At 68.6% G+C, this 114,262-nt stretch carries 104 protein-coding genes and 1 pseudogene (2 of these 105 running past the window's edge); 44 read left to right on the top strand and 61 right to left on the bottom strand.

Annotation, left to right across the window (positions count from 1 at the left end; all coding sequences use genetic code 11):
• From CFB81_RS31080 to CFB81_RS31070, 3 genes are all read right to left on the bottom strand, one after another.
• Positions 1–1,914, bottom strand: the 5' portion of a protein-coding gene (locus tag CFB81_RS31080) for an ABC transporter transmembrane domain-containing protein (RefSeq protein WP_256976391.1). It extends 897 nt beyond the left edge of the window; 1,914 of the gene's 2,811 nt are visible here — the first part of the coding sequence; its start codon is at positions 1,912–1,914; its stop codon lies off the left edge, out of view.
• Positions 1,915–1,960: 46 nt separating this feature from the next.
• On the bottom strand, positions 1,961–2,812 hold the full coding sequence (locus CFB81_RS31075; RefSeq protein WP_089437707.1) for a BON domain-containing protein: 852 nt from the start codon (positions 2,810–2,812) through the stop codon (positions 1,961–1,963).
• A 184-nt stretch (positions 2,813–2,996) separates the two neighbouring features.
• Positions 2,997–3,350, bottom strand: a complete 354-nt coding sequence (locus CFB81_RS31070) for a chemotaxis protein (protein ID WP_089437706.1) — start codon at positions 3,348–3,350, stop codon at positions 2,997–2,999.
• A 266-nt stretch (positions 3,351–3,616) separates the two neighbouring features.
• Between CFB81_RS31070 and CFB81_RS31065 the strand changes: the two genes are divergently transcribed.
• Positions 3,617–5,209 carry an ATP-binding protein gene (locus CFB81_RS31065; protein WP_089437705.1) on the top strand — a complete coding sequence of 531 codons (1,593 nt, stop codon included), beginning with the start codon at positions 3,617–3,619 and terminating at the stop codon, positions 5,207–5,209.
• 10 nt (positions 5,210–5,219) lie between these two features.
• Here CFB81_RS31065 and CFB81_RS31060 read toward each other — a convergent pair whose 3' ends face one another.
• The 4 genes from CFB81_RS31060 to CFB81_RS31045 all read right to left on the bottom strand — a co-directional run bounded on the left by CFB81_RS31060 (position 5,220) and on the right by CFB81_RS31045 (position 8,102).
• On the bottom strand, positions 5,220–5,543 hold the full coding sequence (locus tag CFB81_RS31060; protein WP_175975264.1) for a four-helix bundle copper-binding protein: 324 nt from the start codon (positions 5,541–5,543) through the stop codon (positions 5,220–5,222).
• A 59-nt stretch (positions 5,544–5,602) separates the two neighbouring features.
• Complete coding sequence (locus tag CFB81_RS31055; RefSeq protein ID WP_089437704.1) at positions 5,603–6,808, bottom strand: zinc-dependent alcohol dehydrogenase; 1,206 nt, start codon at positions 6,806–6,808, stop codon at positions 5,603–5,605.
• Between the two features lie 144 nt (positions 6,809–6,952).
• Entirely contained in the window at positions 6,953–7,432 is a 480-nt protein-coding gene (locus CFB81_RS31050; protein WP_069619120.1) for a hypothetical protein, read from the bottom strand.
• Positions 7,433–7,463: 31 nt separating this feature from the next.
• Positions 7,464–8,102, bottom strand: a complete 639-nt coding sequence (locus CFB81_RS31045; protein ID WP_089437703.1) for a MarC family protein — start codon at positions 8,100–8,102, stop codon at positions 7,464–7,466.
• Between the two features lie 122 nt (positions 8,103–8,224).
• Here CFB81_RS31045 and CFB81_RS31040 point away from each other — a divergent pair, with 122 nt between their 5' ends.
• Positions 8,225–8,443: a DUF6566 family protein gene (locus CFB81_RS31040; protein WP_089437702.1), complete on the top strand. Its 219-nt coding sequence runs from the start codon at positions 8,225–8,227 to the stop codon at positions 8,441–8,443.
• Positions 8,444–8,492: 49 nt separating this feature from the next.
• Here the strand turns inward: CFB81_RS31040 and CFB81_RS31035 are convergent, their stop codons facing one another.
• Positions 8,493–8,870 (bottom strand): DUF5594 family protein, encoded by a 378-nt coding sequence (locus CFB81_RS31035; RefSeq protein WP_069619123.1) that lies wholly within the window; start codon positions 8,868–8,870, stop codon positions 8,493–8,495.
• A 42-nt stretch (positions 8,871–8,912) separates the two neighbouring features.
• On the bottom strand, positions 8,913–10,442 hold the full coding sequence (locus CFB81_RS31030; RefSeq protein WP_089437701.1) for an FAD-dependent oxidoreductase: 1,530 nt from the start codon (positions 10,440–10,442) through the stop codon (positions 8,913–8,915).
• 232 nt (positions 10,443–10,674) lie between these two features.
• Here CFB81_RS31030 and CFB81_RS31025 point away from each other — a divergent pair, with 232 nt between their 5' ends.
• A complete protein-coding gene (locus CFB81_RS31025) occupies positions 10,675–11,835 on the top strand; it encodes an NAD-dependent formate dehydrogenase (RefSeq protein WP_089437700.1) in 1,161 nt (386 codons plus the stop codon).
• A gap of 27 nt (positions 11,836–11,862) precedes the next feature.
• On the opposite strand, the gene CFB81_RS31020 is transcribed toward CFB81_RS31025, so the two are convergent.
• The 5 genes from CFB81_RS31020 to CFB81_RS31000 all read right to left on the bottom strand — a co-directional run bounded on the left by CFB81_RS31020 (position 11,863) and on the right by CFB81_RS31000 (position 15,318).
• Positions 11,863–13,287, bottom strand: coding sequence for a PLP-dependent aminotransferase family protein (locus CFB81_RS31020; protein WP_089437699.1), 1,425 nt, complete (start codon positions 13,285–13,287; stop codon positions 11,863–11,865).
• 381 nt (positions 13,288–13,668) lie between these two features.
• A complete protein-coding gene (locus CFB81_RS31015; protein ID WP_069619127.1) occupies positions 13,669–13,917 on the bottom strand; it encodes a hypothetical protein in 249 nt (82 codons plus the stop codon).
• A gap of 34 nt (positions 13,918–13,951) precedes the next feature.
• Positions 13,952–14,407 carry a DUF1269 domain-containing protein gene (locus CFB81_RS31010; RefSeq protein WP_089437698.1) on the bottom strand — a complete coding sequence of 152 codons (456 nt, stop codon included), beginning with the start codon at positions 14,405–14,407 and terminating at the stop codon, positions 13,952–13,954.
• Positions 14,408–14,494: 87 nt separating this feature from the next.
• Positions 14,495–14,947, bottom strand: a complete 453-nt coding sequence (locus tag CFB81_RS31005; RefSeq protein ID WP_012336571.1) for a phosphate-starvation-inducible protein PsiE — start codon at positions 14,945–14,947, stop codon at positions 14,495–14,497.
• Complete coding sequence (locus tag CFB81_RS31000) at positions 14,944–15,318, bottom strand: LysR family transcriptional regulator (protein ID WP_069619211.1); 375 nt, start codon at positions 15,316–15,318, stop codon at positions 14,944–14,946. The genes CFB81_RS31005 and CFB81_RS31000 overlap by 4 nt, the downstream gene beginning before the upstream one ends.
• Before the next feature lie 399 nt (positions 15,319–15,717).
• Here CFB81_RS31000 and CFB81_RS30995 point away from each other — a divergent pair, with 399 nt between their 5' ends.
• The 5 genes from CFB81_RS30995 (at position 15,718) to CFB81_RS30975 (ending at position 23,483) form a co-directional block, all read left to right on the top strand.
• Entirely contained in the window at positions 15,718–16,797 is a 1,080-nt protein-coding gene (locus tag CFB81_RS30995) for a Dyp-type peroxidase (protein WP_069619129.1), read from the top strand.
• Positions 16,790–17,605 (top strand): family 1 encapsulin nanocompartment shell protein, encoded by an 816-nt coding sequence (locus CFB81_RS30990; protein ID WP_069619130.1) that lies wholly within the window; start codon positions 16,790–16,792, stop codon positions 17,603–17,605. The genes CFB81_RS30995 and CFB81_RS30990 overlap by 8 nt, the downstream gene beginning before the upstream one ends.
• A 78-nt stretch (positions 17,606–17,683) precedes the next feature.
• Positions 17,684–17,953: a hypothetical protein gene (locus CFB81_RS30985; protein WP_143328656.1), complete on the top strand. Its 270-nt coding sequence runs from the start codon at positions 17,684–17,686 to the stop codon at positions 17,951–17,953.
• A gap of 284 nt (positions 17,954–18,237) precedes the next feature.
• On the top strand, positions 18,238–21,081 hold the full coding sequence (locus tag CFB81_RS30980) for an ATP-dependent Clp protease ATP-binding subunit (RefSeq protein ID WP_089437696.1): 2,844 nt from the start codon (positions 18,238–18,240) through the stop codon (positions 21,079–21,081).
• Between the two features lie 122 nt (positions 21,082–21,203).
• Entirely contained in the window at positions 21,204–23,483 is a 2,280-nt protein-coding gene (locus CFB81_RS30975; RefSeq protein ID WP_089437695.1) for an FdhF/YdeP family oxidoreductase, read from the top strand.
• 135 nt (positions 23,484–23,618) lie between these two features.
• Here the strand turns inward: CFB81_RS30975 and CFB81_RS30970 are convergent, their stop codons facing one another.
• Complete coding sequence (locus CFB81_RS30970) at positions 23,619–25,040, bottom strand: cytosine permease (protein ID WP_089438140.1); 1,422 nt, start codon at positions 25,038–25,040, stop codon at positions 23,619–23,621.
• A 393-nt stretch (positions 25,041–25,433) separates the two neighbouring features.
• Here CFB81_RS30970 and CFB81_RS30965 point away from each other — a divergent pair, with 393 nt between their 5' ends.
• Entirely contained in the window at positions 25,434–26,357 is a 924-nt protein-coding gene (locus CFB81_RS30965; RefSeq protein WP_069619213.1) for a LysR substrate-binding domain-containing protein, read from the top strand.
• A gap of 75 nt (positions 26,358–26,432) precedes the next feature.
• Here the strand turns inward: CFB81_RS30965 and argE are convergent, their stop codons facing one another.
• The 8 genes from argE to CFB81_RS30925 all read right to left on the bottom strand — a co-directional run bounded on the left by argE (position 26,433) and on the right by CFB81_RS30925 (position 32,557).
• Positions 26,433–27,596: an acetylornithine deacetylase gene (argE, locus tag CFB81_RS30960; RefSeq protein ID WP_089437694.1), complete on the bottom strand. Its 1,164-nt coding sequence runs from the start codon at positions 27,594–27,596 to the stop codon at positions 26,433–26,435.
• Positions 27,589–28,266, bottom strand: a complete 678-nt coding sequence (locus CFB81_RS30955; RefSeq protein ID WP_089437693.1) for a DUF1028 domain-containing protein — start codon at positions 28,264–28,266, stop codon at positions 27,589–27,591. The genes argE and CFB81_RS30955 overlap by 8 nt, the downstream gene beginning before the upstream one ends.
• Positions 28,263–28,712, bottom strand: a complete 450-nt coding sequence (locus tag CFB81_RS30950; protein ID WP_050014029.1) for a RidA family protein — start codon at positions 28,710–28,712, stop codon at positions 28,263–28,265. The genes CFB81_RS30955 and CFB81_RS30950 overlap by 4 nt, the downstream gene beginning before the upstream one ends.
• 68 nt (positions 28,713–28,780) lie before the next feature.
• A complete protein-coding gene (locus tag CFB81_RS30945) occupies positions 28,781–30,103 on the bottom strand; it encodes an NAD(P)/FAD-dependent oxidoreductase (RefSeq protein WP_089437692.1) in 1,323 nt (440 codons plus the stop codon).
• A 184-nt stretch (positions 30,104–30,287) separates the two neighbouring features.
• Positions 30,288–30,734 carry a hypothetical protein gene (locus CFB81_RS30940; RefSeq protein WP_069619136.1) on the bottom strand — a complete coding sequence of 149 codons (447 nt, stop codon included), beginning with the start codon at positions 30,732–30,734 and terminating at the stop codon, positions 30,288–30,290.
• Between the two features lie 217 nt (positions 30,735–30,951).
• On the bottom strand, positions 30,952–31,557 hold the full coding sequence (locus tag CFB81_RS30935) for a hypothetical protein (RefSeq protein ID WP_256976390.1): 606 nt from the start codon (positions 31,555–31,557) through the stop codon (positions 30,952–30,954).
• A 35-nt stretch (positions 31,558–31,592) separates the two neighbouring features.
• A complete protein-coding gene (locus tag CFB81_RS30930; protein WP_050014033.1) occupies positions 31,593–31,886 on the bottom strand; it encodes a RebB family R body protein in 294 nt (97 codons plus the stop codon).
• Positions 31,887–31,999: 113 nt separating this feature from the next.
• On the bottom strand, positions 32,000–32,557 hold the full coding sequence (locus CFB81_RS30925) for an RNA polymerase sigma factor (protein WP_069619138.1): 558 nt from the start codon (positions 32,555–32,557) through the stop codon (positions 32,000–32,002).
• 243 nt (positions 32,558–32,800) lie between these two features.
• Between CFB81_RS30925 and CFB81_RS30920 the strand changes: the two genes are divergently transcribed.
• A complete protein-coding gene (locus CFB81_RS30920; protein ID WP_256976389.1) occupies positions 32,801–33,643 on the top strand; it encodes a Crp/Fnr family transcriptional regulator in 843 nt (280 codons plus the stop codon).
• Positions 33,644–33,728: 85 nt separating this feature from the next.
• Here CFB81_RS30920 and CFB81_RS30915 read toward each other — a convergent pair whose 3' ends face one another.
• From CFB81_RS30915 to CFB81_RS30895, 5 genes are all read right to left on the bottom strand, one after another.
• Positions 33,729–34,052 (bottom strand): RebB family R body protein, encoded by a 324-nt coding sequence (locus tag CFB81_RS30915; RefSeq protein ID WP_069619140.1) that lies wholly within the window; start codon positions 34,050–34,052, stop codon positions 33,729–33,731.
• Between the two features lie 172 nt (positions 34,053–34,224).
• Complete coding sequence (locus CFB81_RS30910; RefSeq protein ID WP_069619141.1) at positions 34,225–34,587, bottom strand: RebB family R body protein; 363 nt, start codon at positions 34,585–34,587, stop codon at positions 34,225–34,227.
• A gap of 193 nt (positions 34,588–34,780) precedes the next feature.
• On the bottom strand, positions 34,781–35,113 hold the full coding sequence (locus CFB81_RS30905; protein ID WP_069619142.1) for a RebB family R body protein: 333 nt from the start codon (positions 35,111–35,113) through the stop codon (positions 34,781–34,783).
• A gap of 80 nt (positions 35,114–35,193) precedes the next feature.
• A complete protein-coding gene (locus CFB81_RS30900) occupies positions 35,194–35,820 on the bottom strand; it encodes a hypothetical protein (protein ID WP_089437689.1) in 627 nt (208 codons plus the stop codon).
• A gap of 344 nt (positions 35,821–36,164) precedes the next feature.
• Positions 36,165–37,208, bottom strand: a complete 1,044-nt coding sequence (locus tag CFB81_RS30895) for a tetratricopeptide repeat protein (RefSeq protein WP_256976388.1) — start codon at positions 37,206–37,208, stop codon at positions 36,165–36,167.
• A 411-nt stretch (positions 37,209–37,619) separates the two neighbouring features.
• Here CFB81_RS30895 and CFB81_RS36335 point away from each other — a divergent pair, with 411 nt between their 5' ends.
• Complete coding sequence (locus CFB81_RS36335) at positions 37,620–37,775, top strand: hypothetical protein (RefSeq protein WP_176730218.1); 156 nt, start codon at positions 37,620–37,622, stop codon at positions 37,773–37,775.
• Between the two features lie 208 nt (positions 37,776–37,983).
• Complete coding sequence (gene trpS, locus CFB81_RS30890) at positions 37,984–38,997, top strand: tryptophan--tRNA ligase (RefSeq protein WP_089437688.1); 1,014 nt, start codon at positions 37,984–37,986, stop codon at positions 38,995–38,997.
• 9 nt (positions 38,998–39,006) lie between these two features.
• Here trpS and CFB81_RS30885 read toward each other — a convergent pair whose 3' ends face one another.
• The 4 genes from CFB81_RS30885 to CFB81_RS30870 form a co-directional block, all read right to left on the bottom strand.
• The gene (locus CFB81_RS30885) at positions 39,007–39,417 is read right to left on the bottom strand and encodes a VOC family protein (protein ID WP_089437687.1); all 411 of its coding nucleotides are present in this window, start codon (positions 39,415–39,417) and stop codon (positions 39,007–39,009) included.
• Between the two features lie 93 nt (positions 39,418–39,510).
• Positions 39,511–40,431, bottom strand: coding sequence for a bestrophin family protein (locus tag CFB81_RS30880; protein ID WP_069619146.1), 921 nt, complete (start codon positions 40,429–40,431; stop codon positions 39,511–39,513).
• Positions 40,432–40,619: 188 nt separating this feature from the next.
• Positions 40,620–41,627, bottom strand: a complete 1,008-nt coding sequence (gene cydB, locus CFB81_RS30875) for a cytochrome d ubiquinol oxidase subunit II (protein WP_089437686.1) — start codon at positions 41,625–41,627, stop codon at positions 40,620–40,622.
• A gap of 2 nt (positions 41,628–41,629) precedes the next feature.
• Positions 41,630–43,030, bottom strand: coding sequence for a cytochrome ubiquinol oxidase subunit I (locus CFB81_RS30870; protein WP_069619148.1), 1,401 nt, complete (start codon positions 43,028–43,030; stop codon positions 41,630–41,632).
• Positions 43,031–43,453: 423 nt separating this feature from the next.
• Here CFB81_RS30870 and fdhD point away from each other — a divergent pair, with 423 nt between their 5' ends.
• The 5 genes from fdhD to moaD all read left to right on the top strand — a co-directional run bounded on the left by fdhD (position 43,454) and on the right by moaD (position 47,809).
• On the top strand, positions 43,454–44,326 hold the full coding sequence (gene fdhD / locus CFB81_RS30865) for a formate dehydrogenase accessory sulfurtransferase FdhD (RefSeq protein WP_089437685.1): 873 nt from the start codon (positions 43,454–43,456) through the stop codon (positions 44,324–44,326).
• Positions 44,323–45,537, top strand: a complete 1,215-nt coding sequence (gene glp / locus CFB81_RS30860) for a gephyrin-like molybdotransferase Glp (RefSeq protein WP_089437684.1) — start codon at positions 44,323–44,325, stop codon at positions 45,535–45,537. The genes fdhD and glp overlap by 4 nt, the downstream gene beginning before the upstream one ends.
• A 217-nt stretch (positions 45,538–45,754) precedes the next feature.
• Positions 45,755–46,879, top strand: coding sequence for a GTP 3',8-cyclase MoaA (gene moaA, locus CFB81_RS30850; RefSeq protein WP_089437683.1), 1,125 nt, complete (start codon positions 45,755–45,757; stop codon positions 46,877–46,879).
• A 47-nt stretch (positions 46,880–46,926) separates the two neighbouring features.
• The gene (locus tag CFB81_RS30845; RefSeq protein WP_069619152.1) at positions 46,927–47,499 is read left to right on the top strand and encodes a molybdenum cofactor biosynthesis protein MoaE; all 573 of its coding nucleotides are present in this window, start codon (positions 46,927–46,929) and stop codon (positions 47,497–47,499) included.
• A gap of 52 nt (positions 47,500–47,551) precedes the next feature.
• A complete protein-coding gene (gene moaD, locus CFB81_RS30840; RefSeq protein WP_069619153.1) occupies positions 47,552–47,809 on the top strand; it encodes a molybdopterin converting factor subunit 1 in 258 nt (85 codons plus the stop codon).
• Positions 47,810–47,959: 150 nt separating this feature from the next.
• Here the strand turns inward: moaD and CFB81_RS30835 are convergent, their stop codons facing one another.
• The 6 genes from CFB81_RS30835 to CFB81_RS30800 form a co-directional block, all read right to left on the bottom strand.
• Positions 47,960–49,384, bottom strand: a complete 1,425-nt coding sequence (locus tag CFB81_RS30835) for a PLP-dependent aminotransferase family protein (RefSeq protein ID WP_089438139.1) — start codon at positions 49,382–49,384, stop codon at positions 47,960–47,962.
• Between the two features lie 843 nt (positions 49,385–50,227).
• Positions 50,228–51,148 carry a hypothetical protein gene (locus tag CFB81_RS30825; protein WP_089437682.1) on the bottom strand — a complete coding sequence of 307 codons (921 nt, stop codon included), beginning with the start codon at positions 51,146–51,148 and terminating at the stop codon, positions 50,228–50,230.
• A 91-nt stretch (positions 51,149–51,239) separates the two neighbouring features.
• Positions 51,240–51,563 (bottom strand): TfoX/Sxy family protein, encoded by a 324-nt coding sequence (locus CFB81_RS30820; RefSeq protein ID WP_069619156.1) that lies wholly within the window; start codon positions 51,561–51,563, stop codon positions 51,240–51,242.
• A 55-nt stretch (positions 51,564–51,618) separates the two neighbouring features.
• On the bottom strand, positions 51,619–53,355 hold the full coding sequence (locus tag CFB81_RS30815; RefSeq protein ID WP_089437681.1) for a site-specific integrase: 1,737 nt from the start codon (positions 53,353–53,355) through the stop codon (positions 51,619–51,621).
• A gap of 187 nt (positions 53,356–53,542) precedes the next feature.
• A complete protein-coding gene (locus CFB81_RS30805; protein ID WP_069619158.1) occupies positions 53,543–53,734 on the bottom strand; it encodes a DUF2964 family protein in 192 nt (63 codons plus the stop codon).
• 13 nt (positions 53,735–53,747) lie between these two features.
• Positions 53,748–54,227: a universal stress protein gene (locus tag CFB81_RS30800; protein WP_089437679.1), complete on the bottom strand. Its 480-nt coding sequence runs from the start codon at positions 54,225–54,227 to the stop codon at positions 53,748–53,750.
• Positions 54,228–54,523: 296 nt separating this feature from the next.
• Between CFB81_RS30800 and CFB81_RS30795 the strand changes: the two genes are divergently transcribed.
• Positions 54,524–55,285, top strand: coding sequence for a 2-keto-4-pentenoate hydratase (locus CFB81_RS30795; RefSeq protein ID WP_089437678.1), 762 nt, complete (start codon positions 54,524–54,526; stop codon positions 55,283–55,285).
• Positions 55,286–55,316: 31 nt separating this feature from the next.
• Positions 55,317–56,729: a 3-deoxy-D-arabino-heptulosonate 7-phosphate synthase gene (locus tag CFB81_RS30790; RefSeq protein ID WP_089437677.1), complete on the top strand. Its 1,413-nt coding sequence runs from the start codon at positions 55,317–55,319 to the stop codon at positions 56,727–56,729.
• A gap of 42 nt (positions 56,730–56,771) precedes the next feature.
• On the opposite strand, the gene CFB81_RS30785 is transcribed toward CFB81_RS30790, so the two are convergent.
• From CFB81_RS30785 to CFB81_RS30775, 3 genes are all read right to left on the bottom strand, one after another.
• A complete protein-coding gene (locus tag CFB81_RS30785) occupies positions 56,772–57,824 on the bottom strand; it encodes an AraC family transcriptional regulator (protein ID WP_089437676.1) in 1,053 nt (350 codons plus the stop codon).
• 148 nt (positions 57,825–57,972) lie between these two features.
• Positions 57,973–58,299 (bottom strand): hypothetical protein, encoded by a 327-nt coding sequence (locus CFB81_RS30780; RefSeq protein WP_089437675.1) that lies wholly within the window; start codon positions 58,297–58,299, stop codon positions 57,973–57,975.
• A gap of 32 nt (positions 58,300–58,331) precedes the next feature.
• A complete protein-coding gene (locus tag CFB81_RS30775) occupies positions 58,332–59,834 on the bottom strand; it encodes a hypothetical protein (protein WP_089437674.1) in 1,503 nt (500 codons plus the stop codon).
• 456 nt (positions 59,835–60,290) lie between these two features.
• Here CFB81_RS30775 and CFB81_RS30770 point away from each other — a divergent pair, with 456 nt between their 5' ends.
• Together CFB81_RS30770 and CFB81_RS30765 are read left to right on the top strand one after the other, a co-directional pair.
• Positions 60,291–62,465 carry a hypothetical protein gene (locus CFB81_RS30770; protein WP_089437673.1) on the top strand — a complete coding sequence of 725 codons (2,175 nt, stop codon included), beginning with the start codon at positions 60,291–60,293 and terminating at the stop codon, positions 62,463–62,465.
• Positions 62,466–62,472: 7 nt separating this feature from the next.
• Positions 62,473–63,180, top strand: a complete 708-nt coding sequence (locus CFB81_RS30765; RefSeq protein WP_089437672.1) for a DUF3142 domain-containing protein — start codon at positions 62,473–62,475, stop codon at positions 63,178–63,180.
• Positions 63,181–63,294: 114 nt separating this feature from the next.
• Here CFB81_RS30765 and CFB81_RS30760 read toward each other — a convergent pair whose 3' ends face one another.
• Together CFB81_RS30760 and CFB81_RS30755 are read right to left on the bottom strand one after the other, a co-directional pair.
• Positions 63,295–64,131, bottom strand: coding sequence for an alpha/beta fold hydrolase (locus CFB81_RS30760; RefSeq protein WP_089437671.1), 837 nt, complete (start codon positions 64,129–64,131; stop codon positions 63,295–63,297).
• A 134-nt stretch (positions 64,132–64,265) separates the two neighbouring features.
• The gene (locus CFB81_RS30755; RefSeq protein ID WP_069619168.1) at positions 64,266–65,099 is read right to left on the bottom strand and encodes an oxidoreductase; all 834 of its coding nucleotides are present in this window, start codon (positions 65,097–65,099) and stop codon (positions 64,266–64,268) included.
• A 94-nt stretch (positions 65,100–65,193) separates the two neighbouring features.
• Here CFB81_RS30755 and CFB81_RS30750 point away from each other — a divergent pair, with 94 nt between their 5' ends.
• Positions 65,194–66,165, top strand: a complete 972-nt coding sequence (locus CFB81_RS30750) for an AraC family transcriptional regulator (protein ID WP_089437670.1) — start codon at positions 65,194–65,196, stop codon at positions 66,163–66,165.
• Between the two features lie 197 nt (positions 66,166–66,362).
• Here the strand turns inward: CFB81_RS30750 and CFB81_RS30745 are convergent, their stop codons facing one another.
• Together CFB81_RS30745 and CFB81_RS30740 are read right to left on the bottom strand one after the other, a co-directional pair.
• Entirely contained in the window at positions 66,363–67,568 is a 1,206-nt protein-coding gene (locus CFB81_RS30745; RefSeq protein WP_089437669.1) for an MFS transporter, read from the bottom strand.
• On the bottom strand, positions 67,565–67,930 hold the full coding sequence (locus CFB81_RS30740; RefSeq protein ID WP_069619171.1) for a RidA family protein: 366 nt from the start codon (positions 67,928–67,930) through the stop codon (positions 67,565–67,567). Before CFB81_RS30740 ends, CFB81_RS30745 begins: the two co-directional genes overlap by 4 nt.
• Before the next feature lie 134 nt (positions 67,931–68,064).
• Between CFB81_RS30740 and CFB81_RS30735 the strand changes: the two genes are divergently transcribed.
• Both CFB81_RS30735 and CFB81_RS30730 read left to right on the top strand, forming a co-directional pair.
• Positions 68,065–68,883, top strand: a complete 819-nt coding sequence (locus CFB81_RS30735) for a TrmB family transcriptional regulator (protein WP_089437668.1) — start codon at positions 68,065–68,067, stop codon at positions 68,881–68,883.
• A gap of 16 nt (positions 68,884–68,899) precedes the next feature.
• On the top strand, positions 68,900–69,760 hold the full coding sequence (locus tag CFB81_RS30730; protein WP_089437667.1) for a PhzF family phenazine biosynthesis protein: 861 nt from the start codon (positions 68,900–68,902) through the stop codon (positions 69,758–69,760).
• Between the two features lie 27 nt (positions 69,761–69,787).
• Here CFB81_RS30730 and CFB81_RS30725 read toward each other — a convergent pair whose 3' ends face one another.
• Positions 69,788–70,951 (bottom strand): aldose epimerase family protein, encoded by a 1,164-nt coding sequence (locus CFB81_RS30725; protein WP_089438138.1) that lies wholly within the window; start codon positions 70,949–70,951, stop codon positions 69,788–69,790.
• A gap of 106 nt (positions 70,952–71,057) precedes the next feature.
• Between CFB81_RS30725 and CFB81_RS30720 the strand changes: the two genes are divergently transcribed.
• Positions 71,058–71,735: a hypothetical protein gene (locus tag CFB81_RS30720; protein ID WP_089437666.1), complete on the top strand. Its 678-nt coding sequence runs from the start codon at positions 71,058–71,060 to the stop codon at positions 71,733–71,735.
• 52 nt (positions 71,736–71,787) lie between these two features.
• Here CFB81_RS30720 and CFB81_RS30715 read toward each other — a convergent pair whose 3' ends face one another.
• Complete coding sequence (locus tag CFB81_RS30715) at positions 71,788–72,693, bottom strand: AraC family transcriptional regulator (protein ID WP_069619175.1); 906 nt, start codon at positions 72,691–72,693, stop codon at positions 71,788–71,790.
• A 119-nt stretch (positions 72,694–72,812) separates the two neighbouring features.
• Between CFB81_RS30715 and CFB81_RS30710 the strand changes: the two genes are divergently transcribed.
• The gene (locus tag CFB81_RS30710) at positions 72,813–73,721 is read left to right on the top strand and encodes a LysR family transcriptional regulator (protein WP_069619176.1); all 909 of its coding nucleotides are present in this window, start codon (positions 72,813–72,815) and stop codon (positions 73,719–73,721) included.
• Positions 73,722–73,764: 43 nt separating this feature from the next.
• On the opposite strand, the gene CFB81_RS30705 is transcribed toward CFB81_RS30710, so the two are convergent.
• The 6 genes and pseudogenes from CFB81_RS30705 to CFB81_RS36920 all read right to left on the bottom strand — a co-directional run bounded on the left by CFB81_RS30705 (position 73,765) and on the right by CFB81_RS36920 (position 80,070).
• Entirely contained in the window at positions 73,765–75,246 is a 1,482-nt protein-coding gene (locus CFB81_RS30705) for a mechanosensitive ion channel family protein (RefSeq protein WP_089437665.1), read from the bottom strand.
• A gap of 111 nt (positions 75,247–75,357) precedes the next feature.
• The gene (locus CFB81_RS30700) at positions 75,358–75,777 is read right to left on the bottom strand and encodes a DoxX family protein (RefSeq protein ID WP_069619215.1); all 420 of its coding nucleotides are present in this window, start codon (positions 75,775–75,777) and stop codon (positions 75,358–75,360) included.
• A gap of 231 nt (positions 75,778–76,008) precedes the next feature.
• Positions 76,009–77,814 (bottom strand): winged helix-turn-helix domain-containing protein, encoded by a 1,806-nt coding sequence (locus tag CFB81_RS30695; RefSeq protein WP_089437664.1) that lies wholly within the window; start codon positions 77,812–77,814, stop codon positions 76,009–76,011.
• 400 nt (positions 77,815–78,214) lie between these two features.
• A pseudogene (locus tag CFB81_RS30690) lies at positions 78,215–79,035 on the bottom strand (alpha/beta fold hydrolase).
• Positions 79,036–79,099: 64 nt separating this feature from the next.
• Positions 79,100–79,531 carry a DUF3331 domain-containing protein gene (locus CFB81_RS30685; RefSeq protein ID WP_069619180.1) on the bottom strand — a complete coding sequence of 144 codons (432 nt, stop codon included), beginning with the start codon at positions 79,529–79,531 and terminating at the stop codon, positions 79,100–79,102.
• 125 nt (positions 79,532–79,656) lie between these two features.
• Positions 79,657–80,070 (bottom strand): hypothetical protein, encoded by a 414-nt coding sequence (locus tag CFB81_RS36920; protein WP_373452664.1) that lies wholly within the window; start codon positions 80,068–80,070, stop codon positions 79,657–79,659.
• Here CFB81_RS36920 and CFB81_RS30680 point away from each other — a divergent pair.
• Positions 80,057–80,878 (top strand): alpha/beta fold hydrolase, encoded by an 822-nt coding sequence (locus CFB81_RS30680; RefSeq protein ID WP_256122016.1) that lies wholly within the window; start codon positions 80,057–80,059, stop codon positions 80,876–80,878. The two genes, CFB81_RS36920 and CFB81_RS30680, sit on opposite strands and share 14 nt — an antisense overlap.
• 100 nt (positions 80,879–80,978) lie before the next feature.
• Here the strand turns inward: CFB81_RS30680 and CFB81_RS30675 are convergent, their stop codons facing one another.
• The gene (locus tag CFB81_RS30675; protein ID WP_069619182.1) at positions 80,979–82,559 is read right to left on the bottom strand and encodes an MFS transporter; all 1,581 of its coding nucleotides are present in this window, start codon (positions 82,557–82,559) and stop codon (positions 80,979–80,981) included.
• 83 nt (positions 82,560–82,642) lie between these two features.
• Here CFB81_RS30675 and CFB81_RS30670 point away from each other — a divergent pair, with 83 nt between their 5' ends.
• The gene (locus CFB81_RS30670; protein ID WP_089438137.1) at positions 82,643–83,671 is read left to right on the top strand and encodes an HlyD family secretion protein; all 1,029 of its coding nucleotides are present in this window, start codon (positions 82,643–82,645) and stop codon (positions 83,669–83,671) included.
• On the top strand, positions 83,668–85,104 hold the full coding sequence (locus tag CFB81_RS30665) for an efflux transporter outer membrane subunit (protein WP_089437663.1): 1,437 nt from the start codon (positions 83,668–83,670) through the stop codon (positions 85,102–85,104). The genes CFB81_RS30670 and CFB81_RS30665 overlap by 4 nt, the downstream gene beginning before the upstream one ends.
• Before the next feature lie 25 nt (positions 85,105–85,129).
• Here CFB81_RS30665 and CFB81_RS30660 read toward each other — a convergent pair whose 3' ends face one another.
• On the bottom strand, positions 85,130–86,401 hold the full coding sequence (locus tag CFB81_RS30660; RefSeq protein ID WP_089437662.1) for an NAD(P)/FAD-dependent oxidoreductase: 1,272 nt from the start codon (positions 86,399–86,401) through the stop codon (positions 85,130–85,132).
• A gap of 220 nt (positions 86,402–86,621) precedes the next feature.
• On the opposite strand from CFB81_RS30660, the gene CFB81_RS30655 reads away from it, so the two are divergent.
• The 12 genes from CFB81_RS30655 (at position 86,622) to CFB81_RS30600 (ending at position 99,921) form a co-directional block, all read left to right on the top strand.
• Positions 86,622–86,894: a UBP-type zinc finger domain-containing protein gene (locus CFB81_RS30655; protein ID WP_069619186.1), complete on the top strand. Its 273-nt coding sequence runs from the start codon at positions 86,622–86,624 to the stop codon at positions 86,892–86,894.
• Between the two features lie 156 nt (positions 86,895–87,050).
• The gene (locus tag CFB81_RS30650) at positions 87,051–87,530 is read left to right on the top strand and encodes a VOC family protein (RefSeq protein ID WP_069619187.1); all 480 of its coding nucleotides are present in this window, start codon (positions 87,051–87,053) and stop codon (positions 87,528–87,530) included.
• A gap of 1 nt (position 87,531) precedes the next feature.
• On the top strand, positions 87,532–88,755 hold the full coding sequence (locus tag CFB81_RS30645; RefSeq protein WP_069619188.1) for an FAD binding domain-containing protein: 1,224 nt from the start codon (positions 87,532–87,534) through the stop codon (positions 88,753–88,755).
• Between the two features lie 73 nt (positions 88,756–88,828).
• A complete protein-coding gene (locus tag CFB81_RS30640) occupies positions 88,829–89,188 on the top strand; it encodes a DUF485 domain-containing protein (protein ID WP_069619189.1) in 360 nt (119 codons plus the stop codon).
• Positions 89,185–90,870 (top strand): cation acetate symporter, encoded by a 1,686-nt coding sequence (locus tag CFB81_RS30635; protein WP_089437661.1) that lies wholly within the window; start codon positions 89,185–89,187, stop codon positions 90,868–90,870. Before CFB81_RS30640 ends, CFB81_RS30635 begins: the two co-directional genes overlap by 4 nt.
• Positions 90,867–91,997: an amidohydrolase family protein gene (locus CFB81_RS30630; RefSeq protein ID WP_069619191.1), complete on the top strand. Its 1,131-nt coding sequence runs from the start codon at positions 90,867–90,869 to the stop codon at positions 91,995–91,997. Before CFB81_RS30635 ends, CFB81_RS30630 begins: the two co-directional genes overlap by 4 nt.
• Before the next feature lie 274 nt (positions 91,998–92,271).
• The gene (locus CFB81_RS30625; RefSeq protein WP_089437660.1) at positions 92,272–93,552 is read left to right on the top strand and encodes a cytochrome c; all 1,281 of its coding nucleotides are present in this window, start codon (positions 92,272–92,274) and stop codon (positions 93,550–93,552) included.
• Entirely contained in the window at positions 93,549–94,049 is a 501-nt protein-coding gene (locus tag CFB81_RS30620; RefSeq protein WP_069619193.1) for a (2Fe-2S)-binding protein, read from the top strand. Before CFB81_RS30625 ends, CFB81_RS30620 begins: the two co-directional genes overlap by 4 nt.
• Positions 94,049–96,310 carry a molybdopterin cofactor-binding domain-containing protein gene (locus CFB81_RS30615; protein WP_069619194.1) on the top strand — a complete coding sequence of 754 codons (2,262 nt, stop codon included), beginning with the start codon at positions 94,049–94,051 and terminating at the stop codon, positions 96,308–96,310. Before CFB81_RS30620 ends, CFB81_RS30615 begins: the two co-directional genes overlap by 1 nt.
• A gap of 103 nt (positions 96,311–96,413) precedes the next feature.
• Complete coding sequence (locus CFB81_RS30610) at positions 96,414–97,331, top strand: LysR family transcriptional regulator (RefSeq protein WP_089437659.1); 918 nt, start codon at positions 96,414–96,416, stop codon at positions 97,329–97,331.
• A gap of 181 nt (positions 97,332–97,512) precedes the next feature.
• Complete coding sequence (locus CFB81_RS30605) at positions 97,513–98,730, top strand: MFS transporter (RefSeq protein ID WP_069619196.1); 1,218 nt, start codon at positions 97,513–97,515, stop codon at positions 98,728–98,730.
• 78 nt (positions 98,731–98,808) lie between these two features.
• A complete protein-coding gene (locus CFB81_RS30600; RefSeq protein WP_089437658.1) occupies positions 98,809–99,921 on the top strand; it encodes an alkene reductase in 1,113 nt (370 codons plus the stop codon).
• Between the two features lie 94 nt (positions 99,922–100,015).
• Here the strand turns inward: CFB81_RS30600 and CFB81_RS30595 are convergent, their stop codons facing one another.
• The 3 genes from CFB81_RS30595 to CFB81_RS30585 all read right to left on the bottom strand — a co-directional run bounded on the left by CFB81_RS30595 (position 100,016) and on the right by CFB81_RS30585 (position 105,670).
• Positions 100,016–100,690 carry a phosphohydrolase gene (locus tag CFB81_RS30595; protein ID WP_089437657.1) on the bottom strand — a complete coding sequence of 225 codons (675 nt, stop codon included), beginning with the start codon at positions 100,688–100,690 and terminating at the stop codon, positions 100,016–100,018.
• Positions 100,691–100,771: 81 nt separating this feature from the next.
• Complete coding sequence (locus tag CFB81_RS30590; RefSeq protein WP_089438136.1) at positions 100,772–102,670, bottom strand: amidohydrolase; 1,899 nt, start codon at positions 102,668–102,670, stop codon at positions 100,772–100,774.
• Positions 102,671–102,757: 87 nt separating this feature from the next.
• A complete protein-coding gene (locus CFB81_RS30585; protein WP_089437656.1) occupies positions 102,758–105,670 on the bottom strand; it encodes a winged helix-turn-helix domain-containing protein in 2,913 nt (970 codons plus the stop codon).
• 401 nt (positions 105,671–106,071) lie between these two features.
• Between CFB81_RS30585 and CFB81_RS30580 the strand changes: the two genes are divergently transcribed.
• Entirely contained in the window at positions 106,072–106,992 is a 921-nt protein-coding gene (locus CFB81_RS30580) for an AraC family transcriptional regulator (protein ID WP_089437655.1), read from the top strand.
• 65 nt (positions 106,993–107,057) lie between these two features.
• On the opposite strand, the gene CFB81_RS30575 is transcribed toward CFB81_RS30580, so the two are convergent.
• Together CFB81_RS30575 and CFB81_RS30570 are read right to left on the bottom strand one after the other, a co-directional pair.
• Positions 107,058–108,047, bottom strand: coding sequence for an alpha/beta hydrolase (locus CFB81_RS30575; protein ID WP_256976387.1), 990 nt, complete (start codon positions 108,045–108,047; stop codon positions 107,058–107,060).
• Between the two features lie 178 nt (positions 108,048–108,225).
• Positions 108,226–110,784: a winged helix-turn-helix domain-containing protein gene (locus tag CFB81_RS30570; protein WP_179236129.1), complete on the bottom strand. Its 2,559-nt coding sequence runs from the start codon at positions 110,782–110,784 to the stop codon at positions 108,226–108,228.
• Between the two features lie 261 nt (positions 110,785–111,045).
• Between CFB81_RS30570 and CFB81_RS30565 the strand changes: the two genes are divergently transcribed.
• Positions 111,046–112,017, top strand: coding sequence for a LysR family transcriptional regulator (locus CFB81_RS30565; RefSeq protein WP_089437652.1), 972 nt, complete (start codon positions 111,046–111,048; stop codon positions 112,015–112,017).
• 248 nt (positions 112,018–112,265) lie between these two features.
• On the opposite strand, the gene CFB81_RS30560 is transcribed toward CFB81_RS30565, so the two are convergent.
• Complete coding sequence (locus CFB81_RS30560; protein ID WP_089437651.1) at positions 112,266–113,312, bottom strand: MBL fold metallo-hydrolase; 1,047 nt, start codon at positions 113,310–113,312, stop codon at positions 112,266–112,268.
• 216 nt (positions 113,313–113,528) lie between these two features.
• Between CFB81_RS30560 and CFB81_RS30555 the strand changes: the two genes are divergently transcribed.
• Positions 113,529–114,262, top strand: partial view of a LysR family transcriptional regulator gene (locus CFB81_RS30555; RefSeq protein ID WP_069619204.1) — the 5' portion only. 172 nt of this gene lie beyond the right edge of the window; 734 of the gene's 906 nt are visible here — the first part of the coding sequence; the start codon lies at positions 113,529–113,531; its stop codon lies beyond the right edge, outside the window.

Here is a 114,262-nt window from a genome sequence, read left to right as displayed (position 1 = left end):
GAGCACCTGCGACACGAGCGGGTTGATCCGCACCGGCTGCCGCGCGAACTTCGCCTCCGTGCGTTCCAGTTCGCGCTGCTTCGCCTGCAGCGACCACATCTGCGCATACACGCCGCCGCTTTCCAGCAACTCGTCGTGGGTGCCCTGCTCGACGAGCCGGCCGTACTCCATCACGAGGATGCGGTCGGCATCGACGATCGTCGACAGCCGGTGCGCGATGATGAGGCTCGTGCGATGCCGCGCGACGCGCATCAGCTCCTGCTGGATCGCGCGCTCCGAGCGTGTGTCGAGCGCCGACGTCGCCTCGTCGAACACGACGATCGGCGGCGCCTTCAGCAACGCGCGCGCGATCGCAACCCGCTGCCGCTCGCCGCCCGACAGCCGTACGCCACGCTCGCCGACGCGCGTGTCGTACGCCTCGGGCAGCCGCTCGATGAACGCGTCGAGCTGCGCGCCGCGCGCGGCCGCGATCACCTCGCCGCGGGTCGCGTCGCGCTTGCCGTATGCGATGTTGTACGCGAGCGTGTCGTTGAACAGGATGGTGTCCTGCGGGACGATGCCCAGCGCGTCGCGCAGGCTGCGCTCGGTGACGAGCCGCAGGTCCTGGCCGTCGATGCGGATCGTGCCCGCATCGGGCTGGTACAGCCGGAACAGCAGCCGCGCGAGCGTCGACTTGCCCGAGCCGCTGCCGCCGACCACGGCGACCGTCTGCCCGGGCTCGATGCGGAACGACACGTCGAACAGGATCTGCCTGCTCGGCTCGTAGCCGAAGTCGACATGCTCGAACTCGATCGCGCCGCCGCGCACGACGAGCGGCTGCGCACCGGGCGCATCGCCGTCCTCGCCGGGCTTGCCGCGTGCATCGAGCAGCCCAAACAGCCGTTCGATGTTCGTCATCGCGTCGTTCGCCTCGCGGAACACGAAGCCGAGCGCATTCAGCGGCAGGCTGATCTGGATGATGTACGCGTTGATCAGCACGAGATCGCCGATCGTCATCGCGCCGCGCGCGACCTGCTGCCCGGCGAGCAGCATCACCGCCGCGATCCCCGCGCCGATGCATGCGCTCTGCCCGATATGCAGCGTCGACAGCGCGTACTGGTTGTCGACGCCGGCCTCGCGCCATTCGCCGAGCACGCGGTCGAGGCGGTCGCGCTCGACGTCCTCGCGCGCGAAGTACTTGACCGTATCGACGTTCAGCATGCTGTCGACTACGCGCGAATTCGACTCGGCCTCCAGCGCGTTCACGCGCCGCTGGTAACGCATGCGCCGGCGCGTGAACACCACCGTATACGCCGCGTAGACGGTGAACGTGACGAGGATGATCGCGGTGAAGCCGCCGCCGTACTTGCCGATCACGATCACGAGCACCGAGCCGATCTCGATGGCCGTCGGCACGACCGTGAACACCGCGACGCCGAGCAGGTAGCCGATGCCGGCCGTGCCTTTCTCGAGGTCGCGCACGACGGCGCCCGTCTCGCGCTGCGCATGAAAACGCGCGCCGAGGCGATGCAGATGGCCGAACGTGCGCACGGTAAACGACGCGACCGTATGCTGCGTGACCTGCACGAAGGTCATGTCGCGTACTTCGTTCAGCGCGTTCGACGCGAAGCGCACGACCGCGTACGCGAACAGCAGCAACACCGGCCACGCCATCGGCTGGCCGGCCGCGCGGCCGAAGCCGTCGACGATGTCCTTGAGCAGCAGCGGCACCGATACGGCCGCCGCTTTCGCGAGCACCAGCAGCACGATCGCCGCCAGCACGCGTGCGCGGTAATGCCAGATCGCGCGCCAGAGTTCGACCGCGATCCGTACTCGCAGGCCGCGCTTGTCGCGGCGATGGCGGAGGTCGCGGCGGTCGCGGCCTGCCGCCGCATCACGGTCCTTGACGGGCGTTTCGTCGATTCCGGTCGTCATGCACGCAGTACTCGCGGTCGGGGGCGCGGCGTTTCACGCACGGGGGTCAGTGGCGCGGTTCGCGCTCGCGGCCGCTCACCACGGTGCCCGGCTCGGGGTCGCGTGCGGCAGGCTGGGTCGGCGTGACGGTCCGCTGGTCCGGATGCAGCACCATGCCCGTATCATGTTCGCCGTCGCGGCGCACGCGCACGCGATTCTCGACGTCGCGCACGCCCAGGCAGCCGTCGGCCAGATCCTCGATGTCGTGCTTCATCCAGCGCGCCGGCACCGTGCCGTCCAGTTCGACGCGGCCCTCCTTCACCTGCACGGTGACGTCGCTCACGTCGATCTCGAGCGCATGCGCGAGCCGCTCGCAGACGTCCTCGCGAATCCGCTCGTCCGAGCGCGTATAGCCTTTCGGCCCGCGGCGATGGCGCAGCGCGTCACGTTCGGTGTCCCTGCCGAAGCGCGACAGGTCGGGAGCGCCGCCGCCGTAGCGCGGGTCGCCCCGATCGCGCTCGCCGCCGTACCCGCCCATCCGGTGCTGGCCGCGGAACTCCGGGCGCTCGCCACCGTAGCGGCCTTCGCGCTCCTCCGCCCGGCGGCCCGGGTCGCCGTAGCCACGCTCGACGTCCCGCGCCGGCTGGCGCGCGCCGCCCGGCCAGTCCGGGTCGGCCGCGCCGCGCCGCTGGTCGGCCGGCCGCGCGGCGCGCTCGGTCCATTCGCTGCCCCAGTCTTCCGGGCCCACGTCCTCGCTCGCGAAGCGGCGGTAAGCCGATTCGTAGTCTTCTTCCGGCCACCGGGCCGGGTCGTCCGGGATACCGCGCTCGCCGGCGCCCCGGTACGCGCGTTCGTTGCGCTCGTGCCAGTCGGACGGCCCACCGCGCTCGCCGGACCGTCCGGGATATCGTCGTTGCATCGTGTCTCTCCTTGATCGCCTGCACCGCGCGCGGCACCATGCCGCGACCCGGCGCGCGACGGTCGGGTGAATGCAAATCGCGTGCCGGCGCCGTTGCCGTCCCGCGACGGTTGCGCGTCGCAGCGCGGGGAAGCCGCCAGGCGCCCGAATCTGCAACGCGATTGCAGTTTTTGCGTGCCGGGCGTCACGGTGCGGCGCCGGATTCGTCCGGGTCGTCCGTGCGACCGGGCTCGCTGAGCCGCTCCGTGCGGTCCGGCTCGATGTCCGCGCCTTCCTCGAGCGTCGAATCGCCGTCCGCCGACGCGCGCTCGCCCGTCCCCGCGCGGTCCGTATCGCTGTCGAGCGCCGCGTCACCGCGTTCGAGCGCGTGGTCGTCGAGCGGCGAATCGACGTCGAACGGATGACGCCGCGCGCCCGCCGTGTCGCTGCCGCTGTCGGACGAGTCGCTCGGGCCCAGCGCCCGGCCGTCCCGGCCGCGGCTGGCGTTGTCGTCGTCCGGGCCGGCCGGTTCGTTATCGGGATTGAGCGTGCTGTTCATGTCGATCTCCTTGCCTGGCTTGCCGCCGCGCGATCGGCCGGAGGGCCGCCGCGCGGCAGGGACCGTACCGGCGTGCAATCGGCATGCCGCGCCGGACGCCGCCGGCCGGCACGGCGGACGGCACGGCCCATGCGCACCCATTGATCAGCTGAATCGAGTTCCTTTATGCTTTCGGACGTGCCAACTCGCTCCATATGGCCGCCGCCGGCGCGTCCGGGGGCGGGCCGGCGACTTGCGGCCGCCCGTATTTTCAACTTGCCGCTCCGATGAAGAAAGACGACGCCGATCTGCAACCGCATCCGCCGCCGCCCGGCTCGTCCGACCCGCGCGACCTGCTGCACCGCTTCGCCGAATTCCGGTTTCAGACCGTGGTGGAGTCGATCACCGACTACGCGGTATTCATGCTCGACCCTTATGGCAACGTCGCGACGTGGAACGCCGGCGCCCAGCGCATCAAGGGCTACTCCGCCGCCGAGATCGTCGGCCACCATTTCTCGCTGTTCTACCCGACCGACGCGATCACGGCCGGCCGGCCGTCGCAAGGGCTCGCGCTGGCCGCCGCGCACGGCCACTTCGAGGACGAAGGATGGCGCGTGCGCAAGGACGGCACGCAGTTCTGGGCGAGCGTGACGATCACGCCGGTGCACGACGCGACGCATCAGCTGCGCGGCTTCATCAAGATCACGCGCGACATGACCGAGCGCAAGCGGCTCGAGGAACTCGAAGCATCGACGCATCGGCTCAGCGTGTTCATCGCGATGCTCGCGCACGAGCTGCGCAATCATCTCGCGCCGCTGCGCAATTCGGTCGGCGTGCTGCAGAGCCTGCCCGATCCCGCGCCCGCGCTCGCGCAGTGTCGCGACGCCGTGCATCGCCAGGTCGGACAACTGACGCGGCTCGTCGACGATCTGCTCGACGTCGGGCGCATCACGGCCGGCAAGGTCGAACTCGACGCGCGCCCCACCACCGTGCGCGACATCGTGTGCCGCGGCATCGAGAGCATCCAGCCGAAGCTGGCCGCGCGCGGGCAATGGATCCGCGTCGACCTGCCGGACGATTCCGTGGCCCTGCACGGCGACGACGCACGGCTCGTCCAGGTGCTGCACAACCTGCTCGACAACGCGTCCAAATTCTCGCCGCACGGCGGCCGGATCGACGTCGGCGCGCGGATCGAGGGGCCGTTGGTCGCGATCCGCGTCGCCGATCACGGCGTCGGCATCGCGCCGGGCGCGCTCGACGCCATCTTCGACCTGTTCCAGCAGGAAGGCGCGTCGAGTCGCTCCCCGTCCGACGGATTCGGGCTCGGTCTCGCGATCTGCCGGTCGTTCGTCGAACTGCACGGCGGGCGGATCGTCGCGGAAAGCGACGGGCCCGACCACGGCGCAACGTTCACGATCTGGCTGCCGATCGCGCAAACGACCCGCAACGTTCCCTCCGCACCGCCTGCGCCCGCCGCGCTCGAACCGCCGGCCGACACGCCGCTGCGCATCCTCGTCGTCGACGACAACCGCGATTCGGCCGATACGCTCGCGGTGCTGCTGCAACTGAAAGGGCATGCGCCGCGCGTCGCGTACAACGCGGCCGACGCGCTCGCCCTCGCGCGCGACTACGCACCGCAACTGATGCTGCTCGACCTGACGATGCCGGACGTCGACGGCTTCACGCTGCTGCAGGAACTGCGCGCGATCGACGCGCTGCGCGACACGACCTGCGTCGCGCTGTCCGGCCATGCGCGCGCGTCCGACCTCGCGCGCACCGAACGCGCGGGCTTCGACGACCATCTCGTGAAGCCCGTCGAGATGGCCGTCCTCGACGCGCTGCTGCAGCGCGTCGCGCGCCAGGTTCAGGACACGCCGTAAGCGCCCGGCCTCAGGCCATCGCGCGGCACATCGCCGCGCACGCCTCGCATGCAAGCGCGCAGCGGCGGCAATGTTCGTGCGCATGCCGCGAACACTCGGCCGCGCACAAGTCGCACGCGTGCGCGCACAGCGCGCAAATGCGCGGTGCGAGCCCGCTGCGGCGCGCCATCGCGCCCGACGCGAAGCGGCACAGCTGCGCGCATTCGATGTCGAGCGCGATGCAGCCCGCCAGCGCGTGCACGTCGCGCTCCGCGAGGCAGGCGGCCGCACAGGTGTCGCACGCGTGCGCGCACGCATCGCACGCGGCCATGCAGTTGTCGTATTGATCGCTCATCGCAGTGCTCCCGGTTTCGGTTTGCATCGTTTAGGTTTGCATCGTTTCGGTTCGTGTCGTCACGGCGTCAGCTTCACCTTCATCCAGCCGGGCTCGCGCACGTCGAACGCGCGATACGCATCGATCGCGTTCGTCAGCGGCTCGCTGCGCGTGAGCACCGACAGCGGGTCGAATGCACCGCTGCGCACCAGCTCGATGAGCGGCGGCGTCACCGTCCGGTGATTGCAGTTGCCCATCTTGATCGTGAGATTCCGGTTCATCGCCTCGCCGATCGGAAACACGCGCGCCGCCTGCGGATATACGCCGATCACCGAGATCGTGCCGGCCTTCGCGACCGCGCGCACCGCCCATTGCAACACCTGCGACGGCCCGTCGCCCGGCACCCAGTTGCGGCCGTCCGGCTTGCGGTGCGGCGCGATCGCGTCCACTTCCGCATCGAACGCGCGCGCGGCGTCGCGATCGGCCGCGGCCGGCCCGTGCGTCGCGCGCATCGCATCGACGCCCACCGCGTCGATCACGCGATCGACGCCGATCCCGCCCGTCAGCCGCAATATCGTGTCGACTGGATCGTCCTCGGAAAAATCGACGATCTCGGCGCCCTGCGCGCACGCCATCTCGAGCCGCGACGCGATGCGGTCGATCGCGATCACGCGGCCGGCGCCCATCAGTTTCGCGCTCGCGATCGCGAACTGCCCGACCGGCCCCGCGCCGAACACGGCGACCGTATCGCCCGGCTTCACTTCCGCAAGCTGCGCGCCGAAATAGCCGGTGGGGAAGATGTCCGACATCAGGATCGCGCGATCGTCGTCGATCGAATCGGGCAGCCGGATCAGGCTCGCATGCGCAAGCGGCGTGCGCGCGTATTCGGCCTGCAGCCCGTCGAACGGGCCGGTTTCAGCGGGCCCGCCGAAGAACGACGTACCCGCGCGCGGCCCGCCGGGGTTCGCGACGTCGCATTGCGCGGTGTAACCGGCGCGGCAGTACGCGCAACTGCCGCACGCGATCGTCGATGGAATCAGCACGCGATCGCCGCGCCGCAGGTTGCGTACGTCGCGCCCGACTGCCTCGACGATGCCGACGCCTTCGTGGCCGAGAATCGTGCCGGGCTTCATCCCGCCGAGCGTGCCGCGCACCATGTGCAGGTCGGTACCGCAGATCGCGCTGGCGGTCAGGCGCACGACCGCGTCGGTCGCCGCGGAGACTTCCGGATCGGGCACCGTGTCGATGCGAATGTCGCCGATGCCGTGAAATACGACTGCTTTCATGTCAGGCCCTCCTTGTCGAAAGCGGAAACGGTAAAGTCACCGTCGAGCCGATCGAGCAAGGCATGCGCCTGTGCGGCGCGCGCGGCGCGCCGTGACGCACGGACAGAAAGCGCTTCGTCTTCGGGGAGGGGCCGTGCCGGCGCGTCAGTCCGTGGGCGGACCGCTATCGCCGGGCTCACCGCTGCCGTCGCGCGCGTTCGAGATCGCTTCGACGAGCTTCAGTTCGTCGTCGATCGACAGCGTCGTGTCGGTCACTTCGCCGCCCAGCGGCGCGAGCGCCGCGCTCAGCGCGTAGATGTCGAGCTGCGTCGCGGCCAGCCCGAGCGACACGGTGCCCGGGCGCGCCTTGCGCGCGACGCGGTCGGTCAGCGCATCGTCCGCCGGACGTTCGCGCCACGCGTCGAGCGACGATTCGACGTGCGCGACCACGCTGTCGAGCAGCGAACCGGACGACACGCGGCCCGGATCGACTGCATGCGTGCGCAACTGTCCGTCGGTCGAGCACTCGACGATCACGACACCCGCGAGCGCGACGACGTGCCGGTCGCGCAGCGTGCCGAGTTCGGCCAGCGCGCGACGCGCCGCGTCGAGATCGGGATAGGACAAGACGATCAGCGTGTTCATTCAGCGACTCCATGCAGGCGAACGGGCGCGCTCAATGCGGCAACCCGAACGCGGCCTTCAGGCTCGCGACGATCATCTGCATCGCGATCGCCGCGAGAATCATCCCCATCAGGCGCTGCGTGACGGCCGTCACGCGCGGCGACAGGTAATGGCCGATCAACGGCGCCGACAGCAACGACACGGCCAGCAGCACGAGAAATGCGGCCAGCCCGAGCGCGAACGCGAGTTCCTGCCCGGTCGCGACGGCACTGTGCCCGAGCACGATCATCGTCGCGATCGTGCCGGGGCCGACCAGCAACGGAATCGTCAGCGGGTAGATCGCGACGCTGTCGGCCGCCGCCGGATCGGCGCCTTCGTCGGCGCCCGGCGCATGCTGGCGGCTCGGCGCACCATGCAGCATCGACAGCGCGATCAACAGCACCAGCAGCCCGCCCGCGAGGCGGAAATCGTCGATCGTCAAACCGAATACGTGCAGGATCGCGCCCCCTGCGACCGCCGACACGATGCAGCCGACCGTCACGCCGATCGCGGCCGTCAGCGCGACCTTGCGACGCACGCCGTCCGCCGCGCCTTCGGTCAGCGACAGGAACACCGGAATGTTCGCGATCGGGTTCATGATCGCGAACAGCGCCGCGAACACCTTGATGGAAAAGGTCAGGTCGAAGGCCACAGGGTCGCTCCCGTCTCGCGCGGCACGTGACACGCACACGCCGGTTCGTTTTCGATGCGCGGCGCCCGCCATGCTGATACGATCCACGCACCACGTTCATCCACGACGGAGGGCCCCGCTCGATGCAAGCCACCGACACTTTCATGGGTCACGAAATTCGCGTCGACGCGACGCGCAACGCGAACGGCGCATGGGTCGCGCAGGTGCAGATCTTCCGCGACGGCACGCCCGTCGACCTGCCCGCGCCCGAACTCGTCACGCCCGAATGGCTCACGTGCGACGAAGCGCTGCGCGGCGGCATCGACCAGGGGCGCGTGATCATCCGAACACGCGACCGGTAACCGCGCGCGGTTCGGCCGCGCCCCATCGGCCGGCATCGCGCGACGCACGTCACGCATCGAAATCGAGGTCGCCGATCAGGATCTCGCGATCGCGCTGCGTCCGGCTGCTGAAGTCGACCGGCAATTCCATCTGCCAGCGCTCGATCGTGACCGGCAGCACCGCGAGATAGCGATCGAAGCGGCCATGGTCGGGCTCGGCCAGCAGACCGGCGATCGCATCGTCGCGCCACGCGAGCCGCGCGTTCAACCGGTTCGGCAGGCCGACCGTCGACGTGAGGCCGATCACGTCGATGCAGGTCGGGCTGCCCTGCCCGTCGTGCGGCACGACGTCGACCTTCACTTCGCCAGGCTGATACAGGCCGCGCAAGCGCGTCGCGATGCGCGGCGCGAACTCGGTTTCGAAACGGGCACGGACGTCAGGGTTCATTTCGCCTCCATTCAAGGTTCGGTGGGTGTCGTCATGCTGCTTTCATGCGGAAGCCATCTGCCGCTCGAGCGCCGCTTCGGCCTTCAGGTTGTCGAGATCGCGGGCGATCGTCACGACCGCGAGCCGCGTGTTGCCGCGCCAGTACGCGATCGAGCAGTCGTGCTCGCCGAGGTCGCCGTCGATCTCGACGCGATCCCATTGCTCCGCATGCCCGACATAGCGGAGCGTCAGGTCGTAATGCTGGCTCCAGAAAAACGGCACCGCGTCGAACGGCCGCTGCTGGCCGAGCAGGTTGCGCGCGGCGACGATGCCCTGCCGCTCGGCGACGACCCAGTGCTCGACGCGAATCCGCTCGCCCGTCAGCGGATCGGGCCAGCGCGCGATATCGCCGGCCGCATAGATGCCGGGCGCGCTCGTCTGCAGGAAGCGGTCGACCGTCACGCCGCGTTCGACCGCGAGCCCGGCGTCCTGCGCGAGTTCGACGTTCGGATGCACGCCGATCCCCACCAGCACGACGTCGGCCGGCAGCACGTCGCCGTTCGACAGCGTCACGCTGTCCGGCCCGATCCGCGCAGGCGTCGCGCCGAGATGGAATACGACGCCGTGCGCTTCGTGCAGCGCCTTGATCGTGTCGCCGAGCGCATCGCCGAGCACGCGGCCCATCGGATGCGGATCGGGCGCGACGACGTGCACGTCGAGCCCGCGCGTGCGCAACGCGGCGGCCGCTTCGAGGCCGATGAAGCTCGCGCCGACCACCACGCAGCGTCGCGCGGTTTTCAGCTTCTCGATCAGCGCATCGCAATCGGCGCGAGAGCGCAACGTACACACGTGCGGCAGATCGGCGCCGGGCACGTTCAGCCGGTTCGGCTCGGCACCCGTGGCGAGCAGCAGCGCGCCGTATTCGATACGGCTGCCGTCAGCCAGCTCGACCTCCCGCCGCGCGGGATCGATGCGCGCGACCCGCGTGTTGCAGCGCACGTCGATCCGCTGATCGGTATAGAACGACGGTGCGCGCAGCGGCAGCCAATCGGCCTGAGCCGTGCCCGCGAGGTAATCCTTCGACAGGTTCGGCCGGTCGTACGGCGGATCGGCATCGGCGCTCAGCAGCGTGATCGCGTGCGGATAGCCTTGCTGCCGCAGCGTCACGGCCGCCGCGATCGCAGCCGCGCCGCCGCCGACGATCACGACCGACGCAGGCAGCCCGGTGTCCTTCAGCGCAGGCGGCGCGGCGGCCGGCCGCGCATCGACCACGACTGCGCGGCCGTCGCGCCGCTCGACGCGCCAGCACGGCAGCCCGTCGAGCGCCGGCGCGCGTTCCATCTCGCCGGTGCGCAAGCAGAACGCCGCGTGATGCCACGGGCAGCGGATCGTGTCGCCGACCAGCAGGCCCTCGGCCAGCGGGCCGCCGTAGTGCGGGCATTGCGCGCCCACCGCGAACAGTTCGTCGGCACGGCGCACGAGCAGCACCGCCGCGTCGCCGACATGGCCTTCGATCATCGCGCCGTCGGCGAGATCGTCGAGCGCGATCCCTTGCGTGAGATCGGGGCGTGAGGACGCATCGCTTCCAGTCATGACGTGGCTCCCGAAAAGTCAGGTAACGATCCCATTATCGCCATCCCTCCTGAAAAGAACAGGTACAGACGCCTCGCAGCGCACGCAAACGCGGACTGTAGCTTGTACGCGATCCGCGACCGGCGTAGAACGTGATCAGCGTTGCGGCGCAACACGGCGGCCGCCTGCGAGGGGCACGGCGCGACCCGCGCAAGCCGCGTGCCGCCTTCACCTGTCAAAGGAGCACTACCCGATGGCCACCGTCCTGTGCGTGCTCTACCCCGATCCCGTCGACGGCTATCCGCCGCACTACGTGCGCGACACGATTCCGGTCGTCACGCACTACGCGGACGGTCAAACCGCGCCGACGCCGGCCGGCCCGCCCGGCTTCCGGCCCGGCGAACTCGTCGGCTCGGTGTCCGGCGCGCTCGGCTTGCGCGGCTATATGGAAGCGCACGGCCACACGCTGATCGTCACGAGCGACAAGGACGGCCCCGACTCCGAATTCGAGCGCCGGCTGCCCGAAGCAGACGTGGTGATTTCGCAGCCGTTCTGGCCCGCGTACCTGAGCGCCGAACGCATCGCCCGCGCGCCGAAGCTGAAGCTCGCGCTGACGGCCGGCATCGGCTCCGATCACGTCGATCTGGACGCCGCCGCGCGCGCGCACGTCACGGTTGCCGAAGTCACCGGCTCGAACAGCATCAGCGTCGCCGAGCACGTGGTGATGACGACGCTCGCGCTGGTGCGCAACTACCTGCCGTCGCATGCGATCGCGCAGCAGGGCGGCTGGAACATCGCCGACTGCGTGTCGCGCAGCTACGACGTCGAAGGGATGCATTTCGGCACGGTCGGCGCGGGTCGCATCGGTCTCGCCGTGCTGCGCCGGCTGCAGCCGTTCGGCCTGCAGCTGCACTACACGCAGCGCCATCGGCTCGATGCGTCGATCGAGCAGGCGCTCGCGCTCACGTATCACGCCGATGTGGCGTCGCTCGCGAGCGCCGTCGATATCGTCAACCTGCAGATTCCGCTGTACCCGTCGACCGAGCACCTGTTCGACGCGGCGATGATCGCGCGGATGAAACGCGGCGCGTACCTGATCAACACCGCGCGCGCGAAGCTGGTCGACCGCGACGCGGTCGTGAATGCCGTCACGTCCGGCCATCTCGCCGGCTATGGCGGCGACGTATGGTTTCCGCAGCCGGCGCCGGCCGATCACCCGTGGCGCACGATGCCGTTCAACGGGATGACGCCGCACATCTCCGGCACGTCGTTGTCCGCGCAGGCGCGCTATGCGGCCGGCACGCTGGAGATCCTGCAATGCTGGTTCGACGGCAAGCCGATCCGCAACGAATACCTGATCGTCGACGGCGGCACGCTCGCGGGCACGGGCGCGCAGTCGTACCGGCTGACATGACGTCGCGCGCCGCCCGCCGCGGCGCGGTCAGTCGATGCAGGATGCGGCGAGCTTGCCGACGGTGACGACCGCGCGCTCGATTTCCGGCGACCACGGGCTGCTGTAGTTCAGGCGGATGAAATTCCGGTAGCTGTCCGCGATCGAGAACATGTAGCCGGGGCCGATCGTGATCCCCTGCTCCAGCGCGAGCTGGTACAGCCGCATCGCGTCGATCTGCGCGGGCAGCTCGACCCACAGCACGTAGCCGCCCGCCGGGCTCGAAATGCGCGTGCCGTCCGGGAAGAACCGCGACACCATCGCGCGCATCAGGTTCGCCTGCTGCGCATACGCCTTGCGAACCCGCCGCAGGTGATGTTCGTAGCCGTCGCGCTCGAGAAACTCCGCGATCGCGAGCTGCGGCAACGACGGTGTCGCGAGCGTGTTCAGGAACTTCAGCTTCTCGACCTGCTCGCGGTAGCGGCCCGGCAGCGCCCAGCCGATCCGGTACGCGGCCGTCAGGCTCTTCGAGAACGACGCGCAATGCAGCACGATGTCATGGCGATCGAACGACTTCAGCGTGCTCGGATGCATGTTGCCGAAGTACAGTTCGTTGTACACGCCGTTCTCGATGATCGGCAGGTCGGCCTTCGCTGCGAACTCAACCAGTTCGCGCTTGCGCTCGTCCGGCATCTGGAAACCCAGCGGATTCTGGAAGTTCGGCATCACCATGCACGCGGCGATCGGCTGCGACTTCGCGATCGCGGCCAGCGCCGCGATGTCGATCCCGTATTCCGGATGCGTCGCCACCTCGATCGCCTTCATCCCCATCCGCTCGATCGCGTGCAGCATCGCGTAGAACGTCGGCGATTCCACCGCGATCGTGTCGCCCGGCTTCGCCACCGCCTGCAGACACAGGTTGATCGCCTCCGTCGCGCCGACCGTCACGATGATCTCGTTCGGGTCCACCGACATCCCGTTTTCCAGGTAGCGGCGCGCGATCTGCCGGATCAGCCGCGGATGGCCCGGCGGCAACCCGTCCGTCACGCCCCACAGCGACTTGTCGCGACCCGCCGCGTACGCGTAGCGGTTCAGCTTCTCGAACGGGAACAGGCTCGGGTCCGGATACGGCGAGCCGAGCGGCACCGCGTCGTCCGTGCCGATCGAGCGCAACGTCGACAGCACGAGCCGGCTCACATCCACCGACGACGAGATCGCGATCGGCTTCGACGGCCGCAGCTCGCGTACCGGCGCATGACTGTCGTCGCGCCGCAGGTTCACGAAATAGCCCGACTGCGGCCGGCTTTCGAGCAGCCCGCGACTTTCCAGCAGCAGATACGCATGCAGTACGGTCGTGATGCTGATCCGGTGCTGCTGGCTCGCCTGACGCACCGACGGCACACGGTCGCCGTGTCGATATACCCCTTGCCGAATGAGTCGCTCTACGTCGTTCGCAAATTTCTCGTAGAGCTTCATCCGCCTCGCCCCGCCAGCGATGAACCGGCCTGCGCCGCATGAGCGGCACCGCCGCGCCGATGCACGAAGCCGGATAGCCGTCGCCGGGTGCGGGTGTCCCGGCTGGAACCTCGTCCGTTACCGAAATTGAAGGCGGATAGCAATGCGAATCTCATCAAGACAAGGTTCGGCATCCTACTGCGTCATTTCGGCGAATGTAAGTGACAGTTTGGCGAGGAAACGTCAAATCCGGTCGGCGTGGTGAACAGATGATGCGAACGCGGCGGCGCGGCCGCGCGCGCTCGCACGGCAGCCGTTCGTCCGGCGCACGTCATGATGAATTGCGGTAGCAGAGGAAGCGGCGGCGAAGCGAAGCCCGGCCATGGGCGGGCCCGCTCGCACTCAAGCGTCGTCGACGTTGTCCGCGTAGTGGTCGATCGCGACCTTGCACTCGTCGAACACCACCGTCAGCAGCGCGATGTCGTTCGACTCGAGCCACTTGCGGATCTGGAGGAACTGGCCGGTGCCGAGATCGGCGACGCGGCCCGGATCGTCGGTCGTCACGTCGACGATCGCGATCGCGCGGTTGCCGGGCAGCGGCGACAGCGTCGCCGCGATGTCGAAGCGCCGGTACGATTGGTCGATGCGCATGCCACTCTCCTGAATTGATTCGACAGGCGCGCGCTCAGTCGAGCGCGTGGCGAAAGACCTTGCCGCCGAATCCCGCGACGACGTTGTCGACCGAGAATGGCGTGTCCTCCTTCGCTTCGAGAATGACCGCGACGCTGCCGGGCACGAGCCGCGCAGCGACCGTCTCGACGAACGTGCCGTCGAGCAGCGCGTTGTCGGCCGCTTGCGCGAGCATGCCGGCGCCCGCGCCGGCCGCGATGCCGGTCACCACGCCGAGCGGCCCGGCGAGCAGGCCGAGCAAGCCGCCCGCGATTGCGCCGATCACGCCGCCCTTGAACGGCCGCGATTCGGCGTCGAGCACCGCGAGCTCGCCGTTCGCGTCCTTCTCGACGACGACGCCATTTTCGATATGGAATCCTTCGCTCTTCTCCGACAGCGCGTCGAAATCGTTCGCGGCCCGGCGGGCCGTGTCGACGCTGCCGAATACGGCGACGATCAATTGGCTGGTCATGCGACACCTCGTGTGTTGGGATGAGGATGGGGCCGCCGCATGTCGCACGGCGCGCCGGGGTTCGCTTCGAATGCCGCCCGGGCCGCGTTACTTGCGCGCATGCACGTCGTCCTCGACATCGTCGACGTCCGCCGGAAAGCGATGCTGGCCGAAGCTCAGGATCAGCACGCCGACCGCGAGCAGCACGATCCCGAAAGTCGTCATCAGCATCCGCTCGGGGCTGTCGGTCGCGCCGCGCAGGATCAGGTCGCGCGCGAGCGACGTCATCGCGATGAACAGCGGAAACCGCACCGGCAGCCGACCAAGCCGCAGGTAGCGCAGGTCCATCGCGAGCACTTCCAGATACAGGAACATCAGCAGCAGGTCCGTCAGCGACACTTCGCCCGCGAGCACGACCTTCCACGCTTCCTGCGCCATCGCGAACGCGGTCGCCAGACCGATCACGACCAGCCCGGCCAGCTCGGCCGCGTGAAGGAAATGGCCGAAGCGGCGACGGATGCGCTCGGCGGCCGTATCGGCGGATGCAGTGGAAGTATTCAACGCGGTATCCGGTGCGATGTCGTCGGTGCCGCGATCGATGCTCCATCGCGGCGGCGGAGGGTGTCGGGAAACGGAAAGCCTGCGACGGGCGGACGGGAAACCGTTGCGCATGCGCCGGTTCCGATCGCGCCGGTCGCCTGCGCGACCGCGGACAGCGTGCGCCGGCAACACGCATGAAACGCGGCGCCGGCCTCGGTGCACACGGCGTCGCCCGTGCGGTCCAGCAACAACCGGCAGCCGAGATAGCGTTCGAGATCGTCGAGCCGCGCGCCCACCTGCGCGACGTCGAGCTGCAGATCGGACGCCGCGCCGGACAGCCCGCCGTGCTCGACGATTGCACCGAAAATACGCATCGCTTCCAAAAGGTTCATCATGAGGGTCGTCGTCGGGCGGAGCGGAACCTAATCTACTGCACGCGACACGCACGCTCAAGAGCACAGCGCCGCGCGCGCCAGGAGTACAGCTGCGCGGGCGCCGCACAAAACCGAGCCCTGTTTGACCCATTCGAATGACAGATCATCGATACGTGTTCCAAAGCCCCGTCGAAGCTGCTAGATTGCAGGCTCGACGACGTTACGCGGTGCGGACAGCTCACGCGCCGGGCGAACGCGCGGCCGCCACGTCCGCCTCCCCTTCGCGCCGGAGGCCGGCTGCCGCCGCTGCGGCCCGTTGCGCGATGCCCGCGCAACGTCCTTCATCCGCACGTCACAAAGAGAACCGTCGCATGACACAGTTCAACCGTTCGCGCGCCACGGCCCGCCCGTCCCGACATGACTGACCGGCAGGCCGCGATGCAGACTACCCCTCCCCCGCTCTCCCAGGCCGTCCACAGCCCGATCACGCGCAGCGCGATCTTTCTCGTGGCGACGATCAATCCCGGCGCCGATCACGCCGACACGATCCGTTCATGGTGCGGCGACATCGCCGCGCTCGTGCGCTCGGTCGGCAAGCGCGTGCCGGGCGGCAACCTCACGTGCGTCTGCGGCTTCGGCTCCGACGCATGGGATGCGCTGTTCGGCGAGCCGCGCCCCGCGTCGCTGCATCCGTTCCGCGAATTCGGCGCCGGCCAGCGCGTCGCGATCGCGACGCCCGGCGACATCCTGCTGCACATCCGCGCGGAAGCGATGGACCTGTGCTTCGAATTGGCGACGCAATTGCTCAATGCGCTCGGCGACGCGGTCACGGTCGTCGACGAGGTGCACGGCTTCCGCAATTTCGACCAGCGCGCGATGATCGGCTTCGTCGACGGCACCGAGAACCCGGAAGGCCGCGAGGCCGTCGACTTCACGGTGATCGGCGACGAAGACGCCGAATTCGCGGGCGGCAGCTACGTGCTCGTGCAGAAGTACCTGCACGACATGGCCGGCTGGAACGCGCTCGCGGTCGAGACGCAGGAGCGCATCATCGGCCGCACCAAGCTGTCCGACATCGAGCTCGCGCCGGACGTGAAGCCGTCGTGCTCGCACAGCTCGCTGACCACGCTCGACGAGGGCGGCCAGGAAGTGAAGATCCTGCGCGACAACATGCCGTTCGGGCGCCCGGGCGCCGGCGAATTCGGCACCTATTTCATCGGCTATGCGCGCTCGCCGGCGCCGATCGAGCAGATGCTCGAGAACATGTTCGTCGGCCGCCCGCCCGGCAACTACGACCGCCTGCTCGACTACAGCCGCGCGGTCACCGGCTCGCTGTTCTTCGTGCCGTCGGCCGACCTGCTCGAAGCGCTCGCCGACCGCCCGGCGCCGGCCGACGGCGCCGCCCAACCGGAATCCACGCCGTCCGCGCCTGCCGCGCCACGTCGCGACGGCTCGCTGAACATCGGCTCGCTGAAAGGAACCCCGACCTATGAATAACCTGCATCGCGAACTCGCCCCGATCTCGTCGTCCGCCTGGGAACAAATCGAGGAGGAAGTGGCGCGCACCTTCAAACGATCAGTGGCCGGCCGGCGCGTCGTCGACGTCGACGGCCCCGAAGGCCCCGAGCTGTCGGCCGTCGGCACCGGGCACCTGCTCGACGTGGCCGCGCCGCGCGAGCTCGTGAACGCGCGGCTGCGCGAAGTACGCACGATCGTCGAGCTGACGGTGCCGTTCGAACTGAGCCGCGACGCGATCGACAGCGTCGAGCGCGGCGCGCGCGACGCCGACTGGCAGCCGGCGAAGGAAGCCGCACAGCGGCTCGCGTTCGCCGAAGACAGCGCGATCTTCGACGGCTACCGCGCGGCCGGCATCATCGGCATCCGCGAAGGCACGTCGAACCGACGGCTCACGCTGCCCGCGGACGTCGGCGCGTACCCGGACGCGATCAGCGACGCGCTGGAAGCGTTGCGCCTCGCCGGCGTCGACGGCCCGTACTCGGTCGTGCTCGGGTCGGACGCATACACCGCGCTCAGCGAAGCGCGCGACCAGGGCTATCCGGTCCTCGGCCATATCAAACGCATCGTCAGCGGCGAGATCATCTGGGCGCCGGCGATCAGCGGCGGCTGCGTGCTGTCCACGCGCGGCGGCGATTACGAGCTGCACCTCGGGGAAGACCTGTCGATCGGCTACACGAGCCACACCGACAAGGGCGTCCGCCTGTACCTGCGCGAAACGTTCACGTTCCTGATGTTGACGAGCGAGGCATCGGTGGCCGTGGCGCCGCAGGGCAACGCAGCCGCCTGAGCGCGGTGGCCGGCGCGCGACGCCGCGGCGCCGGCCACGGTTCGTCGCCGATCCAGCCCGTCCTGCATGGAGGATGTCATGAGCGAATCGAATGATGCATTACAGGCGTTGCAGGCGTCCGTCGCTACCCTGAAGCAGACGGTCGACGCGAACGCGGGCCGCGAGGTCGGCGACACCACCCTCCGTTTGCCCACTGCGGGCGCGCTGCGCGCCGATGTCGCACCGCGCGCCGTTCGGGCGCCGCCCTGTCCCGCCCCTTCCACCGCAAGCCGCACGCGCCGCGCACGCCCGCGCCGCCGCCCGCTTGCGCGTCTGTACTCCTTGCCACCCCGTCCCGCGTCCATGTGAGGGTGCAATTCACGGCCGGTCCGGCATGGAACTGTGTCTTGGACGGGCCGCGTCGATTCGTTATTTTGAACGCAGTCGAAGCGATGCCGTGGGCTCCTTGCCGCACCCGCGCTTCCCGCCCCGACCGCGATCGTGCGCCACGCCGGCGCGCACCGCGCGTGTCGCACCGGTGCAACACGCGCCGCCGCCGTGCGCGTCGTGCGTATGCGATCGGGACGCGCGAGCGCCGCACCGCATCGGGCGTCACGCTTCGACCCACCTTCACCGACAGGAGCCAGACCACCATGCCCGCACTTTGCGATATCTGCCACGCGCGGCCGGCCGTTGCGCGCGCCACCGTGATGCAGGACGGCGAGCGCAAGACCATCTCGATCTGCGATTACCACTTCCGTCAGCTGATGCGGCATCAAAGCATGCTGAATCCGTTCGATTCGTTGCTCGGCGGTGGCGGACCGTCGTCGTTGTTCGGCGGGCTCGGCGACGAATCGCCGCTCGCCGCCGAGATTCCGCGCGAATCGGTCGACCCGACCGACGCGTTCAGCGAACAGACGCTCGAGCTGCTGCAGCGCGCGGCCGAGAAGGCGCACGAGCTGCGCCGCAGCGAGCTCGATTCCGAACACCTGCTGTACGCGCTCGCGGACACCGACGTGTGCGCCGCGCTGCTGAAGGAACTGAAGCTGTCGCCGGAGGACATCAAGACGTACATCGACGCGCATGCGCACACCGGCACGGCCGCCCCCGATGCGCCGCTCGACAAGCTGTCGATCTCGCCGCGCGTGAAGAAGGCCGTGCAGTACGCGTTTCAGGCGTCGCGCGATCTCGGCCACTCGTACATCGGCCCCGAGCACCTGTTGATCGGGCTCGCGGCGGTGCCGGACAGCGTCGCCGGCACGCTGCTGAAGAAATACGGTGTGACGCCCGAGGCGCTGCGCCAGAAGGTCGTGAAGGTGGTCGGCAAGGGCGCCGAGGACGGCCGCGTCGATGCGCCGACCGGCACGCCGAACCTCGACAAGTTCGGCCGCGACCTCACCGCGATCGCGCGCCAGGGCAAGCTCGATCCGGTGCTCGGCCGCGCGCAGGAAATCGAGAGCACGATCGAGGTGCTCGCGCGCCGCAAAAAGAACAACCCGGTGCTGATCGGCGAGCCGGGCGTCGGCAAGACCGCGATCGTGGAGGGGCTCGCGCAGCGGATCGTCAACGGCGACGTGCCCGAAGTGTTGCGCGACAAGCGGCTCGTCGAAGTCAACATCAACTCGATGGTGGCCGGCGCGAAGTATCGCGGCGAATTCGAGGAACGCGCGAAGCAGCTGATCGACGAAGTGACCGCGAAGCAGGACGAACTGATCCTGTTCATCGACGAGCTGCATACGATCGTCGGCGCGGGCCAGGGCGGCGGCGAAGGCGGCCTCGACATCGCTAACGTGCTGAAGCCCGCGCTCGCGCGCGGCGAGCTGAGCCTGATCGGCGCGACGACGCTCAACGAATACCAGAAGTACATCGAGAAGGACGCCGCGCTCGAACGCCGCTTCCAGCCCGTGTTCGTGCCGGAGCCGAGCGTCGAGCAGACGATCGTGATCCTGCGCGGGCTGCGCGACAGCCTCGAGGCGCACCACCAGGTGACGTTCGCCGACGACGCGTTCGTCGCGGCCGCCGAGTTCGCCGACCGCTACATCACGTCGCGCTTCCTGCCCGACAAGGCGATCGACCTGATCGACCAGGCCGCCGCGCGCGTGCGGATCGGCGCGACGTCGCGTCCGGTCGACATTCAGGAAGGCGAAGCGCAGATCGCGCAGCTGAAGCGCGAGCAGGACTACGCGACGTCGCGCAAGCGCTTCGACGAAGCGAAGCAGTTCGAAGAGCAGATCAGCGCGAAGCAGAAGGCCGTCGACGAGATGATGGAGGCGTGGCAGCGCAAAACCGGTTCGGAGACGCTCGAGGTGACCGTCGAATCGGTGGCCGAGGTCGTGTCGCGGCTGACCGGCATCCCCGTGTCCGAACTCACGCAGGAAGAACGCCAGAAGCTGCTGAAGATGGAAGAGCAACTGCGCGAGCGCGTGGTCGGCCAGGCCGATGCGGTGGTCGCCGTCAGCGATGCGGTGCGGCTGTCGCGCGCGGGGCTCGGCCAGACGCACCGGCCGATCGCGACGTTCCTGTTCCTCGGGCCGACGGGCGTCGGCAAGACCGAGCTCGCGAAGGCGCTGGCCGAGACCGTGTTCGGCGACGAGCAGGCGATCATCCGCATCGACATGTCGGAATACATGGAGCGCCACGCGGTCGCGCGGCTGATCGGCGCACCGCCCGGCTACGTCGGCTACGACGAAGGCGGGCAGCTCACCGAGCGCGTGCGGCGACGCCCGTACAGCGTGATCCTGCTCGACGAGATCGAGAAGGCGCATCCGGACGTCTACAACGTGCTGCTGCAGGTATTCGACGACGGGCGTCTCACCGACGGCAAGGGCCGCGTGGTCGATTTCAGCAACACGATCATCATCGCGACCAGCAACCTCGGCGCGGCGATCATCATGGACAACCTCACGCAGCCGGAAGCCGCACGCAAGACCGACAAGGCGATCCGCGAGGAACTGATGCAGGTGCTGAAGGGGCATTTCCGGCCCGAGTTCCTGAACCGGATCGACGAGGTGATCGTCTTCCACGCGCTGTCGAAGGACAACATCCGCGCGATCGTGCAGATCCAGCTCGACCGCGTGGTGCGTACCGCCGCCGCGCAGGACATCACGCTCGTGATGGGCGACTCGCTCGTCGCGCACCTGACCGAAGCCGGCTACCAGCCCGAATTCGGCGCGCGCGAGTTGAAGCGCCAGATCCGGCAGACCATCGAGACGCGGCTCGCGAAGGAAATCCTCGCCGATCGGCTGAAGTCGGGCGACAAGTGCGAGGTGGACTACGACAAGGACAGCGACGAAGTGAAGTTCAACAAACTCGCCGCGCCTGAAGCGAAAGACACGAAGGACGCAAAGCAGGACGCCGATGGCAAGGCCAAACCGAACGGCAAGACCGCCAAGGCAGCAGCAGACGCGAAGGCGGACGACACGCCCGCCGACGCCCCGCCGCCCGCGGCGAAACCGTCGGGCAAGAAGTCGTCCGGCGCGAAGAAGGACGCGCACTAAAACAACGCATGCCCCGCAACCCGGGGCGCGCATGACCGGCTCCGTCCGCGGACGGAGCCGCCCCACGCCGCGACACGGCGCAACCGAGCCACCCGCACCGGGCCCGGCTATTGGAGATTCACATGACAAATCGACGCGAAGTGCCAGGCATCAGGAAATACGACGGGCCCGCCGGCGGTTGGGGCGCGCTTCGCGCGACAGCCGACGCGGTGCGGTCGCAGATGGAAACCATCGAGGCGCCGATCGTGCTGATGCGAACCAACCAGCCCGACGGCTTCGACTGCCCCGGCTGCGCGTGGCCCGACAAGGAACACAAGTCGACGTTCCAGTTCTGCGAGAACGGCGCGAAGGCCGTCACGTGGGAAGCGACGACCAAGCGCGTGACGCCGGAATTCTTCGCGGCGAACACCGTGTCGTCGCTGCTGCGCATGTCGGACTACGAACTGGAGAACATGGGCCGGCTCACGCATCCGCTCGTCTACGACCGCGCGACCGACACGTTCCGCGCGATCGAATGGGACGACGCCTTCGCGCGCATCGGCGAAGTGCTGCGCGCGCTGCCGCCCGAGCAGGTCGAGTTCTACACGTCGGGCCGCGCGTCCAACGAAGCCGCGTACCTGTATCAGCTGTTCGCGCGCGAGCTCGGCACCAACAACTTCCCCGACTGCTCGAACATGTGCCACGAGCCGACCAGCGTCGGCCTCCCGCAGTCGATCGGCATCGGCAAGGGTACCGTGTCGCTCGAGGATTTCGACCACTGCGAGCTGATCATCTCGATCGGCCACAACCCCGGCACGAACCATCCGCGGATGATGGGCACGCTGCACGAGTGTTCGCGCCGGAACGTGCCGATCATCGTGTTCAACCCGCTGCGCGAACGCGCGCTCGAACGCTTCGCCGATCCGCAGGACATGATCGAGATGGCGTCGTTCGGCTCGACGCGGATCGCGTCGACGTACTACCAGGTCGACGCGGGCGGCGACGCGGCCGCGCTGAAGGGCATCATGAAGGCGCTGCTGAAGCTCGAAGCCGAACGCGGCGACGTGCTCGACCGCGATTTCATCGCGCAGCACACCGACGGCTTCGACGCGTTCTCGGCCGACCTCGAAGCCACGTCGTGGGACGACATCGAGCGCGCGAGCGGCCTCAGCCAAACGCAGCTCGAAGAGGTCGCGCTCGCGTACGCGAAGTCGAACGCGACGATCGTCACGTACGGAATGGGCGTCACGCAGCACAACAAGGGTACGGCGACCGTGCGCCTGATCGCCGACCTGCTGCTGATGCGCGGCAACATCGGCAAGCCCGGCGCCGGCGTGTGCCCGCTGCGCGGCCATTCGAACGTGCAGGGCAACCGCACGGTCGGCATCACCGAGAAGCCGTCGGCCGAATTCCTGAAGAAGATCGAGGACGTGTGCGGCTTCACACCGCCCGCGAAGCATGGGCACGACGCGGTGCAGGCGATGCAGGCGATGATCGACGGCACCGCGAAGGCGCTGCTGTGCCTCGGCGGCAACTTCGCGGTCGCGCTGCCCGATCCCGAGCTGTCGTTCCCGGCGATGGCGAAGCTCGACCTGAGCGTGCATCTCGGCACGAAGCTGAACCGTTCGCACCTGCTGGTCGGCAAGGAAACCTTCATCTTGCCGGTGCTCGGCCGCACCGAGCTCGACATGCAGGCCACCGGCCGGCAATCGATCACCGTCGAGGATTCGATGTCGATGGTCCATGCGTCGGCCGGCAAGCTGAAGCCGGCGTCGGACCAGTTGCGCTCGGAGCCCGCGATCGTCGCCGGCATCGCGCATGCGACGCTGCCGAACAGCAAGGTCGCGTGGCTCGACCTGATCGCCGACTACGACCGCATCCGCGACCTGATCGACAAGACGGTAGCCGGCTTCGACGCGTTCAACGAGCGGATTCGCACGCCGGGCGGCTTCCGCCTGCCGCTGCCGCCCACCGAGCGCGTGTGGCCGACGCCGACCGGCAAGGCGATGTTCTCGGTCTACAAGGGTGTGAAGGAGGACGCGGACGTGCTCGGCGCCGAGCAGGTGCTGCGGCTGATCACGCTGCGCAGCCACGATCAGTACAACACGACGATCTACGGGCTCGACGATCGCTATCGCGGCGTGTTCGGCCGGCGCGACGTGCTGTTCATGAACGCGGCCGATCTCGACAAGTACGGGCTCGAGCACGGCGACCTCGTCGACATCGAAACGGTCACCGCGTCGGGCCGCACGCTGCGCCTCGAGAAGATCACCGCGATCGAGTACGACATCGCGCCGGGCTCGGTCGGCGCGTACTATCCGGAAGCGAACGTGCTCGTGCCGCTCGACTACATCGACAAGGAAAGCGGCACGCCGTCGTACAAGTCGGTGCCGGTGCGCGTCGCGCGCTCGGCGGTGGTCTGATCCGCGGGCGGGCAAGGGTCGCGGCACACGCCGCCCCCTTCGCCCCGCCTGCCGCCCTGCGCTTGCCGCTCGCGGCCGCCGCATCGCCACCGACGCGGCGGCCGTTCCATTGGATCGCGTCGAACGACGCCGCGCTTACCGCACCGCCGTCGGCGGCAGGTGCGCGCCGCCCTGCCGGCGCCGATACGCGCTGTCGCGCATCGCGAGCCAGTAGTACAGCGGCGACGTCAGCAGCAGGCCCACGAGCCACGACAAATCCGCGCCGCCCAGATGCGCGGGAATCGGCCCCGCATACATCGGCGTGTTCATGAACGGAATCTGCACGACGATGCCGATCGCATACGCGAGCAGCGCCTGCGGATTGAAGCGGCCGTAGATTCCGCCGTCCGCCATGAAGATCGACTGGATGTCGTACTTGCCCTTGTGGATCACGTAGAAGTCGATCAGGTTGATCGCCGTCCACGGCACCAGCACGACCAGCAGCGCGAGCACCAGGTCGACGAGGTTGCCGACGAAGTTCGTCGACGCGCCGATCGCCGCGTAGCAGCACGCAACGAAGATCACGACCGACACGATCGCGCGCGCCTTCGCGGTCGGAATCCACTTGTACGCGAACGTCTGCACCGACGTGATCACCGCGAGCACCGCGCCGTACAGGTTCAGCGCGTTGTGGCTGATCACGCTCAGCAGGAACAGCACCAGCATCAGCGGGCCGAGCGGGCCGGTCGCCTGCTTGACCGCGTCCATCGTGTCCGCGCCGGCCGGCACCGCGAGCACGGCCACCGCGCCGAAGATGAACGCGAGCGTCGAGCCGATCGTGCAGCCGAGGTAGGTCGCCCAGAACGTCGACGCGACGCCGACGTTCTCCGGCAGATAGCGCGAATAGTCCGACACGTACGGCGCGAACGCGATCTGCCACAGCGCCGACAGCGATACCGTCGCGAGCCAGCCCGCGAAGTCGAAGCCGCCGCGCGTCAGGAAATCGGCGGTGTTCACGTGCGACAGGATCATCCAGAAGCCGACGGCAATGCCGATGCCGAGCACCCACGTGCCGATACGGTTCAGGATGTGGATGAACCGGTAGCCGATGATCCCGATCAGCCCCGAGCCCACCGCGCCGATCACGATGCCGACGGGGACCGGCACCGACGACGCGATGCCGTGCACCGACTTGCCGGCGAGCACGATGTTCGACGCGAAGAAGCCGACGTACATCACGGCCGCGATCAGCGTGACGAGCAGTGCACCCCACGAGCCGAACTGCGCGCGGCTCTGGATCATCTGCGGGATACCCATCTGCGGCCCCTGCGCCGAATGCAGCGCCATCAGCACGCCGCCGACCGCCTGCCCGACGACGATCGCGACGATGCCCCACATCAGGTTCAGGTGGAACATCTGCACGCCGAGCGCGCCGGTCACGATCGGCAGCGGCGCGATGTTGCCGCCGAACCAGAGCGTGAACAGGTCGCGCACCTTGCCGTGGCGTTCCGCGGGCGGCACATAGCCGATCGTGTGCTTCTCTATCATCGGGGACGCATTGCGTTCCGCGTTCGTCATGGTGAAGTCTCCTGTCCTGCGCGGCGATGCGCGCGTGCCGTTCACGCCGGCGCGCGTCGGGGTGCGCGCCGGCCATCGGTCCGGATGCGCGAGCGACGCCGCGCCGCGTGCACGCGCGGCGGTGCCGAACGAAGCGACGCGTGCGCTGCAAGCGGGGACGGATGACATGTCCCGCCGGCGCGCACGCGGCCCCGTCGCGATCCAGGTTGGAGAGGATGGTGCGCCACGTGCATCGCGACCGGAAAATACTAAAAATATTTCCGCGACATACGAAAAAGCTCTGCAGCGGAAATTTCGGCGCCGATCGACTTCAGGTAAGGTGCCAGGGTCTGTTTCCATATGGAACGCGCATGCGCCCGCGGCGACACGCCGGGGCGGGCGTCAGAGGTGCTTGTGGCTCACTACACTTTGCGGCAACTGAAATACTTCATCACGACGGTCGAATCCGGCAGCGTCGCCGAGGCATCGCGTCAGCTGTTCATCGCGCAGCCGTCGATTTCCAGCGCGATCAAGGGGCTGGAAGAGAGCTTCGGCGTGAAGCTGTTCATTCGTCACCACGCGCAAGGCGTGTCGCTGACGCCGAGCGGCACGCGCTTCTACCGGAAAGCGCAGGAACTGCTGCGCATCGCGCACGAGTTCGAACAGAACGCGCTCGCCGACAACGACGTGATCGCCGGGCAGATCGACATCGGCTGCTTCGAGACGGTCGCGCCGCTCTACCTGCCGCAACTGATCGCGGGTTTTCGCGAGCGCTACCCGGGCGTGAACATCCGGCTGCGCGACGGCGACCAGCAGGAACTCGTGCAGGGGCTGACGTCCGGCACGTTCGATCTCGCATTGATGTACGACCACGATCTCGACGGCACGATCGAAACCGAGCCGCTGATGCCGCCGCAGCAGCCGTACGTGCTGCTGCCGGAGCACCACCGGTTCGCCGCGCAGTCGCACGTGTCGCTGCGCGATCTGTGCGTCGAGCCGATGATCCTGCTCGACGTGCAGCCGAGCCGCACGTATTTCGTCAGCCTGTTTCACGAACTCGGGCTCACGCCGAACATCGTGTTCGGCTCGCCGTCGATCGAGATGGTGCGCGGGATGGTCGGCCAGGGCTTCGGTTTCTCGCTGCTCGTCACGCGCCCGCATTCCGACTATACGTACGACGGCCAGCGCGTCGTGACGATCGGCCTCAGTGAAACGGTCAGCCCGTCCGGGCTCGTGAGCGCGCGGCTGAAGCGCGGGCAGCTCACGAAACAGGCGCAGTCGTTCGTCGATTTCTGCCGCGAGCGGCTCGCGCAGATCGTCGCCGAAGCGGCGCGATGAGGTCGCTGAGGTCGCGACAGGGAATGGGACATCGCACGCGCCGCCGGATGCGGCGCGTGCGTGCCGGCCGCCCGTTCAGGCGGCGGAAGCAAGGTACGCGGCGAGGCGGCCCAGCATCGCGTCGCATCCGTGCAGTTGTTCGAGCGTGACGAACTCGTCGGGCTTGTGCCCCTGGTCCATGCTGCCGGGCCCGCACACGACGGTCGGAATACCGGCCTGCCCGAACAGCCCGCCCTCGGTGCCGAACGCCACCGTGCCGAACGCGTCGGACCCGCTCAGCCAAGCGACCAGCCGCGCGGCCTCGCTGTCCGGCGCGGTCGCCAGCCCCGGATACGCGCCGAGCGGTTTCAGTTGAATGTCGGTATCGGGCTGCACCGCGCGCATTCTCGGCAGCAGTTCGGATTCCGCATAGTCCTGCAGCTTTCTCGGCACGTCGTGCGCATCGAAATCCGGCAGCGCACGCACCTCGAAATCGAACTCGCATTCGGCCGGCACGATGTTCAGCGCGCGGCCGCCCTTGATCAATCCCGTCTGCACGGTCGAGAATGGCGGGTCGAAGCGACTGTCGTGCCGCTCGGGGCGAGCGAGCGCCGCGCCGATCTCGCCGAGCCGGCCGATCAGCTTCGCCGCATAGTCGATCGCGTTGACGCCCGATGGCGCGTAAGCGGAGTGACACGCGGCGCCTTTCACGTGGCAACGCATCGCGAGCTTGCCCTTGTGACCGAGCACCGGCTTCAGTTCGGTCGGCTCGCCGATCACGCACAGCCGCGGACGATGTTCGCGCGCGGCCAGTTGTTCGAGCATCGGCCGCACGCCGAGACAACCGACTTCCTCGTCGTACGAGAACGCGAGATGCACGGGCACGCTCAACGGCCGCACGACGAACGCCGGAACGGCCGCGAGCACCGATGCGATGAAGCCCTTCATGTCGGCCGTGCCGCGGCCGTACAGGCGGCCGTCGTGCTCGGTCAGCCGGAACGGTTCGACCGTCCATGCCTGCCCGTCGACCGGCACCACGTCGGTATGGCCCGACAGCGCGACGCCGCCGCGATCGCACGGGCCGATCGTCGCGTACAGGCTCGCCTTCGTGCGTTCCGCGTTGTAGAACAGTTCGCTCTCCACCCCGAAACCCGCGAGATAGTTGCGGATGAAACCGATCATCTCGAGGTTCGAATCGCGGCTGACCGTCGCGAAGCCGATCAGCCGTTCGAGCAACGCGCGGCTCGACGGATCACTCATCGCCGGGCACGCCGTAACGCGGTGCGGCGGTCGGGTTCAGCGCGCGCGTCTGGTAATCCTGCATCTGCGGCCGATACGCGCGCCACAGCGCGTCGAGCTGCCCGACCGGATCGGTATCGGCCCAGTCGACGCGCAGGTCGACGATCGGCCAGGTCACGTCGCCCGTCACCTTCAGCGCGGCCGAATGCACGGGCCCGGCCTCGCCGCCGGCCGCCATCGCCGCGTGCATCGCGGCCAGCAGGCGATCGGCGAGCAATCCCGGCGCGTGCTCGAAGGCCCGCACCATCGCGTCGATCACGGCCGGCGCGGCCAGCAGGTTGCCCGCCGCCACGCACTGCTCGCCCCGCACCGCGCGATGCGTGCCGAGCGCCTCCTTGCCGGTGAAGCATGCGGTCTGCCCCTGCCCGTCGATCACCGTGACCTGCCGGTACTGGCTCCAGCCGTTCGCGCTCAACGCCCGGTCGAGTGCCGCCGCCGGCGCGAGTTGGTCGTGCTCGATCAGGTCGAGGATCTGGGGCCCAAGCGCCGGCAGCGTGATGTTCTGCGTCGACACGGCGCCGACGCCCGCACGCACCCACGGGCAGCGCGCGCCCACCGCGATGCTCGACGAGCTGATCGCGATCCCGAGCTGCCCCGTCTCCGGGCAGCGCCCGACGATGGAGAACGTCATGTCGCCTCCCGTGCGCGGTTCGGCTGCCAGTTGTCGGGGATCACCGCGATCACGTCGATCTCCATCAGCCACTGCGGCTGGCCGAGCGCGGAAACGACGAGTCCCGTCGAGATCGGATAGACGCCCTTCAGCCACTTGCCGACCTCCTGGTACACGGGTTCGCGATAACGCGGATCGATCAGGTAGGTCGTCGTCTTCACGATGTGGGTGATGTCGCTGCCGGCTTCCTCGAGCAACTGCTTGACGTTCTTCATCGCCTGCTCGGCCTGCGCGCGCGGGTCGCCGAGGCCGATCAGGTTGCCGTCGAAATCGGTGCCGACCTGGCCGCGCACGTAGACGGTGTTGCCGGCCCGCACCGCCTGGCACAGGTCGTTGTCGAGCGTCTGGTTCGGGTAGGTATCCTTCGTGTTGAACATGCGGATACGCGTATGGGTAGGCTGGCTCATCGAGGTCCTTCGAGTGTCGGTGTGGTCGCCCGCCGCGCGGGAAGGGGCGCGGCGGGGTCGTCAGGTTGTCAGTTCGCCGCTTCGGCGAGCGGGCGCGCGTCCGGCTGCACCGCCTGCGCGGCCGCGCGGTGCTGCGCCGCGTCGTGGTACGCGAGGTACTTGCGCTGCGTGACGATGTGATCGGCGATGTGCTTCGCGTCGTGCCACACGCCCCAGATGAAGCTGGAGCCGCGCCGCGACAGCCACGGCAGCCCGAGGAAATAGATGCCCGGCTCCTTCGATACGCCGCGCTGGTGTTGCGGCTTGCCGTTCGACGCGAACGCGTCGACGTTCAGCCAGCCGTAGTCGACCGCATAGCCGGTCGCCCAGACGATCGACGCGACGCCCGCGCCGGCGAGATCGAGCGAGAGGATCGGATGCGCGACGCAGCCGGGGTCCGGCAGGATGCGCCGGGCGTCCGGCTCTTCCGGCAGGTCGAGGCCGTTGCGCGCCGCATACGCGTCGGCCGCGTCGAGCAGCGACAGGTAGTTCTCGTCGCCGCGCGCGAGATTGATCGCGAGATCGGGTTCGAACACGGCCACGCCGCCGTCGAACGACTTCGTCAGCCCGACCAGCGTCACGCCCTGGTTCGCGAGTGCGCGGAAATCGACCGTATGGCCGCCGCGCGCGCCGCTCACCGCGATCGTCACGTGTTCGCGGCCGGGCGTCGCGACTTCCTTGTCCCATTCGCCGAGCACGCCGAGCCACCAGCAGAAGTCGCGGCCGCGATATGCTCGCGGCGGACGATCGTGCGGCCCGACCGACAGGTAGACCTGCCGGCCCGCGCGCTGCAGTTCGTCGGCGATCTGCACGCCCGACGAACCGGCGCCGACCACCAGCACCGCGCCTGCCGGGAGCTGGCCCGGGTTGCGATAGTCGGCGGAATGGATCTGCACGACGCGCGCGTCATCCGGCGCGATCGGCGGAATCACGGGGCGCTGGAACGGGCCCGTCGCGACCACCACGCGGTTCGCCTCGATCGTGCCGTCGGACGTCTCGACGACGAAGCCCGGCTTGCCCGTGTTGCGCACGACATGCGTCACTTCGACGCCGGTGCGGATCGGCGCGTTGAATCGACGGGCATACGCTTCGAAGTAGTCCGCGACCTGGTCCTTCGTTGCGAACGCATCGGGGTCGAGCCCGTCGAATTCGAGCCCCGGGAAACGGTCGTGCCACGCGGGGCCGTTCGCGACCAGCGAATCCCAGCGCCCGGTGCGCCAGCGTTCGGCGATACGGCTGCGCTCCAGCACGAGATGGGGCACGCCCTGCTTGCCCAGGTGCTCGCTCATCGCCACGCCGGCCTGCCCGGCGCCGACGACGAGCGTATCGATCGAGGTTGTTTCGACTGCCACGGCTGTCTCCTTCTGAAGTGCGGCTCATGCGACGCTTGTGTCGTCGCGTGAGCTGGAATGGAGACATTCTGCTGACAGGCCGCGTGGCGCGAAACGAGGTTTTTTGTTGGCGTTGACGAGCAAAAAGCTGGGGCGGGGCCGGCGCCCGCGCATCGCTGGCACCGGTTTCGATGGATCGTGCAGGCTACACGTTGGTCCACGCGTCGGTGCCCTTCTGATACTGCATCACGCCGCCGTGGAGCCGTACCCGCAGGTTGCCGTCCGGCACCTGTACCCATTGGGTCATGCCGAGGCTCATCATCAACGCGACGAAGAAGTCCCGCACTTCTTGCGACACGTTGGCCTGCCAGACATCGATGCGCCCGAGACACGCCCGCATGTTGCCGCTCTGCTGCATGATCGTCTCGACCTGTCCGGCGACATTCGACGCCGTATCGTAGACCTTCGTGCCGTCGGGGCTGACGATCGACAGATGGATGCCGCGCACCAACGTCGGCTGGCCGGGCGTCTGCTCGACGAGCGCGATGCAACTCGTCATCGTGCCGAAATCGATTTCCGTCGCATCGCCCCAGTTGCGCTCGCCAACCCGCAGCGGCGCCGAACCGTGTACGTTCTGAATGATGTAGGACATGGGTTCCTCACATGACTAGACAGGACTGCCGGTAGCAGGCCGCGACGTGTTCAACCCGGAACGTGCGTCGCGCCCACCGCTCACGTCCCGCATCGGGCCTGACGGGCCCGGCGGATCGTGTCGATTGAGACTGTTTCGCCCGCTGCACGCGTGGCAGGCGATTGCCCCGAGGTTCTCGATGCATGATGGCCCGCGACGTTCGTATCGACGCCGCGCCCTACGTGCCCTTCTTGTCCAGCAGCGCCTGATACTTCTGCAGGCTCTCGTCGATCCGGTCGAGCGCGACGCTCGCCGCCTCGCCTTCGATCGCCTCCGCGGCGCCCGCGACGACCGCCGCGGTCGCGACGAACAGGTCCGTCAGCAGCAGGCCTACCGCATCCATCGCCATGCCTTTCACGTCCTCGTCGATGGTCTTCTGCGCGAGGTCCTTCATCAGCACGCTCTTGCCCGCGATCGCCAGCGACGTCGACGCCTCGAAGTAGTTGGCCGCCGCCTGCGCGACCATGCCGCCGGCCTGCGTGATCAACATGTTCGGACCGACGGCAATCTGCGTGGTCGCGTAGGACGCCGCCTCCGCGTTGATCGCCTGCACCGTCTTCAGCGCCGACGGGGCGGCCCCGGCCGTCCCCGCGATCTGGTCCGGCGCCTTCAGCGCATCGGTGAACCTGCGCAGCCGGTTGACCGGCCACGCGCGCTTGCCGGGTGTCGGCGTCGCGTCGCGCGGCGCGACCTCGGCCGGCGCCGTTGCTTCGGCCGCGGCGTCCGCGGCGTCGTCCGGCACCTGCGTCGCGCCTTCTCCGCGTCCGCCCAAAAGACCTTTCATGTTCATGATTCAGGTATCCCGATAGTCGTCGCGTCCTAATGCGTGGAACCCGTCGGCGAGCCGCCCGCCGCGGGCAGCGACGCGCCGCCCGATGCGGGCTTCGGCGATGCCTCGACGGACAGGATCATCGCCACGGCCTTCGACACGACGGCGTTCGAAATCTGGTTCAACGCCGCCTGCTGCTGTGTCATGTTCTGCGCCGAGATGCCGACGGCCTGGCTGAACATCTGGTAAAGCATGCCCAGCGCCTGGGCCGGCGAGCCCGCGACGACGTTGACGTTGGTCTGCGTCAGCGCATCGGTAATCTGCTCATTGACTTTGTCTGCCACGAGGCCTCCTCGGATCTCGGCTCCGGCATGCGATTGAAGGAACGGCGGGCCGGCAGGCCATCGACGCCGCGCATGCCGTTAGGAACGCTGCATGCCGGCATTCGTGAACGCGCTCACGCGAGTTCCTCGCGCAACTTCTTGCGCAGCAGTTCGACGCGCTTTCTGGCAAGCGGCTCGTTGATCCCGAGCGTCGCGGCGATGTGGAAATACGGCCGGTCCTCCTCGAACTTCAGCGTGAACAGCATCTGCTGCTGCGGGGACAGCACCGACAGCGCCTGCTCGAGACGCAGCAGCTGTTGCCGCAGCAGCAGTTGCTGCTCGACCGACGGCGCGTGGCCGGCCAGCTCGACGGCGTGATCGTCGTCCCAGGCCGGGTCGAATTCGAGCATGCCGCTTTCGCGCAGGCGGCGGCGCGCGCCATCGAGGAACGCGTGATTCAGCGCCAGGAAGAGGAAACCCGTCAGGTTCCGGACGCGCTCGGGCGAGCGCTGCAGGTAAATGTGGACCTTGAGTGCGGTATCGGAAAGCAGTTCGTCGGCCCGGTGAACATCACCCTTGCACAACAGGCGCGCGCGGCGCCGCAATTTCCCCTGCATTTCCCGCCACGTGCGGTCGAGCTGCTGCGCCGGAGACTCGGGCGTCGGGGCAGCGTGCTGGTTCGAGGTTGTCATCCCGTGTCTTCCTTTTTTATGGAAAACACAGAATCGATTCGAGGCCGGGATTGACGCTGTTACCCGTGTAACACCGATATAACGATAATCGGCTTCGGTAAATTTTCTTGATTATTATGAACGGAAATATTAATTCACCGGCATAGCCCGATCCGTCGTTTCAGGTGCGCCGCCGGGCCTGACTGAATAACGGCATTGCGATGAAAAAGAACGACTACCGCCGCGATGCGTCCGTGCGTCGGCATGCTGCTTTCGATGTCGGTCGATCAAGCGCGCTTGCCGTCAAAGTGCCGCCTCGTCCGGACCGCCTGCCGATTATTTCAATACTTTCATTATTCATTTTTCACGCAATGCCGAAGGCAGCGTTTTTCGCTAGGTGGCCGCATCGTTCAACAACCTCGCGCGGAAAACATGCCTGCCCTTGCTAACGCTCAAACGCTGCGCAACATACCGATACTCGTCGATCTGCCGGAAAGCCTGCTCGCCCACATCGAGCGGCATGTCACGCCCTGGCCCGAACACGGCAATCGCCTGCTGTTCTTCAAGGGCGATCCGGGGGATTTCGTCGCGTTCGTGCACCGCGGCCGCGTCTACAAGACGCTGCACGAGCCCGGCGGACGCGAGATCATTCTCGGCCACTCGATGCCGGGCGACCTCATCGGCGAAAACACGCTGATTCTCGCGCACCGGCGCAGCTTCACCGCCCAGTTGAGCGCCGACTGCCGCATTTCGCTGCTGCATCGCCAGCACTTTGCGCCGTTGCAGGCCAACGCGGAATTCATGGCGCGCATCCACGAACAGCTGTGCCGGCACATTCATCAGCTGAGCGACTTCGTCGAGTCGGCTTGCCTGTACCGGCTCGAAGCACGACTCGCGCGCCATCTGCTGAACCGCATGCAAGGGAACGATCTCGAGGTGCCGCTGCCGGAGAGCCAGAGCATTCTCGCCGCGATGCTCAACGTCAGCCGGCCGCGACTGAACAGCAGCCTGCAGAAGATGCAGCGCGACGGCCTGATCCGGCTACACGAACACGGCGTGACGATTCGGAAACCGGATCAGCTCCGGACCATCGTCGACGCCAATTGACGCCCGTTCAGGCAAGCGCATTCGCGATGCGGCGCCGCCGTGCGGGCAGGTCGAGCGCGCCGCGTTGCGCGGCGCGCGGTGAAGGTCAGCCGCGCCCGTGACCGAGGGCGTTCATCAACTGCGCGACGGCGGCCAGTTGCGACACGAAGCTGTCGTTCGCCGACCGCGCCGCGCTGGCCTGCGCCACGGGCGAGCCCGCATAGAGCTGCATGATGCCGACGGTCGTGGCGGCGAGGTTGGACGCCGCCTGGTTCGCCTGCATCTGCACCGCGTTGTGAAGCAGGATCGCGGACGCATGGCTGTTCGATTGCATGAGCGTGCCCAAGGCCACGGCGGGCGCTTCGCCTACCACCTTGACGTTGGCTTGCGTGACTGCATCGGTCATCGCAGGGGAAACCTGTTCCGGCATGTCGTTGCTCCTGGTTGGCTCGCCGCTGCGGCGCGGTCGCGGCGAAAGCATGAATGGGTCGGTCGGCGCCGTCGAGACGCGACAGGACGTCCGCCGTCACGGCGTCGATACGACGTCGGGCGCCGGGCGACAGCCACCGGGATCGGGGCCGCCGCCCGGCGCCGACGCAGGGTTACCCGGCCAGCGCCTTGCCGAGCGCCAGCACGTCAGCCAGCACGGACAGCACGCCGTTCGAGCCGATTTCGGTCGCGGCGGCGCCGGCGCTCGCCGGCCCGAGCGTGTACAGCTGCATCGTGCCGACGTTCGTCGAGGTCGGCAGCTGCACCGCGGACTGCGACTGCTGCTGCACGGCGTTCTCGAACAGCACGCTGAGCGAATGGCTCTGGGCCTGGTACAGCGAGCCCGTTGCCATCGCGGGCGCTTCGCCCACCACCTTGACGTTGGTCTGCGTGACCGCGTCGGTGATCGCGGCGTTCACCGCACAGGTCTTGCAGGGGTCCTTCGTGTCAAGCGGATCGTTGACGTCGTTTGCCATCGTATTTCTCCTGGTTCTCGAACGGGCACCGCATCGAATCGGCGCTGCCCGCCCTGTCGTTTGCTCCGGAACACCGCGCGGCACCGCTGGTCAGGCGCCGGCGGTCATGCTGCGCATCCGCGGCACGGCGGCGGTATCGGCGGCGCGTGCCACTTGCGCCGCCGCTCGACCACGGCGCTGCGACGACGCCTTACTACTTGGTCACGGCCTTCCCGATCGCGATCACGTCGGCCAGAATGGAAATGATCCCGTTCGCGCCGATTTCCGTGGCGGCCGCGCCCGCGCTTTCCGGTCCGATCGTGTAGAGCTGCATCGTCCCCACGTTCGTCGACGTTTGCGACTGGATCGCGGCCTGCGACTGCTGCTGCACCGCGTTCTCGAACAGGATGCTGAGCGAATGGCTCTGGGCCTGGTACAGCGAGCCCATCGCCATTGCCGGCGCTTCCGCGACCACCTTGACGTTGACCTGTGTGACCGCATCGGTAATCGCGGGATTGACCTGGCACACTTGACACGTATCAGCCATTTGTTGCTCCTTGGTTCACGTAGTTGAGAGGTCGCACATCGGGGCCGGCCGGTTTCGCGTTCGGTCGCATGACCCGCGTGCTACTCCATGGACGCTTGGCCGGGCGTATCGTGAACGGCAGCGGTGGGTTCGATGGCTTCGGCCGGGCCGGCGACGATGCTGCACAACCGGTCCTCCATCGCGTCGAGCCTGACGGCGAGCCCTTCGGCGAGCGCATCGCCGTATTGCCGGAAGCATGTTTCGATTTCCTGACGGATCAGGCCCGTCAGTTGTTCGCCGATCATCGTCAGCGCCTCGCGAGTGCTGTCCTGGATCCCGGTCGCGCCGGATGCCTGCGCGTCGCCGGCCGGCTCGTTCGCGTCGAGTACGCCCGATACTTTTCGCTGTTCCGACGCGAGCATGTCGAGGGTCGTCTCGTTCTGCGTGTCGATCGTCTGCAGGATGCCGCGCATCTTCTCGTACGCCTTTTGCTGGTTGAGCTGCAGAAAATGCTTGATCTGTTGGCGCGCCTCTTGCCGGGTTTTGAACTGCGGCAGGGGCGGCTTCGCGGCGCTCGCCGGCGCGGCCGGGCCGGCGGCAGGCGTCGGCGGGTTTGCTTGCCGGCCCGACAGCCGTTCCAGCAGCGCCTGTTCTTCGCCGGGCTTGAGAGGCCGTCCGAGTCGCTCCGCGAGTTGCCGCAGCAGCGGGTCGAGTGCTTCGTTGCTCATGACTCACACCTCCTCGAGGTTCGCTCGCGACACGGGTACGTGCGGTTCGGTGTCGGACGGACGCCGCGCCACGACGGCCTGGTCGGCGTGCTGTAATGGATATCGCATGGGGTTCTCCGGGAAAGGGATGTGCGACGGCCTTGCCGGAAATTCGGCAGGACTGCTGCAAGGACGAACCATGCGAGGGAGGTGTGAAGTCGGCCGGCACCGCGCGAGGGCGGCGGGGTGTCAGGGAGCGGGTAACCACCGACAGGCGCGGCCGTCGTTTCCGCCTGCGGAGGAACGGCGACCTGCGGCTTCTCCGGCAGCATCTGGCCACCGGACACGTAAGCGCGCCCCGTACGCTACGACACGGGATGCGCCGCGGGTTTGACCGACGACTCCGGCACAGACGTCACCGCCTTCGCCGCGTCGATCAACGTCTCCTTGTTGCCGTCCCACTTGGGCAGCTTGGCGGGCGGCAGCGGCACGACCTTGTCCAGATTCGGCAGACGCAGGTCGGGGTCGCGCTCGAGGCGATCGGCAAGGACACTGTAGCGCTCGGCGCGGGCACGATCCTTCATATTGCCGACCACGGGATCGCCATCGTCAAACGCACCGAACAGATAGGCCGCACTTTCGGCGCTGCCGAACTTCACGCCGTCATGCAGCGTCTTGAGGGCGCGTTCGTTGTTCTCGCTCAATTCGGCTCGATCGCCGACGATCGTCGTTCCCAATTCATATGCAGCAAGTCCGTTACCTTGCGCGACCGCACATTCCAGCATTTGCAGGGAGATCTTGCGATTACCCCAGAAGCCAGCCTTCGGGTCGTCATAGAGCGCATCCATCTTGCCACCCAGATACGCCATCGAACTCGGGCTGCCCATATCGGCGGCCAATTGCCAGAATGCATAGGCGCGGCTGGCATCCGGCTTAACGCCCATCCCGTTCATGTAGTACGTGCCCATCAGATCGTAGGCGGCCGGAATACCCAGTTTCATCGCCTGTTCGGTGATCTGAACCGCATGTTCCGAATCGCGCTCCACACCCTCCCCCTGCGCGTACGCATTCGCCAGATTCAGCATGGCCTTCCAGTGCTTGCGCTCGGCCGCTTTCGTCCACAAATCGACAGCGCCCTTGTAATCGCGCTGGTTCGGCCACAGCAGGGAACTGGTCAGTGCCATTGCCTGCTGATTCCAGCGATCGGCCTCCGGATCAACAGGCGGCACCACGGCAGCTTCATGCCTGCACTCAAATGCCCCGCGATGCGGATTGAAGGCAGTCAGCGACATATTCCGGGGAAGCGCATCGCCCCTTGAACAGGCCCCACTGGCGAAGCACAAGAAAACAGAAACCAATTGCGTGAAGCCAATGCGGCGGGCAGCAGCCGAACGTAATTGATTTCGCACGATTTCGAATACCCATGTAAGAAAAGCAAGCCCATTGTCGCGCGCTCGTTATGGTATGAGCGCACGAGACCGGAGGATCCATCCGGTTTTTCCAAGCGATTTCATTGGCCACCGGCAATCGCGCCCAACCGGGAAACGCCCGGGGCCTCGGCCCGTAGCGTGGACACGAGGCCATCCATTCCGACCATCACCCTACAATCCTTGACCATGCGTACCGCCCCGAACTGGTAGCATGCGCATCGTTTCGCATGAGACGTGCGTTTCAGAATATACGATCGAACCCTTTTTGAGATCCCCGGACACTTCTGCCCCACGGGAAGTCCCGTTGACCCATTTCCGCGCAACACCCCGGGCTCGCCCCGCGCGACCCGTTGCAGTAACCGTTGGAGTGGCGCACCCGCGCCTGCAAGCATGAAGAAATCGAAGCAGCTCACCCGTCCCCCTCGCGACAAGGACCGCACGCCGCTCGTACGCGCCGGCGCGTGGCTGTTGATGGCCGGCCTGCTGTACCTGCTGTGGCCGTCCGCCGAAACGGCGTACCTCGCGATGGAATCCGTAATCCGCTGATGCGCACGTCCGCGCGCGCACTACGCTATACTGCCGCGATGGAAACGAAACCCGCCTCGCCGATCGTGCATTGCTGGTGGCGCGCCTGACCCAGGCGGCCCGTTTCCTTTTGCATGTCCCAAACGTGATGCCGCCAGCGATGGCGGCATTTGCGTTTCTGCGATGACATCATGGCTGGCGGCTTCGATAACCCGGAGCAACGACGACCATGACGCACCCCACCCGCCCGACCATCCTCACCGGCGACCGCACGACCGGCCCGCTGCATCTCGGCCACTACATCGGCTCGCTGCGCGCACGCGTGCAGATGCAGCACGAGGCGACGCAGTTCCTGCTGCTCGCCGATACGCAGGCGCTGACCGACAACATGGGCCGCCGCCAGCGCGTCACCGAGAACGTGATCGAGGTCGCGCTCGACTATCTCGCCGTCGGCATCGATCCGGCGATCTCGACGATCGTCGTGCAATCCCAGGTGCCCGAACTCGCCGAACTGTCGCAATACCTGCTCAACCTCGTCACGGTCGCGCGTCTCGAACGCAATCCGACCATCAAGGAAGAAATCCGCCTGCGCGGCTTCGAGCGCGACATCCCGGCCGGCTTCCTGACCTATCCGGTGAGCCAGGCTGCCGACATCACCGCATTCAAGGCGACGCACGTGCCGGTGGGCGACGATCAGCTGCCGATGATCGAGCAGACCAACGAACTCGTGCGCCGCTTCAACGCGACCGTCGACAAGCCGGTGCTGGTCGAATGCGAGGCCGTGCTGTCGGCGGTCACGCGGCTGCCGGGCATCGACGGCAAGGCGAAGATGAGCAAATCGCTCGGCAACGCGATCACGCTCGGCTCGACGCCGGACGAAATCGCGCAGGCCGTGAAGGACATGTACACGGACCCGAACCACCTTCGCGTGAGCGACCCCGGCCAGGTCGAGGGCAACGTCGTGTTCACGTTCCTCGATGCGTTCGAGCCGGACGTGGCGAAGGTCGACGAGCTCAAGGCCCACTATCGCCGCGGCGGCCTCGGCGACAGCGTCGTCAAGCGCGTGCTGAACGAGCGGCTGCAGGCGCTGATCGAACCGATCCGCACGCGCCGTCGTGAGTTCGAAGCCGACAAGGCCGAAGTGATGGCGATCCTGAAGCGCGGCACGCTGCATGCGCGGGAAGTGGCGGGGGCGACGCTCGCGGAGGTGAAGGGTGCGATGGGGCTCACGTATTTCGATTGAGCGGCGCCGTCACGGCCGCACGCGCTCCGCCGCCGCATGACACACGGCCTCGATCCGGTTGCCGGCCGGGTCGACCAGAAAAGCCGCGTAGTAGTCGCCGTGGTACTGCGGCCGCAATCCGGGTTCGCCGTCGGACTGCCCGCCCGTTGCGAGGCCAGCCTCGAAAAACGCATGCACCTGCTCGCGGGAAGCGGCCTTGAAACACCAGTGCCGCTTGCTCGCCGCGACTTCGGCGGGATCCAGATACACCGCGAGAAAGGTCGAATCCGCGTCATTCGCGCTGCAACGTTCGCCATAGCCGAGCGCATTGGGCCGGTCATAGACCTTGGCTGCGCCCAGCGCAGCCATGACGGCATCGTAGAAGGGGCGTGCCTGGTCGATATCCGGCACGCCGATCGACACGTGATCAAGCAATTGCATGGTGCGGGCTCCATTGAACGAGCACGAGTCTACACACCCGTCGTCGATCCGGCCGATCAACCTTACCGACGACTACACTACCGCCCCCGCCGCCTACGTGATCTGATACGTCGATGCCGGCACGAATTCCTCGGGCATCGGCCGATCGCCGAGTTCGAGCACCGACCGCTCGATCGTGCGCGTGATCGCATCGAGCGCGAGCGCATTCGGCGCAAGACCGAACGGCTCGGCCACTTCGTTCGCGATCGCTTCGAGTGCGATCAGCGTGTAGGAAATGAACACGCAGATCAGCGGCGTGAAGAACTCCGTCGAATCGACAAGCCCGAACGGCAGCAGCACGCAATACGCATACACGGTGCGATGGAGCAGCACGCTGTACGAAAACGGGATCGGCGTCGACTGGATGCGCTCGCAACCGCCGACCGACTTGCCGAGCGCGTCGAGTTGCGTCTCGAACATCCAGCAGGTCGCATCGCTGCCGGGTGCGTGCCCCAGCGCACGCACGATGCCGCCGCGCAGCTCGTCGAGGATCGCGACCGGCTTGTAGCATTTGCCGCCGAGCGCGGCCGTGCGCTCCGCCCCGAGAATGCGCTGCAGGTCCGCGGTCGGATCGGTATGGCGCAACTGGTGCTTCAGTGCATACGCGAGCGCGATCAGCAGATCGGCGAGCCGGTTGCGCTCGGCGTCACTCACGTTGTCGGGCAGGTAGCGATGCAGTTGCGACGTCACGGCGCGTGCGGCGATCAGCAGGTTGCCCCACAGATGCCGCGCCTCCTTGAAGCGCTCGAAGCTCGCGTTGTTGCGAAACCCGAGGAAGATCGCGAGCGCGAGCCCGAACAGCGTGAACGGCGCGGTGTTCAGCGGAATCTTCTCGCCGAAGATGCGTCCGTTCGTGAAGACCGCCAGCGTGCTGACGATCGCCATGAACACGAGCTGCGGAATGATCGACTGCAGCACGGAGCCGTTCCATACGAACAGCATCCGGAGCCAGTTCTGTCGTGGTCGGACGATCATGATGTTTTCTCGACTGGCAAAGGAATAGGAAACCGGAATACGCAACCCGTTGCGCCCGCACCCGATGTGCAACGGCCCGCGCGTGGCGGGCCGCTGTTCGGTCGGGGGCCGGGCCGGGCGCCGCGCTGCGCGTGATGATACGCACCCGCCGCGCCCCGTCACCTCGCTGGCCGCTCAGTGATAGCCGCTCAGTGATAGCCGATATCGCCCTCGCGCACCTTGCCGCGGAACACGCGGTACTGCATCGCGTTGTACACGAGGATGATCGGCAGCACGATCACGGTGCCGACGAGCGCGAACAACTGGCTCGAATGGCTCGACGACGCGTCCCAGATCGACAGCGACGGCGGCACGATGTTCGGCCAGATGCTGATCACGAGCCCCGTGTAGCCGAGGAACACGAGCGCGAGCGTCAGCAGGAACGGCGTGGCCTCGTGCGTACGCTTCACCGCGTAGAAGATGCCCCATACGCATGCGACGACGAGGATCGGCACCGGCAGGAACCACCCCAGGTTGCCGCTGCCGAACCAGCGGTGCGCGACGGCCGGCAGCCCGATCACGGTCCACAGGCTGACCACGCCCATCACCGCGAGCAGCACGCCCGTGAGCGGCTTCATCAGCAACCGCATCTTGCGCTGCAGTTCGCCGTCGACCTTCAGGATCAGCCAGCCGCAGCCGAGCGTCGCATAGGTGACGAGCACGCCGATCCCGCACATCATGCTGAACGGCGACAGCCAGTCGAACGGCCCGCCCGCGAACTGGTTGTTCTCGATCTTGATGCCCTGCAGCAGCGAACCGAGCACGATCCCCTGGCAGAAGGCCGCCAGCGCCGAGCCGCCGATGAACGCGAGGTCCCACATGTGCTGCGTGCGGGTCGCTTTCGCGCGCAGCTCGAACGCCGCGCCCCGGAAGATCAGCCCGACCAGCATCAGCACCAGCGGCAGGTAGTTCGCCGGCAGCAGCGTCGAATACACGACCGGGAACGCGCCATAGAGGCCCGCGCCGCCGAGCACGAGGAACGTCTCGTTGCCGTCCCACACCGGCGCGACGGTGTCGAGCATCACCTGGCGCTCGGCCTTCGCATCGAAGAACGGAAACAGCAGCCCGATGCCGAGATCGAAGCCGTCCAGCATCACGTAGATGAATACGCCGAGGCCGATGATCGCGGCCCAGACGACAGGAAGATCGATGTGCATGGTTACTCCGCCTCGGTGACGTTCAGCGGCGTGGACAGCGCGCTCTTGCGCAGCCCCGGATGCCGGTGCAGTTCGATGTAGCCGGCCTGGGCCGCCGGCCCGCGCTTCATCAGCTTCATCATGTAGTAGATACCCGTTCCGAATACCAGGAAATACACGACCACGAAGACCAGCAGCGACACGCCGACCTGCTGAGCGGTGAGCGGGGAGACCGAGTCGATGGTGCGCAGCACGCCGTACACGGTCCACGGCTGCCGCCCGACCTCGGTCGTGATCCAGCCGGCCAGCAGCGCGACGATGCCCGACGGCCCCATCGCCACCACGAACCACTGGAACCAGCGCGTTTCATACAGGCGCCCGCCCTTTCTCAGCAGCAGCCCGAGCAGCGCGGTCAGCAGCATCAGCATCCCGAGGCCGGCCATGATCCGGAACGTCCAGAAGATGATCGGCGAATACGGGCGGTCCTGCGGCGCGAATTCCTTCAGCCCGCGGATCTCGCCGTCCCAGCTGTGCGTGAGGATCAGGCTGCCGAGGTGCGGCACCTGGATCGCATAGCGCGTGGTTTCGGCCTGCATGTCGGGGAGCCCGACGAGGTTCAGCGCGGTGCCGCCCTTCTCCGTTTCCCACAGCCCCTCGATCGCCGCGATCTTCGCCGGCTGGTATTCGCGCGTGTTCAGCCCGTGCGCGTCGCCGACGAAGATCTGGATCGGCGCGAGCACCAGCAGCATCCACAGCGCCATCGAGAAGCTGCGCTTCACGGGTTCGTCACGGCGCCCCTTCAGCAGATGCCATGCGCCGCAGGCGGCGACGATGAAGCCCGCGACGATGAACGCCGCGATCGTCATGTGTGCGAGACGGTACGGAAACGACGGGTTGAAGACAATCTTGAACCAGTCGACCGGCACGACGAGGCCATTCTCGATCTTGTAGCCTTGCGGCGTCTGCATGAAGCTGTTCGACGCGAGAATCCAGAACGTCGAGATCAGCGTGCCGACCGCGACCATCAGCGTCGCGAAGAAGTGCGCGCGGGGGCTCACGCGCTGCCAGCCGAACAGCATCACGCCGAGGAAGCCGGCTTCGAGGAAGAACGCCGTCAGCACTTCGTACGTGAGCAGCGGCCCGGTGATGTTGCCCGCGACGCGCGAGAACCCGGACCAGTTGGTGCCGAACTCGTACGCCATCACGACGCCGGAGACCACGCCCATGCCGAAGCCGATCGCGAAGATCTTCGACCAGAACTGAAACATGGACTTGTAGGCGGCGTCGCCGGTGACGAGGTAGCGCCATTCCAGCACCGCCAGGAAGCTCGCCATGCCGATGCTGATCGCGGGGAACACGATGTGGAACGACACCGTGAATGCGAATTGCAATCGGGCGAGATGGAACGCATCGAAGATTTCCATGACCGTAATTTGCTCGTGGTTGTGAGGACGTACGCTCGAAGCAGGAAATCGCGCGACGGCTTGGCGACGACACATGCGAACCCGAACGGTGGCTCGCACGGCATCGAAGCGTGAACGACGATATCGCGTTTGCAACGATACTCGCAATCAATCGAACGTGCGCTGAAACTGTGCTGCCTGCGCCGCCGAAGATGTGTGCACGGAAAATAGTTACCATGCCGGCGGGACGCTCAGCTGTACTGCTTTCTCCGTCGCGGCGCTGTGCGTCGGGCGCGCGGCTCACTCCACTTAACATGTCGTGCAACGCCTGTCCGCGGCGGTCGCGCGCCCTTCGGCGCCCGCCCGGCGGCATCGATTCCCGCGGTTCGGCGCACGCGCCGAGCCCGGCCGGCCCGCCGGCCGCCCCGCCCTGGAGAAACCTGCATGGAGTCCTGCATCCGCCGCGACGATCCGACCGGCAGCACCGCGTGTCGGGTGACGCGCCATCGTGCCGGCGACGCGCGCGACACCGTCGATCGCGTCGTCGACGAAACCCCGGTTGCACTCGTGTTCAACGGCATCTCGCACGCGGTCATGATGGCGACGCCGATCGACCTCGACGCGTTCGGCCTCGGCTTCGCGCTGAGCGAAGGCATCGTCGAGCGCGCATCGGACGTCTTCGACATCGAAAGCGAGTGCCGGCCCGGCAACGCCGAAGTGCGGCTGACCGTGTCGCAGCAGGCGTTCATGGCGCTGAAGGCCCACCGCCGCGCGCTGGCCGGCCGCACCGGCTGCGGCGTGTGCGGCATCGAAAGCATCGCGCAGCTCGACCTGCACCCGCCGCGTATCGCGGCCGCCGGCACGGCCGCGGGCATCGGCGCCGACGCGATCGCGCGCGCCGCGCGGGCGTTGCCGGCCCGGCAGACGCTGATGCGCGAGACGGGCGGCATCCACGCGGCAGCGTGGTGCGATAGCAACGGCGCCGTGCTCGACGTGTGCGAGGACGTCGGCCGCCACAACGCGCTCGACAAGCTGATCGGGCAGCTCGCGCGCCGCCGCGCCGACCTGCACGCGGGTTTCGTGTTCCTGTCGAGCCGCGCGAGCTACGAACTGGTGCGCAAGGCCGCGCGGGTCGGCATTCCGATGATCGCGACGATCTCGGCGCCGACGTCGCTCGCGATCGACGTCGCCCGCGAAGCCGGCGTGCGGCTGCTCGGTTTCTGCCGCAACGACGGCTTCGTCGAATACGTATCGCCCACCGCCGTTCACCTCGACCCACCCGTGCCCGCAACGGCGCATCCGGCCCACTCTTCATGACCCACCTGTCCGATTTCGATACCGCGCAGCAACGATTCGCCGCCGCGTTCGCGCCGCTCGACGCTGCCACCTCCGTGCCGATCGCGCAAGCGGCCGGCCACGTGCTGGCCGCGCCGCTGACGGCCGTGCTCGATCAGCCGCCGGCCGACCACAGCGCGATGGACGGCTACGCCGTGCGTCATGCGGACCTCGCGCACGGCGAGCCGCTGCGTGTCGCGCAGCGCTGCTATGCAGGCGATACGCCGGCGCCGCTCGCGCCGCGCACGGCCGCCCGCGTCTTCACCGGCGGCCTGATTCCGCCCGGCGCCGACACCGTCGTGATGCAGGAGCATGCGCACGAACGGGACGGCCGTGTCACGTTCGACGTGCCCCAGCGCAGCGGGTCGCACATCCGTCGCCGCGGCGAGGAAGTGCGCGCCGGCGAGCTGCTCGTGCCGGCCGGCGTGCGGATGGGCGCGATGCACGTCGGCGTGGCCGCCGCGCAAGGTTTCGCGCGAATCGACGTGCGCGCGGCGCTGCGCGTCGGTATCCTGACGACCGGCGACGAGCTGGTCGCGTGCGGCGAGCCGCGCGAGCCGCAGCAGATCTACAACAGCAATGCGCCGATGCTCGCCGCGCTGGTCGCGGGAACCGGCGCCGACGTCGCGATGAGCGTGCACGCGGCCGATACGGCGACCGCTGTCGATCGGGCGCTGCGCGACCTGCACGCGCAGTGCGACCTCGTGATCTGCGTCGGCGGCGCGTCGGTCGGCGACAAGGACCTGCTGCGCCCCGCGCTGGCCGCGCTCGGCGCGTCGTTCGTCGTCGCCGGCGTGCGCATGAAGCCCGGCAAGCCGGTCGCGCTCGCACGGCTCGATACGCGGCCCGTGGCGCTGCTGCCCGGCAATCCGGGCGCCGCGATGACGACGTTCGCACTATTCGTCGCACCGCTGATCCGACGCCTGCAGGGGCGCGACGCGTGCATGCCGGTCGTGCCGTCGCTGCCGATCGACACCGGCTTCGAGCCGGATGCGCAACGCGAGCGCTTCGTGCGCGTACGCTGTACGGTGGACGCAAACGGTACGCCCGTGCTCGATACGCTGCGCCAGCAAGGCGCCGGCACGCTGCAGTCGCTGGTGCAGGCAAGCGGGCTCGCGCGGCTGCCGGCCGGGCGCACCATCGCGCGCGGCGACGCGGTTCCGTACTACGAATTCGCGCGCTGGCTCGCATGAGCGCGAAGTCGACTCTCCATCCGATACGGCGCGTTCGCCCCATTCGCCGCGCCTGTCGCGCGTCCCGGCCGGCGAACTGTATTCCTGCGATTCGGGCGCGATTGTGTCTCTGCCGGCCCAACCCCGCGGACTATGCTCACGATGAGGCTCGTCACGACCTGTGCGCCGATACGTCGGCACACGCACGGCCGAGCGGCGACGCCCCTCCGCTTACTTCATGCAGGCCGACGACCCGATCGTGAATGCCATCGTTTCCGCCGCGCCGGCCGCCGTCGCTTCATCCGGCGACGCATCGCCCGGTGCTTTCCTCCGCCCGTCCGACACGCTTGGCCGTCCGCTGCGCGACCTGCGCCTGTCCGTCATCGACCAGTGCAATTTCCGCTGCGGCTACTGCATGCCGCGCGAAAACTTCGGCGCCGACTACGCGTTCATGCCGTCGTCCGAACGATTGTCGTTCGCGCAACTGGAAAAGATCGCCCGCGCGTTCACGTCGCTCGGCGTCGAGAAAATCCGCATCACGGGCGGCGAGCCGCTGCTGCGCCGCCACCTCGAAGCGCTGATCGAACGGCTCGCCGCGCTGACGACCGTCGACGGCAAGCCCGTCGAAATCGCGCTGACGACCAACGGCTCGCTGCTCGCCGCGAAGGCGCGCACGCTGCGCGACGCGGGGCTGTCGCGCGTGACCGTGAGCCTCGATGCGCTCGACGACACTGTGTTCCGCCGGATGAGCGACGCCGACGTGCCGGTGTCGCGCGTGCTGGCCGGCATCGAGGCCGCGCACGCGGCCGGGCTCGCGCCAGTCAAGGTCAACGCGGTGATCGAGCGCGGCGTGAACGACGACCAGATCCTGCCGCTCGTGCGGCACTTCCGGCACACGGGCGTGGCCGTGCGTTTCATCGAATACATGGACGTCGGCGGCGCCAGCTTCTGGTCCGGCGACAAGGTCGTGCCGGCCGCGCGGATGCGCGAGCTGATCGACGCGCACTATCCGCTCGTGCTCGTCGGCGAACCGGGGCACGACGCCACCGCGATTCGTTGCGCGCACATCGATGGTGCAGGCGAAGTCGGCTTCATCGCGAGCGTGTCGCATCCGTTCTGCGGCACCTGTTCGCGCGCCCGCGTGTCGGCGGACGGCCAGCTTTATACGTGCCTGTTCGCGACGCAAGGCGCCGACCTGCGGCCGTGGCTCGACGATGCGGCGTCGATCGCCGACCTCGCCGCCGCCGTGCGCGAACGCTGGACGCGGCGCGACGACCGCTATTCCGAGCGCCGGGCCGCACGGCCGGCCCGCGCGCCGGGCAAGACCTATCCGACCGTGCGCATGTCGCTCGTCGGCGGCTGAAGGGCCGCCGCGCGACACCGGATGCGCCGCCCACTGGAGAACCTGTCATGACGACTTTCACCGAATCCCCCGCCGGGCTGCCGGACGATCCACTGCGTGCCGGCAGCCCCGCGCCGCCCGTCGATGCGGCCGGCACTCACTCCGAATCGGCGCCCGCGATTGCCGCCGGGTTCGAAGTGCGCGTGCAGCATGCGCCGATCGACGCGGGTGCGGAGCTTGCGCCGATCGTTCGCAATCCGAATGTCGGTGCGGTCGTGAATTTTCTTGGGGTGGTACGCAAGGAAGGCGATGTCGACGACGTCGTCGCACTGGAAGTCGAGCACTACCCGACGATGACCGAACAGGCGCTGTGGAGCATCGTCGAGGAGGCGACTGCACGCTGGCGACTCGAAGCGGTGCGGATCGTGCACCGTGTCGGCCGCATTCCGCTCGGCCAGCCGGTCGTGCTGGTCGTGGTGGCCGCCGCGCATCGTGCGTCCGCGTTCGATGCGTGCGAATTCCTGATGGATTTCCTGAAGACCCATGCGCCGTTCTGGAAGAAGGAGATCCGGCACGACGGCGAATCCGGCTGGGTCGAGGCGAAGGCGCACGACGACCAGGCGATGCGGCGCTGGGGCTGATCGCGCTCGCTTCGCATTTTCCGATTTCGCCGCTCCTTCTAAAGACAACACAATGAAACTGACGATCAAATACTTCGCGAGCATTCGCGAACAACTGGCAATCGATGAAGAAACCGTCGAGATCGATGCCCGCGAACTCACCGTCGACGCGCTGCGCGGCACGCTGGCCGCACGCGACGCGCGCAGCGCGGACGCGCTGCGGATGGACCGCCCCGTGCGGGCGGCCGTGAACCTCGAAATGGTGACCGGGGACTTCGTCGTGCGGGAGGATAGCGAGGTTGCATTCTTTCCGCCGGTGACGGGGGGATGACGGAACGCGCAGGGCTGCGCGCTTCGATGTAGCCACTTTGCCGAGATCGACGCCCCGACCATGACCGCGGTCGTCGGCGCCGGCCTGGAAAAACAAAGCCGGCACGAGGCCGGCTTCTTCATCGAAATACAACGCACCGCAAACGCCCCTTCACCGCATGCACGCCGCGGCCAGCTTCCCGACCGTGATCACCGCCTGCTCGATCTCCGGCGACCACGGGCTGCTGTAATTCAACCGGATGAAGTTCCGGTAGTTGTCCGTGATCGAGAACATGTAGCCGGGGCCGATCGTGATCCCCTGCTCCAGCGCGAGCTGGTACAGCCGCATCGCATCGACCTGCGCAGGCAGCTCGACCCACAGCACATACCCGCCCGCCGGGCTCGACATGCGCGTGCCTTCAGGAAAGAACCGCGACACCATCGCGCGCATCAGATTCGCCTGCTGCGCATACGCCTTGCGAATCCGCCGCAGGTGGTGCTCGTAGCCGTCGCGCTCGAGAAACTCCGCGATCGCCAGCTGCGGCAACGACGGCGTCGCGAGCGTATTCAGGAACTTCAGCTTCTCGACCTGATCGCGGTAGCGGCCCGGCAACGCCCAGCCGATCCGGTACGCGGCCGTCAGGCTCTTCGAGAACGACGAGCAATGCAGCACGATCCCGGTCCGGTCGTAGGATTTCAGCGAACTCGGATGTGCGTCGCCGAAATACAGTTCGTTGTACACGCCGTTCTCGATGAGCGGCATCCCGGCCTTCGCTGCGAACTCAACCAGTTCGCGTTTGCGCTCGTCCGGCATCTGGAACCCCAGTGGATTCTGGAAGTTCGGCATCACCATGCACGCGGCGATCGGCTGCGACTTCGCGATCACGGCCAGCGCCGCGATGTCGATCCCGTATTCCGGATGCGTGGCCACCTCGATCGCCTTCATCCCCATCCGCTCGATCGCGTGCAGCATCGCGTAGAACGTCGGCGATTCCACCGCGATCGTGTCGCCCGGTTTCGCCACCGCCTGCAGACACAGGTTGATCGCTTCCGTCGCACCGACCGTCACGATGATCTCGTTCGGGTCCACCGACATCCCGTTTTCCAGGTAGCGGCGCGCAATCTGCCTGATCAGCCGCGGATGGCCGGGCGGCAGCCCGTCGGTCACGCCCCACAGCGACTTGTCGCGGCCAGCCGCGTACGCGTAGCGGTTCAGCTTCTCGAACGGGAACAGGCTCGGGTCCGGATACGGCGAGCCGAGCGGCACCGCGTCGTCCGTGCCGATCGAGCGCAACGTCGACAGCACGAGCCGGCTTACATCCACCGACGACGAGATCGCGATCGGCTTCGACGGTCGCAGCTCGCGTACCGGCGCATGACTGTCGTCGCGCCGCAGGTTCACGAAATAGCCCGATTGCGGCCGGCTTTCGAGCAGCCCGCGGCTTTCCAGCAGCAGATACGCATGCAGTACGGTCGTGATGCTGATCCGGTGCTGCTGGCTCGCCTGACGCACCGACGGAATCCGGTCGCCGTGCCGGTACACGCCCTGGCGGATCAGGCGCTCGATATCGTCCGCGAGTTTTTCATAGAGTTTCATCGTGCGTCTCCCGCCGGCGCGCACGGCGCCGCCTCGCCGTGTACACCCAATACGCACGTGTTGCACGTGTTCCGCCCGCCGAGCGGGCCGTCGTGATTCCTGATCTTCCCCTCCGGTTTTGCCTTTTCCATCGCACTGGCTCTCTCTTGAAGATGCGCCGGCAGGGTTCCGGATCAGCTGGATCTGCGGCACTGTGCACTTGATGACCGGATCTTAAGAGAAGAACAGTTGGCGGCGGGTACACACATCGAACGCGCGAACAAGAGTACAGTTCCGCCCGAATCGCGAATCACGGGAAAACTGTACGTCTTATGAAATGGCCGGACGGCCGGTTGGCCGGCCCGAGGCGGCCGGATCGGCCTGGAACACCCGCCGCACCGGCGGGGGGCACTGCAGGGTTTTCGTCGTGAGAGCCACACGATGCAGTCCACGATCGAACACGTCGCCAGCGTCGTCGCCAACGCTGCACGCGCGATGGCCCCGGCCCGCCAGCGCGATATCGAAACGGAGCGCCAGAACCGCCTGAACCGGTGTGGATCTACCGCTGGGCATGATGGCGCGACTTCGCCGGCACGTGCTGTCGCGCGTGTTCTCCGGGAACCGGCTACTCAAGGGAGGATCGTGATCGACGCGTGCCACGTGCGCGTCAGCGCGTGGACGGTGCATTGCGCGACCGGCCGCGTGACGCGCGACGGCGAACCGGTCGAGCCGGTGATCGCGCCGCCACCGTCGTCACCGTCGCGTGCGGCGCCGTGGGGCTGCCTTACGACGAAGCGCTGCCGCAGCGGATCGTCGACGTCGTCGCGGGGTTGCTCGCTCGAGCCTGCGAGCCGGCAGGCGGCGTCATCGCGCCGCCTGCTGCCGCTGCACCTCCTGCGCTTTCATCTGCAGATACGCGCCCCGCTCCACTTCGTGCAGTTGCTGCGGATACTGCTCGGTCGCGTCGAACCAGCGCGCGAGGCGCTGGTCGATCGGCTTGTCGAGCGTCGCGAGATACGTGTCGATCGCGAGGTAGTAGCGCATCGTGTTGCGCTCCAGCAGCCCGCGCACACCGCCGACGTACCGCGGCTGTCCGGCCGAGGCTGCACCGACGGTCGTGAACCCGACCTTGTCGCTGCCGACCGTCGCGAGGTAGGTTTTCATCGCCATCCGGCCGACCGTGCCAAAACCATACGAATACGTGAGATGCAGGAACGTGCGCGACGCGCCGACCGGCACGGCCTCGAGCGCGATCCGGTAATCCTTCGTGCCCATCGGGCCGCTGTCGGCGGTCAGGTCGACCTGGAAATAATCGGGCGTCGCGGCCGCCACGCGATAGCGGAACTGCACGCGATAGGTGTCCGACAGCTTTTGCTCGATCTTGCGGCCGAGGTTCACGTCGAGCACCGGGCCGTTGCCGCCGCTCGACGCGTGACAGTACTTGGTGTTCAGGTGCAGGATCAGCACCGCGCACCAGTTCGCGGGGCCTTGCGCGGGATCGTTGAGCTGGCCGTTCACGGCCGCGAACGGATAATCGACGACCGCGTAGATGTCGCCCTTCAGCGACGACGACGCTTCCGACGATTCGAGCACCACGGGCCGGTGAAACGCGTTGTCCTTCAGTTGGGGCCCAAGGCTGCGGTAGCGGTCGAGCAGCGCGGCCGCGCCGCTCGCGCCCTCCGCGCCGAACGACAACGCGCTCCAGCCGACACACAGAGTCACGACGAGCGCGTGCCATGCGCGGCGCGCCGGCCGCGTGCCGCGCGCAAATCCGGATGTCTCCATGCTGGTACTCCCTGGCGCACGATGGTCGCGTGCATGTGTCACAGAATACGCCTGCCCGCTACGCGGCGTGGCGCGGCATGCGGCGCGATCGTCATCGGCTGCGCTTCACCGGCAGCGGCAGTTGCGCGGCGGTGATCCGGATCAGCGTCGCCAGCCATTCGCGGTCGTCCCAGCGATCGCCGGCAATGACGAGATGCGGCTTCGCGGTCGGATACGGCGGGGCTTCGTCGCACGCACCGAGATACGCGCGGCCTTCGGGCGTCGGCTTGACGAACAGACGGTCGTCACAGACGAGCGCGACCATCCTGCCGTCGCAATAGATACCGTATTCGCCGAACATCTTGCGGGCCGATACCGTACCGGCCGCCGCGATCTGCTCGACGATGAAATCGACCGTGCGCTGGCTCGACGCCATGTGAATCTCCGGGATCGAAACATCGTCTGACCGGAGCCGATGCCGCGTGTTCAACTCATTTGTCGATACCGAACGCGCTCGACATCTGTCGCGCCCGCTTCACGTCGTCGCCATGCAGATAGATCGACGTCGTCGAGATCGATGCATGCCGCAGGTTGTCGCGCACCGTCGTCAGCTCCGCGCCGCGCGCCAGTGCGTGGGTCGCATGCGTATGCCGCATCCAGTGCGGGCTCGCCTGGCGCAGCTTGTGCGCGAGCGCCGGGTGGTCGGCTTCGACGGCATCGGCCGTCTGCGCGAAGAAACGCTGCATCACCTTCCACAGCCGCACACTCGTGATCGCGGCCGCGTCGTCCTCCGCGAGGCGCGGAATCAGCGGCGTATCGGGCCGCCAGCGCGCCGGCGTGACCGGCAAGCGGCGCGCGACCAGATAGCGATCGAGCGCCGTGCGCGCGAGCGGCGGCAGCGCGACGCGGGCGGCCTTGCTGCCCTTGCCGATCACCTTCAGCCACGCGTCGCCGTGCGCGTCCGTCTCGATGTCGCCGAGCGTCGCGCCGACCAGTTCGCTCGCGCGCAGCCCGGTCGCATAGCCGAAATCGAGAATGAAGCGCAATCGTTGCGCGGCGGCCGGCGTCCATCCCGACTGCGGCGCACCGTCGCCCGCGCGCTGGCCGAACTCGAGCCCGTCGGCGACCGTGCGGACCAGCAGCCACTCGCCTTCGGTGAACGCATGCGACGTATCGAGTGCGGTCGCGCCGCGCGTGTCGCGCACCTTGACGCCCGCAAACGGATTCGCGAGCAGGTAGCGCTGCTCGATCAGCCAGCGGAACAGCGCGCCGAGCACCGACAGCGTGTACGCCGCCGACCGCGCGGACAGCGCACCGGAGAACGGCCGCCAGTCGGGCGCGCCGCGCGGCCGCACGGGCCCGACCCAGCGCTCGTGCGGCGTCGGTCGCCGGATGAACGCGCGATACGCGAGCGCGTCCTCGGTCGTCAGCGACGACAGCGCGCGGCCGCGCTCGACGATCGCCCACAGAATCAGCCGCTCGGCCTCCTTGCGGTACGCGCGCCGCGTCGCGGGCGATTCGTGCAGCGACAGCCACGCGTGCACGGCCGCGTAATCGTTGTCCGCGTCGAGCGTGCTGGTCGCGCGCGGCGCGCGGAACGTGCCGGCCGAGCCGTCGACTTCGTGCGGCAGCTTCAGGTGCTCCCACGGCACGATGCTGCCGCGCGGCGTCGCTGCGATCAGCGCGCGCGCCCGTTCGGTCAGGTGCGGATGCGCGGCGAAGAACGCCTCGATGCGCCGCGCGCCGGCCATGCCGAGGCCCGCGATCGCCCGCCACCACTGGCGCCGGCGCGGGATCCGCACCGTCAGGTCGGCGAGCGTCGCGATCCCGTGCGCACGCAACGCAACGACCGCGCGCGCCGGCAGCCACAGGCCGACGTCGTCGCTGATTTGCGGTGCCGGCGCGCGCGCATGACGCAGTTGGGCGATCGCGTCGGTGGCCGCTTTCGCCTCCCGCAAACGCTCACCGTCCGGATGGCCGAGCCGTTCCGCGAGATCGGGGCGGCCGACCTGCCGCGCGACGCGCACGAGGCGACGGCGAATCGCACCGATCACGCCGCGCGCCGAGCGCCCGCCGCCGAGCCGGTCGGGCAGGTAGCGTTCGACGGCCTGCCGCACGGTCATGCCCGCGTACCACGCGCGCAGCGCGGCCAGTTCGTCGGCGTCGGGAAAGCCTGCGGGCGCAGGCGAGGAATCGGCGGAAAGCGGTGCAGTGAGGCGCGGTTTCATGGGCGCCAGTTTGACAGAAGCGCCGAGCGGGCGGCAACGTTGAAGTGGCTGATCAGCCAGATCGAGCAGGACGGCACGAATGCGCCGGCGGCGACACGCGCCCACGCGAAATCACGGCGGCGCCACGGCTGTCGCCGGTCGTCGCGAAACCGCGGTCCGACGTGCGCCGCCACCTTGCCCGCCCGCGTCAATCCTCGCCTTTCGGCCCCGGGTTCAGCATCACGACGAAGCCGGCGACGCCGACGATCAACGCAAGCGCGCCGCCGCGCAGCGCCGTCGCGGCATCGAACAGCAGGCCCGTCACGACGGCCATCATCCCGGCGAGCGACACGAACACCGCGATCGCCGCGACGACGATCCGGTACTGGCGGCGTATCATCGCGCGCGCCGCGTCATGCCGCGGCCGCGGCGGCCGGCGCGTCGGCGTCGTCGCCGCGAATCAGCAGCACCGGGCACTTCGAGCCGCGCACGAAACGCTCGGCGACGCTGCCGAGCAGCACGCGCCGGATGCCGCGCCGCCCGTGCGTACCGACCACCGCGAGGTCGATCCCGTGCTCCTTCACATAGCGTTGCAGGCGTTCCGCGACGTCCTCGCCGATGCTCTCGGTCTCGACGAGTTCGGCTTCGCCCTTCGCGCCGGCCAGCGCGATGACCTGTTCGGCTTCGCGCAGCACCTTGCGCCCGTCGTCGCGGATTTCCTCGACGAGCGCGTGCGGATCGAGACGGCCTGCATACGTAAACAGCACCGACTTGTCGACCACGTACACCGCGCTGACGTGCGTGTCGCCCGCCAGCGCCACCTTCACGGCCTCGGCAAGCGCCTGTTTCGACGAAGCGCTGCCGTCGACGGCCACCATGATTTTCTCGTACATGCGAACCTCGCTGGGGTGAGTTGCCGCGCGCGCGGTCGCGCACGGCCATGCCACCATCATCGGCCGGCAGCGGGTGCGGATGTTGACGACGGTCAAGCCCCGGCGATACCGGCGCATGCGGCAAAGCGACGCGACGGGAAGCGGGCGGCTTGCGTCATCGGCCCGCGCGAACCGGGCCGGCGATGCATGCGCCGCTGCCCTTTCGAGCGCCCATCGCGCCGAAGGCGCTATCATCGACTATGCGACTTTCGTCCGGCCCTTTTTTGCCGGCCCCACTTTCAACTCGCTCAACCGACATGACAACGACTACCGAACGCGTGGACGGCGCCGCCCAGCATCTCGTCGCCGCCCGCCATGCCGGCTCGCCCGGCCCGCTGTTGCCCGATGCACTGCGCCCCGACGACATCGACACCGCGCTGGCGATCCAGCAGCGCGTGGCCGACCTGCTCGGCGAACCCGTCGGCGGATGGAAATGCGCGCTGCCGCCGCCCGATCGCGTGATCCTCGCGCCGATCTTCGCGTCGACGATCCGCGAAGCCGATGCGCCGTACCGCGTCGTCGGCGGGCCGATCGTGCGGATCGAGCCGGAAATCGCGTTCGTGCTCGATCGCGACCTGCCCGCGCGCGAGCAGCCGTATGACGAAGGCGCGGTGCGCGCGGCGATCCGCGAAGTGCGCATCGTGCTCGAGGTGCTCGGCTGCCGCTATGCGGAGCCGGCGCGCGCGTCGAAGTTCGAGCTGCTGGCCGACGGGCAATTCAACCAGGGGCTGTGCGTCGGCCCGGTCGTACCCGACGGGTTGAACGTGCCGCTCGCGACGCTCGCGCTGTCGTTCGAAGGCGCGCTGAACCGCACGATCGACGGCAGCCATCCGGACGGCGATCCGCTGAAGCCGCTGGTATGGCTCGTCAATTTCCTCGCGTCGCGCGGCGATGCGGTGCGCGCCGGCCAGATCGTGACGACCGGCTCGTACGCGGGCGCGATCGACGTGCCGCTCGGCGATGCGCTGACGGTGCGCTTCGGCGAGCTCGGCAGCCTGTCGGTGACGTTGACCGCGTGACGAGTCAGGTCTCTTTCACGCCCGGACCGCCATGTCGCTGACACCGCTTCCCGCCCTGCTCGACGCCACCCTGCGCGCCGTCGCGCGCCGTTACCGGCTGCCGCCGCTCGAGCGCGCGGCGTCGCTGACCGACGCGACGAATCCGGCCACCGCGCTGGCGATCGTGATCGAGGAAGCGCGCAGGATGCGGGCGGACGGCCACGCGCCCGGCGCCGACTTGCGGCAGCGCTTCATCGATGCGCTCGCGCGGATGATCCGCGACGCGATGGATTCGTCATCCGGCGATCCGTCGTTTCAGGCGTCGGTGCTGCGTCACGATGCGCCGAACGTGCGCGAATACGCGTCGTTGTCCGCGCACGCCGAGCAGGACCGGCGCGCGCTCCACTCGGCCGTCAATGCGATCGCGCACCCGGCCAAGCTCGAGCGCAGCGCACAGGCCTGGCAACGCGACGGCCTCGCGCGCCTGCATGCGGCGGCGACCACGGCGTCGTGGGCCCAGCTGCACGCGGCGCTCGCGCAACTGCTCGCACTGCCCGAGATGGCGACCGACGCGGCGTTCGAGCAGGACATCGTCAAACTCAAGGACAGCCCCGCGCTCGAACGCATGCTGCGGCTCGATGCGCTGGCCGCGGACGAGGGCGTCCGCCGCTACCGCGCGCTGTGGGTCCGTCAGGGCCCGCTCGTCGGCAGCACGGTCGCCGTCGCGCAGGGCGTCGCGTCCCAGCAGCGCGGCGCTGCCGTCGAGGCGCTGGCGGCGCAGGCGCTCGACGCACTGGCACGCAGGCTCGACGCGGTGGACGAGCAGCGCACCTACCGCGTCGTCACGTCGATGCGCGTGCCGTCGTCGATCCCGGGCCGGCACGACCGCGCGAAAACCGAATGGGATGCGATCCTGCTCGAACGCGCGCGCGGCAACGACCCGGCGCCCGCGTGGAACGTGCGCTTCCTGGTCGAAGCGAAGGCCTCCGCGGATGCCGCGACGACCGATCTGCCGCGGCTGCTGCGCGGCCTGACCCTGCTCGCGCAAGCGGCCCCCGACACGGTCTATGCATTCGAGACGCACCAGGGCACGGTGCGCGTGCACGGCGCATCGCTGCATGCGTTGACGACCGACGAAGCGGCGCTGCCACGGGAGGTGCTGTATTGCTGCGACGCGTCCGCGGATGCGACACCGCGGCTGCTGAGCGCCGCGAGCCGGATGCAGCTGCTGTCCGCGCAGGCGAGCCTCGAATACGCGAGCGCGCTCGCGCAACGGCCGGATGCCGATCCGGGCGGCCTCGGCGTCATCTGGCACGCGCTGCTGACCCTGCCGCAATGGCAGGCCGTTCTGCATCAGTACCCGTCGTTACGGCAGGTCCGCGAACTGATGGTGGCCATCGACGATTTGCGCGCCGCGCTCGACGAGATGGACGACGGAGGCATCGCCAGCAGCGTGTGCGCGTGATGCGCGATCACGACCGGCGCGCGACGCCCACGTGCTGCCCGCTCAGTTGGTGAGCACCCCGAACGGCAGCGTCCACCCGGCCAGCCGGCCGCCGTCGCCCCAGCGCGCATCGGTCGCACCGCACGGCAGCAGGATCGGCGCGGCCGCGCACTCGAGCGTCTCCTTCGGCGTGTGGCCGAATTCCGCCTTGAACAGCCGATGGAAATACTTCTCGTCGGGAAAGCCGTGCGCCCACGCGATTTCCGCGATGCGCTGATGCCGGCGCTGCGGATCGCCGAGCACGTGATACGCGTGACGCAAGCGCCGCCGCGTGATCTGCCGCATCACGCCGCCCTCTTCCTTGAACAACTGATAGAGCCGCGCCCGCGACACGCCGATGTCACGGCAGATCCGTTCGGGCGTGAGGTCCGGCTCCAGCAGATGCATGTCGATGTAGTGACGCACGCGGTCGACCAGCGCATGCTCGATCGGGCCGCGAGCGTCGTTCAACGCCTGCGCGGTCGGCGACACCGCCGCGGCCAGCAGCAACAGCATCGATTGCACGATGCTCGGCACGTCCTGCATGCGCAGGTTCGGCAGGTTCCGGAACAGCGACAGCATCTGGTCGGCGACGAGCCGGCCCACGCCGCTCGTCAGCGTCTGGCCGTGCGCCTGCGCGGCATGGCTCGGCAGCAGGTAGCGAGGCACGACGAGGCTGATCACGTCGCCAGCCTCGACCTTGCAGTCGTTGATCTGCGCGACGTCGTAGACGAACAGGTCGCCCGCGCCCTTGATCAGCTCGGGCCCGCCGGTCTGGCTCGCGAGCCGACCGCCGAGCAGCAGCGTGAAGCGGATCGAATCCTGCCCGTCGAGCCGGATCCGCCGCGGCGTGCGGCGAACCGTATAGGTCGGCGCGCGCGAGTGCCAGTGCCGGCCCGACAAGATCAGCGGGCCGAGCGCCGCGCCGCTGGCTTCCGCGTCGCACGGGCCGTGGCCGCCGTCGTCGTCGAGCCGGTAGTCGCACAGCATGTCCTTGACCCAGATGTGGAACCGGTCCGGCTCGGGGTAGTCGGTCGTGCGGAACTTGAAAACAGGGACAAATGCAGCTTGATCCATGACAGTTTTTTATCGAACCGGCGGGTCAGGAAAGAATCGGTTCGTCGATTATCGGACCAAATTGCGCGGGCGCAAGGCCCACGCGATGCATCGTCCCCCTAAGCGATCGACCGACGCCCGACGCCGGGCGCGGTCGTCATCGCGCCCATCAGCGTTGCGGATGGCATTCCCAGTTGTTGTACGTCGGCCGATCGATCGGCGTGAGCCCCGGAATCATGAACACCGTACAGCCGAAACGCCGCCCCTTGCCGGTCGTCGCGTCGTAACTCACCTTCTGGCCGCCGAGCCCGTCCTTCTTCCCGTACTGGACGTTGGCGATCGTGATCTCGTCCGACGACGCGAGCCCGAGCGTCTTCGCGGTCGACGTCTGGACGTCGACCATGTTCATCTGCGTCGAGCCGCACGCGGCAAGCACGAGGCCGGCGGCCGTGATGCCCAGCGCGGTCCGTACGGTGCAATACAAGGTTTGCTTCATGGTTTCTCCTTCGATTTCCCAATGCGAGGCGCTTACGTGCCCGGCGTATAAAAACTAGCCTGGATCTGGCTGCCGATCGTCGCGACATACGATTGCCAGAGCAGCGCCATCGCTCCCGTCGCGTTGACGGCCAGCGCCGGCCACGACGCGCTCTGCGGCGCCACCGTCGACGCGCTCCACGCGCCCTTCCGGTAGCTGGCCGCGACGACCGCCGACGCGCCCGGCAAACCGGTGTCCTGCCATGCGGCCGTCACGTTGCCGCCCGCATCGACCACGAGCGGCGGGTACTGGATTGCCGCGCCGTTCAGGTGTTCCGTCAGCCGCTGCAACGGCCCCCAGTTGCCGCTTGCATCGGACACGCTTACTTGCAGCGCCGCGCCGCCTTCCGCCCACATCGCGGCCGCCACGCCGTTTTCGTTGACGGCCAGCATCGGCGTCGCGATGAAGCCGGTCGGCTCGACGATGGCAGGCGCCACGGGTTGCGACGGCTGCCATCCGGTGCCGGACACATAGCGTTGCGACATCGTGGTGGTGGTGAGCTTCCCGCCCGTCACGTCGAGCTGCCCCCAGAGCAGCGTGATGTTGCCCTTCGCGTCCATGCCGGCCACCGGCGAGATGATCGTCGTGAACAGGCTCGTGTTCGATACGGCCTGGTTGACGTCGGTCCAGCCGTTGGCCGCGTCGTACGTGGCCGTCCACAGCGCCGAGTGCGTATGGTTGGTCTGCCGCCACGCGAGCACGGCGCGGCCGGACGACAGGACCGAGATCATCGGCCCCACGTTGTCGGTGTCGCCCGTCACCGCGCCCGGCCCGGTCTGCACCGGCATCTGGATCAACGCCGTCGGCGACCACTGTCCGGACTGCGTGTAGCGCGTCCACGCGATACGCGTATCGAGCAGGCTGATCGACTGCGTCCACGCGACGAGCGCGTTGCCCTGGCCGTCGATCCCGGCCGAATAGGTCGACCCCGTCACGTCCGGCGCGACTTCGAACGCCGCGCCCCAGCCGCCGGCCGGGCTGTACGGGCGCGCCCACAGCGCATACGTGTTCGGACCCGGCATCCATTCGGTCCAGAACGCGACGGCCTGCCCGCTCGCGTTGCCGACCACGCGCGACGGGCTCGAACTCGTCGTGTTCATCGAATGCGAGCCGTCGCCCGTGTCGAGCCGCGTCGCGGTTCCCCAGCCTGAGCCAGCGGCATAGCGCGCGCCCCACATCTCGTTGCCGTTCGCGCCGGCCGGACCGTTGGTCATCCACGTGGCGAGCGCATTGCCGTTCGCGTCGATCGTCACGCTCGGGGCGCCCTCCGGCCCCTTGCCGTCCACCGCGGCGGCCGTCGACCAGCCGGCCTGCGGCTGCGTGGCGCCGCCGCCGGTCGGGCCACCGGTCGACCCGCCGCCGGGCGACGTCGAGCCGGACGGCGAACCGGGGTTGCTCGACGTCGACGACGCACCGCCGTTCGTCGCGACATCGTCGCCGCCGCATGCGGTCAGTGCGAGCGCGGCCGCCATGACCATCCATGTAATGGGTTTCATCGGGATCCTCTTGTTTTCATTTGTCGGCGTACTCTCGTCTGCCGTCGAGCGGATACGACGCATCGTTTCGCCCGTAAAATTATTACGTCGTGCTATTGAACGAGCGTGGAAACCGGCATTTGTCCGCGTCCCTTTCATGATCGATTCCGTCGTGCGGATCGACGCGTACGTCGCTTTCGGCAGCCCTCCCCCGTCATGCAGCGCGGCCCCCGTCAGGTCGTCCATCGTCGGACGTCCGCCACTGCCGGCTGCATCTTAATTCAAGCGATCCGGATTCAAGGTGGCGTTGCGTCCACACTGAGTGGATTTCCGTTTCGAGGGAGCCTGCCCCCCCCCGGCGCGGCTGGCAGGCCGGCACACTGCCGGTCATGACGGCCCGTGAGGTACGATACGCGCCGGGACAAAACACCCCCTGAGAGAACCGGCCGTCGCGGCCCCCTACCCGACACAAGAAAAATGCGAAGAAACCCGACGCTGAACCGAACCCTGCTTGCCGCGCTGGCGGCCAGCCTGCTGTGGACGCCGACCGCCCATGCAAGCGGAGACGACGGCTGCTACGTGCCGAACACGCTCCGGCAGACTTCCTACTCGTGCGGCAACGTACCGATGCTGACGCCCGCCAACGACACACGCATCAATGCGATGCTGATGATGGTCGACAGCGGCAAGGTCGCGCAGGTGTTTCCCGATCCGAAGACCATCCCGGCGAAAGAGCGGATCGACCGGATCGTCGTGCCGTTCCCGATGGACTTCTCCGGATGGATCGACATCGGCCAGAAGGTGCCCGACAGGACCGGCGGCGCGGCCGATGCCGATGCCGATGCGTCGTCGAACCGGTACGCGGACGGCGAAGGCAGCATCTGCCGCAGCATGAGCGCGGGTGCGGCCGCGTTCAACGACGCAGTGGGCGGCGCCGGCGGCCTGCCCGCCGACGAGGCCGCCCGCCTGCGCGCGGCGCGCGCGGACATCGCGCAGAAAACCTGCGCGGCGGGCGGCGCGAGCGCCGCGTGGACGAAGCCGCCGGTCAAGTCGCCGCTCGGCCAGCAGTTCGCCGCGTACCTCGACGGCACGAACGCGTTCTACCGCGCCGACTTCCTCACCGCGACCCGCGCGTTCGCGAACGCATCGCACAGCGCGGACCCGTGGCTGAAGGAAACCGGCCTCTACATGGCCGGGCGCGCGCAGTTGAACGCCGCGCAGGCCAACGCATTCGACAACGACAGCCCGACGCCGACGCGCGCGCGCGTGACGAAGGTATCGCTCGACGCGGCGAACACGGTGTTCCGGACCTACCTGAAGGTGTATCCGAAGGGGCGCTACGCGGTGTCCGCGAGCGGGCTGTTGCGACGGGTCGCGTGGCTCGGCGGCAACGTCACGCAGCAGGCCGACCTGTACGGTCATGCGCTCGCGCGCTGGTCGCCGGCGACGTCGAACGTGCCGCTGATGCAACTGGCGAACGAACTCGACAGCAAGCTGCTGTTCGGCCCGGAATTCGACGCGCGCCAGATCCAGTCGCCGACCGTGCTCGCCACCGTCGACCTGCAGCGCATGCGCGCATCGGACAGCAGCGATGCGAGCCGCAAGCCGATGACGCTGGACGAGCTGCAGGCGCAGAAGCCGCGCTTCGCGAACGCGCCCGCGCTGTACGACTACCTGCTCGCGACCTGGTACGTGCAGCTCGGGCACAAGCCGGACGCCGCCCTCGACCTGCTGCCGCAGACGCCCGCCGCACCGCTCGACTACTTCGGGCTGAGCCAGCAGGCGCTGCGCGGGTTCGCGCTGGAGGACAGCGGCCAGAACGACAAGGCCCGCCAGCTGTGGCGCGACCTGATCCCGCTCGCGACGTTCCGCTTCCAGCGCGAAATGCTGGAACTCGCGCTCGCGATCAACCTGGAGCAGGCCGGGCTCGTCAACGACGTGTTCGCCGACGATTCGCCCGTGCAGAACGCCGCGATCCGCGGGGTGCTGCTGCAGCGCGCGGCCAATGCCGACCTGCTGCGCGCGCAGGCGCAGAATCAGGCGACCACCGGCGCGCTGCGCAGCACCGCGCTGTACACGTTGCTGTACAAGGAGCTCACGCGTTCGCACTACGCGGACTTCCTCGCCGATACCGCGCTGGTGCCCGGCACGCCCACGGATCCGTTGAAGCCGTTCGTCGCGGCCGGCGCGAAAAACGAAGACGGCTACACGTGCCTGTCGGCGCGCGACGTCGCCGCGACGCTGCAGCAGAATCCCGCCGATCCGAAAGGGCTGAACTGCCTCGCCGATTTCGTGCGGCTGCATCCGCCCGCGTCCGGCCTCGAAAGCGATCCGGCGCCGTCGTGGGTCCGCAATGCGTCCGGCACGACCGCCCCGCGCGTGCCGCCGACGCTCGGCGCGGCGCCGTCGCAGTTCGCGGGCCAGCCGTACGAGCGGATGTCGAGCTACGTGACGGTGATGGCCGATACGCAGGCGAACCCGAACGACCGCGCGTACGCGTTCTACCGCGCGATCAAGTGCTACGCACCGGGCGGCTCCAACGAATGCGGCGGCAAGGACGTGCCGAAGAGCACGCGCAAGCGCTGGTTCGACACGCTGAAGACCGCCTATCCGGGCAGCCCGTGGGCGCAGAAGCTTCGCTACTACTGGTAAGCGCCACATGAAGCGCATCGCGTGCATCGCGCTGCTGCTGGCCGCGCGCGTCGCGCTGGCCGGCACCGTCGACGCCGCGCGGTACGACGCGTTCTGGCTGTGGGCGGGCGTGAAGCCGCAGGCGGTCGTGCGCGGTGCGCGCATCGTCTACGTGCTGCAAGGCCAGATCGAAGCGTCGCCGCGGGACGAGTCGCAGGTGCGCGTGATCGCGCAGGGCGTCGCGCTGCCGCCCGCGCCCGACGCACGCGTGTGGCTCGTCTATCGGGCGCATACGCTGCGCTGGACGCCGCGCGTCACGCGGATCATGCTCGCGCAGCTCGCACGCTGGCGCGCGTCGGGCCGCACGATCGCCGGCATCCAGATCGACTTCGACGCCGGTACGCGCCATCTGCAGGATTACCTCGCGTTCCTGCGCACGCTGCGCGATACATTGCCCGCCGATTGCCTGTTGAGCATCACGGGGCTGCTCGACTGGAGCAGCCGCATCGATACCGACCAGGTCAACCAGCTCAAGGGCATCGTCGACGAGGTGGTCGTGCAGACCTATCAGGGCCGCCGCACGATTGCCGACTACGCGGCCTATCTGCCGCGCGTCGCGCGGCTGCAACTGCCGTTTCGCATCGGCGTGATCCAGGGCGGCGAGTGGGACGCGCCGCCGTATCTCGCGTCGAATCCGTGGTTCCGCGGCTACGTCGTGTTCTTGCGCAACGGGTAGCGGTCAGCGGGCGCAAACACGGCGGGGCGATCGGCTGCCGTAGCCAACGCCGCGGCCGGATCGCCTGTTTTCAATCGCGGCGCCGCCCGCCGCAGCGGGCCGGCGCCGCCATCATTACGCCCGCACGAACGCGAGCAGGTCGGCGTTGAGCACGTCCGCGTTGACCGTCAGCATCCCGTGCGAGTAGCCGGGGTACGTCTTCAGCGTGCCGTTCTTCAGCAGCTTGACCGACTTCAGCGCGGAATCCGCGATCGGCACGATCTGGTCGTCCTCGCCATGCAGCACGAGCGTCGGAACGGAGATCGATTTCAGGTCTTCGGTCTGGTCCGTTTCCGAAAACGCCTTGATGCCGTCGTAATGCGCCTTCGCGCTGCCTTCCATCCCCTGCCGCCACCAGTTGCGGATCACGCCCTGATGCACGGTTGCACCTTCGCGGTTGAACCCGTAGAACGGGCCGCTCGGCACGTCGAGGAAGAACTGCGCGCGATTGTCGGCGAGCGCTTTCCGGAAGCCGTCGAACACCTCGAGCGGCAAGCCTTCGGGGTTCGATTCGGTTTTCACCATCAGCGGCGGCACCGCGCTGACCAGTACGGCCTTCGCGACGCGGCCGGCCGGCTCGCCGTGCTTCGCGACGTAGCGCGCCACTTCGCCGCCTCCGGTCGAGTGACCGATATGCACCGCATTGCGCAGGTCGAGCGCCTCGACGACCGCGAACGCATCCGCGGCGTAATGATCCATGTCATGGCCGTCCGAGACTTGCGCCGAGCGGCCGTGGCCGCGGCGGTCGTGCGCGATCACGCGATAGCCGTGCTGAACGAAGAACAGCAGTTGTGCATCCCAGTCGTCGCTCGACAGCGGCCAGCCGTGGTGAAACATGACGGGCTGCGCGTCCTTCGGGCCCCAGTCCTTGTAGAAAATCTCGACATTGTCCTTCGTGGTGACGTATGGCATCGCGGTGCTCCTGTGAGGTGGATGAACGTGGCGAACGGGCCGCCGCCATTATCGGCTTTATTGTGAAACCGCGACGCCATCGTGCAATGCAATGGCCGATCGTCCACTAGCAGGAACGAACGACGCCGCGCCCGTCAGCCGTCCGTCGACACCGTCACGGCTTCCCACGCGCGGATTTCGTCGTCCAGCGCCGCAAGCTTGTCGCGCACGAGGCGCAGCGCGTCGCTGCCGAGCAGCAGATGCGCCGGCGGATGGTCCGCTGCCATCACGGCGAGCATCGCCCGTGCGGCCTTCGCGGGATCGCCCGGCTGCTTGCCGCTTTTTTCCTCGCGCGCGCGGCGGATCGGATCGAACAGCGCGTCGTAGTCGGCGATCGAGCGCGGCGTGCGCGCCATCGAGCGGCCGGCCCAGTCGGTGCGGAACGAACCCGGCGCGACGGCCGTCACCGCGATGCCGAACGGCTCGAGCTCCTTGCCGAGGGTCTCGGAAATGCCCTCCAGCGCGAACTTGCTGCCGCAGTAGTACGCGATGCCCGGCATCGTGATGTGCCCGCCCATCGACGTGATGTTCAGGATGCGGCCGCGCCGGCGTTCGCGCATGAACGGCACGACGGCCTTCATCATCGCGACCGCGCCGAACACGTTCACGTCGAACTGCCGCCGCATCTCGTCGAGCGGCGACTCCTCCATGATCCCTTCGTGCCCGTAACCCGCGTTGTTCACCAGCACGTCGACGGGCCCGACGTTCGCCTCGATGTCCGCGACGACGCCGTCGATGCGCTCGAAGTCGGTCACGTCGAGCACGCGCGCGACGGCCGCCTGCGCGGACAGCGCTTCGAATTCGCGCGCCGCCTGCGCGCTGCGCACCGTGCCGACCACCGTGTGACCGGCGGCCAGCGCTTCCTGGGCCAGCGCGCGGCCGAAACCGCTGCTGACGCCGGTAATGAGCATGATGTTGCCGGATGCCATGCGAGCTTCTCCCGAATGTGGATTGGAGCGTGCATACTAGTCTGATGAACGACGCCGAATAAGCCCGATTCCGCTTATTTTCTTGCACAAAACTATGAGCACCGCACCCGTCTCCACCCGACCTCCGGCGCTGTCGCCGCGTGACCGAAAGCGCCTGGTGACGCTGCTGCGCGCGCTGGCGCCCAACGAAGGCTACAACCTGACCGCGCTGCCGAGCGTGCGCGTCCTGCGCTCGAACCGCGCGCTGTCGCGCACGCCGGTGCTGTACGACCCGGGCATCGTGATCGTGTGCCAGGGGTTGAAGCGCGGTTACTTCGGCGGCGAGCGCTATCTGTACGACGAACACCATTACCTGGCCGTCTCCGTGCCCGTTCCGTTCAGCATGGAAACCGACGCGACACCCGAGCGCCCGCTGCTCGCGCTGTACCTGCACCTCGATTTCACGCTGGCCGCCGAACTCGCCGCGCAGATCGACCGCGCCGGCGTCGCGGAAACCGTGCAGGCGCCGAAGAGCATGATGTCGACGCCGATGGATGATGCGATGCACGCATCGGTGCTGCGTTTCGTCGACGCGATGCAGCGGCCGCTCGACGCCGCGGTGCTCGGCCCGGCGCTGCTTCGCGAGCTGTATTTCCGCGTGCTGACCGGCGCGCAGGGCAACGCGATGCGCGGCGCGCTGGCGATGCGCGGGCAATTCGGCCGGATCGGGCGATCGTTGCGCATGATCCACGCCGATTACGCGCGGCCGCTCGACGTGTCGCAACTGGCCGGCGAAGCCGGCATGAGCGTGCCGAGCTTTCACAGTCACTTCAAGGCGATCACGCAGGTGTCGCCGATGCAGTACCTGAAATCGACGCGCCTGCATCAGGCGCGGTTATTGATGGTGCGGCAGGACCTGACGGCGGAAGCGGCCGGCTACGCGGTCGGCTATACGAGCCCGTCGCAGTTCAGCCGGGAATTCAAACGCCTGTTCGGCTTGACGCCGGCGAAGGAAGCGCAGCGCATGCGCGCGAACTTCGCGATTCCGGAAGCGTTCGACGATGCGAGGTTCGTGTCGTCGCATTGATACGTGCGGAAACCGGCCGCGACGCACGCGTTCATCACGCCGCACCGAGCGTCAGGCCGGCCAGCGCCGGTCACGCCGCGAATGTCCTGCGGCCGATCCGCCCGGCAGCAGCAGCCGGCACGTTCGCCGTCCGCGTATTGCTGCGGCCGATCCGCATTCAGCAGCGCGGCGAACCGGAACGCGACAATTTCCCCGGCTCAACCGACGGACGTCGGTTCGCCCGCGGCATCGGCGCTCAGGCGTGCTGCCCCGACCCACGCGGCCGCCGTCACCGCACCGGCCGCGACGATCATCATCGCGCCCCACCCGATCCGTTCGACGAGCATGCCTGCCGCTGCGGCGCCGCCGGCGCCGGCCGCGTAATACAGCGTCAGGTATGCGGCGTTCAACGCACCGGCGCGCGCCGGCTGAATCGCCACGACACGGGCCTGGTTCGCGACCTGGGCGGCGAAACAACCGGCATCGAACAGCGCGAGCCCGACGCCCAGCCAGCCCGGATGACCGAGCGCAACGCCAAGCAGCAACGTGGAAAGCGCAGCCACGGCGAGCCCGCCCCCGATCACCGCACGATCGCCGAAGCGATCCGTGAGCTTGCCGGCCCCCCGCGTCACGCCCAGGCCGAGCACGCCGGCGAGACTGTATGCGCCGATCGCGGCCGCCCCGAGGTTGTACGGCGGCGCGGCCAGACGAATCGCCAGTCCCACCCACACCAGATTGAACGCGAAGAACCACAGCATGCCGGCGCCGGTGCGGCGCCTCAATGCGGCGCTGTCGCGCAACAGCCGCGGAATCGCGCCGATCGTGGCAGCGCGGCCGGAACGCCCTTCGGGGCGATCGCCGGGCAACAGCACGCCGCTGCCGACGGCCGCCAGCGTCACGCAGCCGGCCAATGCGAGCAGCGCGCCGCGCCATCCGCACCATTGCGACAACGCGCCGCCGACGAAACGGCTCAGCAGGATCCCGGCGGAAATCCCCGCGGAGACGACGCCCATTGCCCCGCCGCGCCGCTGCGGGTCTGCGTGCTTCCCGACGACCGCGCTGCATTGCGCGGCGACCGTCGTGGCCGCCCCCACCAACACGAAGCAGGCATCGAGCGCGAGCGGCGTCGACGACAGCGACGCGCACGCGAGCAATATCGCGAGCACGCCCAGTTGCGCCGGAATGAGCGTGCGCGGACCGAACCGGTCGACCAGCGGAACGAGCAGCGCAAGGCCGGCCAGATAGCCGAGCATCGTCACGGACGCGAGGGTCGCCATCCGCGCGGCCGGCACGCCGAAGTCGTCGGCCATCGCCGACAACGACGGCTGCAGCGCATAGCCGTTGGCGCTCGCGACGCCCGCCGCGAGCGCGAGCATCGCGATCGCGGGGCGGGACAGGGACGCGTGCGGGCCGGCGACCGTCATGCGGCGGTCCGGACCGCGATCGCCTCGACCTCGACGCGAATCTCGGGATCGACGAACGGCAACGCATGGACCAGCGAGAACGCCGGCCGGATATCGCCGTAGATCTCGCCGTGCGCCCGCGCCGCGTCTTCCCAATGGTCGAAATCCGCGACCACCAGCCGGCTCTGGACGACATCCGACAACGCGAATCCGCTGTCCGCGAGGACCTTGCCGAGCGTCGCCAACGCATCGCGCGTCTGCGCATATACGTCGTCGCCTTTGCCTGCCGTCCCCGACACGTAGATCGTGTTGTCGACGACCACTGCACGCGAATAGCCCACCTTGGGCTCCCACGGGGAGCCGGTACTGATCCGTTGACGCATCGTGTTGATCCTCTTCGGTAAGGTTCGGAAATCTCACTTACTACTTCGGTAGTAAGTGAGATCGATTCTATACTACTCCGGTAGTTAATCAAGCCCGTCCGTGACGCCCGTCACGGCCATTCAAGTCCATCCACATGAACGAAAACGCGGAACTGATCACGTCATTGATCCGGCTCGGCTTTACGCAATACGAGGCGCAGGCGTACGCGGCGCTCGTCGGGCAAGCCGCGCTGACGGGTGCGGAAGTCGGCCGGCGCGCCGGCATGCCGCCATCGAAGGTCTACGAGACGCTCGGCCGCCTGGAGGCGCGCGGCGCGGTGCTCGTCAACCGGTCCGAGCCGGTCCGCTATGCAGCCGTGCCGCACCGATCGCTGCTGGAAGAATTGCGCACGCGCTTCAACGCGGATCTCGAACTGGCGGCGGGCGCGCTCGACCGGCTGCCGGTGCGGCAAGAGCCGGGGCTGGTCTGGTCGTTGAGCGGACGCGAGGCGATCGTCAGCGCATTCGCGCGCGTGATCGACCAGGCGAAAACGGAGATCTTCGCGGGTGTGTGGGACGAGGAAATCGACGCCCTGGGGCCGCCGCTCGAAGCGGCCGCGGCGCGCGGCATCGATACGCACGTGGCGATCTACGGCAATCGCACGCTCGACGGGCCGCGCCACTACGACATGGCCCAATGCGGCGCCAGCGCGAGGCTGCGGCTCTCGGGGCGGCGGCTCGCCGTCGCGGTCGCGGACAACACCGAGGCAGTGGTCGCGGAATTCGGCGACCAGTCGCCCGACCATGCGACGCAGACGACCAATCCGGTCATCGCGCTGCTCGCGGTCGAGTACATCAAGGCCGACGTGAGCGGCCGCGTATTGATCGACGCGATGGGGCCGGCGGAATACCGGAAAGTGCTGAAGCATCCCGACCTGCAGGCGATGCTTGCACCGCTCGACAAGCAGGGCTGATCCGCACGAGATACCGATGACCCGATACACCTTCCGCCTGCTGAACGTCTTCGCGGAATCGACGTTCGGCGGCAACCCGCTTTGCGTGTTCGACGATGCGCGCGGCATGGACGACGCGACCATGCAGGCGCTGGCCGTGCAGTTCAACCTGTCGGAGACGACCTTCGTGCTGCCGTCCGAGCGGGCGCATGCACGCGTGCGCATCTTCACGCCCGGCTACGAGATGGCTTTCGCGGGCCATCCTACGCTCGGCACCGCGCACGTCGTGCGCGACCTGCTCGAGGCAGGCGACGCGCTGTCGCTCGAATTCAAGGCCGGCGTCGTCGACGTCACCGCGCGCGCCGACGTGTGGACCCTCATCGCGCCGCACGCCGGCATGCCGAACACGGCGCCGTGCGCGCTGTCCGATGCGCGGGCCGCGGCCCTGTTCGGGCTTGCCGAGGACGACCTGCTCGCGCCGCCGCTGTGGGTCGACACCGGCGCCGACCAGTTGCTGGTCGCGCTCAAGGATCCGGCTGCCGTGCGGCGCGCGCAGCCCGACGGCGCGCACCTCGACATCTGGCCGCGAAGCAGCCTCGGCCGGAAGACCGCCTATGTGTTCGCGTTCGACGCCGAACGCCCGGGAACGGTCGTGGCCCGCTACTTCTTCGTGAAGCAAGGCGGCGGCGTATCGGAAGATCCGGGCACCGGATCGGCCTGTGCGAACCTGGGCGGGTGGTTGCTCGCCGCCGGGCACGATCTGCCGGCCGCGTTTCGCGTCGAGCAAGGCGAAGCCGTCGGCCGGCCTTGCCTGCTGCGGTTGTCGGTCGATGCGGCGGGCGAAATCGGCGTCGGCGGGCGCGTGATCGAAATCGGGCGCGGCACGATCAACGTGTGATCGCCGCGCGCCCGCCAGCGCCGACGGTCATCGCGCGCCCACCCGCCACACCGTCACTTCGTGCAGCGTGTCGCCCGGCTTGAGCACCGTCGACGGGAACGCCGGACGATTCGGCGAATCGGGAAAATGCTCGGCTTCCAGTGCGAACGCATCGGTTTGCCGGTAGGCCGTGCCGCCCTTGCCCGCGACGCTGCCGTTCAGGCCGTTGGCCGTATAGAACTGCAGCCCCGGCTGCGTCGTGTACAGCTCGAGGAAACGCCCGGACGCCGGGTCGTAAGCGCGCGCGGCAAACGCGGGCGCCGGCTGGCCGCCCTGGTCCAGCACCCAGTTCTGGTCGTAGCCGTGCGCGATCGCGAGCTGCGGATACGCGTCGCGCAAATGCGCGCCGATCGGCGTCAACTGGCGCAGATCCATCGGCGTGCCCGCGACGCTCGCCAGTTGCCCCGTCGGAATCGACGTATTGTCGGTCGGCGTGAAACGCGATGCGGCGATCTCGATCAGTTGCCGTTCGACGCTGCCGCCGGCCTGCCCCGCCAGATTGAAGTAGCTGTGATTGGTCAGGTTCACGACCGTGTTCTTGTCGGTCGTCGCGCGGTAGTCGATGCGGATCTCGTCGTCGCGGGTCAGCGTGTAGGTCACGTCGGTCGTCAACGTGCCGGGGAAGCCGTTCTCGCCGTCGGGGCTCACGTAGCGCAGCGTGACGCTCGAACCGGTCGCATCGCTGTGCGTGCCGGTGACCTTCCATACCTTCGCGTCGAAACTGTCGGGGCCGCCGTGCAGCGTGTTCGGTCCGTCGTTGACCGGCAGCGTCCACGTCCTGCCGTCGAGCGCGAAACGCCCGCCCGCGATGCGGTTCGCATACCGGCCGATCAGCGCGCCGAAATGGATGTTGCCGTTGTGCGCTTCGTAGTCGCGCAGCGAATCGAAGCCGAGCACGATGTCGGCAACGTGGCCGGTGCGGTCCGGCACGTCGAGCGCCGTCACGATGCCGCCGTACGTGATCACTTTCAGCGTCACGCCGTGCCGGTTCGCGAGCGTGTACTGGCTCACCGCCTGCCCGCTCGCGGTCGTCCCGTAATCCGAGCGGCTGATCGACACCTCGGCCGCCGCCGATGCGATGGCGGCATGAAAGCCGAACGTTGCGAACACACCTATCGCGAGCATCGATTGTCGCGGCCAGCGTCGTTTCATGAAGACCTCCAAAGTGATGCGGCCCGTGCCGGCGTGCAAGTTGCATGCCGGCACGTCGCCGCGTTTGCTATGCTGCGCGCATCGTCCACCCGAGCCGGTCGCCGCCATGAACGCCGTCACCCCCGATATCGAGCGCACGCTGCGCGCCGCCTGTGATGTGTGCTTCGGCACGGCGGCCGTGTGGCCGCTCATCGAGCGCGCATACAGCGAGCCGCAGCGCTTCTATCACACGCTCGCCCATCTGGCGGAACTGTTCGCGCACCTCGCGCCGTATCGCGCGGAACCGCTATGGCCGGCCATCGAACTCGCGGCATGGGCCCACGATGCCGTCTATGCGACGACGCTGCCGGACTACGCGGACAACGAACCGCGCAGTGCGCAATGGCTCGTGCAGGTCACGAACGCGCACTGTACCGCGTCATGGTTGCACGCGCACGCATCGCATGTATCCGTTGCGTCCGATCTCGTCCTCGCGACGCAGTCGCACCGGCTGCCTGAAACGTTCGCCGCCGATCCGACATTGCAGCGCGCGGGACAGCTTTTTCTCGACGCCGATCTCGCGATCCTCGCGGCCGCGCCGGACCGGCTTCGCGAATACGACCGCGCAATTGCACGCGAGTGGGCGCAGGATCCCGATGCGCCATCGACAAGCTTCCGCATCGGCCGCAAGCAGGCGCTCGAACATCTGCGCGAGCAGGTTCCCCTGTTTCGCTCGGCGGAATTCGCGCCGCTCGAGCCGCGCGCGCAACGCAATCTCGACACGCTGATCGACTTCTACGCGTAGGCGCCGGGCACGTCGCGACGGACCGGCGCGCCCCGCCTCCGCGTCGCGACGATCACGTATGGTCCGCGCGCCACCGGCGTGGCGTGACACCGGTCAACCGCATGAAGGTTCGCGAGAAATGGCTCTGATCGGCGAAGCCGCACGCAACGGCGATCATGCTCAACGGCACGTTCGGATTGCGCATCCATTCCTTCGCCCGTTCGACGCGCTGCACGATGAGCCAGCGATGCGGCGGCAGCCCGGTCGTTCGATGAAACGCCTTGACGAAATGGCTGCGGGACAGCCCGCACGCGCTCGCGACGTCGGCCAGCCCGATGTTGCCGTCGAGGTGCTCGAGCAACAGCTCCTGCGCACGGCGCGCCTGCGACGGCGTGAGCTTGCCGTCCGACCTTTCCCGCCGTTCGCCGACGCCGCCGTAACGGTGAGCGACGTGTGCCTGAAACGCCAGCCCGACATGATCGATGAAGATCTGCGATGCCTCGCCCGGCCGGGCCAGCGCCGGCAGTAGCGACTGGCCGAGCGCATGGACGATCGAGTCGTGGGTGCTCAGATGCGGCGGCAGGTAAAGCTGCGGCCGCCGCCGGCCGCCGAGGTCGTCGACCGTTTCCTCGAGCGTGTGGCGCGGCAGATGGAAATGCAGGCAATCGAACGCGCCCTGGAGGTCGGCCACCCAGCGACGATCGAGATCGTAGATCGACACGGTTCCCGCGTCATACGGAACGAACGGTGCGGGGCGGCCATCGAGCCACAGATCCTGTTCGCCGAACGGACGCAGCTGCAATACGATGAGATCCGTATTCTCGAGTTCGTAGGGTGCGGTCAGCCCCGAGTTCCTGCGCAAGCTCTGGAGTCGGACGATACCGATTTGCCCGTGCGGCAACGCTTGCGTGACGACGGTCTGCCTGACGTCGGCCGGGATGAAATCGGACGATGCGGTATCCGGCTGAGGGGCGCTCATGGGGCGATGCGGGGTGGCGAATGACGATACCCGCCACTCTAGCAAATCGCGGCGACGCACGCTGCTCGCGCCGTAGCGGCACTGGTATGATGCGCCAGCCACCTCTACGGGAATTCGCAATGAAGCTGTCATTCGAAGCGCTCGAAGCCCTGGACGCGATCGACCGCACCGGAACCTTTGCCGAAGCAGCGGAACTGCTGCATCGCGTGCCGTCGGCGCTGACCTACCTGGTGCAGAAACTCGAAAGCGATCTCGGCGTGGCGCTGTTCGACCGCAGCGGACGGCGCGCGAAGCTCACGCATGCGGGACGCATCGTCGTCGAGGAAGGCCGGCGCCTGCTGCGCGCGGCCGAACAACTCGAAATGAAGGCACTGCGGGCGCAACAAGGCTGGGAAACGGAAGTCCGCGTCTGTATCGATGAAATTCTGCCGTTCGACGCGCTGTGGCCGTACGTGCACCGGTTCTACGCGCTCGGGATGGACACGCGGCTGCGTTTGTCGACCGAAGTGCTCGGCGGTGCGTGGGATGCGCTGATTTCGCGCCGGGCCGATCTCGTCGTCGGCGCGGCGGGCGAACCGCCGGAATTGCCGGGCATCGTCGCGCGGCCGATCGGCTCGCTGAAACACGTGTTCGCGGTCGCGCCGTCCCATCCGCTCGCGTCGATGCCCGAACCGCTGGCGATGGCGTCGGTCGTCCAGTATCGCGGCGCGGTGATCAGCGATACGTCGCGCGAATTGCAGCCGCAGTCGGTCGCGATCGATGCGGGCCAGCCGACCCTCGCGGTACCGACGCTGGCCGCGAAACTCGAAGCGCAATGCGAAGGGCTCGCGGTCGGCACCCTGCCGGAATGCATCGCGGCGCGTGCGATCGCCGACGGCAAGCTGGTCGCGCGCCAGGTGACGGGCATGCGCGACACCACGCACTGCTATCTCGCGTGGCGCGGCGACGAGGCGGGCCGCGCGCTGCACTGGTGGGTCGAGCAACTCGACCAGCCCGATCTCGTCGAGCGTTTCACGACGCCGGACTGACGCGCCCGTTCACGGGGCGCCGGCCGCCGGAGCCGCACGCGCGTCAGCCGAGCGAATCGTGCAGCCGCTTCATTTCCTTCTCGAGCCAGCCGATCAGGCTGAACCCCGCGTGCGCCTTCTCGACCGGCGGAATCATCATCCTCTCCTCCGTCGCGATATGGGCGGTGAGCGACTCGCACATCAGCCTGCCGAGCGCCGGCTTCCTGCCGATCAGCGCCGACAGATCCTCGCTGCGAAGCTGATGCACGGTCATCGCGGTCACTGCATGGACGGTCGCGTGAAGCCGCGTGCCGGCGAGCACGACCGACTGCCCGATCGCATCGCCCGGCGCCATCCGCCGGACTTCGACGTCGCCGGACGCGCCCGGCACGAACACCGCCGCGACGCCCGATTCGACGATCGTCAGCACGCGCGACTCCGAATTCGACGCATAGATCACGTCGCCCTTGCCGAACGAACGCGATATCAACGCATCGGCCAGCACGGCCAGATCGTCGTCGTCGACGCACGCGAACAATTCGACCGCACGCAACAGCAGCAGCCGACGCGATACCGGATGCCCTTGCGATGGCGATGCGAACGCCGGCGCCGGCCCGCCAAGCGGCCGCCACGCGACGCCCGCCGCGGCCAGATGCCGATGCGCGAGATCATAGAGCGCGTTGCGCACGGTCGTCTTCTTCTGTAGCGCATCGACGTAGCAGACGAGTTCGTACTGGATCGCGTTCGCGCGGAACGCCTTCACGACCGCGATCGGCGCCGGGCACGCGAGCACGTCGAGCGAACTCGCCGCGGCCCGTTCCAGCGCGCCGACGGCGACGGCCGGCCGCACCGCGGGATCGAGGTCGAGCGCGAGCGTGACGCCGTGCAGGCCGGCCGGCTCGCTGAGGTTCACGATGGTGGCGCGCGCCGCCGCGCTGTTCGGCACGACGACCAGGTTGCCGAGGCTGTCGATCAGCTTCGTCGATCGCCAGTTGCTCTCGACGATCCGCCCTTCGAGCTCGCCGATCGACACCGTGTCGTCGAGCCGGAACGGTTGCGTGGTGTTCAGCACGAGCCCCGAGAACACGTCGTTCAGCGTGTTCTGGAGCGCGAGACCGAGGATCACCGCGACGGCGCCGGAGGTCGCGACCAGGCCGCTCAACGGCAGGCCGAGCACATAGCCGAGCGCGGCTACCGCGGCCGCGCCGAACACGATGCCCGCGGCGATATCGTGAAAGAGCCGCTGGCTGTGCCACGCACGCGGCAGCAGCAGATGATTGAGCAGCAGGCTGAACACGATCGCGCACTGGAGCCACCACGCGATGCAGACGGCCTGGACCACGATCCGGTCGAGCCCGCCGAGCGACGCGGGAACGGCGAGCGGGCTGACGCCGGTCGCGAACAGCACGACGCTCAACGCGGCGAACGCCGCGCAGCGCCGGATGGCGCGAACCACGGGGCGATCGCGCGCGAACAGCCGCCACGCGGCGAGATCGGCGAGCACGATCGGCGCGCCGTAGACCGCCGTATCGGAGAAATTCAACATGTCGGATCGCAAGCGCGGCGCGCGAAAAGGGGGAAGCGGCAGCACGTCGGTCGCCGCGGGAACGGAATCGTCAGGCACATCGCGTGCTGCCCGCCGACGCGCGGGCTGCGGCTAGTCACGCCGACGCACGACGCCCGGCAACGGCAACACATAGCGGCCGGCGCCCGCGATCGCGATCGTGCCGAACAGGATCAGCAGCATCCACGCGAACTGCGCATCGCGCAGCGGCCAGTCCGGGTGGACGAACACCAGCGCGACGAGCGTGACGATCATCACCGGCAGCGCCGCCAGCCTCGGGTACAGACCGACGATCATGAAGATCGGGCACACGACCTCCGCGAAGATCGCGAACAGGATCGACAGCGTGCGGCCGAGATGGAACGGATCTTCGATGGCCGCGGCTTCGGCCGTGTAATGGACGATCTTCGGCAAGCCGTGCACCACGAGCAGCAGCACGCTGGCGGCGACACGCAGGAACAGCAGGCCGAGGTCGGTCGCGCGACGGGAAAGGTCCGGTTGGTCAGGTTTCATGCGGCGGTTCGTCGATTGAGCGGGATGCGCGGCCGCGCGCACGCCGGGCGTTTCGCCGCGCCGGCGTTCATTGGGGTCGCGCGATGTCGGCGAGCGCACGGGGTCGGCGCGCACGCGTGCCGACGAAGTGCGGGGCGCCCTCCGTTCAGGCAATCTACGCGTGCCGCCCGCCGCCGTCCTGTAACCGGGCTGAATCGTTCTGAAACGCGGCGGACACGCGCGAACCCGGCGTCACGACTCGCGCGACGGCAGCTCGGCCTCGGCCGCATCGAGTCCGAGCGCATGCACCTCCGACCACGCATCGTGCGCAACCTGTGTCGACCCCGCGGTATGCGCGAGCGCGGCCGCATACGCGGCCAGCAACCGCACGCGCGCATCGTCGGACACCGGGGTCGCGTCTGCGTCGCGCATCGCATCGAGCGCGACGCGCGCCCGCTCGCGGCATTCGTCGACGAGCGACAGGTCGAACAGGCAAGGCACCGCGACGGCCGCGAGCGCGATGCCGAGCGCCGCGTCGCCCTGCGCCGAAAACGCCCAGTCGAGCGCGGCCCGCAGATTGCCGAGTTCGCGCCGCACCGCATCGAGCCGGGTCGTGCCGTTCGCGTCGCTGCGCAGCTCGTCGCCACCGTGGGCCGCGCGCCGGAACAATGCGAGGAAGTAGGTCGCATGCGCGCGCGCGGCAGCCGCCCCCTCGCCGTGACTGTCGAGCTGCTGTTGCGCGTAGGCCCGCGTGGTCGTCAGCAGCCGGTAGCGCGGCGCGCCGTGTGCGGTCTCGAGGATCAGCAGCGACTTCGACACGAGGCCGGCGATCGTATCGAGCAGGTCGGCGCCGGCCAGCCCGTTGGCGCCGACGACCTCGCGCACGGCCTCGATCGAGAAGCCGTCGCGAAACACGCCGAGCCATCGGAGCAGCAGGCGCTCGGCCTCCCCGAGCAGCCGGTAGCTCCAGTCGTACATCGCCTGCAGCGTCTGATGACGCGGCAACGCGGTGCGAAAACCGCCGGTCAGCAGCCGAAAGTGATCGTCGAGATGGGCGGCCAGCACGTCGATGCCCAGCACGGCGGCGCGGGCCGCGGCCAGCTCGATCGCGAGCGGCAGGCCGTCGAGGCGGCGGCAGACCGACGCCATCAACGACAGGCTGCGCGCATCGAGCGGAAAACGCGGATCGGCCGCGCGCGCACGCGCCGCGAACAACTGCACCGCGCTCGCGCGCATCGCCTCGTGATCGCCGGCCCCTTCGTCGGGCACGTCGAGCGGCGGCACCGGACACACGCGCTCGCCGTGGATGCGCAGCGATTCCCGGCTCGTCGCGAGCACGCACAGCCCGTCGTCCGCATCGGTGAGCGCGCTCGCGATCTGTGCGGCGGCGTCGAGCAGATGCTCGCAATTGTCGAGCACGAGCAGCATCCGCCGACGCGCGACGCTGGCGAGCACCGCTTCGAGGGTCAGCGACCCGATCGGCTGCGTGATGCCGAATGCGCCGGCGAGCGCATCCGGCACGAAGCGCGGACACGCGACGGTGGCGAGCGAAACGAACACGGTGCCTTCCGGAAAGCGCGCGTCGGCGCGCGCCGCCGCTTCGATCGCGACCCGTGTCTTGCCGATGCCGCCGGCGCCGACCAGCGTCACGACGCGCGCGCCCTGCAGGGCGGCCAGCACGTCGGCGACCGTCTGTTCGCGGCCGAACAACGCGCTCGGCGCAGCGGACGGCCGCCACATCGCGGGACGCACGGGCGCGTCGCCGTCGTCCTGCCCGACGACCAGACGATAGCCGCGGCCGGGCACCGTCACGATCAGGTTCCGGTCGCCGGCCAGCGCCTTGCGCAGCGAGGCGATGTGCACCTGCAGGTTGTTTTCCTCCACCACGGTGTGCGGCCATACGCGCTGCATGATGTCGTCTTTCGATACCAGCGCGCCGTTCGCCCGAATCAACAGCTCGAGAATTTCGAATGCGCGGCTGCCGATGCGCAGCAGCTTGCCGTTCGAACGAATTTCACGTCTGTCGAGAAAAACGTGAAGTGTTCCAATCCGGATCATGAGAATTTCTTGAGGGTGACATTCAACGGCGCCCCGCTGAAATCGGGGGCCGGTTCGGTATCAATGCTACGGTATTTGCATGGTCGAATGATTCAAATTATCAGAATGAACGGCACGATTTTTTTGAAATGACGAAAAATGCCGCCCCGAAGCGCTGCCTTGCGCCCCCGCACCGAAATGCGGCAGGGCCGCGCACGTTTCATGTGCAAATCGTGGATGCGCCGATAAATACGATTTCGTTATATCAGACGAAATGTTTTTTGATCGGAGCAATGCGCCGCATTGTTCGTTTTGATTGACCGGCCGGTTTATTTTCAGACGCCTTTATTGTGCCGGCCGACTATCCGTCCGTCGGCGCGCTTGCCCGCGTTTGCGGCGCGATTCGCCGCGCGGCGCGGGCTCAGGCCCGCGCGAACGCCAGCAGTTCGTCGTTCAGCCTGGCCGCGTGCGTCAGGTAGAGCCGTGCGGGCCGCCTTCGTAGACGCTCAGCGTCGCATGCGGGACCCGTTTCGCGGTGGCGGCGCCGGTCAGTGCGAGCGGCGCCGTCTGGTCGTCGTCGCCATGAATCACCCGCGTCGGCACGTCGAATCGTTGCAGGTCGGCACGGAAATCGGTCTCGGAAAACGCGCGTACGCAATCGAGCGTGCCCTTCAGTCCGCCCTGCAGCGCCATGACCGACGTCCAGCCGAGCGCCGCGCGCGACACCGTCGAGCCGTCGCGGTTCGAACCGGTAAAGAGCGGCCAGAAACCGTCGAAAAACGCCGCGCGATCGGCCACGATGCCCGCGCGAATGCCGTCGAATACCGCGACGTCCACACCTTCCGGATGATCGTCGCGGCGGACGACGAGCGGCGTCACCGAGCCGATCAGCACCGCCTTCGCGATGCGGCGCGTGCCGTGCCGGCCGATGTAGCGGGCCACCTCGCCGCCGCCCATCGAAAAGCCGACGAGCGTCACGTCGTGCAGGTCGAGCGTCTCGAGCAGCGTCGCGAGATCGTCGGCCAGCGTGTCGTAGTCGTATCCGCTCCACGGTTGGCCGGACCGCCCGAAGCCGCGCCGGTCGTATGCGATGCAGCGCAGGCCGTGCGACGCGAGATGATGCATCTGCACGTCCCACATGTCGGCGTTCAGCGGCCAGCCGTGAATGAACACGACCGGGCGGCCGCTGCCCCAGTCCTTGTAGTGAATCGACACGCCGTCGCGGGTGGTGAACGTGCTCATGAGGGTTCCTTTCAGGCAGGAAAGTCGCGGCCGCGCACGCGGCCGAAGCGTGCGGCGCGGTGCGTCATGCCCGGGACTGCCGCGCGACGAACTGCTCGAGCGCCGTCGCGAGGACCATCTCGCGGCAGTTCGCGGGGCGTTTCTCGCCGCGCCACTGGGGTTTGTAGATCGCGTCGCCGATCCGGATCGGCTGCCCGGTGAGCGCGCAGCGCGCCAGCCTGCGCGCCTTCGCGCAGATCCAGCGTTGTTCGTCGTAGCGGCAGCGCGTCGGATCGCTCCACGACACCAGCATCGACGAATCGGTCTGCCGCTCGACGGCGACGATCGCGCTGCGGCGGCGCACGTCGCCGCTCGACGGCACCGGCGCATCGTCCCGATGCGGGCGACGCGAGCCGTCCGTCTCCCGCGCGCGCGGCATCGGCAGCATCCGGACGCCCGCGACGGGCAGCGGTCCGAGCGACGTGATCATGTGCTCCCAGCGATTGAAGGCGTCCATGGCGGCATATCCAGGCAGGTGACGGGCGGAGCGGGCCCGCCGGCCCGTTCGCGTGGCGCGCAACGTGTGCCGGTGACCCGATGTTGACGATAGTCGCCGTGCGCTGAAGAGTCCCTGTCCCGCGCTTAATTTTTCTGCAGCGCGGCAAATCCGCGCGCGGCGCCGCGGCGTTCAAGAAAATTCAGCCGGATTTCAGTACGGCGCGCATCGCGCCGGGATACGCTCCCGACGGCATTCGTTCGTCCGCGCGCGCCAGTCGACGCGCGGCAGCGCACGCCGGACGGCTGCCGGGCGGGATGGCCGCGGCCGGCCGCCACCGATCCACCATCCCGTGCGGCCTCGCCGCCGCCTACCTCAGGAGTCCAGATGCATCCCGAACAGACCGATGCCGTTGCGTCGGCCCGCCGCCGCGACATGCTGCTCGCCGGCGCGACGGCCGTTGCCGCGGCCGCGCTGCCCGCGATGGCGGCCGCCGCCGGCACGCCGTCCCCAAGCCCCTCTTCAGTCCATGCAGGAGCGCAGACGATGAACACGATCACGACCAAGGACGGCACGCAGATCTACTTCAAGGACTGGGGTAGCGGCCGCCCGGTCGTGTTCTCGCACGGCTGGCCGCTGTGCGCGGACGCGTGGGATGCGCAGATGCTGTTCCTCGTCCAGCGCGGCTATCGCGTGATCGCGCACGACCGCCGCGGTCACGGCCGCTCCAGCCAGCCGTCGCGCGGCAACGACATGAACACGTACGCGGACGATCTCGCCGCGCTGCTCGACGCGCTCGACGTGCGCGAAGCCATGCTCGTCGGCCACTCCACCGGCGGCGGCGAAGTCGCGCGCTATATCGGCCGCCACGGCACGAAGCGCGTGGCGAAGGCCGTGCTGATCGGCGCGGTGCCGCCGCAGATGGTGAAGTCGCCGACCAATCCGGGCGGCCTGCCGATGGAAGTGTTCGACGGCATCCGCAAGAACGTCGCGGAGAACCGTTCGCAGTTCTACAAGGATCTCGCCGTGCCGTTCTTCGGCTTCAATCGCCCGAACGCGAAGGTCTCGCAGGGCACGATCGACGCGTTCTGGTCGCAGGGGATGATGGGTGGCATCCATGGCCAGTACCTGTGCGTGAAGGAGTTCTCGGAAGTCGACTACACCGACGACCTGAAGAAATTCGACGTGCCGACGCTCGTGCTGCACGGCGACGACGACCAGATCGTGCCGATCGACGATTCGGCCCGGCTGTCGTCGAAGATCGTCAAGCACGCGGTGTTGAAGGTGATCGAGGGCGGCTCGCACGGCATGTGCGTCGTGAGCGCCGACCGCATCAACGCCGAATTGCTCGCGTTCCTGCAGGCGTAAGCACGCCGTCTGCCGCGGCGGCGCACATGTCGCCGCGACGGATGCTGCACACACGCCGTTCAGGAATTTTCAGGAAATTTCAGATCGCCCGGTGCGACGCTCACGGCGCCCGCACCGGGCGCAGCAGGATGCCGAGCAGCGCGCCGGCGAGCGCGAACGCCATCGCCACGCGGAAGTTGTCGGCCAGCGCGAGCGTGGTAGCCTGCACGCGCACCGCGCGATCGACGAGCGCATAGGTCGCCTGGTTGCCCGTCGCGAACGTGGCGCCGTGCGCGACCAGCGACGCCGCGCCGGCCCGCAGCCGTTCGAGCGTTTCCGGATCCGACAGCGACACATGCAGACCGACCAGATTCGAATGGGTAGCCTCCCTGATCCGCTGAATCACCGCGATCGACGTCGTGCCGAGCTGTCCGCTCAGCAGGCGCGTCGCCTGCACGACCGCGCCGAACGTCAACGCATGCTCGGCCGTCACGTGCTTGCCAAAGAAGAAGATGACCGACGTGAGCGCCATCGTCTGGCCGAGCGCCTGCAGCAGTTGCGACGGAATGAAGTCGGGCTCGGCCCAGACCGGCGTGAGCCGCGACCCGAGCGCGAACGCGATCGCCACCATCGCGAAGCCGGCGACGATCAGCCGGCGCGGGTCGACACGCTGCAGCAACAGCGCGACGCACGGCGCGAACAGCAGCTGCGGCATCGCGATCCAGCGCAGCGTATCGCCGATCTGCAGCGGGCGCAGCCCGTACGTGCTGGCGAGGAACAGCGACGGGATGAAGCTCGTGTTGAGCACGGTGAAGCGCACGAGGCCGACGAGCAGGATCAACAGCGCGATGTTGGGCCGCGCCAGATAGCCGAGATCGATGCCCGCGCGCGGCGACGCGAGTTCGTGGATCAGGAATGCGGCGATCATCAGGATGCCGACGGCCAGCAGCGCGACGATCAGCGGCGACTGCAGCCAGAACAGCCGCTCGCCCTGGTCGAGCGCGATGCACAGGCACGCGAACCCGCCCGCGCCGAGCAGCATCCCGCGTGCGTCGATGCCGGACGCGAAGCGCTTGATCGGCTCGTCGGCGAGCGACAGCATCAGGCACGCGATGAACGGCACGGTCAGCGCCGCGTTCTGCCAGAACAGCCAGCGCCAGCTCAGGTGTTCGCTGTACCAGCCTTCGAGCGTGGCAGACAGGTTCAGCGACATCTCCAGATTCATCGCATACGCGGCGATGCCGAATGGAATCAGGCGCGGCGGCAGCGTGCGCACGACGAAGCCGACCGTCAGCGGCACGAACACGCCGGACGCGAGCCCCGCGATCGCCTGGCACACGATGAACGCGCCGAATTGCGTGCAGAGGGGCAGCACGGTTTCCGCGCCGAGAAACACCACGGCGCCCGCGACCAGCACGCGGCGCGTGCCGAACATGAAGGCCGCCGCGATCGCGAGCGGCCCGACGAACATCTGCGATGCGGTGAACGCGGTGTTGATCCACGCGCCTTCGTCGAAGCCGATGCCCAGCGCGCCGCGCACGTCGGCCAACCCGAGCGACGTGATGCGCGACGTCAGCGTCGCGATGATCGCGCCGAGCAGCACGGCCGCGATCGCGGCGATCGACCGAAACGTCGGAATGTCGGAGGCCGGCCCTGCGGCCGGCGCCGGCACGGCACTGCCGGTGGCGAACGTCGTGTTCATCGTCGAGCGGCTCCCGCCTGTCAAGCTGGCGCAAGCATAACGCGGTGCGTCGAATCCTGCCCGTACGTTGGAGTTTGCCGATCATGACCCCACCCTCCTCCGCGCCGTCGCCCGCCGTGCCCGCGCGTTCCCGCAAGCCGGCCATCGTCGCGATCGCCGCGATCGCGCTGCTGCTCGTCGCATTGCTCGTGTACGAGTTCGACGCACGCGATCGCGGCACCGACGACGCGTACGTGACCGGCCACCTGCACGTGATCTCGCCGCGCGTCGCCGGCACGGTCGAACGTGTGCTCGTCGACGACAACCAGTTCGTGCACGCGGGCGACGCGCTCGTGCAGATCGATCGGCGCGACTTCGACGTGCGCGTCGCGGCGCAGCGCGCACGCGTCGCCCAGGCGCATGCCGATGCGAGCCGCGCCCGCGCGCTGATCGAGCAGGCGGACGCGGCGCTCGTGTCGGCGCACGCCGATGCCGAAAAGGCCGAACTCGATTACGCGCGTGCACGCGAACTGACCCGCGAGACACCGCGCGGCTTGTCGAAGCAGGAGTTCGACGCGGCCGACGCCGCACGCAAGTCCGCCCGCGCGCGCGTCGCGGCGGCCGATGCGCAACGGCGCAGCGCCATCGCCGCCGCTCAGGCCGCCGACGCCGCGTCGAGCCAGAACGATGCCGAGTTGCGCGACGCACTGCTGCAGCTCGGCTACACGGCGGTCGTCGCGCCGTCGGACGGCTATGTCGGCAAGAAGACCGTCGAGACCGGCGAGCATGTCGCGCCCGGCCAGGCGCTGCTCACGCTGGTCGAGCCGCATCCGTGGATCGTCGCCAATTTCCGCGAGACGCAGCTGCGGCACGTGCGCGCCGGCGACGCCGTGCAACTGCGCTTCGATGCGTTGCCGGAGCGCGCGTTCAGCGGCCGCATCGACAGCCTGTCGCCCGCGACCGGCGCGCAGTTCGCGCTGCTGCCGCCCGACAACGCGACCGGCAATTTCACGAAGGTCACGCAGCGCGTACCCGTGAAGATCCTGCTCGACGGTCCGGCCGCGACGGAGCCGCGCATCCGGCCCGGGCTGTCGGTCGTCGTCACGCTGCAGCACAGCGGCGCAGCGCAATGAAGCGCGCCTTCGCCGTGCTCGCCGCGAGCCTGCTGGCCGCATGCTCGATCGCGCCGCAGCCGCTCGCGCCCGTTCCGGTCGGACACGACGGGTTCCGCCATGCCGATCCGTCGACCGATGCGCGCGCGCCGTCGCTCGCCGCGTGGCCCGCCGGGTTCGGCGACCCGCAGCTCGGCCGCCTCGTCGACGTCGCGCTCGCGCACAACCTCGATATCCGCGCGGCGGCCGCGCGCGTCGACCAGGCGCAGGCGCTGCTCGGCGTGCGCGAGGCCGCGCTGGCGCCGACCGTGCGCGTCGACCCGTCGTTCAGCCGTACGCGCGTATCCGGCACGGTCGACAACGCGCTGCCGAAGCGCACGATGCACAACTGGTCGGTTCCCGTCGCCGCGAGCTACGAAGTCGATCTATGGGGGCGCTTGCGCGGCGATGCCGACGTCGGCGAACAGAACGTGCTGCAGGCGGCGGCCGACCGCGATGCGGTGCGTCTGCGGGTGGCGACCGAAGTCGCGATCGACTACCTGACGCTGCGCTACGTCGACGACGATCTCGTGACGCTCACGCGCGCGATCGCGCTGCGGCGCACCGCGCTCGACGTGATCGCCGCGCGCGTGCGGGCCGGCGCGGCGAGCGATCTCGACGGGCTGCGCGCGTCGGCCGATCTCGATACCGCGCAGGCCGATCTCGCGGAGAGCCGCCGGCTGCGCGAGAACCTCGTCGACGCGATCGCGGTGCTGACCGGCGTGTCGCCGACCGCGTTCGACGTCGACACGGGCGCCGTGCCCGTGCAGGTGCCGGATGTGCCGGCCGGGCTGCCGTCCGCGCTGCTCGCCCGACGCCCGGACGTATTCGCGGCGGCACGGCGCGCCGACGCGGCGTCGCTCGAGCTCGGCATCGCGCGCACCGCGTGGCTGCCGACGCTGACGCTGACCGCCGACGGCGGTTTCGCCACCCGCGACCTGCGGTCGTTTCTCGACCGCAACAGCTCGCTGTGGAGTCTCGGCGCGAACGTCGCGCTGACGCTGTTCGACGGCGGCAAGCGCGACGCGGCGGTGGCCGCCGCGCGGGCCGGCACGGACGTCGCCGACGCCAACTATCGCGCGACCGCGATCGGCGCATTGCGCGACGTGCAGGATGCGCTCAACGACATCGCCGCGCAAAAGGAGCGGATCGTGCGCTACGACCATGCGGCGCGCGCGACGGACGCGGCGGCGCGGCTGTCGCTGAGCCGCTACGCGCACGGTTACGTCAGCTACCTGGAAGTGATCGACGCCGATCGCGATGCGCTGAATGCGCGGCGCCAGCTGATTCACAGCCGGCAGGCGCTGGCCGTCGCGACGGTGAGCCTCGTGCGCGCGTTGGGCGGCGGATGGACGCCGCCGGCGCGCGCCGGCCGGGACGGGTTACGCGGCGCGACGCAGGCCGACGCGCGGTGAATGCATCGAACGGCCCGCGAGCGCGTCACGCGCCCGCGAGCCGATGGGCATCCTCGCCGAGAAACCGGTGCACGAAGGTCACGGCCATCGCGCCTTCGCCGACCGCCGACGCGACGCGCTTGACCGATCCCGATCGCACGTCGCCGGCCGCGAACGATCCCGGCACGCTGGTTTCCAGATGGTACGGCCGGCGTTCGAGCGGCCATACGCGCTCGAACGCCGGACAGTCGTACAGGTCGCCGCCGGTCACGAGATAACCGTCCGGATTGCGGATGATGTCGGTGTCCTTCGCCCACTCGGTATTCGGCGCGCCGCCGATGCACACGAACAGGCGCGTGGCCGGCAGCCGTTCGAGCGTGCCGTCCGCCGAGCGAAGCTCGATCGCGTCGAGCCAGCCGTCGCCGTGCAGCGCGGCGACGCTCGACCGGTAGCGCACCTCGATGTTCGGCGTCCGCTCGATCCGGTCGATCAGGTAGCGCGACAGCGTGTCGGCAAGCGACGCACCGCGCACGAGCATCGTCACCTGACGCGCATGCCGCGCGAAATTCATCGCGGCCTGGCCGGCCGAATTGCCGCCGCCGACGATGAACACCTGCTCGCCCGCGCACATCGGCGCTTCGCTCGACCCGGCGCCGTAGAACAGCCCCGCATTGAGAAACGCCGGCTCCTCCGGCAGCCCGAGGCTGCGATATTCGATGCCGGTCGCGCAGATGTTCGCGCGCGCGACCAGGATCGACCCGTCGGCGAGCTCGACGCGGATCTTGCCGTCGACGAACGTCGCATGCACGCCCTCGCGCATCGTCAGCAGCTCGACGCCGAACTTCACCGCCTGCTCGCGCGCGCGTTCCGCGAGCTCCGCACCCGGGATGCCGTCGGGAAAGCCCATGTAGTTCTCGATCAGCGAACTCGTGCCGGCCTGCCCGCCTATCGCGCCGCGCTCGATCACGACCGCACGCAGCCCCTCGGACGCCGCGTAGACCGCCGCCGACAGCCCGGCCGGCCCCGCGCCGTAGATCGACACGTCGTATTCGACGAAGCGCGGGCGCGCGATCCAGCCGAGCCGCGCGGCGATCTCGGCCAGGGTCGGCTGGTACAGGCGCGAGCCGTCCGGAAAGATCACGACCGGCAGCCGGATGTCGCGCAGCGGCGCGATGCCGAGCACCTGCGCGCAGTCCGCGTCGGATGTCAGCTCGCACCAGTCGTACGCAATCATGCGCCGCTGCAGGAAATCGCGAATCGCGTACGCATCCCTGCTGTGCGGCAGGCCGACGATCCGCAGGTGTTGCGGTTGATCCATGAGCGCCTCCCGATGATGTCGATGTCGAATGCGGTCCGGCCGGTGCCCCGCCGGACGCATCCGCGACTGTACGCCGCCGCCGCGCGCCGCGCGGGCCGCTTCATGACAATTAAGGTGCGGCCGCGACGCGACGCTGCACAATGCCGCGTACCCCTCCCGCTTGCGGCTTCGCGCCGGCCGTGCCGCAAACGTCGCTCCCGCGCCGGCACCGGAGCGCAAGATGGCCAACGCCTGTACGCATCTCGACGAAGCACGCGTGTTCGACACCGACAAGGACTACTGTGAGGCATGCATCCGATCGGGCAGCCGCTGGGTGCATTTGCGGATGTGCCTGATCTGCGGGCACGTCGGCTGCTGCGACTCGTCGCCGAATCGCCACGCGAGCCGGCATTTCCACGAAACCGGCCACCGGCTCGTCCGCTCGATCGAGCCCGGCGAGCGCTGGATCTGGTGCTACGCGGACGAAGTCGTCGCCGGCGAAGTTCCGTCGTAACGGGACACGCGGCGCCATCGGCGCCCGTTCATCCCCGATTCGCCCCCGATTCCGGGCCAAGGGTTAACACGACTCGATCACGGCTTTGCGCTACGCCGTTTTCGGCCTAGAATTTATCGAACGATAACTTATCCTTCGATAAACAAGAGGTTCGTCATGCCCGTATCCCGACTCGCGCATTACTCGATCCGCACGCCCGATCTCGACGCATCGTGCCGCTTCTACGAACGCGTGCTCGGCTTCAGACGCGGCTACCGCCCGCCGTTCGACTTTCCGGGCGCGTGGCTCTACCTCGGTGACGACGAAGCCGATTACGGCACGGTCCACCTGATCGGCATCGATCCGGCCAACCCGAACGGGCTCGCCGCGTATCTCGGCGACAAGCCCGTGCCGGCCGCGGGCACCGGCACCGTCGACCACATCGCGTTCGTCGCGACCGGCGTCGAGGCGATGTGGCGCACGCTGCGTGCCGAGCACGTCGCATGGCGCGACCGCACCGTGCCGAGCCTCGGATTGCATCAGGTCTTCATCGAGGATCCGTCCGGTGTGACGATCGAACTGAACTACCCGGCCGCCGAAGTCGCCGGCCTCGACATGCGCGGCGCCGCAGCGGCCGCCGCTACCCGTGGAGACTGACATGCGCACCCATTCGACGCATCGCAAGGCCGCCATCGTCGGCGGCTCGCTGGGCGGGCTGTTCGCCGCGAACCTGTTGCTGCGCAACGGCTGGGACGTGGACGTGTTCGAACGCGTGCCCGACGCGCTGTCCGGCCGCGGCGCCGGCATCGTCACGCATCCGGAGCTGTTCGACGTGCTGCGCGCGGCCGGCGTGCGCATCGACGCATCGATCGGCGTGAACGTCGAATCGCGCGTCACGCTCGCGCGGGACGGCTCGCTCGCATCCGAGCGGCAACTGCCGCAGACGCTGACCGCATGGAGCAAGATGTACCACGTCCTGCGCGCCGCGCTGCCCGACCAGCACCATCACGCGGGGGCCGTCGTCGCCGACGTCGCGGACGGGCCCGAGCACGCCACCCTCACGCTGGCCGACGGGTCGGTCGTGCATGCCGACCTCGTCGTCGCGGCCGACGGCTTCCGTTCGGCGATCCGTGAACGATTCCTGCCGGACGCGCGCCTGCAGTACGCGGGCTACGTCGCGTGGCGCGGCCTCGTCGACGAGCGCGAACTGTCCGGGCGCACGCACGCGGCGCTGTTCGACAAGTTCGCGTTCGGCCTGCCGCCGCGCGAGCAGATCCTCGGCTACCCGGTCGCCGGCCAGCACAACAGCACGCGGCCCGGCGAGCGCCGCTACAACTTCGTGTGGTATCGCGCGACCCGCGAGGACACCGACCTGCCGAACCTGCTCACCGACGCGACGGGCAAGCTGTGGGCGACCGGCATTCCGCCGACGCTGATCCGCCGCGACGTGCTCGCCGACATGGAAGACGCCGCGCATGCATTGCTCGCGCCGCAGTTCGCGGAAGTCGTGTCGCGTGCCGCACAGCCGCTGTTCCAGCCGATCTACGACCTCGAGGTGCGGCGCATGGCGTTCGGCCGCATCGCGCTGCTCGGCGATGCGGCATTCGTCGCGCGGCCGCACTGCGGGATGGGCGTCACGAAGGCCGCGGGCGATGCGCTTGCGCTGGTCGGCGCGCTGGCCGCGCATGCCGATCCGCTGGACGCACTGCACGCGTACAGCGAAACGCGCACGGCGTTCGGCGCCGCGATCGTGGAACACGCGCGCCATCTCGGCGCATACATGCAGGCGCAACTGAAGAACGACACCGAACGCGAGATGGCCGAGCGCTACCGCACCGCGGAAGTCGTGATGCGCGAAACGGCCGTGCCGCCGCGGTTCTGACCACCGGCGGGCGCATGCACGACATCTCGCGTCCGCCGCATCGCGCCCCGCCCCATACCGACAAGGAGACACCGTGAACCGCTCGATTCCGGCTGCCGCCGGCCCCGCACCCGATCAGGACGTGCCCGCCGCGGCCACGCATCCGCTGCTGCGCGATGCCCGCTTCCGCCATCTCGTCACGCGAAGGAGGCGCTTCGCGTGGTCGCTGACCGCCGTCATGCTCGCGCTTTACTTCGCGTTCATCCTGTCGCTGGCGTTCTCGCCGGCATGGCTCGGCCGGCCGATCGTGCCGGGCCGCCCGACCACGTGGGGCATCCCGGTCGGCTTCGGCATGTTCGTCGCGACGTTCGCGCTCGTCGCGCTGTACGTGCGGCGTGCGAATGCGGTGCACGACGCGCTCGTCGCGTCGATCCGCGACGGAGGCGCCCAATGAAACGCACCTTCGCCATCCTCCTCGCTGCAACTGCGAGCGCAGCCGCGGCGCCGGCGTTCGCGGCGGGCTCCGCCCCGCTCGCGCACCCGCACAATCCGGTCGCCATCGGCATGTTCGTGCTGTTCGTCGCGTCGACGCTCGTCATCACGCGCTGGGCCGCCCGCCAGAACCGCAGCGTCGCCGATCATTACGCGGCCGGCGGCCGCATCACCGCGCTGCAGAACGGCTGGGCGATCGCCGGCGACTACATGTCGGCCGCATCGCTGCTCGGCATCTCCGCGCTCGTGTTCACGAGCGGTTACGACGGGCTGATCTATTCGGTCGGCTTTCTCGCGAGCTGGCCGATCATCCTGTTCCTGATCGCGGAGCCGTTGCGCAACCTCGGCAAGTACACGCTCGCCGACGTCGTGTCGTACCGGCTGCAGCCACGGCCGATCCGCGCGTTCGCCGCGTCGAGCTCGATCGTCATCGTCCTGCTGTATCTCGTGTCCCAGATGGTCGGCGCCGGCAAGCTCGTCGAGCTGCTGTTCGGGCTCGACTACACGGCCGCGGTGGCGATCGTCGGCGTGCTGATGGTCGTCTACGTGTTCTTCGGCGGCATGCTCGCCACCACGTGGATCCAGATCGTCAAGGCCGTGCTGCTGCTCGCCGGCGCGGCCTTCATGGCATTCATGGTGCTGAGCCGCTTCGGCTTCAGCCTCGACGCGCTGTTCGCGCAGGCGCTGCGCGTCCATCCGAAGCACGCGGCCATCATGCGGCCGGGCGGCCTCGTGTCCGACCCGGTGTCCGCGGTGTCGCTCGGCCTCGCGCTCATCTTCGGCACGGCCGGCCTGCCGCACATCCTGATGCGCTTCTTCACGGTCGGCGACGTCGGCGCGGCGCGCAAGAGCATCCTCCATGCAACCGGCATCGTCGGGGCCGGCTATGCATTGATCATCGTGATCGGCTTCGGCACGATCGCGCTCGTCGCGGCGGACCCGCGGTATCACGATGCGTCCGGCGCGGTGGCCGGCGGCGCGAACATGGTGGCGATCCATCTCGCGCATGCGGTCGGCGGCAACTTTTTCCTCGGTTTCATCTGCGCGGTCGCGTTCTCGACGATTCTCGCCGTGGTCGCCGGGCTGACGCTCGCCGGCTCGTCGGCGATCTCGCACGACCTCTATGCGAACGTGCTGCGCCGCGGCCAGGCGACCGACCGCGAAGAAATGCGCGTCGCACGCGCGACGACGCTGGTGCTCGGCGTGCTCGCGATCGTGCTGGGCATCGCATTCGAGAAGCAGAACATCGCGTTCATCGTCAGCCTCACGTTCTCGATCGCCGCCAGCTCGAATTTTCCGGTGCTGCTGCTCTCGATCTACTGGCGCGGCCTGACCACGCGCGGCGCGGTGATCGGCGGCACGATCGGGCTCGTCACGGCGGTCACGCTCACCGTGCTGAGCCCGACCGTCTGGGTCCAGGTGCTCGGCCACGCGCACGCGCCCTACCCGTACGAATATCCGGCGCTGTTCTCGATGGCCGCCGCGTTCGTCGCGATCGTCGCGGTGTCGGCCACCGACGGCTCGGCCCGCGCGCGACGCGAACGCGCGCGGTTCGACGCGCAGCTCGTCGCATGCGAACTCGGCGCCCAGCCGCGCCGCGGCGCGCCACAACACGACAATCACGACCTGGAGACGATCCGATGACCTGCCCCTGCTGTCTGCCCACCGGCCGGCGCCGCATGCTCGGCACATTCGCCGCGCTTGCCGTCGCGGCCCTTGCCGGACGCCCGGCCGCGGCGGCGCAACCGGCGCCCGCGTCGTCCGCGGCAGCCACGCTGCCGGCCCGGCGGCCGCGCGCGATCGACATCCACGCGCACTATTACCCGGAAAGCTTCTGCGACCTCGTCGGCGGCGAAGGCAAGCGGTTCGGCGGCGCATTCGCGTGCGACGACACGACGTTCACGTTCCGCACGCCAGCCGGCGGCCTCGGGCCGCTGCCGATGAAATTCATCGACGTCGACGCGCGGCTCAAGGACATGGACGCGTCGGGCGTCGACGTGCAGGCGCTGTCGCTGAGCGTGCCGATGGCGTACTGGGGCGACCGGCCGTTCAACGCGAAACTGGCGCGCACATGGAACACCGCCGCGTCGCGCGTGCACCAGCGGCATCCGGCGCGCTTCGTCGTCCTCGCGACGCTGCCGATGCTCGACGCGACCGATGCGATCGACGAGCTCGAGCGCGCGTCGTCGCTGCCTGGCGTGCGCGGCGTGTACATGGGCACGAACATCGACAACCGCGACCTCGACGATCCGCGGTTCGCGCCGGTATTCGCGCGCATCGAGCAGCTCGGGCTGCCGGTGTTCCTGCACCCGCAGCAAACCGTCGGCGGCGCGCGCCTCGGCGATTTCTACCTGAGCAACCTGCTCGGCAATCCGTTCGATACGGCAATCGCCGCTTCGCACCTGATACTCGGCGGCGTGCTCGACCGCCATCCGGCGCTGCACGTCACGCTGCCGCATGCGGGCGGCGCACTGCCGATCCTCGTCGGCCGGCTCGACGCCGGGTGGAGCGTCCGGCCGGAAACGCGCCGGCTCGCGCAACAGCCGAGCCGCTATCTGCGGCGCTTCAGCTACGACACGGTGTCCCACTCGGGGCCGGTGCTGAACTTTCTGATCGAGAACGTCGGCATCGACCGGCTGGTGCTCGGCAGCGACTATTGCTTCGACATGGGCTACGCGCAACCGGTGCGTTTTCTCGACCGGCTGGACCTGCCCGACGACCAGCGCGCGCTGGTGCTCGGCGGCAATGCGGGCCGGCTACTGCGGATCTAGCGCGGGCGTGCCGGGCGCCGCCGAACCGGGCCGGACCCCGTTCAGAACGTTTCAGCCCGGCTTCAGGAAATGACGCGGGCGTCTGCGTAGACTCGCTGCAAGAGCGACCGCGCAGGCCAGCGCCTGCGCGCCTTTTCGATTGATGGAGTGACAACGTGAATCCAGTTGCCAATCACCGCCGCGCCGCCACGCGTTCGCGGCCCGGCCGGCCGACGCACGACGCCGCGGGCGCGCCGCGCACGACGTGCGGCGCACCGCTTCGCGCGGAGCGCGCATGAAGCACAAACGACTCTGGTTCGGCGCGGCCGGCATCGCGGTCGCGGGCATCGCGGTCGCGATCGGCATCATGGTGCGGCCGTCGATCGCGCCGATCGATCCGCCCGCCCCTGCTTCGTTCGATCCGCAACTGGTGCGCGCCGGCGCGCGCGTCGTCGCGCTCGGCGACTGCATCGTGTGCCACACCGCGAAGGACGGCAAGCCGTTCGCGGGCGGCTTGCCGCTCGCGACGCCGTTCGGCACGATCTACGCGACCAACATCACGCCGGACGCCGAAACGGGGATCGGCCGCTGGTCGCGCGACGCATTCGCCCGTGCGTTGCGCACCGGCATCGGACGCAACGGCCAGCCGCTCTACCCGGCGTTTCCGTACATTCATTTCACGCGGATGTCGGACGACGACATCGCCGCCGCTTATGCGTACCTGATGACGCGTGAGCCGGTACATGCGACGGCGCCCGCCAACGACCTGATCTTTCCGCTGAACTTCCGGCCGCTGGTCGCGTTCTGGAACGTGCTGTTCCTGCGCGAAGGCGCGTATCAGCCCGACCCCTCGCAGTCCGCGCAATGGAACCGCGGCAGGATGCTCGTCGACGGGCTCGGCCACTGCGCGTCGTGCCATTCGCCGCTGAACGCGATCGGCGGCGAGCAGCGCGGCCGCGCGTTCGACGGCGGCATCGTCGACGGCTGGGAAGCGCCGCCGCTCAATGCGCTCGGCCAGGCCGCGCGGCCGTGGACGCAGGCGCAACTCGTCACCTACCTGCGCACCGGCCGCGCGAGCGAGCACGGCGCGGCGGCCGGGCCGATGCTGCCCGTCACGCGCGACCTTGCGACGGTGCCGGTGGAGGACGTCGAGGCGATCGCCGCGTACATCCTGTCGATCCAGAAGCCGGCGACCGCGCGTGCGGCCGCGAATCCGCTCCAACGCGCCGCGACGACGCCGGCCGCGCGGCGCGGCGCAACGCTGTTCCAGGCATCGTGCGCGCAGTGCCACGGGCCGGCCGCGCCGATGCAGTCGATCGGCGAGCGGCCGACGCTGTCGTTCAGCACGGCAGTCAACGCCGATACGCCGCGCAACGCGATCCAGATGATGTTCAACGGGATCGGCTGGCACGGCGAGGACACGCTGAACTACATGCCGTCGTTCATCGACCAGTACGACGACGCGCAGATCGCCGATCTCGCCGCGTACGTGCGCGAGACCTATACCGATCGTCCCGCGTGGGCGGGCGTCGACGCGATGGCCGCGAAGCTCAGAAAAGAGGACACCGCACGATGATTACCCTCACCGTCAACGGCGTGCGGCACACGCTGGACATCGATCCGTCCACGCCGCTGCTGTACGCGCTGCGCAACGACCTGCACCTGCACGGCGCGAAGTTCGGCTGCGGCCTCGGCCAATGCGGCGCCTGCACCGTGATCGTCGACGGCAAGCCGACCTTCTCGTGCCTGATGCCGGTGGCCGCGGTCGGCTCGCGCAGCGTGCGCACCATCGAAAGCCTCGGCACCGCCGAGCATCCGGGGCCGCTGCAGCGCGCGTTCGTCGAGCATCAGGCCGCGCAGTGCGGCTACTGCATCGCCGGGATGATCATGCGCGCGCAGGCGCTGCTCGAACGCAATCCGAAGCCGACCGAACAGGAACTGCGCACGCACATGGAACCGAATCTGTGCCGCTGCGGCACGCACATGCGGATTCTCGCGGCGGTGCGCTCGGTCGCGGGGCTGCCGGCCCCCGAACCGGCTTCCGCTCCCGTCACGATCAGCAAGGGGCTGTAATGAATTCCCACGACGACATCGACGAAGGCCGCCGGCACTTCATCGTCTCCGGCGCGCTGTTCGTCGCGTTCAGTCTCGCGCCTGCGTCGCGCGCGGCCGCGCAGATGGTGATCGCCGACGAAGGCGCGGCCGTGCACGTGGCGAAGGCCACGCAGGCGCTCGCCGGCAGCCTGAAGACCAATCCGCTGCTCGATGCATGGGTCAAGATCGCGCCCGACGGCAAGGTCACCGTATTTACCGGCAAGGTCGAGCTCGGCACCGGCGTGCGCACCGCGCTGCTGCAGGTGGCCGCCGAGGAACTCGACATGAAGCCGTCGCTGATCACGTTCCTGACCGCCGACACCGGTGCGTCGCCGGACGAAGGGCTGACCGCCGGCAGTCACACGATGGCCGACAGCGGCTCCGCGCTGCTGAACGCGACCGCGCAGGTGCGCGCGCTGCTGGTGGAAGGCGCGGCGAAACGCTTCGGCGTCGATCCGCGCGTGCTGACGACCGCCGACGCGGTGATCACGGCGCCCGACGGCCGCACGATGACCTACGGCGATGCGATCCGCACGGTCGACCTGCACCGCAACGCGACGCCCACGTCACCGCTGAAGAACCCGGCGACGTTCGCGGTGATCGGCACGTCGCTGCCGCGCGTCGACATCCCGAACAAGGTCACGGGCGGCGTCAGCTACGTGCAGGACATGCAGCTGCCCGGCATGCTGCATGCGCGCGTCGTGATGCCGCCGGTATACGACGCGAAGCTGCTGTCGTTCGACGAAGCCGCGATCCTGAAGCTGCCCGGCGTCGTGCGGATCGTGCGCAACGGCAGCATGCTCGCGGTGGTCGCGCAGGGCGAATGGCAGGCGGTGGTCGCGCAGCGCGCGCTCGCCGCCGGCTGCCAGTGGTCGCCGGGCCGCAAGCTGCCCGAGCGCAGCACCGTGCATGCGGACCTGAAGCGGATCTCGACGCAGCGCATCGAGATCGCGAACACGCACGCGGCCACCGCGCCGGCCGTGAAGACGCTGAACGCGACGTTCCTGAAGAACTACCTGCTGCACGGGTCGATCGGGCCGTCGTGTTCGGTCGCGCATCTCGAGAACGGGATGATGACGGTGTGGACCCACTCGCAGGGCGTCTATCCGCTGCGCGACGCGCTCGCGGAGATGCTGTCGATGCCGAAGGCGAACGTGCGCTGCATTCACACCGAAGGGTCCGGCTGCTACGGGCACAACGGTGCGGACGACGTGGCCGCGCATGCGGCGCTGATCGCCGCCGCGATGCCGGGCAAGCCGATTCGCGTGCAATGGATGCGCGAACAGGAACACACGTGGGATCACTTCACGCCCGCGATGGTGACGGAGGTCAGCGCATCGCTCGACGCGAGCGGCCGCATCGTCGACTGGAACTATGCGCTGTGGAGCAGCTCGCACAACGAGCGGATCGTCAACGCCGGCCGGCTGCTGCCCGCGCGGATGCTGGAGCCGCCGTTCGTGCCCGCGCCGTCGACGCCGATGCTGCAACCGGAGGGCGGTGGCGACCGCAACGCGATTCCGCTGTATGCGCTGCCGAACCAGCACATCGTCAACAACTTCTCGCCGACGATGCCGCTGCAGACCTCCGCGATGCGCTCGCTCGGCGCGCACACGAACGTCTGGGCGATCGAAAGCTTCATGGACGAGCTCGCGCACGCGGCCGGCGTCGATCCGGTCGAATTCCGGCTGCGTCACATGGAAGACCATCGCGCGCGGCAGGTGATCCAGCTCGCCGCGAAGCACTTCGGCTGGCCGCGGCCGCCGCGCGCGCGCAACCGCGGCGTCGGCTTCGCGTTCGGCAAGTACAAGAACCTGATGGCTTACGTCGCGATCGCGGTCGAGGTGTCGGTCGTGCCGGAAACCGGCCAGGTGACGCTCGAACACGCGGAAGCCGCCGTCGACGCGGGGCAGATCGTGTCGCCGGACGGCATCCGCAACCAGATCGAGGGCGGCATCGTGCAGGCCGCGAGCTGGACGCTGTACGAGGCGCTGAAGTACGACACGGAACGGATTCGCAGCTTCGACTGGAGCAGCTACCCGATCCTGCGCTTCTCGGCCGCGCCGCAGAACGTGAAGGTCCATCTGGTCAATCGCCCCGGCGCGCCGTTTCTCGGCGCGGCCGAGGCGTCGATGGGGCCGACCGCCGGCGCGCTGGCCAACGCGATCTTCGACGCGACCGGCCAGCGCATGCGCGAAATGCCGTTTGCCGGTGATTCGCTGAGAAAGCGCATCGACGCCTAGCGGTCGGTCGCACCCGCTACGCGACACGCCCTATCCGATACCCGACAAGACGGCGCCGGCACGCACCGGCGCCGCATGCCGACAGGCTGGAGAGCTTCCGACGATGGATACCTTGCTTTCGATGCGCGTGTTCACGCGCATCGTCGAAACCGGCAGCTTCACGCGCGCGTCCGACACGACCGGCCTCACCACGCCGCGCGTGTCCGCGCTGCTGAGCGCCCTCGAGCAGCATCTCGGCTGCCGGCTGCTGAACCGCACCACGCGCCGCATCTCGCTGACCGAGGACGGCCAGGCGTATTACGAACGCGCCGTCGCCGTGCTGCGCGAGATCGACGACATGGAGGCGTCGGTGTCGCAGGCCCGCAACGTGCCGCGCGGCCGGCTGAAGGTGAACCTGCCGCCCGCGATGGCGAAGCAGGTCGTCGTGCCCGCGCTGCCGGCGTTTCTCGACGCCCATCCGGACATCATGATCGAACTCGGCGTGACCGACCGGCAGATCGACCTCGTCGGCGAAGGGGTCGACTGCGTGGTGCGCATCGGCGCGCTCGACGATTCGGGGATGATCGCGCGGCGGATCGGCAGCCTGACCACCTGCACGTGCGGCTCGCCCGCGTATTTCGCGCGGTGCGGCGAGCCGGAGACCGTCGACGATCTCACGCAGCACGTGGCGGTCAGTCACATCTCGGCCGACACCGGGCGACCGCGCCCGTGGGACTACGTCGTCGACGGCGAGCCGCGCATCGTGCAGATGTGCGGCACGGTGGCCGTCAACGACGCGGACAACTACATCGAATGCGGCGTCGCCGGCATCGGCCTGATCAAGACGTCGCTGTACCTCATCGAGCCTTACCTGAAATCGGGCCGGCTGCGCGAAGTCCTGACCGATTTCAACGCGCCGCCCAAGCCGATTTCGGTGCTGTATCCGCCCAATCGCCACATACCGGTCAAGCTGAAGGTGTTCGTCGACTGGCTCGCGGGCCTGTTCGAGCAGATTCCGACGCTGCAGGGCAAACGCGGCTGAACCGGCGCCGCGCGGCACCTTTGCGTGCCGCGCAACACTCGATTGCGCGGCGCCTCGCTTCCGGTTTTATCGATTGATCAATAGTATGAACGGCAATGCGATACACCGTAGCGCGGCCGAGCGACTTCGATGCCGGCGCGACGCTTCGGTGTCCGGCCCTTCTCTTTTCCAGGAGTCGATCATGTCAACGAATTCAACACCGCTCGCGCCCCCCGCGCACGGCGCCAAACTCACGCAGGGGCTGATTCTCCTGTTCGCCTTCAGCTGCGGCGCGATCGTCGCGAACCTGTACTACGCGCAGCCGATCACCGAGCTCATCGCGCCGGGCCTGCACATGTCCGGCAACACGGCGAGCCTGATCGTGTCGCTGACGCAGATCGGCTACGCGCTCGGGCTGTTCTTCATCGTGCCGCTCGGCGACCTGCTCGAAAACCGCAAGCTGATGATCGTGACGGCCGTCGTGTCGATCGCGAGCCTCGCGGCGGCGGCGTTCGTGCGCACGCCCGGCCTCTTTCTCGCGATTTCACTGCTGATCGGGTTCAGCTCGGTGGCCGTGCAGATCCTCGTGCCGCTCGCCGCGCACCTCGCGCCCGACCATTCGCGCGGACGCGTCGTCGGCACGATCATGAGCGGGTTGCTGCTCGGCATCCTGCTCGCGCGGCCGCTGTCGAGCGTCGTGGCCGACGCGTTCGGCTGGCGCTTCGTGTTCGCGGCCGCCGCCGTGCTGATGACGCTCGTCACGGCCGTGCTCGCGCTGACGATTCCGTCGCGCCAGCCCGATCACCGCGCGACCTATTTCGAACTGATCGGCTCGCTGCTGCACCTCGTTCGCACGATGCCGGTCCTGCGCCATCGCGCGTTCTACCAGGGCCTGATGTTCGCGTCGTTCAGCCTGTTCTGGACCGCCGTGCCCGTCGAACTGACGCGTCACTACGGGTTGTCGCAATCGGCGATCGGCCTGTTCGCGCTGGTCGGCGCGATCGGCGCGACGTCGGCGCCGGTGGCCGGGCGCCTCGCGGATGCCGGCCATACGGTGCGCGCGACGCTGATCGCGCTCGTCGCCGGCGCGCTCGCGTATGCGGTCGGGTTCGTGCACGGCGCCGGCCTGTACGGGCTCGTCGTCACCGGTATCGTGCTCGACTTCGCGGTGCAGATGAACATGGTGCTCGGCCAGCGCGAGATCTACGCGCTGCATGCGGCGAGCCGCAACCGGCTCAATGCGCTCTACATGACGAGCATCTTCGTCGGCGGCGCCGTCGGCTCCGCGCTCGCGAGCCCGCTGTACGAACACGGCGGCTGGCCGCTCGTCGCCGCGGTGGCCGGCGCGTTCCCGATCGTCGCGCTCGCCCACTACCTGCTCGTCGGCCGGCCGCACGCGCAACGTCACGCCGCAGGTTGAACCCTCGTCACACGTCGAATCGATCCGTTCGCGGGGCGCGAAGCCGCCCCGCTCCCCGTCGAACCACAGGAGTCCATCATGTCTTCCCTGCTCAGTGCCTACGATCTGCGCGGCCTCGCGCTGCCGAACCGCGTCGTGATGGGGCCGATGACGCGCTCGCGCGCGCCGTCGCGCGGCCTGCCCACCGAACTGATGGCCGAGTACTACGCGCAACGCGCGTCGGCCGGCCTGATCGTGACCGAGGCCACCAACGTCAGTCGGGCGTCCGCCGCATTCGAGCTGACGCCCGGTCTCGTCGACGATGCGCAGGCCGCCGCGTGGAAAACCGTCACCGATGCCGTCCATGCGAACGGCGGACGCATCTTCGCGCAGCTGTGGCACGGCGGCCGCGTCAGCTCGCTGACGCTGCTCGGCGGCGCCGCGCCGCTGTCGCCGTCCGGCGTGAACGACGACCTCGAACAGTTGCAGGTCTGGGCGCAGTTGCAGAACGGCTACTACACGAAGATTCATGCGACGCCGTCGCGCGCGATGACGACCGATGAAGTCGTCGCGGCCGTCGACGAATTCCGGCAGGCCGCCGCGCGCGCGATGGCCGCGGGCTTCGACGGCGTCGAGATCCATGCGGCCAACGGCTACCTGCCGCACCAGTTCCTGTCGTCGACGCTGAATCGCCGCGACGATCGCTACGGCGGATCGGTCGCGAACCGCGCGCGCTTTCTCGAGGAGATCGTCGACGCGGTCGGCGGCGTGATGCCATTGAGCCGCGTCGGCGTGCGCATCTCGCCGTATGCGAAATACAACAACGTGCGCGACGCCGATCCGGACGCGACGCTCGCGTACGTCGGCCGGATGCTGGACACGGCAGGCGTCGCGTATCTGCACGCGGCCGACACCAACGGCTGGAGCGGCGAGCCGGATCTGCCGCGCATCGTCGAGCACGCGCGCCGGTCGTTCCACGGCACGCTGATCGTCAACGGCGGCATTTCGCCGGACGCGGCGAACGCGCTGATCGACGCGGGCGACGCCGATCTCGTCGCGTTTGCGCGTGCGTATATCGCGAACCCGGATCTCGTGGAGCGCATCGCGGCCCGCGCACCGCTCGCGGAACCGAAGGCCGCCGGCTGGTACGGCGGCGACCGCGCCGGCTATGTCGACTATGCGCGGTACGACGCGGCGCCCTCGCACGCGTGATCCGCACGGGCGGCGCGCCAGGTGCGGCATCCCGGGCGCGGCCGCGCGCCGCGGCCGGTCGAGCGTGCGACTGCCGCACGCCGGACCGGCGCCGTCACGTGTCGTTCCACCGTGCGCCCAGCACGCGCCCGCAGAAATTCGGCCGATGAAAATCCGGATCGACGCGTTCGAGCACGTCGGCGCTCCACGTGCCGAACGTCGACTGCGGCCGGTGCGCGACGCCGCGCGCGACCAGGTCGAGAAACGCTTCGGGAAAACCGCTGCCGCGCGGGTAAGCCGCGAGGAGCGCCGTGCGCTCGTCGGCGGTATAGGCGTCGAAGTCGGTCGCCATCAGGTCCGTCGACATCGCGCACGCCAACGCGCGCGCGAGCGGCGACGCGCGGACGGCCACACCCGGCGTCGTATGCAGCGCGATCGCATGCCATACGTCGTCGCGCATGCGCTGCGACCGGCGGTGCCGCAACAGCAACGCACGCGCGGCATCCGCGCCGTCGAGCTCGTAGCGTTCGGTCGAACGGCCGTACGCCGGGCTCAGCCCCATGTTCGCGTACATCGCGGCGACGTACAGCGCATCGGCGTCGCACGCGTCGCACGCACGCCGCGCGGCGAGCGACGCGAACACGAACACGCGCGACGCGTGATCGACGAGCGCGGCGGGCAACGACGCGCGGGCCGCGTCGGCTGCCTCGGCCGCAACGGGCGTGCGCGGAATGCGAACGCCGGCCACTTCGTCGCCGGTGGCCGATGCGCGCGGGTGCGCAGCATTCATCCTGTCTCCTTCATGCCCCGTGCCCGGGGCGGAAAATCGTTCCATGCACGGCGACGTGCGGCGCGCGCCGGCACGCGCCGCTCAAAACGCGACGCAGCAGCCGCCGAAGGCTTCGCAGCGTTCGGCGGCCGCACTTGCCGTCGGATAGCGCGACCGCGCGAAGCGGCGCCCGTGACTGTGCGCCCGGCACACGTCGATGCCGGAAGCCGCGCAAGCGTCGCCCGCCGCCGATGCGTGCGGCGCGGCGCGCCCGCCGGCGTCCGCCGCATCGGCGACGCCGCCTGCTGCGACCGGCGACCATGCGGGGCTGACGGGCGGCGGCGGCGGCGCCAGCGGCGAGAATTCCTGTTCCGCGTGCACGACCTTGCCGTCGACGACCGTCAGCACCGACGACAACGCCGGGATACGCCGCGCGTCGACCGTGAAGTAGTCGTCACTCAGCACCGCGAAGTCGGCGTACCGGCCGGGCACCAGCGCGCCCTTGCAATGCTCGTCCGCGGAGAACCACGCGCTGCCGACCGTGTAGCGGCGCAGCGCCTCCATCCGGCCGAGCCGGTTGCGCGCGGGATACAGCGCGGTGCCGCCGACGCTGCGCCCCGACACCATCCAGTACAGCGCGACGAACGGGTTGTAGCTCGCCGCGCCCGTCGCGCCGGAGCCCGCACCGACCGGCAGCCCGGCCGCGAGCATCGCGCGGATCGGCGGCGCGCGCGTGGCCGCCGCCGCGCCATGGCGCGCGATGAACGCTTCGCCCTGGAACGCCATGCGCGGCTGCACGGTGATGCCGCCGCCCAGCGCCGCAACACGCGCGATATTGGCATCCGAAATCGTCTCGCAGCGATCGAAGCTCCAGCGCAGCCCGTCGAACGGCGTGTCGCGATCGACCGCTTCGAACACGTCGAGGAAGCGGCCGATCGATTCGTCGTAGGTCGCATGCAGCCGGAACGGCCAGCGGTGACGCACGAGCAGCCGGACGATGGCCGCCAGCTCCGCGTCGACCGACGCGGGCAGGTCGACGCGCGGATCGAGAAAATTCCCGAGATCGACGGCCGAGAACAGCAGCCGCTCGCCCGCGCCGCTCGCGCGCAGGAACGCGTCGCCGCGGCCGGGCGCCGTCAGCGCGATCCATTTCGCGAAGTCGTCGAGCTCCCGGCCGGCGTGCCGCGCGCCCAGCGCATAGGCGATGCGCGTCGTCAATTCGCCGCGCCGCGCGAGCGTCGCGACCGCCGCATAGTCGTCCGGATATGCGAGGCCGTCGCCACCGGCGTCGATCGCGCTCGTCACGCCGACGCGGTTCAGCGCGCGCATGAACTGCCGCGTCGAGTTGACGCGGTCGTCCGCATCGAGCACGGGCGCGCGGGCCAGCGCCGCGCCGAGCACCGCCGGGTCCGGGCGCGCGAGCAGCAGCCCGGTCGGCCGCCCGTGGCGGTCGCGCCGCAGTTCGCCGCCGGGCGGATCGGGCGTGTCGCGCCCGTAGCCGAGCGCGCGCAGCGCGGCTGCATTCAGCCACGCACTGTCGGCCAGATGCTGGATGAACACCGGCGTGTCGGGGGCAATCGCGTTGAGCTCGGCCGCCGTCGGGCCGCGCTTTTCCGCGAACTGCAGCGCGGTCCAGCCGCCCGCCACGCGCGCCCATTGCGGCGCGGGGGTGCGGCGTACCTGCCGGCCCAGCAGCTCGAGCGCGTCGGCCAGCGACGGCACGCCGTCCCAGCGCACCTCGAGGTTGAAGTTCATGCCGCCGCGGATCGCCTGCAGGTGCGCATCGATCAGGCCCGGAATCACGGTACGGCCGTTCAGATCGATTCGGGTCGTGTCGTCGTGCGCATGGCGCAGCACGTCGCGATCGTCGCCGGTCGCGACGATGGTCCCGTCCTTCACGGCGAGCGCGCGGACGAACGAGCGCTGTTCGTCCTGGGTCGCGATCTTGCCGTTGAACACGACGAGGTCCGCCGAACGCGCGGGTTCCGTCGCTCTAAGCACCGTCGGGCCTCCCGTGCGCGCCCGCGCGCGCGTCGGCACGCATGCTGCAATCACGCGACCGCACTGCCGTACCGGTTTCGCGCATCGTTATGCCGCCTGTTGGGCCGCGTCGGCGGCATCGCGTCGCGCGCGCGTCAGGGACGGCGCGAGCGGCGCATCCGGACGAACGAAGTTCTGCACGCGCAGCAAGCGGCGCACGTCGTGAGCGCGCGAATGCGGATCGAAATGCCGCGCGACCCCGGCGACGAGCGCCGACGCCTGCGCGGTGTGCCCGCGCTCGATCAGGTGATCGGCGAGATCGAGCGAGCCGCGCAGCGCCCACATCGCGGCGCCCTGCGCGTTCGCGGTCTGGATCGCCATCTGCAGATGACGATGCCCGTCCGCCTCGTACGCGACGGCGAGATCCGCGCCGACGGTGCGCGCCTGCTCGAGCATCGCGACACCTCTCACGCGCAGCAGTTCGGGGACGAACAGGTGCTCGCCGTGCGCGCGGCACCGCGCGAGCGTCGCATCGAGCCGGGTGCACGCTTCATCCGCGCGGCCGGTCCGCACGAGGCCCTCCGCATATGCGACGGTCAACGGCGCGAGCACGCGCCGGAATCCGCTCGCCTCGACGCGTCGCAGCGCGGGTTCGAGCCGGGCGAGGCCGGCGCCGGGATGGCCGGACTGGATGTCGAACTGACCGGTCAGGCATTCGGCGTGACTGCGCCAGATGTCGAACCCGTGCGCGTCCGCGGTCCCGCGCAGCGTCGCGAGATAGTCGGAGGTGATGTCGTGATCGCCGTAGCGCAGCGCGATCGGCACGGCGGCCGCGCCGAGCACGATGCACAGCGCGAGTGGCGACGGGCCGCGGCGCGCGCACTCGACCGCCTGCGCGGCGACGCGCATCGCATGCTCGGGCTCGCCTTGCATCCACAGAAGACGGATCAGCATCGTGCGGCCCAGCGTCGCCATGTCGACGCCCAGCGCGGCCTGCGCGCACGGCGATTCGCCCGCGTCGGCGAGCTCGGCCGTCGCCGCTTCCAGCCGCTCGCGCGCCTGCGCATGCTCGCCGAAGTAATGCAGCGACGTCGCGACCATCGTGTTCGCCAGCAACCGCTGCGACCGGTCGCCGCGCCGCTCGGCCGCCCGCTCGAAGCGCGTCGCGTAGCGCAGCGATTCGTGAATGTCCGACAGCGTCAGCATCGTGTTCCACAGCCCGACCAGCGCACGCGCGTCGAACGCATCGTCGCCGACGTGCGCGGCGAGACCGAGCGTGCGGTCCCACATCGCGGCGGCGGCCAGCGCGTCGCCGTCGGTATGCAGCAGCGCCGACGCGCAGGCCGCCCGCAGCCGCATCTCGCGCGCGGCGTCGACCGGGTCCGCCGCGCCCGTGTCGAGTTCGTCGAGCACCTCTCTCGCGCGCGCCGTGCACGCGCGCATCCGCGACGGCTCCAGCAGCGCGCGCGCCAGCCGGTCGGGCTCGGGCACGCCGGCGGCCTCGGCGGCGTCCGCCGGTTCGTCCACGGCCGGCGCGGGCGCATCGGCAAGCGGCACGTCGGCGGGCGCCACGAGCCGCACGGGCGCGCGCGCGCGCTCGTACTCCGCATGGCGCGCGACGATGCGCTCGAACTCGCCTTCGTTGTGCAGTTTTTCGACCGCATACGCGCGCGTCGATTCGGTCAGCCGATAGCGCGCATACGCGCCATGGAACTCGACGGTCACCAGCGATTTCGCCACCAGCTCGCCGAGCACCGCGATCATGTCCGCGGCCGACGTGCCGGGCTCGGTGGCGACCGCGTACGCGGCATCGAACGAAAACGGCCCGATGAAGCACCCCATCCGGCGAAACAGCGCGCGCGCGGCCCGATCGAGCAGCACGTAGCTCCAGTCGAACGTCGCGCGCAGCGTCTGATGACGCGGCAGCGCCGAACGCAGCCCGCCCGTCAGCAGGTTCAGCCGGTCGTCGAGACGCGACGCGACCACCGCGAGCCCGAGCGTCGCCACGCGCGCCGCGGCCAGTTCGATCGCGAGCGGCAGCCCATCGAGGCGCCGGCAGATGTCGCCGATCAGCCGCACGCCGGCTTCGTCGACCGTGCAATCCGGCGCGGCCGCGCGCACGCGTTCCAGGAACAGCGCGACGGCCGAACAGCGGACGATTTCGTCGGCGGACGCGTCGCCGTCCGGCACCGCGAGCGGGCTCATCCGCAGCACCGCTTCGGCCGAGATGTGCAGCGGCTCGCGGCTCGTCACGAGCACGCGCAGCAAGCCGGCGCTCGACGTCAGCGTTTCGACGAGGCTCGCCACCAGGTCGACGATGTGCTCCGCGTTGTCGAGCACCAGCAGGCAGGGCGACGTCGCGAACGCGTCGCCGATGCGGTCGAGCGCGGGCACGCCGTGCGTGTCGAGACCGAGCTCGGCGGCAAGCGCGATCAGCATGTCGTCGCGCGTCGACGCACGCGCCAGTTCCACGAACAGCACGCGCTCGCGCGAGCGGCTGCGCACGCCGTGCGCGACGCGCACGGCAAGACTCGTCTTGCCGATGCCGCCCGCGCCGACGAGCGTGACGACCGGCGTGCGTTCGAGCATGTCGACGATCTGCGCGAGTTCGGCGTCGCGCCCGACCAGCGGCGCGAGCAGCGGCGACGCGGGCGCATCGGGCAACGCGACGACGGCCGGCGGCGTCGCGACGGCCGGCGCGTCGACCACGGGCACGAGGTCCGGGCCGGACGACGCGCTCGCCACCAGCAGGTAGCCGCGCCCGGGCACCGTCTTGATCAGATCGCGGCTCGCGCCGAGCGCCTTGCGCAGCGTCGCCACATGCACCTGAAGCCGGTTCTCCTCGACGATCAGGCCCGGCCAGACCGCGTCCATGATGTCGTCTTTCGACACGACCGAACCGCTCGCGCGGTGCAGGACTTCGAGAATGTCGAGCGCGCGCGCGCCGATGCGCAGCGACGCGCCGTGCCGGCGAATGTCGCGTTGCTCGAAATCCACAGACAAAGTTCCGATCTGGATCATGGCCGCCTCCGGGTCCCTCGGGATGGCTGCCCGATGAACGCGGCAGTTCACCCGGCAGGAAGTCCGCGTCCGGCGCGCCGTTGCACCGGACGGAAAGTGTCGAATTCCGGACCGAGTGTAGACGGGTGGTCGCCGGAAATCTTGAATGAAAATGCGCTCTGGCCGCGGATTTCGGTGGAGCGCGACCGGCACGATCACTTGCGTGTAAAAGTCGGGCGCTATACTCTGCCGGGCCGCTCGCGCAGGCGTCGAGCCGGGTGGCGCACTCGCCGCGCACACGCATTGAAAGCAATTTGTCAGGATGGCCGGCGGACGTTTATGCAAATTCATTTTGAACGTTCGCGTGCGCATCTAAACTGGACTCGTCATTTCACGCTCCGAGTCCCTCGTTGGGGAATTCCATGTCAGACTCCGTCATCGCCGCGCCGGTGGCATCGGCTCCGCGGCGGCTGAAAGACACGCTCGGCTGCGTGTCGAGCCTGCTGGCAAAGGATGTCGAGACGACATCCGGCGGCCTGAGGCTGCACCGCAAATGCATGCGCGAGGCGCACGTCGAACGCATCGAGATGCCGCCGTGCGACCGCGGCTTCCTGGTCGGCGTGTCGCTGAGCGGCGGCCACCGCCGCACGCTTTATGGGCGCGCCGGCGCGAGCGAGCGCCGGTTCCAGCATCACTCGATCTACATTCGCGACTTCTCGCGCCATTTCCACGCGGATCTGTACGGCCACTTCGACTTCGTGCTGGTCGAGCTGCCGCATGCGTATCTCGAACGCGTCGGCCCCGAGCACGGCGGCCAATCGATCGGCGGCCTCACGTGCCGCCCCGACGTGCGCGATCCGGTGCTCGGCCATCTCGCGCACGCGGTGGCCGACAGCCTCGACGCAGGCGGCCCGCTGAACGCGCTGTTCATCGAACAGATCGGGCTCGCGATGGGCACGCACCTGGTGCGCCGCTACGGCAACGCACGCACGCGCGAGCTCGAACGCAAGGGCATGCTGTCGCCCGCGAAGGTGGCGCTCGCCCAGGAGCTGTTGATGGAAAAGGCGGACCTCGGCGTATCGATCGAGGAAGTGGCGAACGAATGCGACCTGTCGCGCGGCTATTTCATCCGCGCGTTCTCGCGCACGACCGGCCGCACGCCGCACCAGTGGCTGCTCGAACAGCGCGTGACGCGCGCGCGCGAGCTGATCGAGACGTCCGACATGACGCTGGCCGACATCGCGGTCGCGTGCGGCTTCGCCGACCAGAGCCATCTGAACCGCGTATTCGCACGGATCGTCGGCCATCCGCCCGGCGCGTGGCGGCGTGCGCGGTCGCGCTGATCCGCCGTCCGGGTGCGTCAACGCGCTACTGCCCGCTTTCCTGACGCGATCGATCTGTCCCATATTCACTGTCCGCGCAGCGTCGCGCGGATCGTGCCGCATGCCAATCGCAATGCAGCCTCGGTGGGCGGCGTGTCGGCAAGGCCGTCGAGCACCGTGAAATCGCGAATCGTGCCGAGGCAGCGAACCGCGCTGACGCGAACCCCGGCGAGCATCAGCTTGCGAGCGTAGGCTTCGCCGTCGTCACGTGCGACATCGTTTTCAGCCGTGACGATCAGCGCGGGAGGCAGGTCTTCGAGATCCGTGTAACTCGCGTTTAGCGGCATTGCGATTGTTTCGCCGAGGTTTTCTGACGGAAAGCGCGCCCGTGCATGCATGCGCCCCGTGTGTGCGGTAAAGCTCGGACCGTCGGCGCATCTCGCTGCCGAGGCGCCCGCCGTGCTTGTCGAAAGCGTCGGACACAGCATGATCTGAAGCGCGATACGGGGGCCGCGACGCGCCTTGACCAGCAGCGCGAGGGTCGCGGCGAGATGACCGCCCGTGCCTTCGCCGGCGACGATAAGGGTGCCGCCGTCGAGATTCAATGCGCGTGCGTGCTCGTGCAGATGGACGAGCGCGGTGAACGCCTGCTCGTTTTGGGTCTGAAAGCATGCAGCGGGTGCCGAGGTGTAATCGACGAGTACGACGGCCGCCTCGGCGTCGGTGGCGATCCTGCGCGCAAGCCGGTTGTCGCTTTGGCAACCCGCGAAGCTCGCGCCGTCCGGCAGGAAGAGCACGGCGGGCAGCGGAGTGGGCGCCGCCTGCGGCGGCCGGACGATCCGGATCGTGAAATCCGACGCCGCCGCGCCAGCTTTCAGCGCGATTTCTTCGGCGTGTATCGCGTCCGTCGCATCGCCGTTTGCCCATTCGCGCAAACGCTCTGCCGGAACCCCTGCCTCAGTGGCATGGTCGACGAACGATTGCGTTTGCGCATCGAGGATCGGATACGAGTCCGCGGATCTAATCAGGCCCGGTGCGGCGTCTTCGGGCAGACGGGCAGACGTGAAATCGTTCATGGGGCAGTTTCCGATGAGTGAGCTTGCTTGTCGATCCGGCACCGTTGGCCGTCGACAGAAGAAATTTTCATCGGATTCCCGCACGAGCGACAGTTAAGCGTTGCTAAGAGGCGTTAAGCCCGTGTCCAGCAAAGCGTTCGCGCTCGTGACGCACGCTTCGAGCCGATTTACCGTCGCTTCATGTCCGCACACCGCGCGTTGCCGCGACTTCCAGCAAATGCGCCTGTAACCACGATGGCGTGTTCGCCCGTCCAGCTTCGATCAATGCGTTTGCGCTCCCTGCGTCGCCAGCGCACGCGAACACTTCGAGTTGCATCGGGGTGGCGCCTGCCGGCGTGACAGGTCTGCCTTCGTGAATGGCCTCGAAGCCCTCGCCCCATTTGTCCCAATACGCGAGACCGCGCCGGCGCGTGCGCTCGCGAAGCCGCACGGTCCATTCGCGCGCGAGCGCCGCTTCGCCTTCCCATGTCGCGACGGCGATCGAGCCGATCGCGAGCCCGTAACAGACAGTCAGATCGTGATCGATCGCAAGCGCCTCCGTCGCGCAGTCGCGCGCGAGCGCCATCGCCGCGTCCGTCTCGCCCTGCAGCCACAGAATGCGCATCAGAATGGAAATCGCCGCGATATGCGCGTCGACCTGCGCGTGGTTCGCGTGCGTCGCGCGCACCGGGTCCTTGTCGCGAGCCATCACCGCTTCGATCAATGCGCGCGCGATATCGTGGTCCCCGAGGAAGTGATGTGACAGCGCGCACATCCGTTCGCCGGTTTGCGTCGTCGAAAAATCGCCCGTGCGTGCGGCGGCAGCGCGAAACGCACGCGCATGTTCGAGGCTTTCCGCGTACGCGCCCGCGAGCGTCCGATGCGCCCACACGCCCCACAGCATGCGCAATGCGAGCCGGTCGTCGCCGAGGCGCTGCGCGGCGGCCTGTGCGGCGTCGAACGCGTTCGCCATCGCCGCCGTCGGCCCGCGCGTGTGCCAGAGCGCGTGACCGTACGCGGCGAGCAGTTCGATATGCTGCTCCTTGCCCGCCAGATCCGAGTTTTCCGCCGCGGCGATTGCGCGCTCGGCCATCCCGAGGAATTCGTGAGGTAGCGAAAGATGAAACCACAGCGGCGCCGTCGCGATCAGCAGGTCGATCGCGAGCTTCGGCTCGCCATCCTGGCCCGCCGCCCAATCGAACGCGGCTCGCACATCGTCGATTCGCTGGCTGTGAATCGCGAGCCACTGACGCGGCGCCTTGCCTTCCCACGCCGCCACGGGGTCGGCAAAAATCGCACAGCAGTACAACGCATGGCGGCGGCGCGCGTCATCGAGTTCGTCCGCCTCTTCAAGTCGCATATACGCGTAATGGCGCGTCGTGTCGAGCAGTCGATAGGGATGGTCCGAATCGTCGATTGCGCAGGCGATCAGCGACTTGGCGATCAGGCCGGTGACGGCGTCGAAGGCGGCGAGGTCATCGACGTCGCCACCGGCTGCGACAGCCGCGGCGGCATCCATGCCGAAGGCGGCCCGCATGACCGAGAGGCGGCGCAGCACCTGGCGCTCCTCCGGCCGGAGCAATTCATAGCTCCAGTCGAGCGTTGCGCGCAGCGTCTGCTGGCGCGCAAGCGCCGTGCGGCGGCCCTGCGTGAGCAGCGCGAAGCGGTCGTCGAGCCGCGCTGCAATCGAATGCACGTCCATCAAGCCGACGCGCGCCGCTGCAAATTCGATCGCGAGCGGGATACCGTCGAGCCGTCGGCAAATATCGATAACGGGGCCCAGATTCGCGTCGCTCAACGCAAACCGGTCATTGGCGGCGCGCGCGCGATCGTGAAACAGCGCGATCGCCGGGAACTGCACGGCGTCGTGGAGGCTCACGCCTGCGTCAGTCTCGGGCGACGGCAACGCGGCGAGGCGATGGACGGATTCGCCTTCCGCGCGCAGCGGCTCGCGGCTCGTGACCAGCAGATGCACGCCCGACGCGCCTTGCAGCAGTTGCTCGGCGAGCACGGCAACGGCATCGATCAGATGCTCGCAGTTATCCAGCACCAGCAGCACCGGCGACGCCCCAAGCGCCTGGATAAGGTCGGGTACCGGATCGCCGCTGGAGACGGCAACGCCGAGCGCCGACGCGATCGTACTGGCCGCGCTCGCGGCCGCGGAAACCGGCGCGAAATTGACGAACACGGCGCGCACGCCGGTGCGCTGGGCGAAGCGATGCGCGACGGCGACGGCGACGGTCGTCTTGCCCATGCCTCCCGGGCCGGCGATGGTGAGCAAGCGTCGCTCGGGCAAGTGGTCGGTCAGACCTGCGATGACGTCTTCGCGGCCTATCACGCGAGCGAGCGTGACCGGCATGCGTGAACCGCTGTCGGACCCGGTGGAAGGCCGGGTTGCGTGCGTATGAGGCCGTGGTGCGGCCGGGTCCACTGCTTCGGCCCGGGTAACGGGCGCGGCGAAACGATAGCCGCGTCCGGTCTCGTTGACGATGTAACGCGCACCGTCCGGTCCGTCACCGAGCACCTTGCGCAGCGCCGACAGATGCACGCGCAGCGCGCCTTCCTCGACGACGTTGTCCACCCAGACGCTGTCGCACAGATTGCGCGTCGAGACCAGCGCGCCCGCATGCTCGACAAGTACGACGAGAATGTCGAGCGCGCGGCTGCCGATTTTCAGCGGCGTCCCGTCCTTGAGCAGGACGCGTTGCGGGAATTGCAGCGTAAAAGGGCCGAACGCGAGGCTGTAAGGAGCGGTCATCGAGAGCGTCATCGCGCGGGTTGAGTGTCGGCCAATACGGTGCGCCGGGCGCGCACATTGACGCAAAAACAGCCAATCATTACTCAAAAGCGCAGTACGCGCCCTTAAAAGATCTTAAAAAAACCCGTTTTGCTGCAGCCGACGAGGATCGGCACGGATGCGGGCGCCGACTTAGCAACGCTTAACAAGTCGTAACTGGCCCGATGCGCGTCTCCCCGCCAACATGGCTCCATGCAAGCCAATCAATGATCGGAGGTCGATATGGAGCGTCTGAAAGCGCTGGAGGTATTCAAGGCAGTGGCGGACCACGGCAGTTTCACGCGGGCAGCCGACGCCACCAATGTTGGCGTACCGTCGGTGAGCCGCGCGGTGCAGGATCTTGAAACGATGCTCGGCGTGCAGCTCTTCAACCGGACCACGCGCCGCGTCGCGTTGACCACGGCCGGCCATGCGGTGCTCGAGCGCGTCACGGGCGTCCTGTCCTCCTATGAAGACCTCGCGCGTACCGGCAGCGACGAAGCCGGCGATTGCGCGGGTAACGTCCGCATCGAGGTGCCGGCAATCTTCGATACCGCCCGCCTCACTTCCGTCCTGGTCCGCTTCATGCGCGCGTGGCCGAAAGTACGGGTCGACGTGCGGCGCGTCGATCACCTGGCCGATACGCTCGGCGATCTTGCAGACCTCGCGATCGTCGTCGGTCGCTCGGCGCCGTCGTCGTGCATCGCGCGATCACTCGCGGCCGTGCATCTCGGGCTCTATGCGAGTCCTGCGTGGCTCGAACGGACCAACGATCTCGCTCACCCGCTCGATGTGCGTGCCGAAGCTTGCCTCGCGACGGGCGCACAGCATTCGGTATGGACGGTCAGCCATGCAGCATCCGGGGAGTGTGTGTCGCTTGCCTCGCGCGCGGCGCTGCGCACGAATTGTCCTCATGCGCTTCTCGCGGCGGCCGTCGACGGCGAGGGGGTAGCAATCCTGCCCGACCCGCTCGCACAAGCGGCGCTCAATCGCGGCGAACTCGTGCGTGTGCTCGATGCGTGGCAGGTCGCGCCGCTGGAAGCCTGCCTCGTCTACCGGTCCAGACGCAATCTCCCCGCGCGGGTGCGGAGATTGACCGAGTATTTGCTCGACGCCTTCGGCGAGCAACGCGACGAGATTGACGCAATGGCGGCTGTACCGAACATTGCCCGGCTTGCAGCGACGCAGGCGACGCTCGCGCCGTGCGCGGCGTGATGAAGATTTTGCTTATACGAATACAGGGGAAACAACGAAATGATGGTTGATTTTGCCGGATGTCTGCTGGACGTGTCGTCGCGGTATCTCGGACTCGCGATCACGCACCGGACGGCCGTGGCTCACGACGACGCCGGATCAGGACACGCGGCGCGCGTGAGCGATTCACATCGTGGCGCGTCGTCCTCCAGAATGCCGCAGCATGCGCATGCTGCCACGGATGTGGCCTCGCCGATGTGGCCGGCTCGTCACCGCACCGGCGTCGCGTCGTAGTTGACCGGCACCCAGTCGTATTGCGCACCGTCCCGGCGCAGGTGGCCAAGCCCCGGAAACGCGATATGCGCGGCACCGACGAGATAGCGTCGATCGGCGACGCGCTTCAGCGTGTCCCGCCGCGTACGGCGGGCGGCGCCGGCATCGCTGTCGTACTGGACCGTCGCGTCGACGTCGCGCAACTGGATCGCCGCCACGTGCACGATGTCGCCCCACGCGAGCAGGCCCGCATTGCCGCTCTCGATCAGATAAGCCGTATGCCCCGGCGTATGGCCGGGCATCGGAACCGCGCGAATGCCGGGCGCGAGCGTCGCTTCGCCCCGAAACGTCTTGAAGCGGCCGGCCGCCACGTAAGGCGCGACCGCCGCCGCGGCCGCGTCGAAGAACGACGCGAGGAACGCCGGCGCCTGCGCCTTGTTGGCGGGATCGAGCCAGTACGCGGCCTCGACGGCGTTCACGCGCACGACGGCATTCGGAAACGTCATCGCGCCATTCGACGCAATGCCGCCGACATGGTCCTTGTGCAGATGCGTGAGCAGCACTTCGTCGATCTGCGCGGGCGCGTAGCCGGCCGCGCGCAGGTCGTCGATCAGCTTGCCGCAGCAGTCGCCGTAGAGCGTGCCGGCGCCCGCGTCGACGAGGATGCGCTTCGATCCGGTATCGACCAGGAACGCGTTGATCGACCCTTGCACGGGCGGCTCCAGGAATGCGCGGTCGAGATCGCGCCGGATCTCGTCCTTCGAGATGTCGCGAAACACCGTGTCGACCGGAAACGGATGGGTGCCGTCGGACAGCGCGATCACCGTGAAATCGCCGATCTTCTGCCGATAGAAGCCGGGAGGCTGCAGGCCCGCGGCGGCGGCTGGCGCCGGGGATTGCGCGCCGGGTCGCGCATCGGCGCGGGCGTCGGGCGACGTTGCGGCCTGCGCGAACGCCGCGGACGCGAGCAGGCCCGCCCATCCGGCCACGACGAGCAAGCGGGCCGCATGCACGACGCACGCGTGCCGGAACGGGTTCTTCATGTGTTCTCCGGGACGAACCGTGCGCGCGCCCGGTCACGAACGACCGACCCGTGCAACACGCAATGTCGCGCAGCTTATCGGGCGCCGCGGCGAAAATCCTGAGCGTGGCCTGAATTGTCCTGAAGACGCGGCACGTGCGCGCGGCCGCCGCGCCGGCCGGCGCTAGAATGCGAACCGCATGCAATGCGCCGTTACAACCCGCACCGAGGCGACCCCATGGACAAATTCTCCGCGCTGCGCGCGTTCGTCGAAGTCGCGGAAGCCGGCGGCTTCTCGAGCGCGGGGCGCCGGCTCGATCTCGCCGCGTCGTCGGTCGTGCGCGCGGTGGACGCGCTCGAGGCGTCGCTCGGCACCGTGCTGCTGAACCGCACGACGCGACAGGTCACGCTGTCCGACGCGGGCGCCGTCTACTATGCGCGCGCGAAACGCGTGCTCGGCGAACTCGCCGATGCCGACGCGCTGGTGGCCGATCGCGGCGACGAGCCGTCCGGGCCGCTGCGCGTGTCGGTCCCCGTCGCGTACGGGCTGCGCCGCATCGCGCCGCACGTCGCCGCGTTCGTCGCGCGCCATCCGAAGCTCGACCTCGACCTGCAGCTCACCGACGAACGCGTCGATCTCGTGTCCGCCCGGATCGACGTCGCGATCCGGCTCGGCGACGCGGCCCCGACCGCGGAAGTCGTCGCGCGGCCGCTCGGCACGTTCCGGCGCTACGTGGTCGCGAGCCGCGCGTACCTCGACGCGCACGGCACGCCCGCGACCCCGGGCGAACTGGTCGATCATGCGTGCCTGCGCTTTCATTTCGGCGTCGACCAGCAGACGTGGACGTTCGCCGGCGCGCAACGCACGACGCAGGTCGTCGTCACCGGCCGGCTGAAATCGAATCACAGCGAGGTGCTGCGCGAGGCCGCGCTCGACGGCGCCGGCATCGCGCTGCTGCCCGACTGGCTGGT

It is taken from the genome of Burkholderia sp. AU28863, from assembly GCF_002223195.1.
In the GTDB taxonomy this organism is placed as follows: domain Bacteria; phylum Pseudomonadota; class Gammaproteobacteria; order Burkholderiales; family Burkholderiaceae; genus Burkholderia; species Burkholderia sola.
Note: the sequence above shows the minus strand (reverse complement) of the source record. Positions and strands in the feature narration are given on the sequence as shown.

Bases quoted from the DNA above. Each gene is read 5' to 3' on its own strand.
- CFB81_RS30905 (WP_069619142.1), bottom strand. From the start codon at position 35,113: ATGGCTGATACGTGTCAAGTGTGCCAGGTCAATCCCGCGATTACCGAT.
- fdhD (WP_089437685.1), top strand. From the start codon at position 43,454: ATGGAGTCCTGCATCCGCCGCGACGATCCGACCGGCAGCACCGCGTGT.
- CFB81_RS30785 (WP_089437676.1), bottom strand. From the start codon at position 57,824: ATGGATCAAGCTGCATTTGTCCCTGTTTTCAAGTTCCGCACGACCGAC.
- CFB81_RS31050 (WP_069619120.1), bottom strand. From the start codon at position 7,432: ATGAACACGCTGATCGTCTTGTCCTATCCCGATCTCGACGCGGCGCGT.
- CFB81_RS30645 (WP_069619188.1), top strand. From the start codon at position 87,532: ATGCGCACCCATTCGACGCATCGCAAGGCCGCCATCGTCGGCGGCTCG.
- CFB81_RS30795 (WP_089437678.1), top strand. From the start codon at position 54,524: ATGACAACGACTACCGAACGCGTGGACGGCGCCGCCCAGCATCTCGTC.
- CFB81_RS30920 (WP_256976389.1), top strand. From the start codon at position 32,801: ATGCTGCTTTCGATGTCGGTCGATCAAGCGCGCTTGCCGTCAAAGTGC.
- CFB81_RS30800 (WP_089437679.1), bottom strand. From the start codon at position 54,227: ATGTACGAGAAAATCATGGTGGCCGTCGACGGCAGCGCTTCGTCGAAA.
- trpS (WP_089437688.1), top strand. From the start codon at position 37,984: ATGACGCACCCCACCCGCCCGACCATCCTCACCGGCGACCGCACGACC.
- CFB81_RS36335 (WP_176730218.1), top strand. From the start codon at position 37,620: ATGAAGAAATCGAAGCAGCTCACCCGTCCCCCTCGCGACAAGGACCGC.
- CFB81_RS30670 (WP_089438137.1), top strand. From the start codon at position 82,643: ATGACCCCACCCTCCTCCGCGCCGTCGCCCGCCGTGCCCGCGCGTTCC.
- CFB81_RS30715 (WP_069619175.1), bottom strand. From the start codon at position 72,693: ATGAGCGCCCCTCAGCCGGATACCGCATCGTCCGATTTCATCCCGGCC.
- moaD (WP_069619153.1), top strand. From the start codon at position 47,552: ATGAAACTGACGATCAAATACTTCGCGAGCATTCGCGAACAACTGGCA.
- CFB81_RS30625 (WP_089437660.1), top strand. From the start codon at position 92,272: ATGAAGCACAAACGACTCTGGTTCGGCGCGGCCGGCATCGCGGTCGCG.
- CFB81_RS30720 (WP_089437666.1), top strand. From the start codon at position 71,058: ATGAACGCCGTCACCCCCGATATCGAGCGCACGCTGCGCGCCGCCTGT.
- CFB81_RS30685 (WP_069619180.1), bottom strand. From the start codon at position 79,531: ATGGACGCCTTCAATCGCTGGGAGCACATGATCACGTCGCTCGGACCG.
- CFB81_RS30735 (WP_089437668.1), top strand. From the start codon at position 68,065: ATGAACGAAAACGCGGAACTGATCACGTCATTGATCCGGCTCGGCTTT.
- CFB81_RS30880 (WP_069619146.1), bottom strand. From the start codon at position 40,431: ATGATCGTCCGACCACGACAGAACTGGCTCCGGATGCTGTTCGTATGG.
- CFB81_RS31015 (WP_069619127.1), bottom strand. From the start codon at position 13,917: ATGCGCATCGACCAATCGTACCGGCGCTTCGACATCGCGGCGACGCTG.
- CFB81_RS30615 (WP_069619194.1), top strand. From the start codon at position 94,049: ATGAATTCCCACGACGACATCGACGAAGGCCGCCGGCACTTCATCGTC.
- CFB81_RS30730 (WP_089437667.1), top strand. From the start codon at position 68,900: ATGACCCGATACACCTTCCGCCTGCTGAACGTCTTCGCGGAATCGACG.
- argE (WP_089437694.1), bottom strand. From the start codon at position 27,596: ATGAGTGATCCGTCGAGCCGCGCGTTGCTCGAACGGCTGATCGGCTTC.
- CFB81_RS30950 (WP_050014029.1), bottom strand. From the start codon at position 28,712: ATGAGCCAGCCTACCCATACGCGTATCCGCATGTTCAACACGAAGGAT.
- CFB81_RS31040 (WP_089437702.1), top strand. From the start codon at position 8,225: ATGCAAGCCACCGACACTTTCATGGGTCACGAAATTCGCGTCGACGCG.
- CFB81_RS30650 (WP_069619187.1), top strand. From the start codon at position 87,051: ATGCCCGTATCCCGACTCGCGCATTACTCGATCCGCACGCCCGATCTC.
- CFB81_RS31020 (WP_089437699.1), bottom strand. From the start codon at position 13,287: ATGAAGCTCTACGAGAAATTTGCGAACGACGTAGAGCGACTCATTCGG.
- CFB81_RS30825 (WP_089437682.1), bottom strand. From the start codon at position 51,148: ATGGAGACATCCGGATTTGCGCGCGGCACGCGGCCGGCGCGCCGCGCA.
- cydB (WP_089437686.1), bottom strand. From the start codon at position 41,627: ATGCACATCGATCTTCCTGTCGTCTGGGCCGCGATCATCGGCCTCGGC.
- CFB81_RS30805 (WP_069619158.1), bottom strand. From the start codon at position 53,734: ATGATACGCCGCCAGTACCGGATCGTCGTCGCGGCGATCGCGGTGTTC.
- CFB81_RS30655 (WP_069619186.1), top strand. From the start codon at position 86,622: ATGGCCAACGCCTGTACGCATCTCGACGAAGCACGCGTGTTCGACACC.
- CFB81_RS31075 (WP_089437707.1), bottom strand. From the start codon at position 2,812: ATGCAACGACGATATCCCGGACGGTCCGGCGAGCGCGGTGGGCCGTCC.
- CFB81_RS30820 (WP_069619156.1), bottom strand. From the start codon at position 51,563: ATGGCGTCGAGCCAGCGCACGGTCGATTTCATCGTCGAGCAGATCGCG.
- CFB81_RS31055 (WP_089437704.1), bottom strand. From the start codon at position 6,808: ATGAAAGCAGTCGTATTTCACGGCATCGGCGACATTCGCATCGACACG.
- glp (WP_089437684.1), top strand. From the start codon at position 44,323: ATGACCCACCTGTCCGATTTCGATACCGCGCAGCAACGATTCGCCGCC.
- CFB81_RS30635 (WP_089437661.1), top strand. From the start codon at position 89,185: ATGAAACGCACCTTCGCCATCCTCCTCGCTGCAACTGCGAGCGCAGCC.
- moaA (WP_089437683.1), top strand. From the start codon at position 45,755: ATGCAGGCCGACGACCCGATCGTGAATGCCATCGTTTCCGCCGCGCCG.
- CFB81_RS30995 (WP_069619129.1), top strand. From the start codon at position 15,718: ATGACTGACCGGCAGGCCGCGATGCAGACTACCCCTCCCCCGCTCTCC.
- CFB81_RS30780 (WP_089437675.1), bottom strand. From the start codon at position 58,299: ATGAAGCAAACCTTGTATTGCACCGTACGGACCGCGCTGGGCATCACG.
- CFB81_RS31010 (WP_089437698.1), bottom strand. From the start codon at position 14,407: ATGACCAGCCAATTGATCGTCGCCGTATTCGGCAGCGTCGACACGGCC.
- CFB81_RS30565 (WP_089437652.1), top strand. From the start codon at position 111,046: ATGGAGCGTCTGAAAGCGCTGGAGGTATTCAAGGCAGTGGCGGACCAC.
- CFB81_RS30605 (WP_069619196.1), top strand. From the start codon at position 97,513: ATGTCAACGAATTCAACACCGCTCGCGCCCCCCGCGCACGGCGCCAAA.
- CFB81_RS30760 (WP_089437671.1), bottom strand. From the start codon at position 64,131: ATGCCATACGTCACCACGAAGGACAATGTCGAGATTTTCTACAAGGAC.
- CFB81_RS31070 (WP_089437706.1), bottom strand. From the start codon at position 3,350: ATGAACAGCACGCTCAATCCCGATAACGAACCGGCCGGCCCGGACGAC.
- CFB81_RS30765 (WP_089437672.1), top strand. From the start codon at position 62,473: ATGAAGCGCATCGCGTGCATCGCGCTGCTGCTGGCCGCGCGCGTCGCG.
- CFB81_RS30665 (WP_089437663.1), top strand. From the start codon at position 83,668: ATGAAGCGCGCCTTCGCCGTGCTCGCCGCGAGCCTGCTGGCCGCATGC.
- CFB81_RS30940 (WP_069619136.1), bottom strand. From the start codon at position 30,734: ATGTCCTACATCATTCAGAACGTACACGGTTCGGCGCCGCTGCGGGTT.
- CFB81_RS31060 (WP_175975264.1), bottom strand. From the start codon at position 5,543: ATGAGCGATCAATACGACAACTGCATGGCCGCGTGCGATGCGTGCGCG.
- CFB81_RS30980 (WP_089437696.1), top strand. From the start codon at position 18,238: ATGCCCGCACTTTGCGATATCTGCCACGCGCGGCCGGCCGTTGCGCGC.
- CFB81_RS30695 (WP_089437664.1), bottom strand. From the start codon at position 77,814: ATGATCCGGATTGGAACACTTCACGTTTTTCTCGACAGACGTGAAATT.
- CFB81_RS30595 (WP_089437657.1), bottom strand. From the start codon at position 100,690: ATGAATGCTGCGCACCCGCGCGCATCGGCCACCGGCGACGAAGTGGCC.
- CFB81_RS30610 (WP_089437659.1), top strand. From the start codon at position 96,414: ATGGATACCTTGCTTTCGATGCGCGTGTTCACGCGCATCGTCGAAACC.
- CFB81_RS30910 (WP_069619141.1), bottom strand. From the start codon at position 34,587: ATGGCAAACGACGTCAACGATCCGCTTGACACGAAGGACCCCTGCAAG.
- CFB81_RS30745 (WP_089437669.1), bottom strand. From the start codon at position 67,568: ATGACGGTCGCCGGCCCGCACGCGTCCCTGTCCCGCCCCGCGATCGCG.
- CFB81_RS31000 (WP_069619211.1), bottom strand. From the start codon at position 15,318: ATGAACCTTTTGGAAGCGATGCGTATTTTCGGTGCAATCGTCGAGCAC.
- CFB81_RS30580 (WP_089437655.1), top strand. From the start codon at position 106,072: ATGTCAGACTCCGTCATCGCCGCGCCGGTGGCATCGGCTCCGCGGCGG.
- CFB81_RS30925 (WP_069619138.1), bottom strand. From the start codon at position 32,557: ATGACAACCTCGAACCAGCACGCTGCCCCGACGCCCGAGTCTCCGGCG.
- CFB81_RS30600 (WP_089437658.1), top strand. From the start codon at position 98,809: ATGTCTTCCCTGCTCAGTGCCTACGATCTGCGCGGCCTCGCGCTGCCG.
- CFB81_RS31035 (WP_069619123.1), bottom strand. From the start codon at position 8,870: ATGAACCCTGACGTCCGTGCCCGTTTCGAAACCGAGTTCGCGCCGCGC.
- CFB81_RS30870 (WP_069619148.1), bottom strand. From the start codon at position 43,030: ATGGAAATCTTCGATGCGTTCCATCTCGCCCGATTGCAATTCGCATTC.
- CFB81_RS30755 (WP_069619168.1), bottom strand. From the start codon at position 65,099: ATGGCATCCGGCAACATCATGCTCATTACCGGCGTCAGCAGCGGTTTC.
- CFB81_RS30740 (WP_069619171.1), bottom strand. From the start codon at position 67,930: ATGCGTCAACGGATCAGTACCGGCTCCCCGTGGGAGCCCAAGGTGGGC.
- CFB81_RS30990 (WP_069619130.1), top strand. From the start codon at position 16,790: ATGAATAACCTGCATCGCGAACTCGCCCCGATCTCGTCGTCCGCCTGG.
- CFB81_RS30560 (WP_089437651.1), bottom strand. From the start codon at position 113,312: ATGAAGAACCCGTTCCGGCACGCGTGCGTCGTGCATGCGGCCCGCTTG.
- CFB81_RS31030 (WP_089437701.1), bottom strand. From the start codon at position 10,442: ATGACTGGAAGCGATGCGTCCTCACGCCCCGATCTCACGCAAGGGATC.
- CFB81_RS30585 (WP_089437656.1), bottom strand. From the start codon at position 105,670: ATGATCCAGATCGGAACTTTGTCTGTGGATTTCGAGCAACGCGACATT.
- CFB81_RS30935 (WP_256976390.1), bottom strand. From the start codon at position 31,557: ATGAAAGGTCTTTTGGGCGGACGCGGAGAAGGCGCGACGCAGGTGCCG.
- CFB81_RS30900 (WP_089437689.1), bottom strand. From the start codon at position 35,820: ATGAGCAACGAAGCACTCGACCCGCTGCTGCGGCAACTCGCGGAGCGA.
- CFB81_RS30725 (WP_089438138.1), bottom strand. From the start codon at position 70,951: ATGAAACGACGCTGGCCGCGACAATCGATGCTCGCGATAGGTGTGTTC.
- CFB81_RS31065 (WP_089437705.1), top strand. From the start codon at position 3,617: ATGAAGAAAGACGACGCCGATCTGCAACCGCATCCGCCGCCGCCCGGC.
- CFB81_RS30955 (WP_089437693.1), bottom strand. From the start codon at position 28,266: ATGACGTTCTCCATCGTCGGGCGCTGCCCGGAGACGGGGCAGCTCGGG.
- CFB81_RS30975 (WP_089437695.1), top strand. From the start codon at position 21,204: ATGACAAATCGACGCGAAGTGCCAGGCATCAGGAAATACGACGGGCCC.
- CFB81_RS30845 (WP_069619152.1), top strand. From the start codon at position 46,927: ATGACGACTTTCACCGAATCCCCCGCCGGGCTGCCGGACGATCCACTG.
- CFB81_RS30915 (WP_069619140.1), bottom strand. From the start codon at position 34,052: ATGCCGGAACAGGTTTCCCCTGCGATGACCGATGCAGTCACGCAAGCC.
- CFB81_RS30775 (WP_089437674.1), bottom strand. From the start codon at position 59,834: ATGAAACCCATTACATGGATGGTCATGGCGGCCGCGCTCGCACTGACC.
- CFB81_RS30750 (WP_089437670.1), top strand. From the start codon at position 65,194: ATGAGCACCGCACCCGTCTCCACCCGACCTCCGGCGCTGTCGCCGCGT.
- CFB81_RS30700 (WP_069619215.1), bottom strand. From the start codon at position 75,777: ATGAAACCTGACCAACCGGACCTTTCCCGTCGCGCGACCGACCTCGGC.
- CFB81_RS30575 (WP_256976387.1), bottom strand. From the start codon at position 108,047: ATGAACGATTTCACGTCTGCCCGTCTGCCCGAAGACGCCGCACCGGGC.
- CFB81_RS30680 (WP_256122016.1), top strand. From the start codon at position 80,057: ATGAACACGATCACGACCAAGGACGGCACGCAGATCTACTTCAAGGAC.
- CFB81_RS30620 (WP_069619193.1), top strand. From the start codon at position 93,549: ATGATTACCCTCACCGTCAACGGCGTGCGGCACACGCTGGACATCGAT.
- CFB81_RS30675 (WP_069619182.1), bottom strand. From the start codon at position 82,559: ATGAACACGACGTTCGCCACCGGCAGTGCCGTGCCGGCGCCGGCCGCA.
- CFB81_RS30705 (WP_089437665.1), bottom strand. From the start codon at position 75,246: ATGTTGAATTTCTCCGATACGGCGGTCTACGGCGCGCCGATCGTGCTC.
- CFB81_RS30790 (WP_089437677.1), top strand. From the start codon at position 55,317: ATGTCGCTGACACCGCTTCCCGCCCTGCTCGACGCCACCCTGCGCGCC.
- CFB81_RS30710 (WP_069619176.1), top strand. From the start codon at position 72,813: ATGAAGCTGTCATTCGAAGCGCTCGAAGCCCTGGACGCGATCGACCGC.
- CFB81_RS30815 (WP_089437681.1), bottom strand. From the start codon at position 53,355: ATGAAACCGCGCCTCACTGCACCGCTTTCCGCCGATTCCTCGCCTGCG.
- CFB81_RS30770 (WP_089437673.1), top strand. From the start codon at position 60,291: ATGCGAAGAAACCCGACGCTGAACCGAACCCTGCTTGCCGCGCTGGCG.
- CFB81_RS30885 (WP_089437687.1), bottom strand. From the start codon at position 39,417: ATGCAATTGCTTGATCACGTGTCGATCGGCGTGCCGGATATCGACCAG.
- CFB81_RS30985 (WP_143328656.1), top strand. From the start codon at position 17,684: ATGAGCGAATCGAATGATGCATTACAGGCGTTGCAGGCGTCCGTCGCT.
- CFB81_RS30970 (WP_089438140.1), bottom strand. From the start codon at position 25,040: ATGACGAACGCGGAACGCAATGCGTCCCCGATGATAGAGAAGCACACG.
- CFB81_RS30835 (WP_089438139.1), bottom strand. From the start codon at position 49,384: ATGAAACTCTATGAAAAACTCGCGGACGATATCGAGCGCCTGATCCGC.
- CFB81_RS30660 (WP_089437662.1), bottom strand. From the start codon at position 86,401: ATGGATCAACCGCAACACCTGCGGATCGTCGGCCTGCCGCACAGCAGG.
- CFB81_RS30630 (WP_069619191.1), top strand. From the start codon at position 90,867: ATGACCTGCCCCTGCTGTCTGCCCACCGGCCGGCGCCGCATGCTCGGC.
- CFB81_RS30570 (WP_179236129.1), bottom strand. From the start codon at position 110,784: ATGACCGCTCCTTACAGCCTCGCGTTCGGCCCTTTTACGCTGCAATTC.
- CFB81_RS31025 (WP_089437700.1), top strand. From the start codon at position 10,675: ATGGCCACCGTCCTGTGCGTGCTCTACCCCGATCCCGTCGACGGCTAT.